This window comes from Streptomyces sp. NPDC026500, assembly GCF_055567635.1.
In genome coordinates this window covers 340,398-455,740 of record NZ_JBVHQB010000005.1, presented here as the reverse complement: position 1 = coordinate 455,740, position 115,343 = coordinate 340,398, and the positions used below count along the sequence as shown (strand labels likewise).

Below are 115,343 nucleotides of genomic sequence, written 5' to 3'. Positions count from 1 at the left end.
GTCGTCGTCTTGTCGTTGACGACGAGCGAGCCGCTGAAGGAGCCCTGGGCGTTCGCGGTCACGGTCGCCGTGTCGGCGGTCTGGGTGGCCCCGGACCGTCCGGCGAGGGTGACGGTGGCGCCCGGGGTGAAGTCGCTGCCGGTGACGGTCACGCTGTCACCGGGGTTCCCGGAGGCCGAACCGAGCTGGATGGCCCGTGTGTTGGTCTGTCCGCCGCCCGTCGCGGTGACCGTCTCCGACACCGGGGCGGGCGGGTTGGTGACCGTGCACGGGGTGTCCAGCTCCATGATGTAGCTGGTGTGGATGTTGTAGTCACCGGGCGACAGGGTGATCGCGCCGGGCGCGGTCACGGTGAACGTGCCGGTCATGCTGAACGACGGGAAGGCGCCCTTGCCGGGCACCGGGTCGTTCTTCTTGGGGCCGGCGACGGTGACGCTTCCGGTCTGCGCGCCGCCCAGCGCGACCTTCCCGGTGGGCGTCATGATGTCCGCCGGAAGCGCGATGTCGACGGGGTTGCTTGCGGCGGGCTTGACCACCGTGTAGGTCACGGTGACCGTGTCGCCGACCTTGGGACTCGCGTTGTCCACCGCGATCTTCGCGGTGGTGGTGCCGTCGATCGGCGGGATGCCCGCGATCGCCGGCGGGATGCAGTGCGTGGCGAAGTCCACGTTCGTGGACGCGGCTCCGGCCGGGGCGGCCAGCGCACCTCCCGCGGTGAGCGCGAGTACGGTCGCCCCGAGCAGTGCCGCGAGGCGGCGTCTTCGGGTTGTCGGACCCGTGGTTGACATGGTTGTTGCCCCCTCCTGAGGGATGCGGGCGCAGCGGCTCGTCTGCGCCGACAGGGGGCCATTGATGTGCGGGTTGTGTGAGAAGTCAATGGAGTCCCGGCGCAGCGACTGATGGGCCATCAGTTTCTGTCATGGTCATCAACCGTCGCCAAACCGCTCTGTTCGCAAGGGAGTTGGGGGAGTTGTGGAGAGCCGGTGCCGCTGCGCGCGGGCGGCACCGGCCCTCGTCACGTCAGGGCGCGGCGGGTCAGTCGAAGACGAACGGGCCCGGGGACTGCGGCGCGTCCGCCGTGCAGGTGATGGTGATGCCGAAGACCACCATCGTCAGGGAGCCACCATAGGTCTCCAGGCTGTCGCCGGAGGCGACGGTGCCGTCCAGGGGGCCCACCGAGACTCCGCCGCCCGCGGCGATCGCGGGGTTCTTCGTGCCGCTGAAGGCGGTGGTCCCGCCGTTCGCGTTCACCAGGGTCAGGGTGGAGGCGACCGAGTTCTCGGCGATGGGGAGCGGGGACGTGATGGCGGTGGAGCTGAGGGTGATGGTCGCGGCCGTGCCGTCCTGCGTGGCCGTGAGGGTGGCCGCACCGCCGCCACCGAGGGTGCAGGTCGCGTTGATGGTGGCCGTCTGGGGAGTGACGGCCGCGGCGGTCGGCGCGAAGGCCAGACCGGTCGCGGCGAGGGTGCCGGCGGCTAACGCCGCGGCGGTACAGAGTCGCTTGCCTCTCATCGGATTCCCTTCCCTTGTGGGGGAATTGCCATGTGGGGATGGTCGGGACGGGGCCGTCCGCCCTGGTCCGGGCACACGGGCTCCTCACCTCCGTGCTCGGTGAGGGTGCGGGGAGACGTGTACGCGGACCGTCCGCGCGTGGGGTGCGGGACGCCGTGCGGAGGCGTATCTGACGGTCCGTCGGAATGTGCGGTTCCATTGAGGCGCGGGTGCCTCACGATTGCAAGGGAAGCGGACCCTTTCCTTCAACGGTTGTGGAAAGTGGCCGAAGTTGGACCAGGGTCCGGGAGATCACCGCTGTCCGGGCCATGGGAACGGTGCAGGAACCGCTTCGTTGCGGCGTGCCGCACCGCGACCTCGTGGGACTTCCAGAGTGTGCAAACTCCTCGCTCTTGAAGCGGAGTTCGGCCATCAGGGCGGCGGTGGAACGGCCCGCCCCGCCCGGCCGGCTCAGTCCACCCCCTTGATCCGCCCGACCAGCACCGCCCCCGCGAGCCCGATCACCGCCGCGACCAGGTAGAGCACCCGGTAGCCGCCCAGGTACGTCACGATCGGGGCCGCCAGCACGGGGGCCGCGACCTGGGGGAGGGCGTTGGCGATGTTGATGACGCCGAGGTCCTTGCCGCGGTCGAGGGCCTTCGGCAGGACGTCGGTCATCAGGGCGAAGTCGACGGAGGTGAAGACGCCGAAGCCGATGCCGAGGACGGCCGCGGCGACGACCGCGCCGGGCCAGGTCTGCCAGCCGGCCAGCGCCGCCGTGGCCACCGCCATCAGGACGCCGGACCAGATCACGAACGGCTTGCGGCGGCCCAGCCGGTCCGACCACACCCCGCCCACCACGACCGTGGCGAGCAGCGTGACCCCGTTCACCGCCGTGAGGATCAGAACACCCTGCTCGGGGTCGCCGTAGTGCAGCCGGTCCCGCAGGTAATAGAGCAGGTACAGCAGAACGAGGGCGTTGCTGAGGTTGATCAGGAAGCGGGTCAGCCAGGCCCACGCCAGATCGGGGTGCTCTCGGGGGCTCAGCCGGAACGAGGCGACGAACGCGCGCCCGGACCAGGGCGGGCGGGCGGACACCGGCAGCCGCAGGTCCGGGTAACGCAGCACGTAGGGCAGGACGCCCACCAGCGTGAACACCGCGCACGCCGCGTACCCGCCGCCGGTGCCCCCGGCCACCGTCGCGAGTCCCGTGCCGCCGACCACGCCGAGGATCTGCGCGGCGCCCAGCCAGCCGCCCACGGAACCGCGCTGGAGCCGCGGCACCCGGTCGGGGACGGCCGCGGTGACCGCGGCGAACGCGGCGTTCAGGGTCAGCTGGACCAGACACCAGCCCGCCGCCATCGTCCACACGCCGCCCGCTCCCGCGAGGAGCAGCAGGGACAGCGCTCCGCCGGCCGCCCCGGCCACGATCCATGGCGTACGGCGGCCCCGGCGCGCGGTCGTACGGTCGGACAGCGCGCCGAAGAGGGGGTTGGCGATCAGTGAGACGACCGCGCCCGCACCCGTCACCCAGGCCAGCATCGCCTCCTTGGACATGCCGGTGCCGGGCGCGAAGTCCTCCGCCTGGGAGGCGAGAAGGATCTGCAGCGGGCCGTACCAGCCCACCCAGATCGCCCCGTTGGCGAGCGACAGCGCCGAGGTCCAGCCCCGGCCCACCCGCAGGGCGGGCTCGGCGAGGGCGGCCACGGGTATGACCGGCTGGTCGGCCGCGGTCATCTCTGCGCCCGCAGGGCGTCCCGCAGCCAGGTGTACGAGGCTTTCGGGGTCCGCTCAAGGGTGTCGTAGTCGACGTGCACGAGGCCGAAGCGGCGCTCGTACCCCTCCGCCCACTCGAAGTTGTCCATCAGCGACCAGACGAAGTAGCCGCGTACGTCGACGCCCTGCTCCAACGCCCGGTGCAGCGCCCGGACATGACCGTCCAGGAAGGCGATCCGCTCCTGGTCGTCGATGCCGTCGTACGAGCAGCCGTTCTCGGTGATGACGACGGGCGGGAGCCGGTCGCCGTAGCGCTCGTGGAAGCCGACCAGCAGCTCGGTGAGGGCCTCGGGCACCACCGGCCAGCCGAAGTCGGTGACCGGGTAGCCCTCCAGTTCCTTGACGGTGAAGGGCAGTTCGGCGGGCAGCGTGAGTCCGCTGAACTCGATCTCCGCACCCTCGGGAGCGCCCACCTTGGTCGGCTGGTAGTAGTTGATCCCGTACCAGTCGACCGGCTCGCCGATGATCTTCAGGTCCGCCTCGACGTCGCCGGGCATCAACTCGCCGATGCCTTCGGGGTACTGGCCGAGCAGGACGGGATCGGCGAAGAGGCGGTTGAGCAGGAGGTCGTAGAAGTCGGCCGCCTCCACGTCCTCGGTACGGTCCGAGGCCGCCCACGTCGGCCCGTGCGAGTTGGCGATCCCGATGTCGCCGGCGCCGGCCGCGCGCAGGGCCCGTACGGCGAGCCCGTGGGCGAGGAGCTGGTGGTGGGCCACCGGCAGCGCGTCGAACAGGAGCTGCTTGCCGGGGGCGTGCGCGCCGAGCGCGTGGCCCAACAGGGTGTGTTCGGCGGGCTCGTTGAGAGTGATCCACTTCTTGACACGGTCGCCGAGGCGTTCGGCGACGACCGAGGTGTACTCGGCGAACCGCTCGGCGGTGTCCCTGTTCAGCCAGTCGAGCTCCGCCGGCAGGTCCCAGTGGAAGAGGGTCGGCACGGGCCGTATGCCCGCCGCGCACAGGGCGTCGACCAGGCGGTCGTAGAAGTCGAGGCCGCCCGGGGAGTTCACCCGGGGCCAGGAGACCGAGAAGCGGTACGCGTCCACGCCGAGGCCGGCGAGGAGGGCCACGTCCTGCGGGTAGCGGTGGAAGTGGTCGCAGGCCACCGCCGCAGTGGAGCCGTCCTTGATGTGTCCGGGCCCGGCGCTGAACGCGTCCCACACCGAGGGTGCGCGTTCGTCCACGGCCCCCTCGATCTGGTGGGCCGAGGTGGACACGCCCCAGAGGAAGCCGGACGGGAACTGCGGGAGCGGGTTCGTCGCCATGCGCGCGATCATCTGTACCGGCGGTAACGGAAGTCAACGGGTCGGCGCGAACTCGCGGGCTTCCCGTGATTGTCGTTCCCTGTGCCGGCGTTCTCGGGCGCCCTCTCCCGGCGCCCGTCAGGCATCTTGCGTCGGACCGTGAGGTGTCCTCCGTCAGGCGCCCTCCTTCAGTACCCGTGAGATCAGCTCGCGCTGCTCCTCCGTCAGTGCGGGGTCGGCGGCGTAGACCGTCTTCCCGTCCACCGTGATCCGATAGCTGAAGCCGTCGGGGACGCCGACCGGGGGCGTGCCCCGGCCAGCGTCGAGTGCCCGCTCGGCCAGGGCCTGCCACTCGGGGGCGTCGGGCCGTCCCGAGGTGTCCACCTCGGCACGGCGCTCGATGCCCGCGAATCCGCCCGTGCGCCGCACTTCAATACGCATGGGTCCTGTCTAGTACGAGTCGGGCGCCCGGAGCCATGCCTTCGGGTGACGCGTCCGGATCGATGCCTCCTGGGCACGGGTCCGGGCCGCCGGGGCCACGGGCCAGGGACCCCAGGTCCGGGGCTACGCGGACGGGACTCCGACCTGCTCCCAGGCCTTCGTCACGGCCAGCAGTTCCTCCCCGTCGTTGTAACGGGTCCGCGCCGCGGCGAGCGTGAGCCGCGCGAAGTCCGAGAAGAGGGCCTGCTGGGGCAGCTCCCCGCCGGTGAGGACGTCGTACCAGATCTGTCCGGCCCGATCCCACGCGTGGCCGCCGAGTGCCTGGGCGACGAGGTAGAAGGCGTGGTTGGGGATGCCGGAGTTGATGTGGACGCCGCCGTTGTCGCGGCCGGTGTTGACGTAGCCGTCCATCGTCCCGGGCTGCGGGTCCTTGCCGAGGACGTGGTCGTCGTACGCGGTGCCCGGCTCCTTCATGGAGCGCAGGGCCGTGCCGGTGATCCGCGGGGCGAGGAGACCGGCGCCGATCAGCCAGTCGGCCTCGGCGGCGGTCTGGCCGAGCGTGTACTGCTTGATCAGCGAGCCGAAGACGTCCGACATGGACTCGTTCAGGGCGCCCGGCTGGCCGAAGTAGGTGAGGTTCGCCGTGTACTGGGTGACGCCGTGGGTCAGTTCGTGGCCGATGACGTCGACCGGGATGGTGAAGTCGAGGAAGATCTCGCCGTCGCCGTCGCCGAACACCATCTGCTCGCCGTTCCAGAAGGCGTTGTTGTAGTCCGTGTCGAAGTGCACGGTGGCGTCGAGCGGCAGGCCCTCGCCGTTGATCGAGGTGCGCTGGTAGGCGTTCAGGTAGAGCTCGAAGGTCGCGCCGAGGCCGGCGTACGCGCGGTTGACCGTGGCGTCCTTGCCGGGCTTGTCGCCCTCGCCGCGGACCTTCTTGCCGGGGAGGTCCTGGCGATGGCGGGCGTCGTAGATCGTGCGGTGCGGTGTGTGCTCGTCGGGCCCCGCGGGCGCGGGCACGGCCGGCGCGCCGAGGACGGTCGTCAGCCGCCGGTGGGTGCGCTCGTAGGCGTCGCGCTCCAGGGTCTGGCGCGCGGGACCGGAGAGCGCCGGGTCCTCGTGCTGGGCGAGCTTGTCGAGGACGTGGGGCGGCACGATGGTGCAGTGGACGGGCTCGAAGCCCCCGTTGGTCGTCATGCCCGGCACCCTTGCACTGGGTGACCTCTATGTCACTACGTGCAACCATGATTGGTGAAATGCGGCGATAAGGAGCCTGGGATTCCGCCTGGAAGTGGTATAGCGCACTTTTTGTCCCTTTTGGGGGGTGCGATCCCGCATACTGATACAGCCCTCCGTACGGAGCGCCGGCTCCGCTAGGCTGCGGAGCATCATGCGTTTCGGGCTGCTTCTCCTTAGCTGCCGCGGCGAGGGCCTGTAGTCGAGGCCGACCCCCTCCCCGCGGAGTCTGGCGTTGCGCCGTCGGCCGTCCTTTCGGACATCCTGAGGAGCCTACGCATCATGGCGAACAGCCAGAGCAGCCAGCACACCCGCACGAACCGTCAGCGTCCCACGTCGATGCCGGTCCACAAGTACGGGCAGTACGAGCAGGTCGACATCGCCGACCGCGACTGGCCGAACAACCGGATCACCGTCGCCCCCCGCTGGCTCTCCACGGATCTGCGCGACGGCAACCAGGCCCTGATCGACCCCATGTCGCCCGCGCGCAAGCGCGAGATGTTCGACCTGCTGGTGAAGATGGGCTACAAGGAGATCGAGGTCGGCTTCCCGGCGTCGGGCCAGACGGACTTCGACTTCGTCCGCTCGATCGTCGAGGACGAGACCGCGATCCCGGACGACGTCACGATCTCCGTACTGACCCAGGCCCGTGAGGACCTGATCGAGCGGACCGTCGAGTCGCTGAAGGGCGCCAAGCGCGCCAACGTGCACCTGTACAACGCCACCGCGCCGGTCTTCCGCCGTGTCGTCTTCCGCGGCTCCAAGGACGACATCAAGCAGATCGCCGTCGACGGCACGCGCCTGGTCGTCGAGTACGCGGAGAAACTGCTGGGCCCCGAGACCGAGTTCGGGTACCAGTACAGCCCCGAGATCTTCACCGACACCGAGCTGGACTTCGCGCTGGAGGTCTGCGAGGCGGTCATGGACGTCTGGCAGCCCGGTCCGGGCCGCGAGATCATCCTCAACCTGCCCGCCACGGTGGAGCGTTCGACCCCCTCCACGCACGCGGACCGCTTCGAGTGGATGGGCCGTCACCTGTCCCGCCGCGAGTACGTCTGTCTGTCGATCCACCCCCACAACGACCGCGGTACGGCCGTCGCCGCCGCCGAGCTGGCGCTGATGGCCGGCGCCGACCGCGTCGAGGGCTGCCTGTTCGGCCAGGGTGAGCGCACCGGCAACGTCGACCTGGTCACCCTGGGTATGAACCTGTTCTCGCAGGGCGTCGACCCGCAGATCGACTTCTCCGACATCGACGAGATCCGTCGTACGTGGGAGTACTGCAACCAGATGGAGGTCCACGCGCGCCACCCGTACGTGGGCGACCTGGTCTACACGTCCTTCTCCGGCTCCCACCAGGACGCCATCAAGAAGGGCTTCGACGCGATGGAGGCCGACGCGGCCGCCAGGGGCGTCACCGTCGACGACATCGAGTGGGCCGTCCCGTACCTGCCCATCGACCCGAAGGACGTCGGCCGCTCCTACGAGGCCGTCATCCGCGTCAACTCGCAGTCGGGCAAGGGCGGTATCGCGTACGTCCTGAAGAACGACCACAAGCTGGACCTGCCGCGCCGGATGCAGATCGAGTTCTCGAAGATCATCCAGGCGAAGACGGACGCCGAGGGCGGCGAGGTCACGCCGAAGGACATCTGGGCGACCTTCCAGGACGAGTACCTGCCCAACCCCGGGAACCCGTGGGGCCGTATCCAGGTCAGGACCGGCCAGTCCACCACGGACAAGGACGGCGTGGACGCGCTGACCGTCGAAGCCACGGTCGACGGCGTCGACACCGTCCTGAGCGGCACCGGCAACGGTCCGATCTCCGCCTTCTTCGACGCCCTGCAGTCCATCGGCGTCGACGTGCGCCTGCTGGACTACCAGGAGCACACGATGAGCGAGGGCGCCTCCGCGCAGGCCGCGTCGTACATCGAGTGCGCGATCGGCGACAAGGTCCTGTGGGGAATCGGCATCGACGCGAATACGACACGTGCCTCGCTGAAGGCCGTCGTCTCCGCCGTCAACCGAGCGGCCCGCTGACCTCGTCCACCTGGTTCTTTCCGGCCCCGTCCGCCTTTCGAGGCGGGCGGGGCCGGGTCGTATCCCGGCCAATCCATGTGCAGGTCACGAGCAGGTCTCGTCCTAGGTACTGACTACACCTCGACAATGTGGCTAACATCACGCCAGCACGGCGATGTTGCCGTGGGGGTACCTCCCACGCCTTTAAGGCTGTGGGGGAGTTACGGAGGTGTGCGACGTGCTGCCAGGATGGGGACGAAACGGTCGTGCAGTTCAGGTTCCCCGCATCCTGGGCACCCGTACCGCGTGGAGCACCGTGGGCGACGGGGAGTTCTTCTGCCCCGGCTGCGGTGGCGACCGCAACTACCAGCGGCTCGCCGGCCGACGGCGCTTCACTCTTCTGGGTGTTCCGGTTCTCCCGCGCGGCGAGACGGGGCCCGTCGTCGAATGCGCCGCCTGCCGGCACCACTACGGCGCCGACGTCCTCGACCACCCCACCACCACCCGCTTCTCCGCGATGCTCCGCGACGCCGTACACACCGTCGCCCTCGCGGTCCTCGCGGCGGGCGGCGGCTGCGCCCGTTCGTCCCTGGAGACCGCCGCCACGGCCGTCCGCTCGGCCGGCTTCGACGACTGCACGGAGGACCAGCTCAGCGCCCTCGTCGAGGCCCTCGCCGCCGACACGGGCCGCTTCTTCGGCGAGCCCTGCGGAGCGAGCCTGGCCATAGAACTCCACGAGGCCCTGGACCCGCTGGCCCCGCACCTCGCCCCGACGGGCCGCGAGGCGATCCTTCTCCAGGGCGCCCGCATCGCTCTCGCCGACGGGCCGTACACCCCCGCCGAACGGGACGTCCTCGCCACCGTGGGCGCGGCCCTGACGATCTGCTCGGACGACGTGACCCGCCTCCTGGCGACGGCACGGACGCCGTCGTAGTCCCGCCCCGCCTCCTGGCGACGGCACGGACGCCGTCGTAGTCCCGCCCCGCCCCGCCGTTACTCCCCAGGGAGTAGTCCGGCCCCCGCGTCACCCCTCGCAGTACCCCCGAACTCGCCCTTCCGCGCGACGTATCGCGTCCGCCGCGCCGGGAGTCTGGAGCTTGTCCAGACATTCCGCGAGAAGGGGAGGACCCCGCCATGGGGCCCGAGAAGGCCGGAAAGACGAGCACAGGCCCACGGCGGCGGGCTGCCGTGCCCTGGCTGCTGCTCGGGCTGTGGGTGGCCGTGCTGGCCGCCGTCGGGCCGTTCGCGGCGAAGCTCTCGGACGTGCAGCACGACCGTGCCGTCGACTATCTGCCGTCGAGCGCGGACTCCACGCAGGTCGCGAAGATCGAGGACCGGCTGCCCGGCGGGGAGGCCACCGAGCTCGTGCTCGTCTACCACCGCGACGGGGGCCTCCGCTCCGCCGACCGGGACACGGCGGCCCGTCAGGTCGCCGCGATCACCCGGGCGAACCCGCTCACCGGCACCCCCGAGGCGGTGCCGTCCCCCGACGGCAGCACGCTGATGTACGCGGTCGCCAGTACCGCGCCCGGCACCGACGAGAAGAAGCGCGACGCGTTCGTGAACGACGTACGCGATGTCGCCCGGGGAACGGACGGGATGAGCGTCGACGTCGGCGGGCCCGGCGCACTGGCCACCGACGCCGCGGAGGTCTACAACTCGCTCGGCGGACCGCTGCTCTACACCACCGTCGCCGTCGTGGCCATCCTGCTGATCCTCATCTACCGCAGCCCGCTGCTGTGGCTCGTGCCGCTCGCCGTCGCGGGCGTCGCCGACTACCTGTCCATGGGCGTCGCCTACGGACTCCACCAGGCGTTCGGCACGAGCGTCTCCGGCCAGAGCTCGGGCGTGATGACGATCCTCGTCTTCGGCGCCGGCACCGACTACGCCCTGCTGATCATCTCCCGCTACCGGGAGGAACTGCGGCGCGTGGAACGGCCCTACGACGCCATGAGGGAGGCCCTGCGCGGCTGCGGGCCCGCCGTGCTCGCCTCCTCCGGCACCGTCGCCGCCGGACTGCTGTGCCTGCTCGCCGCCGACCTCAACAGCAGCCGGGGCATGGGCCCGACGGGCACCGTAGGCGTGCTCTGCGCCCTCGTCGCCATGCTGACCCTGCTGCCCGCCGTACTCGTCCTTCTCGGGCGGCGGGTGTTCTGGCCGCTCGTCCCCGCCTTCGGCACCGAGCCCAAGCAGCGGCGGAGCCTGTTCTCCGCGATGGGGTCCTCCGCAGGCCGCCGGCCGCTCGTCGTGCTCGCCGGTGGAGCCGTCCTGCTCGGGGCGCTCGCCCTCGGCACGCTGAACCTGCCCGGCCCGCTGAAGCAGCAGGACGCCTTCGCCCACCGGCCCGACTCGGTCGCCGCGATGGAGACCCTCGCCGGCGCCTACCCGGGGCGGGGCACCCAGCCGATCACCGTGATCACCCCAACCGGGCGGGCGGACACGACGCTGGCCTCGGTGCGCGGCCACGCCGGTGTCGCGAGCGCCGAGCGCGGACGCAGCGGCGGCGGCTGGACGGAGATCTCCGTCATCGCGCGCGGCGCTCCCCAGTCGGCGGCCGAGACCGCCACGATCAAGGCCCTGCGGGCGGACCTCGGCGGATCGTACGTCGGTGGCCCGAGCGCCCAGCAGATCGACCTCCAGGACACCAATGCCCGCGACCGGCTCGTCGTCGTACCGATCGTCCTCGTCTCGGTGCTGCTGATCCTGGTCCTGCTGCTGCGGTCGCTCGTCGCCCCGCTGCTGCTCGTCGCCGCCGTCATCGCGGTGTGGGGAGCGGCGCTCGGTATCGGCGGCCTCGTCTTCGGCCCGCTGCTCGGGTTCGAGGGGACCGATCCCGGTCTCGGCCTGCTGTCCTTCGTGTTCCTGGTCGCTCTCGGCGTCGACTACGGGATCTTCCTCATGCACCGGATGCGGGAGGAATCCCTCTCCGGTGCCGAGCCGGCCGCCGCCGCGCTCACCGCGCTGCGCACCACGGGAGGCGTGATCGCCTCGGCAGGCCTCGTCCTCGCGGCCACCTTCGCGGTGCTCACGAACATGGGGCTCCTCCAGCTCGTCGAGCTCGGCTTCGTGATCTCGGTCGGTGTGCTGCTCGACACCTTCCTCGTCCGTACGTACCTGGTGACCAGCGCGAGCGTGGCGCTGGGACGCATGGTGTGGTGGCCGGGCGGCCTCTCGCGCAAGCCGGACACCGAGGCGGCGGGGAAGCAGGAGCCCGTCGCCGTAGGCTGAGCGGCCCGGCAGCTCCCTGCGCACACAACGGACATCGGGCGCCCCTCTCTCCCCGAGGGGCGCCCCCTCACGGAGGATGAAGCGGTGGACGTCAAACGCATGCTGCACCGCACCGGCTTCGGACGCCGGGGGAACGCCGGCCCGGCGCGGATCCTGCGCCAGGACGCGCTGCTCGCCGGCGTGCTGCTGATTCTCGACATCACCGTGGCCTTCACCGTGCAGGCCGACGGCCGGCGCCTGGACGCGCTCGGCTGGACCCTGCTGATCGCCGCGCACATCCCGGTGATCTGGCGGCGACGCGCCCCGCTCGCCGCGTTCCTCGCGCTCGTCGCCTGTGTCGGCCCGTACCACGCACTCGACTTCAACCACAACGCGCCGCTGCTCGTCTCGATGACCGCGCTGTTCACGGTCGCCGCCACCGGGCGCCCGCTGCGCTCCCTGGTGATCGGCAGCGGGGTCATCGGGATCATGCTCGCGGTCAAGTTCGGTCAGGGCTCCGCCGAGGGCACCCAGGCGCTGCGCGTCACCGGCTGGATCGTCGCGTTCATCGTTCTCGGCGTGTGCGCCCGGGTGCACGGGCAGTACTTCGCCTCGGTGGTCGATCGCGCCGAGCGCGCCGAACGCACCCGTGAGGAGGAGGCCCGCCGCCGGGTCGCCGAGGAACGTCTGCGCATCGCCCGTGACCTGCACGATCTGCTCGCCCACAGCATCACCCTGATCGGCGTGCAGACCTCCGTCGCCGCGCACGTGCTGGCCGCCGACCCCGACCGCCTCGACCGTACGGCCGTCGCCAAGGCCCTCGACGACATCTCCGAGACCTGCCGGAGCGCGCGCGGCGAACTGCGGTCCACGCTGGAGGTGCTGCGCGACTCCGAGCACGGCGGCAGCGACGGACGGGGGCCGCTGCCCGGCCTCGACGGGGTACCCGATCTGGTGGCGGCGGCCCGTTCGGCGGGCGCGCGGGTGGATATGCCGGCCGCGGTCCGGGCCGACGGTGTTCCCTCCGCCGTGGGCGCCGCCGCCTACCGCATCGTCCAGGAGGCGCTGACCAACGCGGTACGGCACGCGGGCCCCGGGGTGAGTGTCCGCGTCGACCTGAGCATGGACGGCTGGGCCCTGCGCGTGACGGTCACGGACGACGGCATCGGTGACGCGGGCGGCTCGCCCGGCTTCGGCCTGGTGGGGATGCGGGAGCGGGCTCGTAGTGTGGGCGGCACGGTGGAGACCGGGACGCGGGAAGGGGGCGGATTCGCGGTGGTGGCGGTACTGCCCCTGCGCGCGACGCTGCCGGAGCAGTGGACGGCGGCGGACTGCGCGGACCGTCCCGGAGCGCCGGGCGCCTCCGATGACGTACGGAACGCCGATGACGTAGGCGCGCCCGGGGCGCCGGGTGGTCCCGAGGCCGTACGCGATCCCCTGGCCGTACGTGATTCCGGGGCCGTACGCGATCCCGGGCTCGACTCCGTGGCCGTGTCCGAGCCCGGGAGGGGCGAGCTCCGATGACCATCCGTGTGGTCCTCGCCGATGACCAGAACCTCGTGCGGGCCGCGTTCGCCATGCTCGTGGAGTCGGCGCGGGACATGGAGGTCGTCGGACAGGCGGCCACCGGGCGGGAGGCCGTCGAGCTGGCCCGCACCGAGCGGGCCGACCTGATCGTCATGGACATCCGCATGCCCGACCTGGACGGCATCGAGGCGACCCGGCTCATCGCGGCCGACGAGAGCCTGACCGGGGTCAGGGTGCTCGTGCTCACCACGTACGACACCGACGAGCACATCGTTGAGGCGCTGCGCGCGGGCGCCTCCGGCTTCCTGGTGAAGGACACCCGGCCCGCCGAACTCCTCGACGCGATCCGCACGGTGGCCGCCGGGGACGCGCTGCTCTCACCGGGCCCCACCGCCCGCCTGGTCGCCCGCTTCCTGCGCACGCCATCGGTTCCCGCGCTCACGGTGGGCGGCCCCGAAGGGCTCTCCGAGCGCGAACGCGAGGTGCTCACCCTGGTCGCGCGCGGCCTCAACAACACCGAGATCGCGGCGGCGTTGGGGCTCAGCCCGCTCACCGCGAAGACCCATGTCAGCCGCATCATCGGCAAGCTGGGCGCCCGCGACCGGACCCAGCTGGTCATCGTGGCGTACGAGTCGGGCCTGGTGACTCCGGGAGAGGCGGGGCAGGCCTGACCGGCCCGGCGCCGGTCCGGCGAGACGCCGGCGTCAACTGACGTCTCGTCAACACGCCGTGAAAGCACGGGTATTGCTGTGGCACCCGGGGAACATTAGGTTCACGAGGACGTCCCACGTCCCACGTTCCATGTCCGATGCAGTCGACGTACTCCAGGGAGTGCCATGACCAGCATGAGCCGCATGGTCGCGTTCGCAGCCGCCGCCGGACTCCTCACCACCCTCTCCGCCACGGGCGGCACCGCCTCGGCCGCGCCGCTGACCGGCGGGGGCTGCACATCCTCCGTCCCGTACACAGCGGGCCAGGAGGGCTATGACACCTACCGCATCCCCGCGACCGTCATGACCCGGGCCGGCACGCTGCTCGCCTTCGCCGAGGGGCGGCACAGCGGCGCCGGTGACACCGGGAACATCGATGTCGTCCTCAGACGGTCGTCCGACGGCGGCTGCACCTGGAGCCCGCTCCGCGTCGTCGCGTCCGGCGGCGGCGACACCCGCGGCAACCCGGCGCCGGTGGTGGACCCACGGACCGGCCGGATCGTCCTGCTCACGTCCTACAACAGCGGCGCGGTGACCGAGGCGCAGATCATGCGGGGCGAGGTCACGGCGGAGCAGAGCCGGCGCGTCTTCGTCCAGACCAGCCGTGACGACGGGCGGCACTTCTCCGCCCCGCGGGACATCACGGCCCAGGCGAAACTGCCGGGCTGGCGCTGGTACGCCACCGGCCCCGGCCACGCGATCGCGCTGCGCCACGGACCGCACGCCGGGCGCCTGGTCGTGCCCGCCAACCACTCCGCCGCCCCGCCCACCGGGTCCGCCGACACCGGTCAGGAGCCGAAGTACTACGGAGCGCACGCGCTCTACAGCGACGACGGAGGGATCACCTGGCGGCTCGGCTTCGTCGACGACTCGTACGACGGGGTCGACAACGCCAATGAGAGCTCCGTGGCCGAACTCCCCGACGGACGGCTCTACTTCACCTCGCGCGACCAGAACGGCACCAGCCTTGGCAACCGCCTCGACTCCTACTCCAGCGACGGCGCCGAGACCCTGGACCGGCCCTTCGCCGTCCAGCCCACCCTGAACGACGTCCCCGTCGTCCAGGGCAGCGTCCTCCAGCTGACCGGCCGCTTCGCCCCTCTCCTCTTCTCCGGGCCGTCCGTCCCCACCGTCCGCCAGTCCATGGCCGTCTGGCGCAGCACCACCGCCGGCGCGACCTTCGTGAAGGCGAGCACCCTGTCCACCCAGCGAGCCGCCTACTCGGACCTCGTCCAGCTCGGCACCTCCCGGGTCGGCATCCTCTACGAGACCGGTGTCACGGGACCGTACGAGAGCGTCGAGTTCAGGCGGCTGCCGTCGTTGAGCGGACTGCTGGGGTAGCGGTGTCCGGCCCCGGCCGGAGCGACGCGGTGTCCGGCCCTAGAGCAGTCCCGCCGAGGCCAGGTACTTCCCGACCCGCTCGACCTCGCCCTGCGACAGCGGTACCTGGGGTTCCGCCGTCGCGGGGCAGTCGATGACGCCCCGCAGGAACAGCGCGGCCTTGAAGGCGCCGAGGGCCGAGGAGCTGCCGCCCATCCGGGCCGGGTCGCCGACGCTCACCAGGCCGAACAGCTCGCACAGCCGCTCCTGCTCCGCCCGGGCCCGCTCCCAGTCGCCCGCCGCGCACAGCTCGTACAGCCGTACGTAGCCCGCCGGATCCACATTGGCCAGGCCGGGGACCGCGCCGTCCGCGCCGAGGGCCAGGGCCGAGTCGACGACCACCTCGGAGCCGGTGAGCGCGGTGAAGCCGGTGACGCGGGGGTGGGTACGAACACCGGTGACGACCGTGCGGAAGGCGCCGAGGTCGCCGCTGGAGTCCTTGAGACCGGCCAGCACACCGTCGGCGGCGAGTTCGAGGACCAGTCCGGGGCTCAGCTTGGTGTGGACGGAGGCCGGCAGGTCGTACGCGAACACGGGGAGCGACGCGCGGGCGGCGACGACACGGAAGTGGCGGGCGATCTCCGCGGGATGGGTGCGGGTGTAGAAGGGGGCCGTGACCACGATCGCGTCCGCTCCCGCGGCGCGGGCGGTGTGCGCGTGGTCCAGGACGCGGGGCGTCGTCATGTCGATCGCACCGGCCAGGACGGGGAGTTGACCGGCGACATGCCCCGCCGCCGTCTCCACCACCAGTTTGCGCTGCGCGTCCGTCAGATAGGCCACCTCGGACGTCGAGCCGAGGACGAACAGGCCGTGCACCCCGCCGTCCACCAGATGGTCGATCAGTCTGGTGAGCGACGGGACGTCCACCTCGCGGTCCGGTGTCAGGGGCGTGCAGACGGGCGGTACGACACCGGTCAGCGGGGCGGGGAAGGTCATGAAGGCTCCCGGATGTGCTGCTGGAACGGAACGTCGGCCATGGCGGCGGACTCGGCCTGGGCGACCAGGGTGCGCGTCGACCGGCCCTCCTCGACAGGATGGTGACACCGGAAGCGGTGACCCGGGCTCGACGCGGCCGTGAACTCCGGCATCCGGGTCGCGCACTCCTCGTCCGCCTTCCAGCACCGGGTGCGGAAGGGGCAGCCGCTCGGCGGGCGCGTCGCCGAAGGGACGGGCCCGGTCAGCGGAATCGGCTCGATCGGATCCAGCAGGCCCGGGGTCGCCGAGAACAGCGCCCGGGTGTACGGGTGGCGGGAGCCGTCGGTGACCTCGTCGGCCGGGGACTCCTCCACGATCCGGCCCAGGTACATCGTGATCACCCGGTCGCTCATCCGGCGCACCGTCTGGATGTCGTGGGACACGAACACCAGGGCCAGGCCCAGGCGTTCCTTCAGATCGAGGAGCAGGTTGAGGATCTGCGCGCGGACCGACACGTCCAGCGCGCTCGTCGGCTCGTCGGCCACCACCAGCTCGGGATCCAGGGCCAGGGCGCGGGCGATCGCCACCCGCTGGCGCTGACCGCCGGAGAGCTGGCCGGGCAGCGCGTCCGCGAGGGCCCGGGGCAGGCCGACCAGGGACATCAACTCCTTCACCCGGTCGGCCCGTTCGGCCGAGGTGCCGCGTCGGTGCACATCCAGCGGGTCGCGCAGGATGCGGCGCACGGGCAGCCGGCGGTTCAGAGCCGTCGACGGGTCCTGGAAGATCATGCCCGTGCTGCCGCCGACGGCCGTGCGCCGCTCGTCCGGTTTCAGGGACCACAGGTCGCGGCCGCGGAAGGTCACGGTCCCGGAGGTCGGCCGCTGCACCCCCACGAGCACCTTCGCGAGCGTCGATTTGCCGCAGCCCGACTCGCCGACGACGCCGATCGTCTCGCCGGGCACGATGGTGAGATCGGCGCCGGTCAGGGCGTACACCCGGTCCCTGGTGAACACACCGCCGCTGCGCGCCTTGTGGACGACATGCACGTCGGTGAGCCGGACGAGCGCGTCCGTCCGGCGGGCCTCGGCCTCCCGCACCGGCGCGGTCATGTGACGGCCCCCGGCGCCGTCGGATCGGTCCTCACTTCACGGCCTCGCTCTCCGTGGTCACCAGGTCGACGGCCGGGTGGTGGCAGGCCGCCGTGTGCGTGTGCGGGCCGACCAGGTCCGGCGCCGTCGTCCGGCACACCTCGCTCGCCATCGGACACCGGTCGGCGAACCGGCAGCCGGCCGGGAAGTCGGCGGGGGAGGGGACGACCCCCCTGATCTGCGTCATGCGCTCCGCGGCCGACTCCAGGGACAGCACGCTGCCCAGCAGCCCGCGCGTGTAGTGGTGTGCCGGGGACTCCACCAGGTCCGCCGTCACCCCCGTCTCCACGATCTGGCCGCCGTACATCACGACCACCCGGTCGGTGACCGCCGAGATCAGCGCCAGGTCGTGCGAGACGAGGATCAGCGCGAAGTCCAATTCCGCCCGCAGCCGCAGCAGCAGCTCTATGACCTGCGCCTGGACCGTCACGTCCAGGGCCGTCGTCGGTTCGTCCGCGACGATCAGCTTGGGCTCGCGGGACAGGGCCATCGCGATCAGGACGCGCTGGCGCTGGCCGCCGGAGAGCTCGTGGGGGTAACTGTGCAGGGTGCGCTCGGGATCGAGGCCGACCAGAGAGAGGAGTTCGGCCGCCGTGCGCTTGCCGCCCCGCCGTATCACCTGCTTCAGCTGTGCCCTGATCGTCATCGCCGGGTTCAGGGAAGACAGCGCGTCCTGGTAGACCATCGCCATCTCGTGGCCCAGCAGTCGGCGCCGTACCCGCATCGGCTCGCCCACCAACTGCCGCTGGTCGAAACGGACATGGCCGCGCACCCGGGCGCCCTTCGGCTCCAGGCCCATCACGGTCAGGGCCGTCAGCGACTTCCCGCAGCCCGACTCGCCCACCAGGCCCAGGACTTCGCCGGGATACACCTCGAAGCTGATGCCGTCGACGATGTCCACACCGCGGTGCCGGTCGTCGAAGCCGATGGCCAGATGCTCGACGGCGAGGACGGGCTGCCGGCCCGACGGGAGCGGGCGGGCCCGTGAGCGCAGCCGGGCGGCGGCCTCCGCCAGACCCGGCAGTTCGAGGACCGTGCCGCTGCCCGGCTCGGGGGCTTCGAGGCGGTCCTCGGCGGGGGGCACGGACACCTCCCGGGCCGCGGGCGCGGCCCACGCGTCGGAGACACCCTCGGACAGGATGTTCAGGCACAGCACGGTGACCAGCATCAGCAGGCCCGGGAAGACGGTGGCCCACCAGCCGCCGGTCAGCACCATGTTCTTGCCGTCGGCGATGACGCTGCCCCAGGACGGGGCCGGGGGCCGTACGCCCGCGCCGATGAAGGACAGCGAGGCCTCGAACACGATCGCCTCGGCGACCTGCACGGTGCAGAACACCAGGATGGGGGCCGCGCAGTTGACGGCCACGTGCCGCAGGACGATGTGCGGGGTGCGGGCGCCGATCACCTGCTCTGCCGTGACGTAGTCCTCCCCGTACTGGTCGAGGACGTTCGCCCGCACGACCCGGGCGACGGGCGGGGTGAACAGGAACGCGATCGCGCAGATCAGTACGGTGATGCCGCCGCCGAACACGGCGACGAGCACGGCGGCGAGCGCGATGCCGGGGAACGCCATCACGACGTCCAGGCAGCGCATCAGCGTCTCGTCGACCGCCTTGCGCGAGGTCGCGGCGACCGCGCCGAGCAGTGCTCCCACGACCAGGGCGAGCGCGGTGGCGCCGAGACCGATCGCCAGGGACCAGCGCGCCCCGTACATCAGCCGGCTGAGGATGTCCCGGCCGAGACTGTCCTGCCCCATCCAGTGACCGGCCGACGGATGCCCGGTGCCGTCCGCCTGCGGCCGCTGGTCGAGCGGGTCGTGCGGCGCGAGCAGGGGGGCGAACAGCGCCACCACGAGGACCACGGCCAGGAAGCAGACCGCGATCCTCGACAGCGGCGGCAGCCTGCGCCAGCCGCGCAGCCGGATTCCGGGCCGGGCGAGGGCCCCCGCCAGATCCTTCCGCGTGAACATCAGGTCGCTTCCCTCAGTCGTGGGTTGACCAGCAGATACAGGATGTCGATGACGAGGTTCACGACCACGAAGCCGATGGCCGTGGTCAGGACGACGCCCTGCACGACCGCCGGGTCACCGTTCTGCACGGCGTCGATCATCAGCTTGCCCATGCCGGGCAGCGAGAAGATCGTCTCGATGACGACCGCGCCGCCCAGCAGATAGCCCACGCGCAGGCCCAGCACGGTGAGCGGGTTCATGAGGGCGTTGCGCAGGACGTTGCGGCCGACGACCACCCGGGGCGGCAGCCCGCTGCCGATCGCGGTGCGCACGTAGTCCTTGTCGAGCTCCTCGACCACGGACGTCCGGACGATCCGGGTGAGCTGGGCCGCGACCGGCAGCGAGAGCGCGAGCGCGGGCAGCGCCATGGTCTTCAGCCAGCCCGAGAGCGAGTCGGCCGGGTTGATGTAGCCGCCGGTCGGGAACCAGCCCTGGTCGACGGCGAGGTACTGGATCATGAGCAGCGCCAGCCAGAAGCCCGGTGCGGCGACCCCGGTCAGGGACACCACCCGGATGATCTGGTCGGGCAGCCGGTCGCGGTAGATCGCGGCCGTGACCCCGCCGAACAGCGCCAGCACCACCGCGATGCCGAGCCCCAGGAAGGTGAGCTGGAGCGTGAGCGGCAGCGCGGTGGTGACCTGTTCGACGACCGGCGCCCGGGTCAGCGCGCTGGTGCCCATGTCGCCGTGCACCAGGTCCGCCACGAAGTGGAAGTAGCGCACGGGCAGCGGATCGAGCAGTCCGTTCTGCTCCCGGAAGTCGTGCAGCTGCTGCGGGGTCGGGTTGGCGCCCTGGAAGAACGCGGACGCCGGATCGACGTCCGAGAACCGCATCACCAGGAACACGAACAGGACGATCCCGAGCATCAGCGGCACGAGCAGCGCGACGCGGCGCAGCAGGATCCTGACGATGGCGACCACGTACGAACTCCCTCGTCGCCTAGACCCACTTGGCTTGCAGCAGGTTGATGCCCGGGTAGGGCTGGGGCCTTATCCCCGCGAGCCGGCGCGGATTCCACGCCGTCATCAGCTCGTTGTGCACGACCGGGTAGAGCACGGCCTGCTCGGCGACGACGTCGATGTAGCCCTGGATCATCGTCTTCTTCTTGTCGGCGTCCGGTTCCTGCGTCGCCCGGTCCATGTCCTTGAAAAGCTGCTTGGCGACCGGGTCGCCGGCCCAACGGGCGTAGCCCATCCACAGGTTCTGGGGGCCGTAGTTGTAGTGCATGATCAGGTCGGCGTCGAGGCCGAACTGGTTGGGGTTCGAGGCAGCGGCCACCACCTGGTAGTCCTGCTTCTGGTCCATCTTGGTGAACACGGCCGTGGTCTCCTGCGGGGACAGCGTCGTCTGTACGCCGATCGCGTCCCAGGACGCCTTGATGGTCGGCAGGCAGTCGACGATCCAGCTGACGTTCACCGACAGGATCTCGATCTTCAGTCCCTTGACCCCGGCCGCCTTCAGGAGCTTCTTCGCCTTCTCCGGGTCGTAGGAGTAGACGGTCTTCGCGGGCCGGTAGGAGGGGTTGGCCTCGTTGAGGAAGGAACTCGACGGCTTTCCGTGCCCCCTGAGGGCGACCTCGACCATCTTGCCGGTGTCGATGGCGTAGCGCAGCGCCTGGCGGACGCGTACGTCGTCGAACGGCTTGTGCTGGGTGTTGAACATCAGGAACAGGTTGTTCATGCCCGCGCCGCCCTGGACGGTCATGCCGCCCTTGCGGAGCTGTTCGATGTTGGCGTACGGGATGTTGTCGGCGATCTGGGCAGCGGCGCTCGCCCCGGAGATCTTCGCGACGCGGGGCGCGGCGTCCACTATGGTCAGCCAGTTCATCTTCTTGAAGGCGGGCTTGCGCGGCCCGTTGTAGGCGGCGAACGCCTCGAACGTCGTGTTGGACTTCGGGTGGTGCGCGGTCTGCCGGTACGGGCCCGAGCCGATCGCCTTGCCCTTGATCGCGTCGTCCCAGGCACCCGGCTGGGAGAAGACGTGCTTGGGCATGATCTTCGCCAGGGTGAGCCGGGAGATCCCTTCGGGGAACGGGAACTTGAGGACCAGCTCGACGTTCTGCGCGTCGATCTTGCGGACTTCCTTCAGCCAACTGGCGAAGAAGCCCTTGGCGAGGGTCTGGGTCTTCGGATCGAGTATCCGGTCGAAGACGAAGACCACGTCGTCGGCGGTGACCGGCTTCCCGTCGTGGAACGTGGCACCCGCCCGCAGCGTGAACTTCCACGACGTGCCGGTGAGGTCGGCGGGCACCTGGGTGGCGAGCGCGGCGTAGGGCTCGCGGGAGATCGGGTCGGTGTCGAGCAGGCCCTCGTAGATGTGGTTGTTGGCGGCCATGCAGAAGGCGGACGCGGTCTGCGTCGGATCCCAGCTGCCGTCGTTCCCGTAGCCGATCACGGCCGTCAGTGTGGCGTTCCTGCCGCTGCCCGAACCGCCGGTGTCGTTCGTCGACTCCGGCCCGGATGTGCAGGCGGCAAGGGTCGAGGAGAGGGCGGCGGCCGCGCCCAGGGCCCCGGTGTACTTCAGGAACGACCGGCGGTGCAGCGCCGGAGTGCGGTTCACGTCGCGCACGGTTCCTCCAGCAAGGAGTGGTCCAGTTGAGCGGTCCGGTGAGGCGGTGGAGCGGTCGGTGCGATGGCCCGGGAGCAGGAGATACGACGTCCTACGTCATAGGGGGCAGCGCGACCATAAGAGGGGGCGCTCGGAGGGTCAAGGGATCGCACACGAATGGCGTATCTTCCACAGGTGCGACCAATGGCGGTATGAATCAGGGCAGTTGGCCGAACTTGGCGTTTAATCAGCCCGGAGGTGGGACGTCCGATGTCCAGCGAGCGTACGATGCGGCGCATGCCTGAGGAGACCGGGAACCGGCGTCGGCCCGAGCGCCGGGTGAGCAGTCAGATTCAGCGCGAGGTCATGCAACTGATCCTCGACCAGGGGCTTCCGGCCGGTGCGCCGCTGCCCACCGAGACCGAGCTGATGACCGATCTCGGCGTGAGCCGCAACTCGGTCCGTGAGGCACTCAAGGCCCTCCAGGCACTCGACATAGTCGAGATCCGGCACGGCTACGGCACCTATGTGGGCGAGGCGTCCATGACGCCGTTCGTCGACGGACTGACCTTCCGCACGCTCGCCCGTCCGGACGATCCGACCGGGGCGCTGGCCGAGATCCTCCAGGTCCGCGAGGTGCTGGAGGAGGGACTGATAAGCCGGGTCGCCCAGGTGCTGACCGAGGAGGAGCTGGACCGGCTCGAAGCCGTCGTCACGGAAATGGAGACGGCGGGCGACGACGGACGTTCCTTCCCCGAACTCGACAGCGAGTTCCACGAGTTGCTGTACGCCTCGCTCGGCAACCCGCTCGTGCCCCAGCTGCTCGGCGCGTTCTGGACCGTCTTCCGCCGGGTCGCCGCGGTGCGCGGCTGGACCGACGACATCACCCCGGAGGTGACGGCCCGCCGTCACCGCGACATCCTCACCGCTCTGCGGGTACGGGACGTCGAGGGCGCCCAGCGCGCGATGGCCGACCACTTCCGAGGAATCGAGACACGGGCGGCCCAGGGCTCCCGCGGCGTGAGCTGAACGGGCCGTGGCCGAAACCGACCCCGACTCGCAGCCCGGCGGGCGACCCGGCGCCGAAGCCGAGAGCAGCACTTGGGACCCGGGCGGCGCGGGTGTGCTGTCGTTGCCCTCCGGCCGGCTGATCCGGGGCCGGGCCCTGCGCCGGCCGCTTCCGGCCGACGGCGGCCCCCTGCCCACGTACGCCGTCCACCTGCTCGGCGGACAGCCGCCCCCGGTCCCCTGGGAAGCCCGCTGGCTGCGCTGGCCGGACTTCCGGCTGCCCGCCGACCGCGCCGAGGCCCGCGCGGTCCTCACCGAGGCCTGGCGGCGGGCGGCCGACGAACGCGTGGAGATCGCCTGCGGCGGCGGCCGTGGCCGCACCGGCACGGCCCTGGCCTGCGTCGCCGTCCTCGACGGCGTACCGCCCGAGGACGCGGTGGCGTACGTACGCCGGCACTACGACCGGCACGCGGTGGAGACACCCTGGCAGCGCGCGTACGTACGCCGCTTCGGCGCCCAGAGGTGATCCGGACGGCCCCCTGCGTCGCCCCGCGATGGAGGGGGCAACCGTGCGGGTGCATCCACGGACGCGTCCGGGCCGTACGCCTCACACATCCCGGCGGTCCACCGTCACGATCGCGACGACGGCCGACACCGCGGCCCAGGCGGCGAAGGTGATCCAGGCGCCCGTGACCGTCGCCTGGTGGCGGGGGACCAGGGTGAAGGGGGCGTGGGCGTAGGTGATGTCCGCCAGGCGGTTCCAGGCTTTGACGGGCTGGGCGTGTTTCACCGCGGCCGTCCAGACATAGCGGTCGGTGATGAAGCTGGGGATCAGCAGGAGCACGGCGGTGGCGGCGACCATCGTGGTGGCGCTGTGCCGGATGAGGGACCCGAGCGCCATACCGGCGAGCGCGCAGACCGGGGCGAGGAGCGCCGAGGCGCAGACGACGCGCAGCGCGCCGGGGTGGGTCAGGGAGACGCCCGCGGCACGGGTCGAGAGGATCGCCTGCGTGGAGGCGAACGAAGCGCCCGCGACGAAAGCGCCGTAGACCGTCATCACCGTGGTCACCAGGACCACCTTCGCCGCCATCAGCGCACGCCGGTCGGGAACGGCCGCGAAGGTCGTCCGCACCAGGCCGGTCGCGTACTCGCCCACGATCGTGATCGCGCCGATGCTCGCCACCGCCAGGACCAGGATCATCGCGGAGCCGTCGGTGAAGGCGTCCCGCAGGGCCAACCGGGCCATCTGCGACCGCATTTGAGCGTCGAAGCGCGGATAGTCGGCCGCGTCCACCCGCGCCGCGTTCGCGTTGAACGCGATCACCGCCAGGGCGCCCGCGCCGAGCGCCCAGTACGTCGAGCGCAGCGAGCAGAGCTTGATCCACTCGGCGCCGAGGAGATCCCGGAAACGGGGAGCGGGAGCAGGAGGGAAAGGGGGAGCGGGCGTGGAGGCGGGCGTGGCGGTGGTTGTCATCGGGAGTCTCCGGCGAGGAATTCGGCGCTGTCGGCGGTCAGTTCCATGAACGCCGCTTCCAGGGAGGCGGCCTGCGGGGTCAGCTCTTCGAGCAGGATCCGGTGCTGGAAAGCGAGTTCGCCGATACGCGCCGCGCTCAGCGCCGACACCTTCAGCGTCCGCGCGTCGTACGGAGCCACCGCCGCACCCTCGGCGGACAGCACCGCCGTCAGCCGTTCGACGTCCGGCGTGCGGACCGTCACGGCATGCCCGGTGCCGCGCGCCGCGAACCGTGCCGCGCTCTCCGCGGCGATCAGCTCACCCCGTCCGATGACGATCAACTCGTCGGCGGTGTGCTCCATCTCCGACATGAGGTGACTGGAGACGAAGACCGTGCGGCCCTCGCCCGCGAGCCTGCGGAACAGGCCGCGCACCCACAAGACACCTTCCGGGTCCAGGCCGTTGAGCGGCTCGTCGAAAAGGAGCACCGGCGGATCGCCGAGCAACGCGCTCGCGATCCCCAGGCGTTGCTTCATGCCCAGCGAGTAGCCGTCGACGCGGCGGCGGGCCGCGGAGCCCGAAAGTCCCACCTCGCGCAGCACCTCGTCGACCCGGCCCGCCGGGATCCGGTTGCTGCGCGCGAGAGCCGACAGATGGGCCCGCGCACTGCGCCCGCCGTGCACATCGCCCGCGTCCAGGAGTGCGCCGACATGCCGCAGTCCGCGCGGCCGGTCCCGGAACGGGCGCCCGTCGACGGTGGCCGTCCCGGTGGTCGGCGCGATCAGACCGAGCAGCATGCGCAGGGTCGTCGTCTTTCCCGCTCCGTTCGGGCCGAGGAACCCGGTGACGTGCCCCGGCCGCACCTGGAACGTCAGTCGCCGTACGGCCGTCGTGTCGCCGTATCTCTTCGTCAGTTCGTCGACTTCGATCACGCCGACACGGTCCCGCCGACCACCGGCCGGGCACATCGGCCCGGCGCGGACACTCTCCGGCGGGGCGTGTCGACCCCGGGTGTACGTCCACGGGCCGATGCCCGCGCCCCACCGCCTGCCTACGATCGGCGCATGCATGTCACGCCGCCGCTTCCCCCGCTCAAGCGTGTGCCGCCCGGCGCCTGGGTGGCCCTGGCCTGGTGCGCCAGCACCCTGTTCACGTTCCTCGCGCGCATCCGACTGCCCGGCGAAGAGACGGCCAATGAGGTGGCCGCCGTCCAGTTCTACCGCTGGGACGGCCTGCTGTTCCTCACCGTGGCGTGCGCCGTCGCCCTGGCCGGCAGCCTGCGCCTCGGGCACCGGCCCCTCAACGCCTTCACCCTGCTGCTCGCGGCGGCCGGCGTGCTCACCATCAACCTCGCCGCCGGCGGCATCCAGCTCGCCCAGTACCTGGCCGTCGACATCGCCCTCTACTTCATCGCGGCCGCCCGCCCCCGCCGTACCGGACTCACCGCGCTCGCCATGGCGCTCGCCCTCCTGGTCGCCTGGTTCTCGGTACGACTACTGAGGGGATGGGGCGTCGGCACACTCGTCGAACTGACCGTGGCCCTGACCGTCGTCGTCTCCTGGCTCCTCGGCGACGCCGCCCACCGCACCCGCGTCCACGCCGAGCAGCTGCGTGCGAGGGCGGCCGGTCAGGCCGTCACCGACGAACGCCTGCGCATCGCACGCGAGATGCACGACATGGTCGCCCACAGCATCGGCATCATCGCCCTCCAGGCAGGCGCGGCGGCCCGCGTCGTGCACACCCAGCCGGACGCCGCCCGCGAGGCGATGACAGCGGTCGAGACGGCCGGCCGCGAGACCCTCGCCGGGCTGCGCCGCATGCTCGTCGCGCTCCGCCAGGCCGACCACGCGGACCAGACGCACCCGAGGGACCAGGCGGAACTGACGCCGACGGACCGGGCGGCCCCGGCGGGCCAGGACGGTCCGTCCCACCCGTCCGGAACCCCGGGCTGTGGCACCGCGCACACGCCGGGCGGCCCTCGCGGACACGACGGCCCCGACGCGCCGGGCCGTCCCCCGGCGCCCGGCGAGAACCGGTCGTCCCGCACGGCGCAGGCCGTCCCGCCGCACCCCGCCGAGGGGCTCGCCGACCTCGACCGGCTGGCCGCCGCGACGACGGCGGCCGGGGTCCGCGTGGACGTCCACTGGAGCGGCGAGCGGCGTCAACTCCCGCCGGACATAGACCTGTCCGCGTTCCGGATCGTCCAGGAGTCGATCACCAACGTCGTACGGCACGCGGCGACGACCGCCTGCCGGGTGACGGTCGACCACCGTGAGACGGAGGTCGCCGTCGAGATCACCGACGACGGCCGGGGACGGGGCAGCACCACGGACACGGGGTTCGGTCTCATCGGCATGCGCGAGCGAGCCGCCCTGCTGCACGGCGAGTTCACCGCGGGCCCGCGCCCCGAGGGCGGTTTCCGCGTGAGCGCCCGCCTCCCGCTCCCGGCCACGAGCCAGGCTGGTGCCCGATGACGGTCCGCGTGGTCCTCGCCGACGACCAACAACTGATCCGTACGGCCCTGCGCATGGTCATCGCCGACATCGAGGACATCGAGGTGGTGGGCGAGGCGGAGAACGGCGAGGAAGCGGTGGCACTGGCCGGGAGACTCAGCCCCGATGTCGTCGTCATGGACATCCGGATGCCCGGCATGGACGGCATCGAGGCGACCCGCCGGATCACCGCGGACACCACGGGGCCGAGCAGTGAATCGAGGATCGTCATCCTCACCACGTTCGACGACGACGATTACGTGTACGGGGCGCTGCGCGCGGGCGCGTCGGGGTTCCTGGTGAAGGACATGGGCCTGGACGACATCATCGGGGCGGTCCGCGTGGTGGCGGCCGGGGACGCCCTCATCGCCCCCGCCGTCACCCGCCGGCTCATCCAGGACTTCACCGCCGCCCGCCCCGAACTTGCTCGTGCACAGCGTGAGTTGAAGGGCATCACCGAGCGCGAGCGCGAGGTGCTGACGCTGGTCGGCAGCGGGCTGTCCAACACGGAGATAGCCGAGCGGCTCTTCATCAGCGTGGCGACGGCGAAGACGTATCTCACCCGCCTGCTCTCCAAGCTGGACGCGCGGGACCGCGTCCAGCTCGTGATCATCGCGTACGAGGCGGGGCTGGTGTCGGTGAACCGGTGAACCGGTGAGCGCGGACCGGTCGGCTTTCTCAGGCGGTCAGGTCCGTCCGGGCCGGTGAGGGGAGGCCGGTGGCATGGAAGCGGACTCGTGGCGGATGAACCATTCCGTGGCCAGCAGCCTCTCGCGGCCGGCCCGGGGGAGGGCGGCGATCCGCCCCGGCAGCGCTCCCCGTTCCACTTCGGAGCGGTGGGCGAGCACGGCCTCGATCTTCCGGTCCAGCCAGGGACGTACATCGACCGTCACGCCGACCCATTCGTCCGGGACGCTGAACATCGGCCTGCCCTCCCGGACCAGCAGCGCGCCCAGGTTCCGGGCGGCGGAGTCCGGGTGTGTGGCCAGGTAGAGCGAGCGCGGCCGCCACGCGGCCCCGGCGTCGGGGTAGAGCCGGTCCAGTCCGGCGGCCTGGACCGCGAGCACGGTCACCCGGTGGGTGTGGACATGGTCCGGGTGGCCGGTCAGCCCGCCGTAGGCGTCATGGGTGATCACGATGTCCGGGCGGATCTCCCGGATGTGCGCGACCAGTCGTCGTACGGCGTCGTCGAGCGGCGCGTCGCAGAACCGGACGGCTCCCGGTGCCGACTGCGGCATCCGCGCGTCGGCGTAGCCGAGCATCCGCGGTGCGCCCGCGCCGAGGACGCGCAGTGCGTCGGCCAATTCCGCGGCACGGTGGGTGTCTTCCGCCCAGGTCGCCGTGACGACCGCGGTCCGGGCTCCCGAAGCCGCGTGCCGGGCGAGTACGCCGCCCGCGGACAGGGACTCGTCGTCGGGGTGCGCGAACACCGCGAGAAGGCTCGGAAAGGTCATCGCCGGGGTCGTACCCGCTCAGTCCTCGACGCCGGCGACGAACGCGGCCCAGGCGTCCGCGCCGATCAGCAGCACGGGCCCGGCGGCCACCTTGCTGTCCCGTACGGGGACGACACCGGGGACCTGGTCGGCGACCTCGACGCAGTTGCCGCCCTCCCCGTTGCTGTGACTGCTCTTGCGCCAGCGGGCGTTGCTCAGGTCGTAGGCGCGCATCGTCTGAACTCCTCCGCCGCCGCCTCGATCAGGGCAAGGGACGCCTCCGGCGACAGCGCGACGGCCCTGAGCAGATCGTATGCGTGCTGTGCACGCTTCACCATGGCCGGATCGTCGACGAGGGTTCCCGAAAAGGACGTCTCCGTGTAGGCCGTTGGCGGGGCGTCCTCGAAGTCCATGAGCCTGAGGTCCCCGGTCATGAGCGCGTGCGCTCCCGCCGCGTACGAGATCACCTGTACGGCAGCCCTGCGCTCCCGCACCGCACCCACGATGTGGTCGAGTTGCCCGGCCATCGTCACCGCCCCGCCCACAGGAATGCGCAGCACGCTCTCGTGCAGCACCACCCAATACATGGGCCTTGTAGCGTCACCGAGAACGTGGGCCCGCTCCAGCCGGGCGGACACTTTCTCCTCCACGTACTCGTCCGTCGCGAACGGATTGGCGGCCAGCGTCACAGCCCGCGCATAACCCGCCTTCTGCAACAGACCCGGCACCAGCGCGGGCGCGAACTCCGCGATCTTTGTCGCCGTCCGCTCCAGTTCGACGACCGCCGCGAAATACCCCGCGTACCGTTTGTCGTCGATCAGTTTGTGCCACATTCGCTCGAAGAAGCCGTCGCTCCGCAGGAGCGTGTCGATCCGCCGGGCCACGTCCAACTGTGGTTTACGGATGGCCTGTTCGAACTGGCCGATATAGCCCCCGGAGACAAAAACTCGCGCACCCAACTCCACCTGGGTGAAACCCGCGTCCTCCCTGCGTCGTTTCAGTTCTGAACCGAAAAACTCCCAGGCAGCCTGCCGAGAACCATTGGCCACGGCCAACCCCCTTACGCTGCGCCGCATTTGTAGCGAACCGAATCCTGTCGATTCTAGATGCGGAGCGTCACCATGAAGATGCGAAGCGTGAAACGCAAAGGGACAGGTGAGCAGAGTGGAAGAAGAACCGTCACCGGCACATGAAGTCGCCGCCCGGCTCCCGGCGGCCCGGCGATGAAGCCGCCGGAGTCGCCGGAGCCTCCGATCGGTTCCTACGCCGTCGACACGTACACGGGGAAGGTGGGCACGGTCATGGGGAGCGAGGGGCCCTACGTGCAGCTGAGACCGCTCGGCGGGGGCCGGGAGTGGGACTGCGCGCCGGAGGCCGTCCGGCAGGCCACCGCGGCGGAACGGCTCAGCGCGGGGACCGCGTACGCCAACGCGCGCAGCCGCGGCGAGGTGCCTTGAAGACGGCCTCCGGACGCAAAGCGACCCATCGGGGCCGGGGCGCGGGCGCCGTAGGCGAGAATGGGCCGTATGAGTCTGTTCCGCGACGACGGCATCGTGCTGCGCACCCAGAAGCTGGGTGAGGCGGACCGGATCATCACGCTGCTCACGCGCGGTCACGGCCGCGTACGGGCGGTGGCGCGTGGCGTCCGGCGGACCAAGTCCAAGTTCGGGGCGCGCCTCGAACCCTTCTCCCATGTGGATGTCCAGTTCTTCGCGCGGGGCAGCGAGCTGATCGGCCGCGGTCTGCCCCTGTGCACACAGAGCGAGACGATCGCTCCGTACGGTGGCGGAATCGTCACCGACTACCCGCGCTACACCGCGGGCACCGCGATGCTGGAGACCGCCGAGCGGTTCACCGACCACGAGGGGGAGCCCGCGGTGCAGCAGTATCTGCTGCTGGTCGGCGGGCTCCGCACCCTCGCCCGGGGCGAGCACGAGCCGCACCTCGTCCTCGACGCCTTCCTGCTGCGCTCCCTCGCGGTCAACGGCTACGCGCCCAGTTTCAGCGCCTGTGCCAAATGCGGCATGCCGGGTCCGAACCGGTTCTTCTCGGTCGCCGCGGGAGGTTCCGTCTGCGTCGACTGCCGGGTGCCCGGCAGCGTCGTACCCTCGCCTCAGGCCCTCGAACTTCTCGGCGCGCTGCTCACGGGAGACTGGGAGACCGCGGACGCGTGCGAGCCGCGGCACGTCCGGGAGGGCAGTGGGCTGGTGTCGGCCTATCTCCACTGGCATCTGGAGCGCGGACTGCGTTCCCTGCGGTACGTGGAGAAGTAGGCGCCGTCCGGCAGGCCGGGGCGGCGTCATCGCACAAGCGCGGCACGAGCGCGCGAGAACACACAGAACAGCAAGCAGAGCGAGACGAGCGCCCGGCGCACGCGAGCAAGCAAGAGGGAGACGAGAAGCACATGGTCGTACGCGGGTTCCTGGGCCGCCAGCGCCGCGAGTACAAGACGCCGGAACCGCACCCCTCCGGTGCCCGCGCGCCCAAACTCCCCGGTGAGCTCGTCCCGAACCATGTCGCGATCGTCATGGACGGGAACGGCCGCTGGGCCAAGGACCGCGGGCTGCCCCGCACCGAGGGCCACAAGGTCGGTGCCGAGCGCGTCCTCGACGTCCTCCAGGGCTCGATCGAGGTCGGCGTCGGGAGCATCTCCCTGTACGCCTTCTCCACCGAGAACTGGAAGCGCTCGCCCGACGAGGTGCGCTTCCTGATGAACTTCAACCGCGACTTCATCCGCAAGACCCGTGACCAGCTCGACGAGCTCGGTATCCGGGTGCGCTGGGTGGGCCGCATGCCCAAGCTGTGGAAGTCGGTCGCCAAGGAGCTCCAGGTCGCCCAGGAGCAGACCAAGGACAACGACCGGCTCACCCTGTACTTCTGCATGAACTACGGCGGCCGTGCCGAGATCGCCGACGCGGCGCAGGCGCTGGCCGAGGACGTGAAGGCCGGCCGCCTCGACCCGTCCAAGGTCAACGAGAAGACCCTCCAGAAGTACCTGTACTACCCGGACATGCCGGACGTGGACCTGTTCCTGCGCCCGAGCGGCGAGCAGCGCACCTCCAACTACCTGCTCTGGCAGAGCGCCTACGCCGAGATGGTCTTCCAGGACGTGCTGTGGCCCGACTTCGACCGGCGTGACCTGTGGCGGGCCTGCGTCGAGTACGCGCAGCGCGACCGCCGTTTCGGCGGAGCCGTCCCCAACGAGCAACTGCTCGCGATGGAGAAGGACATGAGGGGCGACGGGTCGTAGCACCAGCCGCCTGCAGCGCTGTTCGAATCCGGCGTTACGATCACGGCTCATCACCACCGAACTGGGGAGGGGCCGTGGTCGAGGACCAGGGTGCTGCGCAGCCACAGGAGTTGCCGCAGCAGGAGTTGCAGGGGCAGGGGCACGGGGCGGATGCCGTCGAGCTGGAGTACCGGCCGACCGTCGCGGACCTCGTGTCGGCGCTGAAGGCGCGCAGAGGTGTCAGCAAGGCGGGCAGAAGAACGTACTGGGTGCTGGGCTGCATGGCCTTCGTGGCCGTGCTGGAGGGTGAGCAGGCGTTGACCGGACACGGAGGGTCCCTGTTCCTGACCATCTGGCTGGCCGTCTGCGTGCCCCTCGTCCTGCTGTCGCCCCGGCTCACGGCCCGCCAGTTCCAGCGGCTCGCCGAGCGCCAGGGCACGTTCCGTGTGACCGTCACGGACGCCGGGCTGACGGTGACCACGGACAACTCCACCACGGCGCTCAACTGGGTCGCCCAGCCCCGCTACCGGGAGACGAAGGACGTCTTCGTCATGGTCAGCCCCGACAAGAACGCGGTCGGTTTCACCGTGCTGCCCAAGCGCGCCGTGCGCGCCCCCGAGGACGTGGACCGGCTGCGAGCGATCCTCGACCGCAACCTGACCCGCGTTTGAGCCCACCGGGGCTCTGCCGCGAGTCTGCCTCCGGGTGGGGGCTCAGCCCTTCGCCGCCGCGCACTCCGCGCACGTACCGAAGATCTCCACCGTGTGCGCCACGTTCACATAGCCGTGCTCCGCGGCGATGGACTCCGCCCACTTCTCGACGGCCGGCCCCTCCACCTCCACAGCCTTGCCGCAGACGCGGCACACGAGGTGGTGGTGGTGCTCGCCGGTGGAGCAGCGCCGGTAGACGGACTCGCCCTCCGACGTGCGCAGGACGTCGACCTCGCCGGCGTCGGCAAGGGACTGGAGCGTGCGGTAGACCGTGGTGAGCCCGACCGAGTCGCCCTTGTGCTTGAGCATGTCGTGGAGCTCCTGCGCGCTGCGGAACTCGGCCACCTCGTCGAGCGCGGCCGCCACGGCGGCACGCTGCCGGGTGGAACGGCCCCGGACGGGCGATCCAGCGGTTGTCACCGTTGCCTCCTCACGTCTGCCCTTGCCCGGCCATTGTGCCAGTCCGGGCTGTGCCCGGTCAGACGCCGACCGTGCTCTCCGGGCCACGCGTGGCGGGAATCGCGCACTCCGCGGGGTCCCCGGCCGTCTGCGCCGCGGCCACCGCACGGGCCCGGCGCCGGGCCAGTGGTGTCGCCAGCGCCGTCAGCGCGATGAACGCGCCGATCGTCAGGAGCACGATCGTCGAGCCGGGCGGCACATCCTGGTAGAACGACGTCACAGTGCCGCCGATCGTCACGCTCACACCGATCGCCACCGCGACGGCGAAGGTCGCCGCGAAGCTCCGGGTGAGCTGCTGGGCCGCCGCCACCGGCACGACCATGAGCGCGCTGACCAGCAGCAGGCCGACCACCCGCATCGCGACGGTCACCGTGATCGCCGCCGTGACCGCCGTCAGCAGGTTCAGGGCCCGCACCGGCAGACCGGTCACCCGCGCGAACTCCTCGTCCTGGCTGACCGCGAACAACTGGCGTCGCAGCCCCAGCGTGACGAGCAGGACGAAGGCGCCCAGCACACAGATCGCCGTCACGTCGGACACGCTCACCGTCGACAGCGAGCCGAAGAGGTACGAGGTCAGGTTGGCGTTCGAGCCGCCCGGCGCGAGGTTGATGAACATCACGCCGCCCGCCATGCCCCCGTAGAAGAGCATGGCCAGCGCGATGTCCCCGCGCGTCTTGCCGTACCAGCGGATCAGCTCCATGAGCACGGCGCCCAGCACGGACACGGCCGTCGCCATCCACACCGGTGACGTGTTCAGCAGGAAGCCGAGGCCGACGCCCGTCATCGCCACATGGCCGATCCCGTCGCCCATCAGGGCCTGACGGCGCTGGACCAGGTAGATGCCGACGGCGGGCGCGATGACGCCCACCAGGACGGCGGCGAGCAGTGCCCGCTGCATGAAGGCGTAGTCGAGGATGTCCATCAGCTCAGCAGTCCCGTCCGGATGGGTTCGGCGTCATGAGCCGCGTGCGGGTGTACATGGTCGTGGCCGGGCAGCGCGTGCTGGCCGACCGCGCGCGGCGGCGGGCCGTCGTGCAGCACACAGCCGTCCCGCAGGACGACCGCGCGGTCGATGAGCGGCTCCAGGGGGCCCAGCTCGTGCAGGACGAGCAGCACGGACGTGCCCTGGGCGACCTGGTCGCGCAGGGTCGCGGCCAGCACCTCCTGGCTGGCGAGGTCCACGCCGGCCATCGGCTCGTCCATGATCAGCAGTTCGGGCTCGCAGGCCAGGGCGCGGGCGATGAGGACACGCTGGTGCTGTCCGCCCGACAGGGCGTTCACGGAGTCCTTGGCGCGGTCCGCCATCCCGACGAGCTCCAGGGCCCGCCGGACGGCCGCGTGATCGGCCTTGCGCAGCATGCCGAAGCGGGCCCGGGACAGCCGGCCCGAGGCGACGATCTCGGTCACCGTCGCCGGCACACCGCCCGCCGCCGTGGTCCGCTGCGGGACGTACCCCACCCGGTGCCAGTCGCGGAAACGGTGGCGCGGAACGCCGAAGATCTCGATCTCGCCGCCGCTGACGGCGACCTGGCCGATGATGCTGCGCACGGCGGTCGACTTGCCGGAGCCGTTGGCGCCGAGCAGCGCGACGACCTCCCCACGGCTCACCGTGAGATCGATGCCGCGCAGGACCGGGCGCGAACCCAGCTCCGCCCGGACACCCCTCAGGGACACGACGGACTCGCTCACGACGTCCTCCACAGTTTTCACTTGGCGCCCAGCGCCGTCTGCAGTGCCTTCAGGTTCGACTCCATGACCTGCATGTAGTCGCTGCCCCTGGACTTGTCGGTGATGCCTTCGAGGGGGTCGAGGACATCCGTCCGGAGCCCCACGTCCCGGGCGATCGTGCCGGCCGTCCTGTCACTGACGAGCGTCTCGTAGAACACCGTCGTGACGCCGTCGGCCTTCGCCAGGTTCTCCAGGCCCTTCACCCGGTTCGCGCTGGGCTCCGACTCCGGGTCCAGGCCGTTGACGGCCTCCTCGGTGAGCCCGTAGCGCTCGGCCAGGTAGCCGAACGCGGCGTGGGTGGTGATGAAGGTCTTGGTCTTCGTGTCCGCGAGACCGTTACGGAAGTCGGTGTCCAGCGCGGTGAACTTCTTCCGCAGCTCCGCCATGTTCTTCTCGTAGTCCGCGGCGTGCTTCGGGTCGGCCTTCTTCAGCGCGGCCGAGACACCCTCGGCGACCTGGCCGAACCGCACCGGGTCGAGCCAGACGTGCGGGTCGGAGGCGCCGGTCTCCTCGCCCTCGCTGTGGTCGTGCGCGGCGGCGTGCCCGCCGACCTCGTTGCCGTGCTTCTCCAGCGTCGTCAGCGAGGCGGCGTCGATCTTCGTCTTGACCCCGGACTGGGCCACCGCGTCGTCGACGGCCGGCTGGAGATTCTTGAGGTAGAGGACGGCGTCCGCGTCCTGGAGCCGCGCGGTCTCGCGGGCGCTGATCTCCAGGTCGTGCGGTTCCTGGCCCGGCCGGGTCAGGTTCGTGACGTTCACATGCGTCCCGCCGATCTGCTCGGCGAGGTACTGAAGCGGGTAGAACGACGCGACCACATCGAGTTTTCCGTTGCTTTCGGCGTCGGCCGAGGCGGAACCCGAGCAGGCCGTGAGAGCGCCGAGGCCGAGGGCTGTGGCCGCCACGACCGAGGTCCCCGATATGAGGCGTCGTCGTACGTTCATGACACTCATTTTCAACAAATGTGGAAACGATTGTCAACAAGCCCTCGTCCGGACGCCCTCACACCCCCCGACAACACGCATCAAGCGGATCTAAGCGGCAGTAACCGGCCCACTCCGCGAACCGATTTGATACAGGGGTGGGCGACGCCGGTAACCTGAAGCATTCGCTGCCGTCCGTTCGTAATGAAGAGAGCACCGTGGCCGCCGACAAGATCGAGACCATCGTCAGCCTGAGCAAGCGCCGTGGCTTCGTTTTCCCCAGTAGTGAGATCTACGGTGGACAGCGTGCCGCCTGGGACTACGGCCCGCTCGGCGTCGAACTCAAGGAGAACATCAAGCGCCAGTGGTGGCGTTACATGGTCACCTCCCGCGAGGACGTCGTCGGTATCGACTCGTCGGTGATCCTGGCCACCGAGACCTGGGTCGCCTCCGGCCACGTCGCCACCTTCTCCGACCCGCTCACCGAGTGCACCTCCTGTCACAAGCGCTACCGCGCCGACCACCTGGAGGAGGCCTACGAGGCGAAGCACCACCGCCTCCCCGAGAACGGCCTCGCGGACATCAACTGCCCCAACTGCGGCAACAAGGGCATGTTCACCGAGCCCAAGCAGTTCTCCGGCCTGCTCAGCACCCACCTCGGCCCCACCCAGGACACCGGCTCCGTCGCCTACCTGCGCCCCGAGACCGCCCAGGGCATCTTCACCAACTTCGCCCAGGTGCAGACGACCTCGCGCCGTAAGCCGCCCTTCGGCATCGCGCAGATGGGCAAGTCCTTCCGCAACGAGATCACGCCCGGCAACTTCATCTTCCGCACCCGCGAGTTCGAGCAGATGGAGATGGAGTTCTTCGTCAAGCCGGGCGAGGACGAGAAGTGGCAGGAGTACTGGATGGAGCAGCGCTGGAACTGGTACACCGGTCTCGGCCTGCGCGCGGAGAACATGCGGTGGTTCGAGCACCCGCAGGAGAAGCTCTCCCACTACTCCAAGCGCACCGCCGACATCGAGTACCGCTTCCAGTTCGGCGGCAACGAGTGGGGTGAGCTGGAGGGCGTGGCCAACCGCACCGACTACGACCTCGGCGCGCACTCCAAGGCCTCCGGCCAGGACCTCTCCTACTTCGACCAGGAAGCCGGAGAGCGCTGGACCCCGTACGTCATCGAGCCCGCCGCCGGTGTCGGCCGCGCCATGCTCGCCTTCCTGCTCGACGCCTACGTCGAGGACGAGGCGCCGAACGCCAAGGGCAAGATGGAGAAGCGCACCGTGCTGCGCCTCGACCCGCGCCTCGCGCCCGTCAAGGTCGCCGTGCTGCCCCTGTCGCGCAACCCGGAGCTCTCGCCCAAGGCGAAGGGTCTGGCCACCGCGCTGCGCCAGAACTGGAACATCGACTTCGACGACGCCGGCGCCATCGGCCGCCGCTACCGTCGCCAGGACGAGATCGGCACCCCGTTCTGCGTCACCGTCGACTTCGACACCCTCGACGACAACGCCGTCACGGTGCGCGAGCGCGACTCCATGAAGCAGGAGCGTGTCTCGCTCGACCAGATCGAGGGCTACCTGGCCGGCCGCCTCATCGGCTGCTGACCCACGCGCTCACGAAGCCCCCGGTTCCCGAGCAGGGAACCGGGGGCTTCGCGTTGTCCCGGACCATGGGGTGTCCGGGCGTCGGTCGGACCGGCGGCATCGGCGCGCCGCCGGTCAGCCCTGTCGGCCTCAACGGCCCTGCAGTGCCTTCACGTTGTCGCCGAAGGTCCAGTTCTTCGAACCGTCCCAGTTGATCGACCAGGTCATCAGACCCTTGAGGCCGGTGCCGTAGTGGCGCCAGGCCTGGGAGACCAGACTCGGCGACATGTAGCCGCCACCGGCGCCGGACTGCGCCGGAAGTCCCGGCACCTGCTTGTCGTAGGGGACCTTGATGGTGGTTCCCTGCACTACAAGCCCCTTGTTGAGACAGTCGGTCTGGGCGGTGAAACCCTGGACCGTGCCCGCGGAGTACGCGTCACCCGAGCAGCCGTACATGCTCCCGTTGTAGTACTGCATGTTCAGCCACCACAGACGCCCGTTGTCCGCGTACTTCTTGACGATCGGCAGATACGCGCCCCAGATCGAGCCGTACGCGACGCTGCCACCGGTGACGTAGGCCGTCTCCGGCGCCATCGTCAGCCCGAAGCCGGCCGGCATCTGCGCCAGCACTCCGTCGATGATCCGGGTCAGGTTGGCCTGCGAGGCGGAGAGCCGGCCGATGGTCCCGCTGCCGACGAGCCCGGTCTCGATGTCGATGTCGATCCCGTCGAAGTTGTACTTCTTCAGGATGGGCACGATCGTCGCGACGAAACGGTCGGCGACCGCGGACGAGCTCAGGTCGATGCCGGCGGCCGCTCCGCCGATGGACAGCAGGATCGTCTGCCCCGACGCCTTGGCCGCGCACATCTCGGCGGGCGTCGCGACCTTCACGCCCGTGTCCATCCCGTCCTCCCACAGCGCGGTGCCGTCCGAGCGGATGACGGGGAAGGCCGCGTTGATCACGTTGTACCCGTGCGCGGCGATGCGGGAGTCGGTGATCGGCGTCCACCCGAAGGGCGGGTGCACACCGTTGGACGAGCCGTCCCAGTTCTCCCAGTACCCCTGGAGAACCTTTCCGGCGGGGCGGGACTTCACAGCGCAGGTGTCCGCGGCCGAGGCGCTGGGCGCGCCCGCGATCGACAGGGGGGTGAGAACGGCCGCGGCCAGCGCGACGGCGAGCAGACGCAGTGTCCGGCGAATCGGCTTCCGGCGAGTCATGCGAGGCCTCCCGGTGGGGGTGCGGTGAGGTGTCGTAGGCATGACAGTCGCGCGGTCCAGACCTTTCGTCAATAGGTCTGGACCAAAGTGGGCCGTGACGGCTCCGGGAGGGCTGGGCGACCTGGGGCGGCCCTCCGGAGGCGCATGTCCCCGAGCCCCGTCGGCGAGGGCCCCTCAGGCCTCTTTGGGGTCGACCGTCGCCTGGTGCTCCTCCGCCAGGTGTTCCTCCGCCTTCAACCACGGGAGGAATTGGGCGTTTTTGCGCCAGCCGCACGTGTCGCATTTGATCGTGCGCTGTACGCCCGCCCGTTGTACGCGGACGGTGTGTTCGCGGCCGTGCTGGTCCCAGCGGCTTACTTTGCTCGTGTTGATCTGAAGCATGACACCTCCTGGTTTTACCGCTTCGTCTGCGCAGCAAGGAGTGTGCAGCATGGTGAAGATCAACGGGGGTTCTTCGGCTGCGAGTTCGGTGAGGGCAAGATCACGCTCAGGAGGGTGCCAGGTGTCCTTCGGCGGCCTCGACGGCGGCGGTGGTGACGTTGACCTGGTGTTCTATCTGCCGGTCCACGGGAACCCAGGTCGCCGTGAAACTCGCCGAGTAGGCGGCGCACCAGCGCGCGACGAGGGCTTCCAGTTCGGCGCGTTGAGGCGCGGTCCCCGGGGTGGGCGCGTACTCCTCCAGGAGGCGCAGCAGCATGGCGGCGGCTCGCAGCGGCGTTCGCCGGGCGAAGCCCTCGATGCTGGCCGTGCGGGCGCGGGTGAGGCCGGGGAGCGGGGTGAACGACGGGTGCGCGGGGTCCCAGCTGTCGGCCAACGGGCCGCAGACGCGCAGTGTTTCGGCCACGGCTCTGTGCATGCTGAAGCCGGGGTCCGGGCCGGGTGCCGGGAGGTGGGGGCGGGCCCGTTCGTAGTGGCCGCGGACGGTGTGGGCATAGGCCCGCAGGCGTTCCGCCCAGTGCTGCAGACGTTGTTCCGGAGCGGGGTGGGGGGCCAGGTCGGCGAACCCGGTGGCGGCCCAGACCGGTACCTCCACCACCGCGGTGACGCCGCCGTAGGCATGCGGGGCGAGCCAGGTGGAGTGGTGGGCGTTCTCCGGGAAGGCGGTGGGGCGTTCGGGTGCTCCGGGTGGCGGCAGGACGAACACGCCGGGGGCGCTCGTGGGCCAGTGCAGGGCGTCCAGCGGGGCTCTCTCGACCGGGATGCCGAGCCGTTCGGCGGAGGCGGCGAGGGTCCGGTCGAGGCCGGGGACGTCCCGGGTGAGCTGGGCGAAGGTGCCGCCGATGTCCGTACCGTGCAGGGAGATCTGGATGTAGGGCCGCAGCCGGCGGATGACGTCGAGCAGGGCGCGGCTCTCCGGCAGGAACCGTGGCCGGGGGAGGGCGGGTGCCCATTCGGGCTGCTCGTCGGCGGTGGGACGGAAGAACGCCCGGTAGTGGCCGAAGAGGGTGTCGGCGCGGTGTCCGCCCTCGTTGAGGCGGGCTCCGTCCGGGTCGAGGCACAGCACCAGATGCCATACGGTGCCGGGTCGTTCGCCGCCCAGTGCCCGGTGGGCCAGCGCCAGAAGGGTGCCCCCGCCGACGTATTCGTTGGGGTGTGCGCCCGCGACCACGAGGGCGTGCCGTGGCCCTTTCCCGACGCTCAGCATCCGCAGCGGGACGCCGTGTCGGGAGTGGCCGATCGTACTCAGCCGGCACAGGCCGGGATGCCGGGCGGCCAGGGCTTCGGCGGTGCGGGTGACGTCGGCGGGTGTGGGATAGCTCAGTGTCCGGAACCGCTGTCGTCCCTGGTCTCTCTCCGGTCCAGTGCGCGGATCTTGATCTCGGCCACGGAGTCTCCTCGGATCGCGGATCGCGGGTCGGCCGAACGGAACGCACCGGGCCATCGCCGGTGCGTTCCGTTCGACTTCAGTACGACTCAGTACGACATGGCGCATCACCGGTGTCAACAGCCCCTGAAGAAAGGCGAGTTGGGCTCATGGCCAGTGCATATGCCGGTGGCCGCACGGGAGTTGTGCGCCCGTCGGGCCGGTCGGACGGGTTGGACGAGTTGGATCGGTCGGCCCGGTCGGCCCGGTTCGGCTCGTTCGGTGTGGTTGGCGAAGGCCGGCGCGGTCGACTGCTCGGCCGCGGGCCGGATCCTCAGCTGATCGTGCGCGGCAGCCGCAGGCTCAGTGCGGTGGTCAGGGCCACGCCCGCCAGTTGGACCAGGAGGGTCGCGACCAGGGCCTCCCGCATGCCGTGGGCCGGGACGAGGGACAGGAACAGGGTGCCGAGGGTGGCCACCCCGACGGCGAGCGCCGCCTGCTGGGTGGTGGCCATCACGCCGCTGCCGACGCCGGCCCGCACGGCCGGCACCTCGGAGAGGACGATCCGGATGAGGACGGGGAGCTGGAGCGCCTGGCCCGCGCCGGCGACGGCGGCGCCGGGCAGCAGTTCCACCACCCCGAGGTCCGGCCAGGAACGCCAGGCGGCCAGCGCGATGAGGGCCACGCCCACCGCCTGGATCAGTCCGCCCGCCGTGACGACCCGGGTGCCGTAGCGCGCGATCAGCCGGGGTCCGCACAGGGACGTGATGAAGAAGACGACCGCCATGGGAGCGAGGGCCAGCCCCGCGGGGACGGGACCGAGGCCCGCGCCGCGTTGCAGAGCCACCGCGATCACGAACATGAAGCCGCTGAATCCGATGGAGAACGGCACGATCATGATCAGGCCCCGGCGCAGCGAGGTCAGCTGGAACAGGCTCGGTGGGACCAGCGGGGTGCGGCCGCGGCGGTCCGCACGGCGTTCGACGAGGTAGAAGGCGGCGGCCGCGAGCGGGAACAGGGCGAGGGACACCCAGGTCCACAGCGGCCAGCCCGCCGCCCGGCCCTCGGTCAGCGGGGCGAGCAGGGCCAGCAGGGCTACCGCGAGCAGTACGGTGCCGGGGGCGTCGATCGGCTCCGGGCGCTGCGAGCGGGTCTCGGGGACGGCGCGGGCGGCCAGGACGAGGCCGAGCACGACGACGGGCACGTTCACGAGGAACACCGAGCGCCAGCCGGTGCCCGCGATGTCGGCCGCGACCAGGATGCCGCCGAGGATCTGCCCGGCCACCATGGACAGGCCGGCCGTGGCGCCGTACAGGCTCATCGCCCTGGCGCGGCGGGGCCCGGAGGTCGCCGACTGGATGGTGGCGAGGACCTGCGGCAGCATCGCCGCGGAGGCCGCGCCCTGGGCGACGCGCGCCGCCACCAGGGCCCACGCCGTGGGCGCCAGGCCGCAGGCGAGCGAGGTCAGGCCGAAGGCCGCCATGCCGCCGAGGAAGAACTGACGCCGCCCGAACAGGTCGCCGAGGCGTCCGCCGAGGACGAGCAGAACGGCGTACGCGACCCCGTAGCCGGCGACGACGAGTTCGAGGACGGCCTCACTCGCGTTCAGGTCATGCCCGATGGTCGGAAGGGCTACGTTGACGATGAAGAAGTCGATCAGGGGCAGTGCCGCGCCCAGCAGCACCGTGAAGAGTCCGAGGCCGCCGAGCGCGGGTGGCGCGGTGGGGGCGCGGACGGTAGTCGTGAGAGTTCCGGTTTCGGTCACGTCCTCCAGACTTCTCCCGGGCTCAGACGGGTACCAGAGTCTCCTTATCCTGGTACAAGCACTACCTGGCAACAGGCTGCGGTGCGCGGCACGCTGGAGGCATGACGACCATGGCGCGGGAAACGACCACTGGCCAGGACCGGGCGCGACCGACCACCGTCCACGACTCGGTGCGCCCGGCCGCCGACCCGGACCCGCGTCCGACCACGGGCCGGGACCTGGCGCGACCGGCCGCCGCCCCGGACCCCCGTCCGCGCACCGGCCGGGACTTGGTGCGACCGGCCGCCGGCTCGGACCCCCGTCCGCCCACCGGCCCGGACCCCGTGCGACCGGCCCCGGACGGGACACGGCCGACCGACGCCGTGGCGTCCCGCGGCAGCGAGATCCGGCGGCACGAGCTGGCCACCTTCCTGCGCAGCCGTCGCGAACGCATCACGCCCGAGCAGGTCCAGCTGCCCCGTGGCCGCCGCCGGCGCACGCCGGGCCTGCGCCGCGAGGAGGTCGCCCAACTCTCCGCCGTGGGGGTCACCTGGTACACCTGGTTGGAACAGGCACGCGACATCCAGGTCTCCGAACAGGTCCTCGACGCCCTGGCCCGCGCCCTGCTGCTGGACACCAGCGAGCGGGCCCACCTCTTCCAGCTGGCCGGAGCCGTCGACCCCTCGCCCGCCGCCCGGTGCGCGGTCATCACCCCGGAGCTGCGCCTGATGCTGACGCAGCTGGAGCCGGTTCCGGCCTGCATCCAGAACAGCCGGTACGACATCCTGGCGTACAACCGCACCTACGCGCGTCTGATGATGAGGGACCTCGACACGATCCCGCCCGCCGACCGCAACTGCATGATCCTCGCCTACACCAACGCGGAGTGGCGCGAGTCGATCGTCTTCCTCGACGAGGCCATGCGTCTGATGGCCGCGAGGCTGCGCGTCTCGATGGCCGGGCACCTCGGGGAACCCGCCTGGAAGATGCTGCTGAAGCGGCTGCGGACCGAGTCGGCCGAATTCCGTGAGATCTGGGACCGGTACGAGGTGGTCGGCACCCGCGGCAAGACCAAGCAGTTCGTGAACCCGTACGTCGGTCTGGTCACCGTCGGTCACACCGACCTGTGGCTCGCACCGGACCTGGGTGCCCGCATGGTGACGTACGCGCCCTCCGACGAGGAGAGCCGCGCACGGCTGGAGAGACTGCACGCGATCGCGCTGGAGGCCGAGGCGGAAGCGGAGGCCGAAACGGCGTCCCGGGCGGAGGCGGAGGCGGCGGGGGCGGCCTGACCCGGGGCACCGGCGCGGTCGGGATGGTCACGTGCGAGCGGACGGCCCGGCGCAGCACCTGGGTCATCCGGGCGTCGCCCTTGAGCACGGCCGTGGCCGAGTCGGCACTGCCGGCGGGACCGGCACGGCCGAGTCCGCGCTGCCGGCGGGACCGGCTCGGCCCGGGTCAGGCCCGGACGCCCGCCGCCTCCCGGATCTCCGGGGACTCCAGCAGACGGGCCGTGTGTTCGGCCGACGCGCGGGCCCGGCGTCCGCTGGTGAGCGCGCCGAGGACGAGGACGGCGACACCGCAGGCGGTGATGATCCACCAGCCGGGGCGCGACGCCGGGACGAACGTGTCCCGGTAGGCGGAGGCGCTGATGCCGGAGGCGAGAGCCGCGCCGATGACGGCGACACCGAGGGTGCCGCCGATCTGCCGGCTGGTCGAGGCGACGGCGGCGGCGACGCCCGCCTGGGCACGGGGCATCCCGGAGACGGCGGTGTTGGTGATGGGGGCGTTCACGAAGCCGAAGCCGATGCCGAAGAAGACGTAGCCGATGACGAGCGTGACGTTCGACGTCTCCGCCTCGAACGCGGCGAACAGCACACCGCTCACGGTCATCGCGACACCGGCGATCAGCAGCGACGGGCGGGGGCCGCGGCTGCCGACCAGGCGTCCGGATATGGGCGCGCAGACGAAGCACAGGGCCGCCATGGGCAGCATCCACAGCCCTGCGTGCAGGGCGTTCAGGCCGCGCACGTTCTGCAGGTACAGCGTCGACAGGAACAGGAAGCCGCTCAGCGCGGCGAACGCGCTCACCGCGATGACGGTGGCCCCGCTGAACGGCACCGAGCGGAAGAAGCGCAGGTCGATGAGGGGTTCGTCGCGCCGGGGCTCGTACCGGAGGAGGCCGAGGAGCGCGGCGAGGGCGATCGCGGAGAAGGCGAGGGTGTGGACGAGGCCGGAGGAGGGGGCCTCGATGATCGCGTACGTCAGGGAGCCGAGCAGCGCGATGACGAGGAGCTGGCCGACCGGGTCGGGGCGACGGGCCCTCGGGGCACGGGACTCCGGGACGAAGCGCAGGGTCAGCAGGAGCGCGGCGAGACCGACGGGGAGGTTGATCCAGAAGATCGACCGCCAGCCCACCGTGTCGACGAGCAGTCCGCCCACCAGCGGTCCGGCAGCCATGGAGATACCGACCACGGCGCCCCAGACGCCGATCGCGCGGGCCCGTTCGCGCGGGTCCGTGAAGGTGTTGGTGATGATCGACATCGCCACCGGGTTCAGCATCGAGCCGCCGACGGCCTGGACCATCCGGAACACGACGAGTGTGTCGAGGTTCGGGGCGAGGGAGCAGAGCACCGAGCCGATCGTGAACAGGACCAGGCCCGCCGTGAAGACCTTGCGCCGGCCGATGCGGTCGGCGGTGGAGCCCGCGAGCATCAGCAGAGAGGCCAGGACCAGGGTGTACGCGTCGAGGGTCCACTGCATGCCCGCGACGCTCGCGTGCAGTTCCTGCTGCATCGACGGCAGGGCGACGTTCAGAACCGTGACGTCGAGGCTCACGATCAGCAGACTCATGCAGCAGATCGCGAGCACCAGCATCCGGTGACGATGGCTGAGCTCAGGCATTACATCAGGGTACGTCGCTCTCGATAGTGTGTCTAACTAATGACCACTACACGATCTTCCGTGCGAGCACCCGGCGCCGTACGCCACAATGGGGGAATGCCCACGCCCCCCTCCACCGTGAACTCGACGCTGTCGATCGGTCCCCACCAGGTGCAGCCGCCCGTCGTCCTGGCCCCCATGGCCGGGATCACGAATGCGCCGTTCCGCACGCTGTGCCGAGAGTTCAGTGGCGGCAAGGGTCTGTTCGTCAGCGAGATGATCACCACGCGGGCGCTGGTCGAGCGCAACGAGAAGACCATGCAGCTGGTCCATTTCGACGCGACCGAGAAGCCGCGCTCGATCCAGCTGTACGGCGTCGACCCCGCCACCGTCGGCAAGGCCGTCCGCATGATCGCGGAAGAGGACCTCGCCGACCACATCGACCTCAACTTCGGCTGCCCGGTCCCCAAGGTCACCCGCAAGGGCGGCGGCTCCGCCCTCCCGTACAAGCGGCACCTGCTGCGCGCGATCCTGCGCGAGGCGGTCAGCGGCGCCGGGGACCTGCCCGTCACCATGAAGATGCGCAAGGGCATCGACGACGACCACATCACCTTCCTCGACGCCGGACGGATCGCGGTCGAGGAGGGCGTGACGGCCATCGCGCTGCACGGCCGCACCGCGGCCCAGCACTACGGCGGCACCGCCGACTGGGACGCCATCGCCCGGCTGAAGGAGCACGTGCCGGAGATCCCCGTCCTCGGCAACGGCGACATCTGGTCGGCGGACGACGCGCTGCGGATGGTGCGCGAGACCGGGTGCGACGGGGTCGTCGTCGGGCGCGGCTGCCTCGGCCGGCCGTGGCTGTTCGGCGACCTGGTGGCCGCCTTCGAGGGCCGTCAGGAGTACGCCCGCCCGACGCTCCGCGAGGTCGCGGCCGTCATGGTCCGCCACGCCACGCTCCTCGGCGAGTGGATCGGCGACGAGGCGCGGGGTGTCATCGACTTCCGCAAGCACGTCGCCTGGTATCTCAAGGGCTTCGCGGTCGGCTCGGAGATGCGGGGGCGTCTCGCCGTCACCTCGTCGCTCGCCGAACTCTCCGACGGGCTGGCCGAGTTGGACCTCGATCAGTCGTGGCCGACGGGCGCCGACGGACCCCGCGGGCGTACCTCGGGCAACAACAGGGTCGTCCTGCCGGACGGCTGGCTGAAGGACCCCTACGACTGCGCGGGCGTGTCCGAGGACGCCGAGCTGGACACCTCGGGCGGCTGATCCCGCCGGACGTCCGGTGCGCGCGCCGCCCGCGCGCGCACCGAACCTTCCCGGCGCCACCCGAACTCTTCAGGCGCCGCCCACCGCCGTGAGCAGGGCCAGCGGCGCCGCGGCCGAACGGGACTCCCGCACGCAGGCGTGCGGGTAGGGCACCGGCTCGGCATGCGTGTCGCGGCCGTAGCCCGCGAGGACCTCGGGGAGGCGGTGGCCGGCGGCCGTGGCGGCGTCCACGAGCCCGTGGGCCACCGTACGGGCCTCGTCGTGCAGGCCGTACCGCGCCAGCCCCAAGGTGATCAGGGCGTTGTCGTGGGGCCAGACGGAACCCCGGTGATACGACAGCGGGTGGTACGCCGACTGGCCGGAGGCGAGCGTGCGCACACCCCAGCCGGAGAAGAAGTCCGGTTCGAGGAGCCGGCGGCCGACCAGCTCGCCGTACTCCTTGTCCAGCAGGCCGGACCACAGCAGATGACCCGCGTCCGAGGCGAGCGCGTCGACATGCCGGCCGTCGCCGTCCAACGCCAGTGCGGGGAAGGAGTGTTCGCTCATCCAGAAGTCCCGCTGGAAACGGTCGCGCAGGTCGGCGGCGGCCTGTTCGAGGAGCGCCGCGTAGACCTCGTCGTCCCAGACCGTGCGGGACAGGTGCGCGGTGCGGCGCAGCGCGTCGTACGCGTAACCCTGCGCGCCCGCCGCCATCACCGGGCCGGTGGGGCGGCTGCCGTCGGCCGAGCAGATGGCCCCCGGGGAGTCCTTCCAGTTCTGGTTGGCGAGACCGCCGCCGTCCGCGCGGTAGACGAGATAGCCGCGCGAGGTCAGCCCGCCGTGGTCCAGCATCCAGCCGATCGCCGCACGGGCGTTGGGCTCCAGACGGCGGGCCAGGGCCACGTCGCCGGTCTGTTCCGTATAGGCGCCGAGCAGCACCAGGAACAGCGGCGTCGCGTCCACCGAACCGTAGTAGCGCCCGTACGGCACCTGCCCGAAGTGCGCCAGTTCGCCGTGCCGCACCTCGTGCACGATCTTGCCGGGCTGGGCGACGGCGCCCAGCCCCACCTCGACCGCCTGGGTGGCGGCCAGCGCGGGCAGGGTGGCGGCGGCCAGCTGGGGCCGGTAGGGCAGCGCGAAGAGCGAGGTGAGCAGGGCGTCGCGGCCCAACAGGGTGAGGAACCAGGGGACTCCGGCCGCGGGCACCCGCAGCTCCTCGCCGTCCAGACCCGTGGCGGGTACCTGGAGGACGGCCAGATCGGACAGGCCCCGCGCGCAGGCCGCGGCCAGCTCGGGCCAGCCGGTGGGGAAGGGCACCCCCTGAGCGAACTCGCCCTCCAGGGCGAGCAGTCGCTCATTGGCCGCGGCGGGTGAGGCGGGCACGCGCGGCTCGTGCGCGGCGCCGTGCGGACGCGCCGCGACCCGCAGTGCCAGCTCCGCGGAGCCGTGCGGTTCGAGGTCGAGGGTCCATACGAGGCGACGCGCGCCCGTGCCTGTCTCCTCCACCCCGTCCGGCGCGGGCTCGGAGGTGACCGTCGTGCGGGACCGCCACTCGCCGCGCCGATAACTGAACTCCACCCCGTCGTCGAGGACTTGGCGCTGTCGTACGACGCCCGTCTTGGCGTACGTGCGGTAGTCGGAGCGCAGTTCGAACTGATCCGTGAAGTCGGCGTCCGCGGTGACCGCGATCCGGACCGTGGTGGCCGTCGGACGGTTGCTGGTGACGCGCAGCGCCTCCACGAACGAGCCCTCGGCGACGGCCTGTTCACGGAAGAGCGTGTACGCGGGCGGCTCGTTGCGGCCGCCCCGCGGCACCAGCACACAGCGCGCCGTGTCACCGTCCGCCACCGGCGTGAGTGCCTCGGGCACCGCGCCGTCCACCGTCAGCTGCCAGCGGCTGAGGTGCCGGGCGTCCCGTACGAATAATCCGTCCGGAGAGCTGCCGCCCCGCACTCCGCTGATGTCCCCGCCGTCGCCCACGGCGGCGAACGTTCCACCGTGCACGAGCAGATGATGCCGGTCCGTCATCCCCGGTCCCCTCCCTTGGCGCCCGTCTCGAACTCGAATACGCGCTGTCCCGCAGTGCTGTGCGCCGCGTCGATCAACGCGTCGCGCCCCTTCGGGGACACGATCGGTGCCGCCCCGGAGGGCTCGTGCAGCAGGTCGAGCGTCAGTGCCGCCGTCCAGCTGAAGCCGAGCGCTCCGCAGGCCTCGCCGGTGAACGGGTCCACGTACTCCGCGAACCCGGACTCCCCGGCGGTGTCCAGCAGGGCGGCCCGCAGCGCGTCCGCCCGTCCTTGCTCCCCGTGCAGCCGCAGCCCGCGCTCCAGCAGCCAGTTGGTGTTGAACCAGGCCGGCCCCCGCCAGTACCGGTGCGGATCGAACGCCTCGCCGGTCAGGTCGTAGCTGGGAGCCAGCCGCGTCACCCCGCCCAGCCCGAAATGCGGCCCGCCCGCGGTCCGTACGAGCGTGGCGGCGATGTCACGCGGCAGCGCGGGGAGGATGAGGGGGAGGAGTCCCGCGACACTGCGCTCAGGGATCAGCGCACCGCGCCCGCCCTTCCCGTCGCTCCGCTCGTCGCGGCAGAAGAACATGCCCTCCGCCGGATCCCACAGCCGCTCCACCAGTGCCGCCGTCAGCCGCTCGGCGCGCGCGTGGCGGGCGGTCCCGGTCGCGCCCAGTTCCCGCGCGATACGGGCCAGCGCGTGTTCCGAGGCGATCAGCAGGGCGTTGAACGCCGGGTCCTCGACGGCGAACTCGCCGCCGCCGTCGGCGTACCCCCGGTCCCGGTAGTCCGTGGCCAGCCGTACGTACCGCCCGTAGTCGAGATCCGTCGGCCGGTCCTCGGGGGCGCCGTGGTCGAGGTCGGCGCGCCGGAAGGAACGGGCGGGCGCCGGGGTGACGCGGCTGAGCGGGGCGTCCCAGCAGGGGCTGTTGTCCATGCCCTGCTCCCAGGGGTGGACCACGCTGGCGAGGCCCCCGCCGCCCAGGTCCCGTCGGTGCAGGAGATAGCGGTGCCAGGCCGCCAGGCGGGGATACATCCGGGAGAGGAACGAGCGGGACCGGGACAGCCCCGGGTCCGCCCGGTGCACCAGCCACACCGCGAGCGCGTGCACCGGTGGCTGCACGATGCCCGACGTCTGTACGGTGCGCGGGGCGCCCGCCGCGCGTCCGGCGGTCGACGAGCGCCAGAAGTCGGGGCTCGGGAAGTACGCGTCGAGCGGGACGGAGGGGTTGAACACGATGTGCGGGACACGCCCGTCGGCCCACTGCGCGCCGAGCAGGGTCTCCAGCTCCGTCTGCGCCCGCAGCGGGGACAGATGGCGCAGGCCGATCGCGATGAACGCGGAGTCCCAGGACCACTGGTGCGGATACAGACCGCGCGAGGGCACCGTCGACGTTCCCGTCCAGTTGCCGTTCAGCACCCGGGACGCCCTGAGGTGCAGGGACCCCGACGGCCCCGCGGGATCGTATACGGGTGATCCGGTCCGGACGATCTCGTCCGGACCGGGCGGAGAGGGCGGGCCGGAGGCGTGCGCGGGAGTGCCGGAGGTACGCACGGGGGTGATGGGCCCCCTGCGCAGTGCGGTGAGCTGGGTTGTGCTGTCCACTCAGGTCTCCCCGAAGACGTCCGACCGACCAGTTCGGCAGTAGCTGCCGTAGGGTTACGTCTATTTAACACGCAAAACTCAATATGTAATGCAGAGTTGGGGAACGCAAGAGGGTGCGCATGACAGAAAGGCGGGGAGGGACCGTGAAGACCGGGAACCAGGCAAGCGCCGGAGAACTGCTCGAACTGGTGCGCAGTGGCCGGGCGACCACGCGCGGTGCGCTCCAGCGGGCCACCGGTCTGTCGCGGGCCACGGTCGGCCAGCGCCTGGACCGGCTGTTCCGCGCGGGCTGGCTCCGCGAGGGGGCGGGCGGGCCCGTCGACTCACCGCTCGGCGGCCGCCCCTCCATCACCCTGGAGTTCGACGACGAGCACGCCGTCGTCCTCGCCGCCGACCTCGACACCCGGCACGGCAGGGCCGCCCTCCTCACCCTGACCGGAGAGATCCTCGCGGAGCACGCGGGCGCCCTGGTGATCGACGACGGCCCCGAGGCGGTGCTCGGCGAGCTCGGACGCTGGTTCGCGGAGCTGCTGGAGAAGTCCGGGCAGCGAGCCGACGCCGTCTGCGGCATCGGGCTCGCGGTGCCGGGCCCGGTCGACAGCGACACCGGCCGCGTGGTGCAGCCGCCGATCATGCCGGGCTGGGACGGCTACGACATAAGGGGCCGGCTGGGCCGCGCCTTCGCCGAACACGCGGGCACCGGCGCCGGTGCCGTACCCGTGCTAGTCGACAACGACGCCAACCTCATGGCGTACGGGGAGCAGCGCGTCGGCTACCCGGACTGCTCGGCGTTCGCGCTGGTCAAGGTCTCCACCGGTATCGGCGCGGGCATGGTCGTCGGCGGCACCGTCTACCGGGGTATCGACGGCGGCGCCGGCGACATCGGGCACATCCGGGTGGGCGCCGACGCGCTGTGCCGGTGCGGCTCGTACGGCTGTCTGGCCGCCGTCGCCAGTGGCGGCGCGGTGGCGCGCCGGCTCGCGGAGTCCGGGGTCCCGGCCGCGTCCGGCTCGGATGTGCGGGACCTGCTGGCCGCCGGGCATCCCGAGGCGATGGCGCTCGCCCGGGAGGCGGGCCGGCAGGTCGGGGACGTGCTGGCCACCGTGGTGACGCTGCTCAACCCGGGCGTGCTGATGATCGCCGGGGATCTGGCCGGAACCCCCTTCCTCACGGGCGTCCGGGAGCTGCTGTACCAGCGGGCGCTGCCCCGCTCCACCGCTCATCTGGACGTCGTGACCTCCCGGCTCGGCGAGCGGGCCGGGCTCGTGGGCGCGGGGGCGATGGTCGTGGAGTACCTGTACGCACCGGAGCGGGCCGAGGAGCGGCTGGCGGCCCTCGGCGTGTGACAGCACGCCCGCCGTCCGGGGCCGTGCATCCCGGAGGCCGTCCTTTCCGGAGGCCAACTGTTCCGGCGCCCGCGGTCCGGGCCCCGCGCCGGGGAGCGGGGTCGTTCGTTTCGGTGCCGGGGTCGGCCGTTCCGGGGCCCGGGGCCGTGGTCATCCGTTCCGCACGGGGGCGGGGCCCTCCGTTCCGGGGCATTGGGGGTGGAGACCGTCGGATCCGGGATCACCGGCGGGGGCCGTCGGTTCCGGGGTCACCCGTGTGGGGTGTCGGTGGGTGACATCCGTGTGTCGTGTCCGGATCGTGGTCCGCATGATGAAATCTGACTTCTCCCGATGGCGTGATTCTCGCCACCCTTGATAGGGGTCACGCTCAGATGAGCGGATCTTGAGCGACTGCACTTCCCTAAGGGGTGGCACTCAGTGCCACCCTCTGATCGTTCATCGATTAAACTCAGACGTGTCGAAGCTCGCTCACCTGAGCGTGCAGAGCGATCTACGAGCGTTGATTCGTTCAAGAAGTGAAAACATCGCCGCCCGATGGCTTGCCAAGCCTTGACTTTTGATCTGGTGGCGGACGAGTGGTTACAGGCGCATGACGCGCAAGTGGACGTACCCAGACGTCTTCGATCTGGGTATGTTCCCCGTCGTCAGGGCAGCCACCGCGACGTCGAGGAGTCGAGACTCGTGTCGGAAAACAAAGATCCCCACGTAGCTGAAAGCGGCGTCGGCGGAGCGAAGTTCGTTTATGACTTCACCGAGGGCAACAGGGACCTGAAGGACCTCCTCGGGGGCAAGGGCGCCAACCTTGCCGAAATGACCAACCTGGGACTTCCCGTTCCGCCCGGCTTCACCATCACCACCGAGGCGTGCAAGACCTACCTCGACAGTGGCGAGGAGCCGGCGGCACTGCGTGACGAGGTGAGTGCGCACCTCGACGCCCTCGAGGCCAAGATGGGCAAGAAGCTCGGCCAGGCCGACGATCCTCTGCTCGTGTCCGTCCGTTCCGGGGCGAAGTTCTCCATGCCCGGCATGATGGACACCGTCCTGAACATCGGGCTCTCCGACAAGTCGGTCCTGGGCCTCTCCCGGCAGGCCGGCGACGACCGCTTCGCGTGGGACTCGTACCGCCGTCTCATCCAGATGTTCGGCAAGACGGTCCTCGGCGTGGACGGCGAGCTCTTCGAGGAGGCGCTGGAGGCGGCGAAGACCCTCAAGAAGGTCACCGTCGACACGGACCTCGAAGCGGCCGACCTGAAGAAGCTCGTCACCAAGTTCAAGAAGATCGTCAAGACCGAGGCCGGCCGGGACTTCCCGCAGGACCCGCGCGAGCAGATGGACCTCGCCATCCACGCGGTCTTCGACTCCTGGAACACCGACCGCGCCAAGCTCTACCGCCGCCAGGAGCGCATCCCGCACGACCTCGGCACGGCCGTCAACGTCTGCTCGATGGTCTTCGGCAACCTCGGCCCCGACTCCGGCACCGGCGTCGCCTTCACCCGCGACCCCGCCTCCGGCCACCAGGGCGTGTACGGCGACTACCTCCAGAACGCCCAGGGCGAGGACGTCGTCGCCGGTATCCGCAACACGGTCCCGCTCGCCGAGCTCGAGTCGATCGACAAGAAGTCGTACGACCAGCTCATGCAGATCATGGAGACCCTGGAGAACCACTACAAGGATCTCTGCGACATCGAGTTCACCATCGAGCGCGGCCAGCTGTGGATGCTCCAGACCCGCGTCGGCAAGCGCACGGCGGGCGCGGCCTTCCGTATCGCCACGCAGCTGGTGGACCAGGGCCTGATCGACGAGGCCGAGGCGCTCCAGCGGGTGACGGGCGCCCAGCTCGCACAGCTGATGTTCCCGCGCTTCGACGACGAGGCGAAGGTCGAGCAGGTCGGCCGGGGCATCGCGGCGTCGCCGGGCGCGGCCGTGGGCAAGGCGGTCTTCGACTCGTACACCGCCGTGAAGTGGTCGCGCTCCGGTGAGAAGGTCATCCTGGTCCGCCGCGAGACGAACCCCGACGACCTGGACGGCATGATCGCGGCGGAGGGCATCCTGACCTCGCGCGGCGGCAAGACCTCCCACGCGGCCGTCGTGGCGCGCGGCATGGGCAAGACCTGTGTCTGCGGCGCCGAGGAGCTGGAGGTCGACACCAAGCGGCGCCGGATGACCGTGCCCGGCGGGCACGTCGTCGAGGAGGGCGACGTGATCTCCATCGACGGCTCGACCGGCAAGGTCTACCTCGGTGAGGTCCCGGTGGTCCCCTCCCCGGTCGTCGAGTACTTCGAGGGCCGCATGCACGCGGGCGCCGACGACGCCGACGAGCTGGTCGCCGCGGTGCACCGGATCATGGCGTACGCGGACCGGGTCCGCCGGCTGCGGGTGCGCGCCAACGCCGACAACGCCGAGGACGCGCTGCGCGCCCGCCGCTTCGGAGCGCAGGGCATCGGCCTGTGCCGCACCGAGCACATGTTCCTCGGCGACCGCCGCGAGCTCGTCGAGCGGCTGATCCTCGCGGACACCGACGCGGAGCGCGAGGAGTCCCTGAAGGGGCTGCTGCCGCTGCAGAAGAAGGACTTCGTCGAGCTGTTCGAGGCGATGGACGGACTTCCGGTCACGGTCCGTCTCCTCGACCCGCCGCTGCACGAGTTCCTGCCGGACATCACCGAACTGTCGGTGCGCGTCGCGCTCGCCGAGTCCCGCAAGGACTCCAACGAGAACGACCTGCGTCTCCTTCAGGCCGTGCACCGGCTGCACGAGCAGAACCCGATGCTGGGCCTGCGCGGTGTGCGCCTCGGTCTGGTCATCCCCGGCCTGTTCACCATGCAGGTACGGGCCATCGCGGAGGCGGCCGCCGAGCGCAAGAACGCCAAGGGCGACCCGCGCGCGGAGATCATGATCCCGCTCGTCGGCACCGTCCAGGAGCTGGAGATCGTCCGCGAGGAGGCCGACCAGGTCATCGCCGAGGTCGAGGCGGCCACCGGTGTGCACCTGAAGCTGGCCATCGGCACGATGATCGAGCTGCCGCGGGCCGCGCTGACGGCCGGCCAGATCGCCGAGGCGGCGGAGTTCTTCTCCTTCGGCACCAACGACCTCACCCAGACGGTGTGGGGCTTCAGCCGCGACGACGTGGAGGCCTCCTTCTTCACGGCGTACCTGGAGAAGGGCATCTTCGGCGTCAGCCCGTTCGAGACGATCGACAAGGACGGCGTCGGCTCCCTGGTGAAGTCCGCGGTGCAGGCAGGCCGCGCGACGCGCCCCGACCTGAAGCTCGGCGTCTGCGGCGAGCACGGCGGCGACCCCGAGTCGGTCCACTTCTTCCACGAGGTGGGACTCGACTACGTCTCCTGCTCCCCCTTCCGGATCCCCGTCGCCCGCCTGGAAGCGGGCCGCGCGGCCTCCAGCTCGAAGGGCAGCGACCACCGGTAGAGACCCCGGAGCCACGCCGGTCACCCCACCCTCACCGACCGGCCTCGGCCCCGGCATCCAGAACGAAGGGGCGGCACCCTGTGCGGGGGTGCCGCCCCTTCGGGTCGGGCGTGGCGTCCGGCGTGGAGGGCCCGCCTAGGCTGGGTGCCCGTAGTCATCTGGAAGGAATCGCCATGTCCGGCTGGAACGCGCAGGACGTCCCCGATCAGAGCGGGCGCACCGCTGTCGTCACGGGGGCCAACAGCGGGCTCGGGTACGTGAGCGCGCGTGAGCTGGCACGCAAGGGGGCCAAGGTCGTGCTCGCCTGCCGCAGCGAGGCGCGGGGCGCCGAGGCCGTGGAGCGGCTCGTGGCCGAAGTGCCCGGCGCGGACGTCGAGTTCATACGACTGGACCTGGGCGAACTGGACTCCGTAAGAGAGTTCGCGAGCGTCTTCGAGCGGGCGTACGACCGGCTCGATCTCCTCCTCAACAACGCCGGGGTCATGGCGCTGCCCCTCGGCCGTACCGCCGACGGCTTCGAGACCCAGTTCGGCGTCAACCACCTCGGGCACTTCGCGCTCACCGGGCTGTTGTTCCCGGTGATCGCCGAGACCCCCGGCGCGCGGATCGTCACCGTGTCGAGCATGGTCCACGCGCTCTCCGACATCGACCTCGACGACCTCAACAGCGAGAAGGGGTCTTATCGGAAGTGGATCGCCTACGGCCGGTCCAAGACCGCCAACCTTCTCTTCACGCACGAGCTCGCGCGACGGCTGTCCGTCGCCGGGTCCGATGCCGTCGCCGCCGCCGCGCACCCCGGGTACGCCTCCACCAACCTGCAGACCGCCGGGCCCCGGCTGGAGGGGCGCAGGGGGGCCGTGCGGCTGATGGAGATCGGCAACCGCGTCTTCGCGCAGAGCGCCGAGGCCGGGGCCCTGCCGACGCTGTACGCGGCCACCGCGCCCGGCGTGCGGCCCGACACCTTCGTCGGCCCGTCCTTCGCGATGTGGCGCGGCTCGCCCGCGACGTCCTGGCGGGCCCGCTGGACCCGCGACGACACCAAGGCGGAACGGCTCTGGGCCGCCTCGGAGCGGCTGACGGGCGTCACCTTCGAGGGGCTCAAGGGCTGACCGGCAGGGTCCGGTCCGGCGGTCCGGGCCGGATCAGGCGGCCCGGACCTCGTACGTCGCCACCCTTGTGTCCTCGTCGTCCAGGCATCGCCCCGACTCCAGGTCGAAGCGCTGCTTGAGCAGGGGGGAGGCCACGAACGGGCGGCCCCGGTGGGTGCCGGTCAGTCCGCGGGAGAGCACCGCCGCCCCGCTGAACGGGTCACGGTTGTCGATGGCGTACGTCCGTCCCGCGCGGTCGGTGAACAGGGCGACCTGGCGGCCGTCCGGGAGGAGGGCGGCGACACCCCGTCCCGGGGTCAGCAGGGACAGCTCGCACACCGTGAACCAGTCTTCCTCCAGCAGGAGTTGGAGTGTGAGGGCCGTTGTCGTCCGGGTCGTCTCGGGTGCCAGGTTCATCGCTGGGCACTTCCTTCCAGGGGGCGGTGTCCGATGGTCAGCAGCGGCAGGTCGGGCTTGATCTGGTCGCGCTCGGGAACGAAGCCGACGACCGGGTCCGGGGTGTCCGGGGCGTTCACGAACGACACGAACCGGCCCAGCTTCTCCGGGTCGTTGATGGTCTCGGCCCACTCGTCCCGGTAGTTCGCGACGTGCGCGGTCATCAGCGACTCCAGCTCCTCGCAGATGCCGAGGGAGTCCTCCACCACCACCTCCCGGACGTGGTCCAGGCCGCCCGGAATCCGCTCCAGCCAGGTCGAGGTGCGCTCCAGGCGGTCCGCGGTGCGGATGTAGAACATCACGAAGCGGTCGATGAGCCGGACCAGTTCGGCGTCGCTCAGATCCTGGGCCAGCAGATCCGCGTGCCGCGGGGTCGCGCCGCCGTTGCCGCCGACGTACAGGTTCCAGCCGTTCGACGTGGCGATCACGCCGAAGTCCTTGGACTGGGCCTCGGCGCACTCGCGGGCGCACCCGGAGACCGCCGACTTCAGCTTGTGCGGGGAGCGCAGACCCCGGTAGCGCAGCTCCAGGTCGATCGCCATCCGGACCGAGTCCTGCACGCCGTAGCGGCACCAGGTCTGCCCGACGCAGGACTTCACCGTCCGCAGCGACTTGCCGTACGCGTGCCCGGACTCGAAGCCGGCGTCCACCAGCCGTGCCCAGATCAGCGGGAGTTGCTCCACCCGCGCACCGAACAGGTCGATGCGCTGACCGCCCGTGATCTTCGTGTAGAGCCCGAAGTCCCGCGCCACCTCGCCGATCACGATGAGTTTCTCGGGAGTGATCTCGCCGCCGGGGATGCGCGGCACGATCGAGTACGAACCGTTCTTCTGGAGGTTGGCGAGGAAGTGGTCGTTGGTGTCCTGGAGCGCGGCCTGTTCGCCCGCCAGGACGTAGTCGTCGGCGCCGATCGTCGGGGCGAGGGAGGCGATGATCGAGCCGACGGCGGGCTTGCAGACCTCGCAGCCGTCACCGCCCCGGGCGTCCTCGCGGCCGTAGCGGTCGAGCAGCGTCCGGTACGAGGTGATCCTGAGGGCGAGGACGATCTCGTACAGCTCCTCGCGGGTCTGCCCGAAGCAGCCGCACAGACCGTGGTCGACCTCGACACCGTTCGCGGCCAGTTCCTCGTTGACGAGCTGACCGAGGACCTTCACGCAACTCCCGCAGCCCGTACCGGCCTTGGTGCACTTCTTGACCTCGGGGACGTTCGTGCAGGAGTGCTCGGTGACCGCGCCGCGGATCGTGCCCTTGGTGACGTTGTGGCAGGAGCAGATGACCGCGGAGTCGGGCAGAGCGGAGGGGCCGAGGGCCACCGGGGCGCCCGCGCCCGCCGGCAGCACCAGCTGCTCCGGGGCGATCGGCGGCACCGAGCCGGTGAAGGCGCGCAGGGTGCCGTAGGCGTCCGCGTCGCCGACCAGGATGCCGCCGAGGAGCTGCCCGTCGCGGCCGATGACCAGCTTCTTGTAGATACCTGAGCGCGCGTCCGCGTAGACGACGTCGAGGCAGTCGGCGGTGGCACCGTGCGCGTCGCCGAACGAGGCCACGTCGACGCCGAGGAGCTTCAGCTTGGTCGACAGGTCGGCGCCGGTGAAGCTCGCCTCGTCGGCGGCGATCGTGGCGGCGGCGGTCGCGGCCATCTCGTAGCCGGGCGCGACGAGTCCGTAGACCCGGCCGTCCGCGGCGAGGGCGCACTCGCCGATCGCGAAGACGACCGGGTCGGAGGTGCGGCACTGCTCGTCGACGGTGATGCCGCCGCGCTCGCCCACCGTGAGCCCCATGGCGCGGGCCAGCTGGTCGCGTGGACGCACTCCCGCCGAGAACACCACGAGATCCGTGGGGAGTTCGGACCCGTCGGACAGCTTCATGCCGGTCACGGCGCCGTCGTCGCCGGTCACGATCTCCTGGGTGCCCGTGCCGGTGTGCACGCTCAGACCCATGTCCTCGATGGTGCGCAGCAGCGCGGCGCCGCCGCCGTCGTCCACCTGCACCGGCATCAGACGCGGCGCGAACTCCACGATGTGCGTGGCCAGTCCGAGTCCCTTGAGCGCGCCGGCCGCCTCAAGTCCGAGCAGACCGCCGCCGACCACGGCTCCGGTCGTCGCCCGTGCCCTCGCGTACTCCTCGATGGCGAGCAGGTCCTCGATGGTGCGGTAGACGAAACAGCCCTCGGCGTCCTTGCCGGGGACCGGCGGGACGAAGGGGTAGGAGCCGGTGGCGAGCACGAGGGTGTCGTAGCCGACCGTCAGACCGGACCTGGCCGTCACGGTGCGCGCGCCCCGGTCGACGGACTCGGCCGGGTCGCCGAGGTGCAGCTCGATACCGTGTTCCTTGATGAACTCCGCGTCCGTGAGCGAGAGTTCGTCGGGGGTGCGGCCCGAGAAATACGAGGTGAGCCGGACCCGGTCGTAGGCCGGGCGGGGCTCCTCGCAGAACACGACCACGCGGTGGGTGGCGGTCAGTCCGCGTTCGGCGAGCGACTCCAGGAAGCGCTGGCCGACCATGCCGTGGCCGACGAGCACGATCGTGTGCGCGTTCCCGGCCGAGGCGTTCGGGGCCGTCGCCGTCCCTGTCGTCGCAGTCGTCGCCGCCGTCATCGTCGTATGCGAGGTCATGACCACACCGTGCGGTGCCGGTGTTACCCGGTGGCATCACGCCTGTTTCCCGGGAGGAACGCTGCCCTCAGCGGGGACCGGGCCGCGGTGTGAGGGCTCCGGGGAGCGGGGGAGGGGGTGGGGGTGGGGCCAGCCGTACCCCCGGTTCACGTGCGGGCACGATCGATCGGGGAGTCCTCGGGCGGAATCCTTTGAAGGGCCGGACCTCGCCCGTGAAGGGCCGGACCTCTTCAACGAAGGGCCGAACCCCACCCGCCCACGACCAGTCAGGGGACCCACCATGACCACCACCCGCACACACGGGCCGACCCCTGCCCCTGACGTCCGGCACCGGCCGACCCCCGCCCGGGACGAAGCCTCCATACGCGTCTGGCGGTTCGTCAGGGAGCCGTTCCGGGCGGACACCTGGCGGCGGGTCGCGTACGCCCTGGCGGCCCTGCCGGTGGGGGTGGCCTGCGTCCCGTTGTCCCTGCTGGGAGCTCCGACCGGACGGTGGCAGCGGGCCCTCGCCCACCGCTTCCTCGGCCTTCCCGGGAGCGCCGGGTCGCCGGGGCCCATGAAGGGGCTCGCCCACGCGCTCCTCGCGGCGCCCCTCAACCTCCTCGTCCTTGCCGTCACCGGCTACGGCTGGTCCATCGTGCCGATGAACCTCGGCTGGCCCCTGCGCGCGGGCTCCGACTACGCGGACTCCTGGGGCGGGCCCACCTTCGCCGGCGCCCGGGCCTTCCACGCTCTCGTCGGGGGCGTCGGCTTCCTGCTGATCATGCCGTGGCTCGGCCGGGCCATGGCCGCCGTCCAACTCCGCCTCGCGGCGGCACTCCTCTCCTAGGTTGGGGACCATGAACCGCCTCCGCGCCACGCTGGGCTTCCCCTTCGGGCGGCGGGCCCTCGCGGCCCTCCTCTACGCGCTGATCGCCTTCCCGCTCGCCCTGGTCGGGTTCGTCCTCACGCTCGTGGGTCTGCTGGTCGGCGGCGCGCTGTCCGTGACCACCCTCGGGCTGTGGCTGATCGCCGTCACCGTACGCGGGGCACTCGCCCTCGGCAGACTCCAACGTGCCCTGGCACGCGGTCTGTTGGGGATGAACATCGAGGAACCGGAGCGCCGCCCGGGTGCCGGGCCGCTGGGCTGGCGGCGGGCGCTGCTCGCCGACCGCGGCGGCTGGCGCGCCGTCGCCTGCGCGCTGGCGGCACCCTTCACCGCCGTATTCGGGTACGTCGCCGTCGTCATCGGCTACGTCTGGGGCGTCCTGCTCACCCTCCACCCCGTCCTCGAACACTGGAACTACGACACCCGGCGGGCCAGTGACGGCACGGAGCACCGGGTGTCGCTGGAGTTCTTCGGATTCCAGGTCGACTCCTGGCCGCGCTGGCTGATCCCGGTGGCCCTCGGACTGCTGCTCCTCGCGACCGCCGCCTGGCTGCTGCGTCAGGCGCTCGCCCCGCACCGGTCCTGGATCGCCACGCTGCTCGGCCCGGACCCCGCCGACCGCCGTATCCGCACCCTGGAGGAGACCCGCGCCCAGGCCGTGGACGACGCGGCGGCGACCCTGCGCCGCATCGAACGCGATCTGCACGACGGCACCCAGGCCCGGCTCGTCGGCCTCGCGATGCATCTCACGATGATCAGGGAGCTGATCGGTGCCGGAGCCCCCGCGGACCGGCTCCTCACCGTCGTCGACACCGCGCAGGCCAATGCCCGGCAGGCCATCGCCGAGCTGCGCCATCTCGTCAAGGGCATCCATCCGCCCGTACTGGACCAGGGCCTGGACACGGCGCTGGCCACCCTCGCCGCCGACAGCGCGCTGTCGGTCGAGGTGAGCGCCGACATCGAGGAGCGGCCGATCCCGGCGGTCGAGTCGATCGCCTACTTCTGCGCCGCCGAACTCCTCGCCAACGCCACCAAGCACAGCGGGGCCACGCGAGCCGCCGTCACGGTGACCGCCCGGGACGGCCTGCTGCGGCTGAGCGTCCGTGACGACGGGCGCGGGGGAGCGGTGATCGGCGCGGGCTCGGGCCTGACCGGACTGCTGGCCCGCGCGCGGACCGTCGACGGCACGCTGGCCTGCGACAGCCCGCCCGGAGGGCCTACCGTGGTCACCGTCGAACTGCCCTGCTGACCCTGGTGAACGGGAGCCCCATGCGCGTCGTCATCGCCGAGGACTCGGCCCTGCTGCGTGACGGGCTGGCCCAGCTGCTCCAACTGCGCGGGGTGGAGGTGGTCGCGGCCGTGGGCGACGCGGACGCCCTGCTGGCCGGTGTCGCCGAGCACCGGCCGGACGTCGCCGTCGTCGACATCCGGCTGCCGCCGACCCAGACCGACGAGGGCATCCGGGCGGCCGTGCGGCTGCGCGAGGACCACCCCGGCACCGGGGTGCTGGTCTTCTCGCAGTACGTGGAGACGAAGTACGCCACCCAACTGCTCGGCAATCCGGCGGGGTTCGGCTATCTCCTCAAGGAACGCGTCGTCGACATCGGCGAGTTCGTGGACGCGATGGAGCGGGTCGCCTCGGGCGGCACGGCCCTCGACCCCGAGGTCGTCTCCCAGTTGTTCGGCGCGAGCCGCCGGGTCCGCGCCCTCGACGCCCTCACCCCCCGCGAGCGCGAGGTCCTCGCCCTGATGGCCGAGGGCCGTACCAACCATGCGATCGCCGCCGCCCTCACCGTCTCCGAACGCGCCGTCGAGAAGCACATCGCCAACATCTTCCTCAAGCTCGACCTGCCCCCGTCGGACACCGGCCACCGGCGCGTGCTCGCGGTCCTGCGCTACCTGGACGCGGTGAACTGAGCCGCAGGGGACCGGGCCGTCCCCTGGGTCCCGTCGAGGCGAACCTCGGGAGTCGCTGAAGCTTCCCGGGGCCCGTGCACGGCACACCTATCCCGTCGCTTAGGGTCGCGATCATGCCTGACATATCGCTGACCATGATCCTTGTGCTGTGCGCCGCCGCCCTGGCGGCCGGCTGGATCGACGCCGTGGTCGGCGGGGGAGGGCTGCTTCTGCTGCCCGCCATGCTGCTCGGGCTGCCCGCCGGCACCTCGGCGGCGTACGCGCTCGGCACGAACAAGGCGGTCGCGATCGTCGGCACGACGGGGGCCGCGGTGACGTACGCGCGCAAGACACCCGTCGACGTGCGCCTCGCCGTACGGATCGGACTCGCGGCCCTCGCCGGTTCGACGGCGGGCGCGTTCGTCGCGGCCGGGCTGAGCACCGAGGTGCTCAAGCCGGTCGTCATGGTCGTCCTGCTCGGCGTCGGCACCTTCGTGATCCTGCGGCCGGCCTTCGGTACGGCGCCGCCGACCACCCCGGTCTCCCCGCGCCGCGTCCTCGCCGCGATCGGGCTGGCGGGGCTCGGCATCGGTTTCTACGACGGGCTCATCGGCCCGGGCACGGGCACGTTCCTCGTGCTCGCCCTCACCGCGCTGCTCCACCTCGACCTGGTGACCGCCTCCGCCACCGCCAAGATCGTCAACTGCTGCACCAACGCGGGCGCCCTCGCGACCTTCGCCTGGAAGGGCACGGTGTTCTGGGAGCTCGCCGCCCTGATGGCCGTGTTCAATCTGGCGGGCGGCATGGTGGGCGCGCGGACCGCGCTCAAGCAGGGCAGCGGGTTCGTCCGGGCGGTGCTGCTGACGGTGGTGTTCGCGCTGGTGGCGAACCTGGCGTACCAGCAGTGGCTGGCCTGAACCGTCGGCGGGCGCCCGTGGCGCGTCCGAACCGTCAGCGGCTGCCCATGGCTCGTCCGAACCCGCAGCGGCTGCCTGAACTCATGTGAACTCTCAGCGGCTGCCTGAGACTCGTGTGAACTCTCAGCGGCTGCCCGTCAGATGGGCGAAGACGACCACGTTTCCCTGGTAGCCGGTCGTCTCCGAGTAGCCGCCGCCGCAGGTGATCACGCGCAGCTCGGGCCGGTGCGCGGCGCCGTACACCTTCGCGTCGGGGAAGGCGCGGGAGTCGTACACCTCGACCGCGTCGACGGTGAAGACGGCCGTTCTGCCGTCGAGCCGGTCCACCTCGACCGTGCTGCCCTTGCGGAGGGAGCCGAGGTCGTAGAAGACGGCGGGACCCTCCGCGTTGTCGACGTGCCCGGCCACGATGGCCGTACCGCGCTCACCGGGGCTGGTCCCGGCCTCGTACCAGCCGGCCAGGTTCTTCTTCTCGGCGGGCGGCACGTTCAGGCTGCCCTGCGGGGTGAGGCCGAGGCCCATCAGAGGGGCGTTCACGCCGATCGCGGGGATGCGGATGCGGCTCGGCGGGGAGTGCGGCATCGCGGGGGCGACGGATCGCGCCCGGTCCCCGGCGGTGGCCGCCTGTGCCGCGGACGGCTGGGGAGGCGGGTGCGCCTCGGCGCCGCTGCGTAGCAGCCAGGCACCGGAGCAGAGGGCGACGAGGGTGACCGACGCTATGGCGACATTGCTGACCCGGCGCACGCGCGCCTCCTCACGGGTTCCTTTCCGGGGGCGGGACCGGCCGGCGCCCGACGGCTGGGGTGTGCTGACGGGGGTGTGCTGATGGGGCCGGTCCCTTCCCCCTCCGGGCCGCGAGGGGCGTCGGGCCACGGAGGGGGAGGGACGGCGGTACCGGCGGACGGACAGCGGAGGGTGTCCGTCAGATCCCGTCGCCTCTCGCCCGGCGATGCAGGAGCCAGGTACCGCCCGCGGCGGCGACGGCCAGCGCCGCCACTCCCGCCGCGGTCTGTACGGGGTCGGGGCCCAGCGCGCCGCCGACACCCGTGTTCACATGCCCGCGCGGCTGGATCTGGTCGCGCGTGGAGGCCAGGGTCACCAGCAGGTCGCCGGTGACCCGCCGGCCGTGGGAGCACGTCGCGACGATCTCGTACGTTCCCGGCTGCGCGCTCGGCGGCACCCGGAACTGACCGATCGCGTCCTGCTCGTGGGCGCTGGCGGCGAGCGTGAAGGTGCCGCCGCCCACCGCGTCGGCGTCCCCGTTCGCGGTGCCGTCCGAGCCGCACGCGGCCGTGTTGACGGTGACGTCGGCGCCCGGGACGACGGTGGAGGGGAACACCTCCAGACTTCCGGTGTCTCCGCCGTACACGGGCGCGGCACCCAGACCCGCGGCGGCGACGGCGAGCGCGGTACCGGTCAGCAGACGTGCGGTACGTCGCATCGTGCTAGCTCCTCCGAGGGGGTGCGGCCCGCGACACCCCCAAGTGCCGCAGCGTCGGTCGTACCCCTGCCCTTCCGAGGTAAGTGGCACATGACCGCCCCCGCTCTCTGATGGAGCGTCAGAAATGATGTGAACGGGTGTCAGGAAGGACGCCGGAGGAGGCGGAACTCTCGGTATTTCGGCAGGTCACCGGTGTGCACCCGGTGTACCGCACAAGAGAACCCGAAGGGGGCGGGGTGGAGGGTGTGAATGGGTGACCCGCCGTTCGGGGGCGGGCGAGCGGCGCGACCCAATCGCTGGACGGAAGACGCGCCAGGATGTGTGCCGCGTCACACCCTGGCGTCGCGCAGGCGCGATGATTTCGGAGTGGTGCGCCGGTCTTCACCGACGTAACCCGAACGCGTCGTAATCCGAAGGCGTGATGTGGCCGAGACAGCGACGAGGAGCGAGTCCGGTGCGCATCGTGATCAGTGAGTTCATCAGCGTCGCAGATGAGCTTAGGTTTTCCTGGGCGGGGCTGGGTTTTCGGCCCGGCTCCGGTCCTGGGAAGAGGATCTCGGCTGCCCGGATGTCCGTCCCGACGGTGGGGTGGGGGTGGCGTGGGCGTGCAGGTGGAAGCCTGCGCCGAGTCTGGCCCCGCGCGGCTGGTGCCGGGTAGGGGTGCTCATCGTGTGCGGTGCCTGCCGCCGTCCGCGCCACTGGGGGTGACGCCTTGGCGACTGGGGCATTCGCCCCGCCGGACGCTTTCCACCCGAACCCGCATCGGTAGATGCTGCGGAATTTCCGGGTGGGGCGGGGACCCTGCGTCGCTGCCTGGGCGCAGGGCGGTTTCTCGTCGGCCCCGGCTTCGTCCGGTCCGTCGCAGCGCGAGGCTGCGGGGGCCCGGAGGAGGAGACGGCGCCGGGGTGAAGGGGGTGCTGGACCGGCTGGTCCAGCACCTTGACCATGCGGCGGATCACATACGCGCCGCTGCTCCGGTCCAGGACAGTCGTGTGCTGGTGGGTCAGTCCTCGCGCACCGATCCGCTGCCATGCGGCCACGTCGCGGTCCGCGCTGTAGCCGCAGGCGGTGTTGGGGCAGGTGGCCCATCTCCAGCCGCGCTTCGGATTGTCGGGGGCGGTGTGGTGGCGGAAGGCGCTCAGACATTTGGGGCAGTACTTCGAGGTGCCCCGGGCCGGGACGATGACGACCGCGATTCCGTACGCAGCCGCTTGGTGGCGGGTGTGGGCCACGATCTGGCCGCGGACCGAGGAGGACAGGCGGGTGTTGAGGGTGCGGCCCTTACCGCGCGCCTCCATGTCCCGCAGATCCTCCAGGTAGATCACCGTCGCTCGGGCCGCGCGGGCGTGGTCGACCATGAAGCGGGCGGCGGCCTTGGCCAGCTGCTCGTTCAGCCGGGAGCGTCGCCTGCTGACCGCCGCGTGCTCGGCCTTGAGGACCGCCAGCTTCGCTGTGGTGGACGGCTCGGGCCACTGCCCGGCTGCGGCCCGTCCGTTGAGGAGGGCTTGGAGGCGGGCTGTCTTGGCCCACAGCTGCTCGCCGAGGATGCGCAGCCGGTCGGCCTTGGCCAGCGCCCCGTCCGGGCGGAAGAACACGGGGCGTCCGTCGGTGATGACGGTCGGCTGCTGGCCGCCGGACAGGGTCAGGGTGCCGCCGGTGAGCAGGGTGTTGAGTCCGTAGTCGAAGGCCATCGCGCGGGTGTGCCCGTCCGGTCGGGTCGTGGGGGCGGCGGTAGTGAACGCGACGTCCAACCGCAGCCGACCATTGCGCAGGCGCAGCGTGGGCGCGTGCAGAGCAGCGCCCAGAGGAACGGCCGGCGGGAGCCGGAAGCGGATCACGGTCGGGTGCCAGTCCGCGCGGGTGCGCCGATCGGGGCGCACCGGCAGCCGCACGGTCAGCACCGCGTAGTGGCCGGGATCGTCTTCGCAGCGGGTCAGGGTGCACAACTGCTTGTCGGCGGCGGCCAGCACCACCTGCCGCCCACCGCCCGGCGCCCCCTCCAGGGCACACACATCCACCGGCGGACAGCCGTCCTGTGCCGCCTGGAAAGCGGCAATCTGACGGGTGCGGGCGCGCAGCACCGAGGCCGCCACCGCATTCCCGTCCGGGCAGGCCGCCCGCAGAGCTGCCCACTCGCCCTCAGTACGCCGTAGGGGATCGGTGTCCGGCCCCGTGGGCCAGGTGGCCAGGATCGCGTCGGTGATCTCGCTGCGCCACCAGCCGACCGGAGCGCCCGCCCGGCCTGCTCTTCGGCCACCCTGCGCACCCGGTCCGGCAGATACAGCCCGTCCGGCACCACCGCACCCCATCCCAGGGTGCGCACGGCCATCCATGCGTTCGACGGCAGCCGGGCACCGCGGAAGTCGGTCCCGGAGGCGAGTTGCGCAAGGTCGGGCCGGTTCCAGTGCGCCGAGGTGACCTCGGTGCACAACGTCTCGACCAGGGACGTCAGCCAGCCCACCCGTCCCGCCAGCACCTCCGCGCCCAGCACCTCGCCGGTGACCGTGTCCAGGCCCCGGAACGCGGACGCCGAGGCACACGCGATGCGCTCCGTCTCCCCCTCACCCAACTGGATCTTCCGCCGCACCGTCCACCTCCCCACCCTGGTGTCCCACACTCCGATGCCCGGCCGGTAGCGTGGCGGCCGCCTCCAGCAGGCGCTGACGGGCCTGCCGTGAGCGAATCCCGTACATCCGGCCGGAGAACGAGGCGACCAGCATCATGAAGTCGGCCACCAGCTCCTCACTCCCGCCCGGTGTTCCGCGGCGGGAATGCAGGACCTCCAAGAGTTCCGTGCCCAGGAGGCTAGAGGGGCCCAACGCGAGCTATCCGCAGGTCAGTTCACCCGTCGCTCAATTACGTGAAAGCAGCGTGTACCAGCCCGGCCGTCGACAGATCGTGATACACAGCCAAACCCAGGAAACACGGGCAAAACCAACGACTGCAATCAACCCTGGACGGTGTCGTGCAGGCGCCCGGCGGTCCCGAGGAGGACACCGACGGCGGGTTCGCGCACGGCGGCTGGTCCCACCCGTACTTCGACCCGGAGGTCGTGGGCGGGGCGTTCGCGGCGGGACTCTCCCGCGCCGAGGCGCTGCTGTTCGGGCGCCGCACCTGGCAGACGATGGCCGGGGCGTGGCCCGAGCGAGCGGGCGACCCCTTCGCCGACCGGATGAACTCCCTGCCCAAGTACGTGGTCTCCGGCACCCTCGGCGAGGCCGAGCTGGCGGCCTGGGACAACACCACGCTCATCCCGGGCGGCGAGGCCGTCTCCCGTATCCGCGAACTCCGCGCGACCGACGGCGGCGACCTCGCGATGATGGGCAGCCCCACCCTCGTCCGCACCCTGCTGGCCGAGGGTCTGGTCGACGAGCTCCAGCTGATCCGTATGCCGGTGATCCTCGGCGGCGGCAAGACGATCTTCCCCGAGGACGGGACGAAGCGCCCGCTCGAACACGTTTCCACCACTACCGCGAAGACGGGCGTGGACGTGAGCGTGTACCGGCCGGTGAGGGAGGACTAGGACCCGCCCGGGGCGGACATGCTCCGGACAAGCCGTGGGCAGGCGAACCTGACGGCGCCTGCCCACGGCGACCGGAGAGCATTCGGTCCCGGAGAGCACCCGAGTCCGGAGAGCACCCGAGTCCGGAGAGCACCCGAGTCCGGAGAGCGTCCGAGCCCGGACAGCATCCGACCGCGCGGCCTCCTGGACCGGAGAGTATCCGAGACCCGAGGGCGTCTGGGACTGCCGAGCCTTTGGGCCGGGCGGCGCTCAGCGACCGCCCGCGGGCCGGAAGGCGTCCGGTGCCCGTCAGCCCACGGAGACCGCCGACCAGGCCGCCGCCACGGCGTTGTACTCGGTACTGCCCGCTCCGTACAGATCCTTGGCCGCGTTCAGCGTGGCGGTGCGCGCGCCCGCGTAGTTCGTCGACGAGGTCATGTAGACCGTCAGCGCGCGGTACCAGATCTTTCCGACCTTGTCGTGGCCGATGCCGGTGACCGAGGCGCCGTTGCAGGTCGGGGAGTCGTAGGCGACGCCGTTCACGGTCTTCGCCCCGCTGCCCTCCGAGAGCAGGTAGGCGAAGTGGTTGGCGACGCCGGAGGAGTAGTGGACGTCGAGGTTGCCGACCGAACTGCTCCAGCAGTCGGCCGAGTTGCCGTCCTTGGAGGGCTTGTCCATGAAGCGGAGGGCGGGCTTTCCGAACCCGGGGCGGACGATCTTCTCGCCGATCAGGTAGTCACCGGGGTCCGAGGCGTTGTTCGCGTACCACTCCACCATGGTGCCGAAGATGTCGGACGTGGCCTCGTTCAGGCCGCCGGACTCGCCCGAGTACGTCAGCGCGGCCGTCTTGGAGGTCACGCCGTGCGACATCTCGTGCCCGGCGACGTCCAGCGCGACCAGCGGCCCGAACGTCGAGCCGTCACCGTCCCCGTACGTCATGCAGAAGCAACTGTCGTCCCAGAAGGCGTTGTTGTAGTTGTTGCCGTAGTGCACGCGGTTGTACGACCCCTTGCCGTCGCCCGCGATGCCGTTCCTGCCGTGGACGTTCTTGTAGTAGTCCCAGGTCTCGTTGGTGCCGTACTGCGCGTCCACCGCTGCGGACGAGCGGTCCGAAGTCGCGCCCGTGCCCCAGTGGTTGTCCGCGTCGGTGAAGAGTGTCGCGGGCGCCCGGCTGATGCAGATCCCGAAGATGCACAGGTCCGTCTTGTTCGCCGCGTCGCCCGTGTACGTGTTCCCGCGTGTCGGGTCCTTCAGCTGGTACGTCGATCCGGCCGGCGTCGTCTCCAGCGGAACCGTGCCGCTGTAGAGCGCGTTGCCGTCGCCCGTCGCCGTCTCGACGCTGTCCCACGCGTCGATCCGCGCGCCGGTGCGGGCGTCGGTCAGGACCGTGCGGGCGACCGGGTTGCCGAGCGTGTCCTGGGCCACCGCGTCGGTGCGCCAGGCGAGCCTCGGAGCCCCGTGCAGGGCGTCGACGATCAGCCGCGGCTTCGCCGTCACGTTCCTCAGCGACGTGCCCGGGTTGGCGGCGCGCAGCGCGTTCACCGCCAGACCGGCCGCCTTCGCGCCGGACAGCTCGGGGGTGACATCGGCCAGCGAAATGGCCTTCTTCGTCGCGCGGTCGGCGCCGCGGTACGCACCGTCCGGGGCCAGGTGGACGACGAAGTCGCCGCCCAGTACGGGGAGTTCACGGTACGTCCGGTCGTAGCGCACGTGCTGGGTGCCGTCCTTGTCGACGACGACATCCCGGACGGAGGCGTGCTGCGCGGAAGTGAGGCCCAGATGCGTGGCGTGGGCCGCCAGCGCCGAGACCGCGTTCTCGATCGCGGTGGCCCGGGTCGGCCGGCTGTCGGCGTTCGCGCTGGGGGCGAGCGCGGCGGCCAGCAGGGTGGCCGCGGTCACGGCCGCGCCGGCGGTGGCGAGAGAGGAACCTCGGATGTGCCGTATTCGACTCATCGGTCTCCTTGGAAAGGTGCCTTGGGGAGGGCGCGTGGGGGGAGGGGTGCGTGAGGGAGGTGAGCGTGGGGGAGGCGCCGAAAGCTGACTCAGATTTAAAGGTGCATGACATGTCATGTCCATAGGGCCTGCCGGGTGCGTGCGGGATGCGGCGAGAATCGTTTCCGTACCCTCACGAATGGAGGCGCTCATGGAATCGCCCGCCTGTCTGGCCGTCCTGACCACGACGGATGCGGCGGAGAAGGCCGCGGCGCTGGCCCGTGGCGCGGTGACGGCGCGCGTCGCGGCCTGTGCGCAGATCTCGGGGCCGGTCACCTCCGTCTACCGCTGGGAGGGCGCCGTGGAGACCGCCTCCGAGTGGCAGATCCAGTTCAAGACGACCGCGGCGCGCTACCCGGCGCTGGAGGCGTATCTCCTGGACGCCCACGACTACGACACCCCCGAGATCATCGCGACCCCGGTCGTCGCGGGAAGCCCGGACTACCTGCGCTGGCTGGAGGAGGAAACGGCCCCTTGAGTCCTCTGGACCTCCTCGGCGAAGCGGAGCTGCCCTTCTTCGTGTACGGCACCCTGCGTCCCGGCGAGCACAATCACGACCTGTTCCTGCGCGGCCGGACCCGGTCCGAGGAGCCGGGGCGGATGCGCGGGCTCGCGCTGTACGCGGGGCCCGGATACCCGTACGCCGTGGAAGAACCCGGTGGCGTGGTGAGCGGTGAACTCGTGACCGCGCGACCCGAGGCGTACGAGCGACTCCTCGCGGCGCTCGACGAGTTGGAGGAGTACACGCCGGGCGATCCGCGCAACCTCTACGAGCGGGTCGCGCGTGACGCCGTGCGAGCGGACGGCACCACGGTCGTACGGGCCTGGGTGTACGTCGCCGCACCCGCGGTGGCGGCCCGCCTGCGGGCCGACGGCAAGCTGATCGAGAACGGGGACTGGCACGGCCACGGGGGAGACGCTCCGGCGCCCCGGCCCGGCTGAGGCGTGCCCGGGAGAGCGTGCCCGCGCGTGCCCGGCGCGGCGCGCGAGGCCGCTCCGGCGGGCCGGGGACGGGCCGGCCGAGCGGGCCGGGGTGCGGGCGGTGGGCGGTCGCGCTCGATCGCCGTGGCGCGCGCGGGTGTTCCGGTGGGCCGGGCGTGCCCGACGTGTCCGGGTGCATCCGTGCGGGTGGCCGTCCCGTGCGCCCCCGGTGCCGTGGGCGTCCCCGCCCCTAGGGTCCGGCCATGACCGACCGCGACTTGACCAGACGACGTGTCCTCGCGCTCAGCGGGGCGGCCGTCGGCGCCGCCCTGGGCATCGGGCTCAGCTCCTGTGCCGCCGACCCCGAGCCGGGCAGGCAGTCCGGCCCCGGCTCCGGCTCGACCCGGGCCCCCAGGTCCGTTGAGCAGCCCGGGCCGGAGGACCCGAGCGGGCACTGACCGGCACCGCGTCCGGCACGCCGCTCGGTACGGAGCCGCTAGGGCCTGTCCGACCATTCCCGCCGGGCCCGCGACGCCTGGCACCGCACTCCCCCAAGCTCTTCGAGCAGGGGGGACCCCCACGCCGCGTTGTCGGGCACGCCCAAGTACGCCCAGTACGAGGGCGACCCTCCGCCTTGCGATGCACGGCACCAGACGCCGCGGCCTGATCCGACGCGAATGGTCAGACAGGCCCTAGTGGGCCGCCGCCAGTGCCCGGGTCACCCCGTGCTCCTTCGGGCCCAGGAAATGCGGATCCGGCTCGAACACCACGTCCAGCGCGGCCTTGCCGGCCGCGAAGATCTCACGGGTGCCGCCGTAGTACCAGGTGGCGTCGTGCCTGGCGTCGACGCCGATGCCGTACGAGCGGACGCCCGCCGCCCGGCACAGGGCGAGAGCACGGCGGATGTGGAAGCCCTGACTGATCAGGACGGCCTCGTGGACACCGAAGATCTTGCGGGCGCGGACGCAGGAGTCCCAGGTGTCGAAGCCGGCGTAGTCGCTGACGATCCGCCGGTCGGGAACCCCGTGCGCGGTGAGGTACGAACGCATCGCGTCGGGCTCGTCGTAGTCCTTGCGGCTGTTGTCGCCGGTGACGAGGACGACCTCGATCCGGCCGGCCCGGTACAGCCTCGCGGCGGCGTCCAGGCGGTGGGCGAGATACGGGGACGGCTCGCCGTCCCACAGACCCGCGCCGAAGACGATCGCGACCTCGGTGCGCGGGGCGTCCGCCGTCGTCCGCAGCCGGTCGCCCGTCGACACGTACAGCCAGGTCACCGGGAGCAGCGCCAGCACGCACAGGACCATCAGCGCCTGCACGGCCCGCCGTTGCCCCCTGCGCGTACGCGGCAGCGGTGGCAGGCGGAGCAGACGTGGTCTGCGGAAGCTCGGGCGCTTCGGGCGCGGCAGGCGCGGCATGATCGATGTCCCCCAGGTGTCGTCACGCGCGGCGGCGCGCGGGCCGGCGGTCACGTGCGGCGGTGCTCGCGTCGGCCGTGTTCGGCCTCCGCGGCCGAATCCGCTTCGGTTCTCGGCTCGGTTCTCGTTCGGTTTCCGGTGCGGTCGTCGGTGCGGCTCCCACGCCGGATTCCGCGTTCCCGTTCGTCATATGAGGACGCATCGTAAGGCCGTTCGGTTCGCCCGGATGCGCCGACTCCGGTCACCCGGAAGGAGAGAGCCGCAGGTGGAAACCCCTCACACCGTGCCGCCGCCGCTCGGTGAACCACTGGAAAACACCCGACATACCCACGCAACGGCCCGGCAACCTCCTACCGCCAGGATCGACCCATGACGGCCTCGAACCCCGCTCGCGACGCGTCCTCCCACCGCCTCGGCGGCCCGCCGCCCCGCGGCGCCCACCTCGAAGGCCCCCTCGACAGTACGGCGCAACTCATGAACCGGATCACCAGCCAGCTCGGCAGCCAGCTCAGTCTCGTCTCGCTCGACGGCACCCGCCGGCCGGCACCGCCCGCGCTGGTCCTGGCCGCCCACGGCAGCCGTGACCCGCGCGCGCTCGCCACCGTACGGACCCTGATCGAACGCGTCCGCGAGCTGCGCCCGCACCTGTCCGTGCGCCTCGGCCACATCGAGCTGAACGAGCCCCTGCTCCGCGACACACTCGCCTCCCTGGCCGGCAAGGAGGACGCCGTCCTCGTACCGCTGCTGCTCGGCCGCGGCTACCACGTCCGGCGCGACATCCCCGAAACCGCCGCGGCGGTCCCCGGTCTGCACGCCCGTGTCGCCGCCCCGCTCGGCCCGCACCCGCTGCTCGTGGAAACCCTCTACGCCCGCCTCGTCGAGGCCGGATGGCGTACCAGGATGAGCGACCCGGCCCGTCGCGCGAGCGCCGTCGTCCTCGCGTCCGCCGGGTCCCGTGCCCCGGACTCGGCCGCCGACACCCGCCGCACCGCCCAGCTGCTCGCCGAACGCCTCGGCGTCCCGGTCGTCCCGGCGTACGCCTCCGCGGCCGCGCCCACCGTCCCCGCCGCCGTGCGCTCCCTCGCCGCCCGGGGCCGCCACCGGGTCGCCATCGCCTCGTACTTCACCGCTCCCGGCCGCTTCGCCACACAGAGCGCCGAGGCCGCCCCCTGGATCTGCGCCGAACCGCTCGGCGACCACCCGGCGATGGCCCGCCTGGTCCTGCACCGCTACGACCAGGCCGTGGCGGCCCCGGAGTCCGCCCCGGAGCGCACCCTGGTCCCGGCCTGAACCCGACGCTTCTCCCACGCCTGACACCGCGCGGTCGGCGACCGCGTCCCGATTGTCACCGCCTGCGTCTACTGTCGGTGCATGGAAGGCATGGCACCGAAGACCGCAGACACCGCACCGCAGACATCACAGACACCGCAGACGTACGAGAACGACACGGCTCCCCACGAGTACGACGTGTCGGCCGTCGAGCGCTGGGCCGTCGAGCCCGACAAACGCCCCGGCCGCACCGCCTTCCAGCGCGACCGCGCGCGCGTGCTGCACTCCGCGGCCCTGCGCCGCCTCGCGGGCAAGACCCAGGTCGTCACCCCCGGCACCCTTCCCCAGGTGCTCGGTCCCGCCGGATCGGGCGGCGCGCCCATCCAGGTGTGGGACGCCAGTCCGCGGACGCGGCTGACCCACTCCCTGGAGTGCGCCCAGGTGGGCCGCGAGCTGGGTGCCGCCCTCGGCTGCGACCCGGACCTGGTCGAGGCGGCCTGCCTCTCGCACGACCTGGGCCACCCGCCCTTCGGACACAACGGCGAACAGGCGCTCAACGAATTCGCGGAGGACTGCGGCGGATTCGAGGGCAACGCCCAGTCGCTGCGCCTGCTCACCCGGATCGAGCCCAAGCGCTTCGTGCGCAGCGACATTGTGACCTCGGCCTCCGCCGCGTCGGACGACGACCTCGTCAGCGTCGGCCTCAACCTCACCCGCGCCGCCCTCGACGCCGCCACCAAGTACCCCTGGCCGAGAGGCGCGCGTCCCACCGACCCGAAGTCGCCGAAATTCGGGGTCTACGAGGACGACCGGCCGGTCTTCGACTGGATCCGCAAGGGCGCCCCCGGTTCGCGGACGTGCTTCGAGGCCCAGGTGATGGACTGGTCCGACGACGTGGCCTACTCGGTGCACGACGTCGAGGACGGCCTGCACGCCGGCCACATCGACACCGCCAGCCTGCACTCCGGCCCGGAACGCCAGGAGATCTTCGCCGTCGCCATCGGGCGGTACGTGCCCGACGACACCGATCCGGCCGAGCTGTCCGAGGCCCTCGACCGGCTCCTCGGCCAGGAGTGGTGGCCGCACGGGTACGACGGATCGGCCGTCGCGCAGGCCCGGCTGAAGGACGCCACCAGCCAGCTCATCGGCCGTTTCTGCCTGGCCGCGGAGGGCGCCACCCGCGCCCGGTACGGCAGTGGACGTCTCACCCGGTACGCGGCGGAACTGGTCGTCCCGCGAGCCGCCCGGCTCGAGTGCGCCGTCCTCAAGGCGGTCGCCGACCGCTACGTGATGCAGCGCGCCGAACAGGAGCGGCTCCGCGCCGACCAGCGGATCGTCGTCGCCGAACTCGCCGAGGCGCTCACCGCCCGCGCGCCCGGGATACTGGATCCGCAGTTCCGGGCACTGTTCGACCACGCGGCCGACGACCGCGCCCGCAAGCGCGTGATCGTCGACCAGATCGCATCCCTCACGGATGCCTCGGCGCGTTCCCTGCACCTCAGGCTCACCACGCGTTCCCATGGGAGCGGACAAGTGTGACCCTGCGTGGCCTGATCGGGCCACTCCCCCTTCCCGCATCACGCTCCGTGCGGGACGCTCGCATATGGCGACATCCTTACGAGGAGGCATCAAGTGGTCGACGCGGATCAGACATTCGTCATCGTCGGAGGAGGCCTGGCAGGCGCCAAGGCGGCCGAGACGCTCCGAGCGGAGGGCTTCACCGGCCGCGTGATACTGATCTGCGACGAGCGCGACCACCCCTACGAACGCCCCCCGCTGTCCAAGGGCTACCTCCTCGGCAAGGAAGAGCGCGACAGCGTCTTCGTGCACGAACCCGCCTGGTACGCGCAGAACGACATCGAGCTGCACCTCGGCCAGACCGTCGACGCGATCGACCGCACGGCCAAGACCGTCCGCTTCGGCGACGACGGCACCCTCGTCCACTACGACAAGCTGCTCATCGTGACCGGTGCCGAGCCGCGCCGTCTCGACATCCCGGGCACCGATCTCGCCGGCGTCCACCACCTGCGCCGCCTCGCCCACGCCGAGCGTCTCAAGGGCGTCCTCGCCGCGCTGGGCCGGGACAACGGACACCTCGTCATCGCCGGCGCCGGCTGGATCGGCCTGGAGGTCGCCGCCGCGGCCCGCGAGTACGGCGCCGAGGTCACCGTCGTCGAACCCGCGGCGACCCCCCTGCACAACGTGCTGGGCCCCGAGCTCGGCCAGCTCTTCGCCGAACTGCACCGCGAGCACGGCGTCCGCTTCCACTTCGGGGCCCAGCTCACCGAGATCGTCGGCCAGGACGGCATGGTGCTGGCCGCCCGCACCGACGACGGCGAGGAGCACCCCGCGCACGACGTCCTCGCGGCCATCGGCGCCGCCCCGCGCACCGGTCTCGCCGAGGCCGCCGGCCTGACGATGGCCGAGCGCGCGCACGGTGGCGGCATCGCGGTCGACGACCAGCTGCGCACCTCCGACCCCGATGTGTACGCCGCCGGTGACGTCGCCTCCTTCCACCACAGCCTCTTCGACACCCGGCTGCGCGTCGAGCACTGGGCCAACGCCCTCAACGGCGGACCGGCCGCCGCCCGCTCGATGCTGGGCCGCGGGACGGCGTACGACCGCGTGCCCTACTTCTTCTCCGACCAGTACGACGTGGGTCTTGAGTACTCGGGCTGGGCGCCCCCGGGGACGTACGACCAGGTGGTGATCCGCGGTGACGCGGGCAAGCGGGAGTTCATCGCCTTCTGGGTGAAGGAGGGGAGACTGCTGGCCGGGATGAACGTGAACGTGTGGGACGTCACGGAGCCGATCCAGCAGCTCATCCGCTCCCGGGCCCGGGTTGACACCGACGCGCTCGCCGACCCGCACGTTCCGCTGGAGAGCCTGGTCCCGTGACCGACGCGTCGCCCGGCTCGCGCACCGGCCCCGTGCCGGGGATTTCCGGGGCGCGCCCCCGGACCCCGGCCGGTGGTCGATCACCTGCCCCGGGAGTGTCGGTGCGGCCCCGTAGAATCACCACGTGGCAGGCAGGATCAATGACGAGGACGTGAAGGCTGTTCGGGACGCGGTCCCGATCGACGCCGTGGTGTCCGAGTACCTCCAGCTGCGCAACGCGGGCGGCGGAAACCTCAAGGGTCTCTGCCCCTTCCACGACGAGAAGTCACCGTCCTTCCAGGTCAGCCCCAGCAAGGGACTCTTCCACTGCTTCGGCTGCCAGGAAGGCGGCGACACCATCACGTTCGTGATGAAGGTCGACCACCTCACCTTCTCCGAGTCGGTCGAGCGCCTCGCCGCCCAGGCCGGTATCACGCTGCGCTACGAGGAGGGCGGGTACAACCCCGCCCACCAGCGCGGCGAGCGCATCCGTCTGGTCGAGGCGCACAACGCGGCCGCCAAGTTCTACATCGACCAGCTCGACACCAGCCCCGAGGCCGACACGGGCCGCACGTTCCTCGCCGAGCGGGGCTTCGACCAGGCCGCCGCCGCCCACTTCGGTGTCGGCTACAGCCCTCAGGGCTGGGACCACCTCACCCGCCATCTGCGTGGCAAGGGCTTCACCGACAAGGAGCTGGTCCTCTCCGGCCTCTCCCAGGAGGGCCGCCGCGGCCCCATCGACCGCTTCCGCGGCCGCCTCATGTGGCCGATCCGCGACATCGGCGGCGAGGTCGTCGGCTTCGGCGCCCGCAAGCTGTACGAGTCCGACAACGGACCGAAGTACCTGAACACGCCCGACACCGCGATCTACCGGAAGTCCCAGGTCCTGTACGGCATCGACCTCGCCAAGAAGGACATCGCCAAGAGCAGCCGGGCGGTCGTCGTGGAGGGCTACACCGACGTCATGGCCTGCCACCTGGCCGGCATCACCACGGCCATCGCGACCTGCGGCACGGCGTTCGGCGGCGACCACATCAAGATCCTCCGCCGGCTGCTGATGGACAACGGCTCGGCCCGGGTGATCTTCACCTTCGACGGCGACGCGGCCGGCCAGAAGGCAGCCCTGCGCGCCTTCGAGGACGACCAGAAGTTCGCCGCCGAGACCTACATCGCCATCGCGCCCGACGGCATGGACCCCTGTGAGCTGCGGCTCGCCAAGGGCGACGCGGCCGTCGCCGACCTGGTCGAACCCCGCACGCCGCTCTTCGAGTTCGCGCTGCGCCAGATCGTCCTGCGCTACGACCTGGAGACCCCGGCGGGGCGCGCGGCCGCCCTCGACGAGGCCGCCCCGATCGTCGCCCGCATCAAGAACAGCGGCGCACAGCACGAGGTCGCCGTGCAGCTGGCCGGCATGCTCGGCATCCTCGACACCCAGTTCGTCGTCAAGAGGGTGTCCCAGCTGGCCCGTTGGGCCCGCGACCGCGGTGGCATGGGACCCGCGCCGGCCGGCGGCCGCCCCCAGCAGACCTACGCCGTCACCCAGGCACCCACCGGCGGCGGCCCGGCCCTGACCTTGCGCAACCCCGTCTTCGCCACCGAGCGCGAACTGCTCAAACTCGCCCTCCAGCGACCGGAGTTGGTCGCCCCGGCGTTCGACGCGTACGGCCTGGACGAGTTCACCGCCCCGCCCTACGCGGCGGTGCGGCAGGCGGTCATGGACGCGGGCGGCGCCGAGTACGGCATCCAGGACCCGCAGGAGTATCTGATCCGGGTCCGCGACGCCGCCCCGGACGACGTGGTGCGCGCGATGGTCACCGAGCTGGCCGTCGAGGCGATCATGCGCAAGACCGTCGACGAGACCTACGCGGGCGATCAGCTCGTCATGGTCCGCCGCCGCGCCGTCGACCGCCGCATCCGGGACGTCCAGGGCTCCCTGTCCCGCATCAGCGCGGGCGGCGACCCGGCCCAGCTGGCCGCCGTACAGAACGAGTTGTGGGTGCTCCAGCAGTACGGGCAGGCGCTCCGCGAGCGGGGCGCCGAAGCCCTCTGAGGCCGGACGGCGGCGTTCCGGGGATGTTCCGCGGGCGAACCGGCGGGACCGCTGGGGCAGGGCGGGCGCTCGGAGTGCTCGGCGCACATGCCAATCCCGTACGCGCTTCTTCAGGTTTCGTCTTCGCTGAGCTGCGCACTCGTGCAGGACAGTAACCAGGCGGTCACGGACCGGACGCAAAAAGTCACCGCACGCCCCTCGTGGCAGCGATGTGTCGTACTCCACACTGGGTTCCGGTGCCTGAGTCCTCGGAGCGCGGCCGACCCGCACGCGACGGGTTCGCGATCCCCGCGGTTCCGCCAAACGACTACGGGATGGACAGCGGCGAGGCCGTCGACCCCATCCCCGACGTACCGCTGCCGCACGCCTCAGCAGCGACATTCCTGGAGGTCGCCCCCGTGCAGACCCAGACCCTCGCCCAGACCGACAACACCATCGACACGGACGCGGATGCCGACGTCGTCGCGGCGGTCCCCCCGCAGCGCCGTGCCGCGCACCACCCCGAGGCCGAGCCGGAGAGCCCCGAGGCTCCCGGAGAGGCTCCCGGGGCGGAGGTGGAGGTGGAGACCGAGGCCGAGGCTCCCGAACCCGTGGAGCCGGCCCGAGCCCGAGCCGCCGACACCGGTGGACCCTCGTCCGACCTGTTCCGCCAGTACCTGCGGGAGATCGGCCGGATTCCGCTGCTCACGGCGGCCGAGGAGGTCGACCTCGCCCGCCGCGTCGAGGCCGGACTCTTCGCCGAGGAGAAGCTCCGGCTCGCCCCCGACCTGGACAGCCAGCTCGCCCTGGACCTGGACAAGATCGTCGTCATGGGCCGGATGGCCAAGCGCCGGCTCATCGAGGCGAACCTGCGGCTCGTCGTCTCCGTGGCCAAGCGGTACGTGGGCCGCGGCCTGACCATGCTCGACCTGGTCCAGGAGGGCAACCTCGGCCTGATCAGGGCCGTCGAGAAGTTCGACTACGCCCGCGGGTACAAGTTCTCCACGTACGCCACCTGGTGGATCCGGCAGGCCATGTCGCGCGCGCTCGCCGACCAGGCGCGCACCATTCGCGTCCCGGTGCACGTGGTCGAGCTGATCAACCGGGTGGTCCGCGTCCAGCGGCGGATGCTCCAGGAGCGCGGCTACGAGCCCAGTCCCGAAGAGGTCGCCGCCCATCTCGACCTGACCGGCGAGCGGGTGAGCGAAGTCCTGCGGCTGGCCCAGGAGCCGGTGTCCCTGCACGCCCCCGTGGGCGAGGAGGACGACGTGGCCCTCGGGGACCTCATCGAGGACGGCGACGCGACGTCTCCGGTGGAGTCCGCGGCGTTCCTGCTGCTCAGGCAGCATCTGGAGGCGGTGCTGTCCACGCTCGGCGAGCGGGAGCGCAAGGTCGTCCAGCTCCGGTACGGACTGGCGGACGGGCGTCCGCGCACCCTGGAGGAGATCGGCCGCATCTTCGGCGTCACGCGCGAGCGCATCCGCCAGATCGAGTCCAAGACCCTGAACAAGCTGAGGGACCACGCCTTCGCGGACCAGCTGCGGGGGTACTTGGACTGAGGCGCCCGCACGCCGGAGGGACCGTAGGTCTCAGCCCCTCCGGCGTTCGAGACGGTAACCGCTAGTCGACCTCGGCGACCGCCTGCGCGAACTGGGCCTGGTACAGGCGGGCGTAGGCCCCGCCGGACTCCAGCAGCTCCGCGTGGGCACCCTGTTCCACGATCGACCCGTCCTCCATCACGAGGATGGTGTCCGCGTCCCGGATCGTCGACAGACGGTGGGCGATCACGAAGGACGTCCGGCCGTGCGCCAGCTTGGCCATCGCCTTCTGGATCAGCACCTCGGTCCGGGTGTCGACGGAGCTGGTCGCCTCGTCGAGCACCAGGATCACCGGATCCGAAAGGAACGCACGCGCGATCGTGATCAGCTGCTTCTCGCCCGCGCTGACCCCCGATCCCTCGTCGTCGATCACCGTGTCGTAGCCCTCGGGCAGCGTGCGGATGAACCGGTCGGCGTGCGCCGCGCGCGCCGCCTCCTCGATCTCCCCGCGGGTGACGTCCCGCGAGGCCCCGTACGCGATGTTGTCGGCGATCGTGCCCCCGAACAGCCAGGTGTCCTGGAGCACCATCCCTATCCCGGACCTCAGCTCGTCCCGCGACATGGAGGCCACGTCGACCCCGTCGAGGGTGATCCGGCCGCCCGTGACGTCGTAGAACCGCATGAGCAGGTTCACCAGCGTCGTCTTGCCGGCGCCGGTCGGGCCGACGATGGCCACCGTCTGGCCCGGCTCCACCTTCAGCGAGAGGTCCTCGATGAGCGGCTTCTCGGGGTCGTAGCGGAAGGAGACGTTCTCCAGCGCCACGCGGCCGCGCAGCTCCTCGGGACGGGCCGACACCTTCGGGTCCGCGTCCTGCTCGTCCGCGTCGAGGACCTCGAAGACCCGCTCCGCCGACGCGACACCCGACTGCACCAGGTTCGCCATCGACGCGACCTGCGTCAGCGGCATCGAGAACTGGCGGGAGTACTGGATGAAGGCCTGCACGTCACCGATCGACAGCGAGCCCGAGGCCACCCGCAGACCGCCGACCACCGCCACCAGCACGTAGTTCAGGTTCGACACGAACATCATCAGCGGCTGCATGACACCGCTGTTGAACTGCGCCTTGAACCCGGCCTCGTACAGCTTGTCGTTCTGCTCGGCGAACAGCGCCGCCGACTCGTCCGCCCGCCCGAACACCTTCACCAGATTGTGGCCGGTGTACATCTCCTCGATGTGGGCGTTGAGCTTGCCGGTGGTGCGCCACTGCTGCACGAAGTGCGGCTGCGAGCGCTTGCCCACCCGGGTGGCCACGACGAACGACAGCGGCACCGTGACCAGCGCGACGACCGCGAGCAGCGGCGACACCCAGAACATCATCGCGAGCACACCCACGATGGTCAGCAGCGAGTTGACGAGCTGGCCCATCGACTGCTGGAGGGTCTGCTGGATGTTGTCCATGTCGTTCGTCGCGCGGCTGAGGACCTCACCGCGCTGGCGCTTGTCGAAGTACGACAGCGGCAGCCGCGACAGCTTCGCCTGCAGGTCCTCGCGCATGCGGTAGACGGTCCTGTTGACGGACCGGTTCACCAGCCGCGTCGCCACCGCCATCAGCAGGCCGGCCAGCAGGAACGTGCAGAGCGCGAGCAGCAGGACGTTCCCGACGGCGTTGAAGTCGATGCCCTTGCCGGGGGTGAAGTCGGTCCCCGAGAGCATGTCGGCGACGCCGCCCTTGCCGTGCGCGCGCAGCGAGTCGAGGGCCTGGGCCTTGGTGGCCCCGGCCGGCATCTGGCGCCCGACGATCCCCGCGAAGACCAGGTCGGTGGCCCTGCCGAGGATCTTCGGGCCGACCACCGAGAGCCCCACGCTCAGTACGACGGTGACCAGCATCACGTACAGCGTGGCGCGCTCGGGCTTGAAATGGGTGAGGAGCCGTCTGCCCGACACCTTGAAATCCATCGAGCGCTGGTCAGGGCCGGTCCCGGCCATCATGCGCCCCATAGGCCCGGCCATCAGGCGGCCTCCGCTTCCGTCAGCTGGGAGAGCACGATCTCCCGATAGGTCTCGTTGTCCGCCATCAGTTCGTGATGCCGTCCGCTGCCGACGACCCGGCCCTCGTCGAGGACCACGATCCGGTCGGCCTCCCTGATGGTCGACACCCGCTGGGCGACGATCACCACGGTCGCCTCCGCGGTCTCCGCGGTGAGGGCCGCGCGCAGCGCCGCGTCGGTCGCGTAGTCGAGGGCCGAGAAGGAGTCGTCGAAGAGGTAGATCTCGGGGCGCTGCACGAGGGTGCGCGCGATGGCCAGGCGCTGACGCTGACCGCCGGACACGTTCGTCCCGCCCTGCGCGATCGGCGAGTCGAGACCGTTCTCCAGCTGTTCGACGAAGCCCTTGGCCTGCGCCACCTCCAGCGCGTGCCACAGCTCCTCGTCGGTCGCGTCCGGGTTGCCGTACCGCAGGTTCGTGGCGACGGTCCCCGCGAACAGGTACGGCTTCTGCGGAACCAGTCCGACCGTCCTGGCCAGCAGCTTCGGCTCGATGGTCGCCACGTCCACGCCGTCGACGAGCACCTGGCCGTCGGTGGCGTCGAACAGGCGGGGGATCATGCCGAGCAGTGTCGACTTCCCGCTGCCGGTCGACCCGATGACCGCGGTCACCTCACCGGGGCGCGCGACCAGGTCGACGGACTTCAGGACCGGCTCCTCGGCGCCCGGGTAGCGGAACCCGGCCTCGCGGATCTCCAGGTGGCCGTGCCGGCGCAGCTCCAGGACGGGCGCGAGGGGCGGGACCACGCTGCTCTCGGTGGACAGGACCTCCTGGATGCGCTCGGCACAGACCTCCGCGCGCGGCACCATCATGAACATGAAGGTCGCCATCATCACGGACATCACGATCTGCATCAGGTAGGCCAGGAACGCGGTCAGATCGCCGATCTGCATGCCGCCGCTGGCGATGCGGTGGGCGCCGAACCAGACGACCGCGATGGACGACAGGTTCACCACCGTCATGACGATCGGGAACATCAGGGCCAGCATCCGGCCGGTGGCCAGCGACGTCTCGGTGAGGTCGGTGTTGGCGCCCTTGAAGCGCTCCTTCTCGTAGCCGTCGCGCACGAACGCGCGGATCACGCGGTTGCCGGTGATCTGCTCGCGCAGCACCCGGTTCACGGTGTCCAGGCGCACCTGCATGGTGCGGAACAGCGGGCGCAGCCGGCGCACGATGAGCGTCACGCAGATGCCGAGGGTCGGCACCACGGCGACGAGCACCGCGGACAGCGGCACGTCCAGGCCGAGGGCCAGGATGATGCCGCCCACACACATGATCGGTGCCGACACCAGCAGGGTGAACGTCATCAGGGCGAGCATCTGCACCTGCTGGACGTCATTGGTGGTGCGGGTGATCAGCGACGGCGCGCCGAAGTGGCCCATCTCACGTGCCGAGAAGGACTGGACGCGGTCGAAGACGGCGCCCCGGATGTCCCGGCCGACCGCGGACGCCGTACGGGCGCCGTAGTAGACGGCCCCGATGTTGCAGACGACCTGGGTCAGCGAGATGCCGATCATCAGGGCACCGAAGGACAGGATGTAACCCGTGTCACCCTTCACGACACCGTTGTCGATGATGTGCGCGTTGAGGGTGGGCAGGTACAGCGTGGCGCAGGTCTGCAGGAACTGCAGCAGCACCAGCAGGGCGATGGGTTTCTTGTACGGACTGAGGTGGGTCCGCAGGAGTCGTATGAGCACGCGGGGTCTCTCGGAATCGTCGATGGCGGGGTGACCGGCAGGCGGTGGATGGTGCACCACCCCCTATCGTCTGACACTCCACCTGCGTTACCTCAACCGATTAACCCAAGTGCGGTCCAAAAAAGGAGCCCGCCTCCGCCTTTGGACGTACGCCCGCGGAGGGGTTACGACCGGAACGCCCCCGGATGCGTCTGTTCGCGTACGGAGACGTACTGCTGTCGTACGGCCTGCCCCACGGCGAGTTCGTCACCCGGCTCCAGCACCTGGGCGACCGGACCCTGCCAGGCGGGCGGGGTCCGCGGGTCGAGGGTGCCCTGCGAGGCACCGAGGGCCCAGGCCGCCTGCCGGGCCGCGCCGAGCGCCGCGTAGTCCGCGGGCTGCGGCACGACGACCTGGGCGCCGAACAGCGCGGGTGCCACGGCCTGGACGGCGGGCAGCTCGGCGGCCTGGCCGAGCAGGAATATCCGGCGTACGTCGACACCCCGGCCGCGCAGCACGTCGAGCGCGTCCGCGAGCCCGCACAGCATGCCCTCGAAGGCCGCCCGCGCCATGTGCTCGGGCCGCATCGACTCCCGCCGCAGACCGGCCAGCGTCCCCGCCGTGTGCGGCAGGTTCGGGGTGCGTTCGCCCTCCAGGTACGGCAGCAGGACGAGTCCGTGGGAGCCCGGCGTCGACTTCATCGCCAGGTCGGACAGTCCCTCAAGGTCGGACACGCCGAGGAGCTCGGCGGCCCCGCGCAGGGCCCGTACGGCGTTGAGCGTGGTGACGACCGGAAGATGCATGCCGGTCGCGTCCGCCAGGGAGGTGATCATGCCGGTGGAGTCCACCAGCGCCTCGGTGTGGACGGCCATCACGGAGCCGGAGGCGCCCAGCGACACCACCGCGTCACCGAGCCCGATGCCGAGCCCGAACGCCGCCGCCATGGTCTCGCCGGTCCCGGCGGAGATCAGCAGCCCCTCGGGCGTGGTTCCCGCGGCCTCGGAGGGGCCGAGGACGTCCGGCAGCCCGGCCTGGTGGCCGAGCGCCAGTTCGACGAGGTCGGGCCGGTACGCCCCGGTCGCCGCCGACCAGTACCCGGTCCCCGAGGCACCGCCCCGGTCCGTGGTCCTGCGCACGGGGCGTCCGAGGAGCTGCCACACGAGCCAGTCGTGGGCCTGCAGCAGCATGCTGGTGCGTCTCGCGGCCTCGGGCTCGGTCTTGTTCAGCCAGCGCAGCTTGGTCACCGGCTGCGCGGCCTGCGGGACGCTGCCCACCGCCTGCGCCCATGCCTCGCGCCCGCCGAGCGCGTCGATCAGATCGGCCGCCGCGACCTGCGCCCGCTTGTCACCGCCGACCATCGCGGGGCGCACGGTGTTGCCCTGGGCGTCCAGCGGGACGAGCCCGTTCTGCTGGGCGGACACACCGATGGCCTGAACGCCTTCGAGCAGTCCGCCTCCCGCGGCCTCGCCCAGGGACAGCAGCCAGGCCTGCGGATCCACGTCGGAAGGACGGCCGCCACCCTCGCCGCTGTCGACCGGATGTGGCGCATAACCCTGCCTCAGCACGGCACCCGTGTCCGTGTCGCAGACGACGATACGAGTGAAATCGGGCGCACTGTCCAGCCCGGCGACTATCCCCATGGCGGAAATTCTGCCGTACGACGGGGGCCGGCGGCGCCGGGCCGGCACACAGGACCCGGCGCGACCAACGATCCCTAGGTATTACTGGTGCCCCGGTCGTCTCGATCGCTAGGTATTGCTGGTGCCCCAGTCGTCCTCGCCGGTGCCGCCCGCGTTCCGCTCCCGCAGGGAGCGCACCCGGTCCGTGACCGAGTCGGGGACACGGTCGCCCACCTTCTCGCTCACGGTGTGCAGCGCCTTGCCCGCGATCTCGCGGCCCTGGTGGGCGGCGGTCTCCGCGGTGTTGCGCACGGCGGGGTTCTGCGCGACCTGGCGCATGGACTTCTTCAGCTGTTCGTAGCGCTCGCGCCCGGCCCGCGTGCCGAGCACGTAACCCAGGGCCAGTCCGGCGACGAACGTGAGCCGGTAGCGCATGACGGCCACCCTTCCCTTGCGTCGGCATCGGTGCGGAGGGAACCGATTGGCGGAGCACCCCCCTGCTTGCGCTAATGTATGTGTCGCAGCGGGCGCACGCTTCCTGGCGAATACCCAGGTAGGTACGTTCGATGCAAAGATCAATCCTCCGTAGCTCAATTGGCAGAGCAGCCGGCTGTTAACCGGCAGGTTACTGGTTCGAGTCCAGTCGGGGGAGCTCGATCTCCTGTAGCTCAATTGGCAGAGCAGCCGGCTGTTAACCGGCAGGTTACTGGTTCGAGTCCAGTCGGGAGAGCAACGAAAGAGGGCCCCTCGGGGTCCTTTTTCATGTCCGCAGGAAGCGCCCAGGGCACGCCGAAGTCCTCATGGTCGCGCGAAGCCGACCATCCGAAGCAGGAGATCGTATGAGCGGCTATGCTGCGGCAGACGGCGCGCACAAATGTGCGCGGCGCGCCGTAACGGGGCGGTAGCTCAGCCGGTTAGAGCAGCGGACTCATAATCCGTCGGCCGTGGGTTCGAGTCCCACCCGCCCCACTACGCGCTACGCGTGCAGAATCGATGTGACCAGTAACTTCCCAGACTGGTCAGGCGAGTTGGGGCCCCGTGGGCGCCCCGCCCGGTCGCGATCTCATGATCGTCAGGGCCCAAGCCTGAGGCCCTCGCCCCGGCCAATTCCGTTGTCACCCGGATGGCCTGACCGTCCCTCGGCCGGAGTACGTCGCCACTGGCCCACCCCCTCCCTGAAGCGGTTTCCGGCACGCGCAGAGGTCTGTCCCTGAGGCGGTTCGCTGCGCGCCGCCGACGCCGGACCCCGGCGCCGCCGGTCTCCGCGGCCGCTCATCGGCATTCCCGGCGTTCCGCACCACGACATCTCCCAGCCGGAGATCGCCCCCTGCACACCACTGGTCTCGCACGGGGCTACGACGTCCGGGGATCATCCAGGGTGACGTCCGCCTTCCAGCCACACTCTTGCCCGTTGCCCGGATCGCCGTCGACAAGGTCTGCTGCGAGCGGTCGTCCCTGAGTCTTCGGGACCTGCCCGTCCATCAGGTCGTCACAGCCGGCCGGGGCTCTCGTGCCCGGACCTGCGGCGGCCGGGGTACCCGAACGCGAAGTCCGTCCGGACCGTCCGCGGAGTACGCTCGGTGTCACCGAGGGTATTTCGTGCACCGGCTTCCACGGCCGTGTCATTTTCGGCGATTTGATCACATCGGGCCGGTACTGGTCGGCCCGAGCCGGGCGCGTGTCATGAGTAGGACCGTTTTCCTCACGTCCATCCCCGAAAGCCCGCCCTCCTCTCTGCCTCGCCCGATACCTTCCGCTTCCCTTGGTTCCTCTGGCTCATCGCCGGCAGACGTGTTCGATCCGCCGGCGAGCCGGATCACCGGGAACTTGGCGAACCACCCGTACCGGCGGCCGGCTGTCCAGGTCGCGGTGCGCGTTGGCGGGCATCTTCAGCCGACTCCGACTCCGACTCCGACTCCGATTCCGACCTCGGCTCTCTGGCTGATGGCCGCCGGGGCAGGCTGCCTGCGCACCTCGCACGCGGGTCGGCTGATGGTGGAGGCGGCGAGCCTGCGCATGGTGTCGGAGACCGACCGGGCCGTTCAGGCGGCCTGGGACTCCGAAGAGGACCACGAAGTCCCAGAGCCGGCGGCCCGCCCGCACATCCCGGCCGTTCCGGCTCCGCCGACGGCGACGTGAGGGCCGCGGACACGCGGTCTCAAGAGCCGGGTGAGCCTCGGCGGCAGACCGGGACCCCGGCCGCATCGCGGACGGCGGGCCGGGGATCCTCCCGTGCCGTGCGCTTTCCGGACCGCTCAGGTCCGGGGCCGTCATCGACGTAAGGAATGTGAGAACCATGGGTGTTCTGATCACCGTGCTGGCGGTGTTCGCCGTGGCCGGGCTCGTCCTGCTCGCCCTCAGCGTGCGCAACGTCCAGCAGTACGAGAAGGGCGTGGTGTTCCGCTTCGGGCGGCTGCTGCCGGACATCCGTGGGCCCGGCCTGCGCATCATCAGGCCGATCGGTGACCGGATGCGGAAGGTGTCCGTACAGACCGAGGTCCTTGGTATCCCGCCGCAGGGGTCCATCACCGCCGACAACGTGACACTCACCGTCGACGCGGTCGTCTACTTCAAGGTCATCGACCCCGTCAAAGCCCTGGTGAACGTGCGCGACTACCCCGCCGCCGTCTCCCAGATCGCCCAGACATCGCTCCGCTCCGTCATCGGCAGGGCCGACCTGGACACGCTGCTCTCCGACCGCGACCACATCAACGCGGAACTCAAGAAGGTGATGGACGCCCCCACCGAGGAGCCCTGGGGGCTGCGCATCGAACGCGTGGAGATCAAGGACATCGCCCTTCCGGAGTCGATGATGCGCTCGATGTCCAAGCAGGCCGAGGCCGAGCGGGAACGCCGGGCCCGGGTCATCGCCGCCGACGGGGAGTTCCAGGCGTCCCAGCGGCTGAGCGACGCCGCCGCGACCATGGCCGACACCCCCGGAGCGCTCCAACTGCGTCTGCTGCAGACCGTGGTGGACGTCTCCGCCGAGAAGAACAGCACCCTCGTGATGCCGTTCCCCGTGGAGATGCTCCGCTTCTTCGAGCGCCAGGGCAGGGAATCCGACGGCGAGTCGGACGGACAGGTCGCGCACCGGAGCACCATGCGCCCCACGGCGCCCGCGGACGTGGTGATCCCCGAACCTGTCACCCCGGCACCTGTCATCCCGGCACCGGCGACCCCGGCACCGGCCACCGCGGCACCTGCCGTCCCGGCACCGGCCGTCCCAGCACCTGCCGTCGCGCCCACCTTCTCGCTGAGCGGGGAACGGGTCGGCTCCGGCGGCAAGCGGATCGGCAGTCGTGCGGAGGTGGCCGAGGATCGACGGGACAACTGGCCTACGCGGAGGGACGCGGAGGAATCACTGAACGGCTGACCGCTCCGCCGCACGGGTGACGCCGATCGGCCGGCTGATGCTGCGCGGCGCCTCTGATGACCCCGGTGACAGTACGTCACCGGGGTCGCAGCGGTCCGGGTGCCGAAGCGGTCGGCCCGGCGCTGGATGCGGTGTCGGCGCGAGGACACGGGTCGGCTCATGGGGTGTCGGGTCGGGCCTGTCGACCGGGACGGTGAACTCCTCCAGAGGCGGCAGGGGCAGGTCGTGCGGCAACAGGCCGCCGTTGGTCTGGGGTTGGCGCCCAGGCGGTGCGCGCGACGGACGCGTGATCCGCAGCGACCTGGCCCTGCGCGGTGCCGTCGGTCAACGTCGGGCGACCTGCCTTGTCAACGCGGTGTCGACATGGGGGAGTTCCGGGAGTTCGGGACGGGCCGCCGGGGCAGCCGCAGCCTCGGCGGGAGCGCTCACCGGTTCGGCCGGTGGCCCCGGCAGGATGCGGTCCTCCCACCAGGACAGGCCCATCACCGCGGCGAGCAGGACGAAGGGGGTCGAAGCCGGAACGATCAGCGCGTACATGTGTACCGCCTGTCGTGAAACACGTGCGACGCGGCGGGCGGCGGAAGGGCGCCCGCACGGAACGCATCGATGCCGCGCCGGGAGCGTGTGGCGACGGCGCGTGCGGGAGCGGCCCGTTGGTGACGGGGCGGGTTCCCTCACTGACGCGCGAGGTGCGCCCTCGAAGGAGCGCGAGCGGTGATCGACGCTGCCGGGGGCCTGGGCCGTACCGTGCACGCTAGCCCTCGCCGCACTCCCCGGACAGATGCCAAGTGGCCATCCGGCTGCGACCGATTCGGCTGGAAGCCGCGGACATGGGTCGCTGTCCGCGACCGCCGGCCAAGAGTAGGCTTTTCGAACAGGCCCTGGCCCCCGGCCGTGATGCGTTGATCCGCTCCGGGAGGTGCGGTTGGCCTGTGCGCCGGCAGATCGTGCGGCGATCGACCAGGCGCACGGCACGTTCGACAGCGGGCCGCTCGGGAAGCCGTCCGGCGCGCTTCGGCCCGGAGGCATACCCGCAGGACCGGTTCTCGCTGCTCCACTGTGTGCCGCGGTCCGCGCCGCGGTGAGTCACGCCACCGATCAGGGAGACACGTGCCCATGCCGGCCGAACGCGTACAGAGCCCACGAAGCGCACGCCGCTACGACGACGCGCCGGACACCGACGCGGCGTTCCGTCGTATCGCCGCACTGCCGGACGGACCGGAGAGGTCCGCGCTGCGCCAGGAGGTGGTGTGCGCATGGATGCCGATGGCCGTCAGGCTGGCCCGGCGCTTCCGCCATCGAGGCGAGACCTTCGAAGACCTGGAGCAGGTCGCCCAACTGGGCCTGGTCAAGGCGGTGTCCCGCTTCGACCCGGATCTCGGCACCGCCTTCCCGGGCTTTGCCATACCGACGATCCTCGGCGAGGTGAAGCGGCACTTCCGTGACGAACTCTGGGTCGTGCATGTGCCGCGGCGCGTCAAGGAGTTGCGTGGCCAGGTCCGCTCCGCCGGACGTGAGCTGAGTTCCTCACCGGGCGGAGCGGCACCCGCGGTCCACGAGATCGCCGCACACACCGGGCTGACCGAGGCCGAGGTGCGGCTCGGCCAAGGGGCCCTGGAGACCTTCACCGCCTGGCCGTTGGACGCCGCGCCCGGCAGGTCCCCGGACAGCCACCCGCTGACCGACGCCCTCGGCGACACGGAGCCCGGCTACGACCGGATCGTCGACCGTGAGGCACTGCGACCTCTGCTGCGGGCACTGCCCGAACGCGAACGGCAGATCCTGTACATGAGGTTCTTCTGCGAGATGACGCAAGCCCGGATCGGTCTGCAACTGGGTGTCTCCCAGATGTACGTCTCCCGGCTGATCACCCGCACCTGTGCCGACCTGCACGACCAGGTGATGGCCGACCCCGCGTTCTGAGGAGGGCGCCGTGACGACGTCCCGAGCACGGACCGCGTCCGCGGTTCGGGACGTCGTGGCGCGGCCTCAGCCCGCCGCGAGCAGATCCGCGGCCCGTTCCCCGATGACGACTGACGGGGCGTTGGTGTGCCCCCGGATGATCGTCGGCATGATCGAGGCGTCCGCCACCCGCAGCCCCTGCACCCCTCGTACCCGCAGCTGCGGGTCCACGACGGAGGCGTCGTCGCGGCCCATCCTGGCCGTCCCCACAGGGTGGTAGAGCGTGTGGGAGTGATCGGCCAGGGCGAGCGCGTGGCGCCGGTCCCGTGGCAGGTCCTCGGCCCCGGGAGGCATGAGGAAACGGCCCGAGGACAGCCCGCGGCCGGTGAGCCGGCCGATGATCTCCTCGCAGACGTCGAGCCCGGCCAGCAGGGCCGCGCGGTCGGCGCCGCCCGGGTCCGTCAGATAGCGCGGGTCGATGACCGGCTTGGCCGACGGGTCCGCGGAGGCCAGGGTGACCGAACCGGTGCTTCGGGGCCGCAGCAGGATCGCGCCCACGGTCAGACCGTGTTCCGGCGCCTTGACGAGACCCTCGCCGAGGAACGGCACCGGCGCGAAGATGATCTCGATGTCGGGGAGTTCGAGGTCGGGTCGGCTGCGGACGAATCCGTACGCCTCGCCGATGTTCGACGTGAGCATGCCCCGGCGCCGGGTGAGGTACTTCAGCAGCTCCGAAGGCCGCTCGGCGGCGAACAGGGTCCCGTCGGCGGCGTCGACGGCGAGGCCGCTGATGAGGTGGTCGGTGAGGTTCGCGCCGACCTCCGGGGCGTCCACGAGCACCTCGATGCCCCGCTCGCGCAGGTGGCCGGCGTCACCGATGCCGGACAGCATGAGCAGCTGGGGCGTGTTGACCGCGCCCGCGCTCAGGACGACCTCGCGGCGCGCCAGCACCGTGCGCGTGACACCCCCGCTGACGTACTCGACGCCGATCGCGCGGCGGCCCTCGAAGAGCACACGGGTGGCCTGCGCGTCCGTGAGGACCCGCAGGTTCGAGCGGCGGCGGGCCGGCTTGAGATAGCCGTCGGCGGTGCTGCACCGGGCGCCGCGCCGCTGGCTCACCATGGTCTGCGAGAACCCGTCGGGCGTCGCGGTGTTGGCGGGTTCCACGGTCCGGCCGAGTTCCCTGACGGCGTCGAGGAAGGCGGCCGTGTGCGGGTTCGGGTCGCGCTGCGGTTCGACGCTCATGGGGCCGGCGCGGCCGTGGTCCGGGTCGGTGGCCCCGAGGACCCGCTCCGTGCGGCGGAAGTACGGCAGCAGGCCCTTCCACGACCAGTCGGCGCCGCAGAGGTCGCCCCACTCGTCGTAGTCGGCCGCGAACCCGCGCACCCACATCATGGCGTTCATCGAGGAGGAGCCGCCCAGCATCCGGCCCCGGGGCCAGTAGACGGAGCGCCCGGAGAGTTCGGGCTGCGGGGCGGTCGAGTAGTCCCAGTCGAGCTCGGTCCTGAACAACTGGGAGAAGGCGGCGGGAATGTGCACGGCCGCCTTCCGGTCCCGGCCGCCCGCTTCCAGGAGGACGACCGAGGCCGTGCCGCTCCCGGTCAGCCGCCCGGCGAGCGCCGCCCCGGCCGAGCCCGCTCCGACGACGACGTAGTCGGCGCTCAGCGGTGCCGCGCTCATCGGGACACCCCCGTCGCGCGCGGGTCCGAACGGTCGGGCCGGCCCGCCGTCGGCAGGAGCGTGCCCGCCATGGGCAGGGGCGTGCCGCCGGGGGCGGCGACCTGCCTCGCCCTCCGGTGCGGCGCGAACGGTGGAACGACATGTGGTGCGGCGTACGGCATGACTGCCTCCTCGTCGAGGTCCGTTCCAGAGCTTCCGGCCGGGCGGGCGCCGCGCGGTAGTCCCTGGAGGTGATGAGTTCGCGGAATCGGCCGGCGGGCGGGCCGACGGGATACCGGGAGCCGGGGTGTGGCGGGCCGATGTCAGGGGGTCGCGGGTACGTCCCGCAGTTCACGCTTGAGGATCTTGCCCGTGGCGTTGGTGGGCAGCTGGTCGCGGAACTCCACCAGGCGCGGGTACTTGTAACCTGCCATCCGCTCCTTGCACCACGCGATCAGCTCCTGTTCGGCGAGTTCGGCGCCCGGGACGAGGACCACGCAGGCCTTGACCTCCTCGCCGTGGGTGGCGTGCGGTACGCCGAGGACGGCCGCCGTGCTCACGGCGGGGTGCGTGAGCAGGACCTCCTCGATCTCGCGCGGGTAGACGTTGAAGCCGCCGCGGATGATCAGGTCCTTGGTGCGGTCGACGACGTAGAGCCATCCGTCGGCGTCCCGGCGGGCCAGGTCGCCGGTGCGGAACCAGCCGTCCCGCAGCACCTCGGAGGTCGCCTCGGGCCGGTTGTAGTAGCCCTTCATGATGTTGTGCCCGCGCACGACGATCTCGCCGATGGCGTCCGGACCCTTGACCGGCGTCCCGTCCTCGGCGATCAGATCCACCTCCACGCCCCAGACCGGGCGCCCGACGGAGCCCGCGCGCGCCGGCTCGCCGCGCGGTGTGAACGTCACCGCGGGGCTGGTCTCCGACAGGCCGTACCCCTCCAGGACGGTGACCCCGAAGCGCTCCTCGAACCTGCGGTGGATCTCGACCGGCAGCGCCGAACCCCCGGAGCCGGCGATCCGCAGATTCCCGGCGATCTCCGCCCGGTCCGTCTCGGGCACGTCCTCGGCGAGCAGCGCCCCGTACATGGTGGGGACGCCCGCGAAGAAGGTGACGCCATGACGCCGCATCAGGGCGAGGGCCGAACCCGCGTCGAAGCGCGGCATCAGCACCAGCGTCGCGCGGGCGGCGAGCCCTGCGTTCATCTGCACGGTCTGGCCGAAGGAGTGGAACAGCGGCAGGGCGATCAGATGGACGTCGTGCTCGACCTCCCCGAACATCTTGTGGCAGGTCAGCGCGTTCAACGCCACGTTGGCGTGGGTGAGTTCGGCACCCTTGGGCCGGCCGGTGGTGCCGGAGGTGTAGAGGATGACCGCGGTGTCGTCCGCCTCGGTGGCGACCGTCTCGAAGTCGGCGCTGCGGCCGGCCAGCGCCGAAGTCAGCGTCCGCGTACCCGGGATCGGGGAGGTCTCGGTGGGAGCCGCGGTCATCAGGAAGAAGTGGTCGCAGCTCTCGGTCTCGTTGAACCCGTTCCATCCCTCCTGGCCCATCGGGAGCTCGGCGGTGCCCTCGAAGCAGAGGTACGCCTTGGCCTCCGAGTCGGCCAGGTGGTAGGCGATCTCACGGCCCTTCAGGAGCACGTTGAGCGGGACGACCACCGCACCGGCCTTCAGGATGCCGTAGTAGACGACCGGGAACCACGGAAGGTTCGGGCAGGACAGCGCCACCTTGTCGCCGGGCTCGATGCCGCGTGAGCGCAGCAGTCCGGCCACCTGGCGGGCGGCGGTGTCCAGCTCCGCGTACGTCATCCGCAGGTCGCCCACGACGACCGCCGTACGGTCGGGCACGGCGCGGGCACTGTTCTCCAGCATGACGGCGAGGTTGAGCATGAGGTGGGCTCCGTAAGGGTGTTGACGCGGGTTCGGGACCGGCCGACGGAGGTCAGCCGCGCAGCGCGGAGGCGAAGAGGGCGGGCAGGCGCAGTGGACCGGGCGCGGCGGTGAACCGGGTGAGGCGCTCCACGGTGGTCAGTGCCGTGCGGTTGGTGACGAAGTACGGGGGGCGCGGGGACAGCGACGGGTCGCCGGTGACCAGTCCACGCGGCGCGGGCGTGAACGGGGCGCGCAGCACGGTCTTCTCGATGTCCTCGTCCCGGAGCATGAACGCGTTGTGCACGAAGCCGATACCGCTGCCGATGTCCTGCCGGGTGTGGCCCGGGAAGGCACCCCAGGGGGTGAAGCCGAGCAGAAAGCCCACCGCGGACCAGCAGTTGACGCCCAGGGTGCCGTAGCGCAGGTCGGCGACGGCGGTCTCCACCGCCGCACGGTCCGACCGCTCGGTCCTCGGGTGCACGATGAGGGTGGCGCCGAGGGTGCCGGGGAGCCTGTCGTTGGCGAAGTCGACGGCGTGGCGGAGGAACGCGGCCGTGGTCGCGCCGGGCAGCCGTACGACGCCCAGCGCGCTGGCGAAGACCTCGTCGGTGACCAGGACGTCGTCGGAGCCGGTGACGTCGGGGACGAGGAGGCGGCAGCCGTCGCCGTACCGCTCCGCCCGCGGGTGGGCGGCGAGAACGGCGTCGAGGCGTTCGCGCGCCCCCGGGTAGTAGTCGGCGCGGGACGGCAACGCGCGCAGCACCCGGCGGATCTCATTCAGCAGCCTCTCGGTGCCGTCCCATTCACGCGGTACGACGAGAACCTGGCCGGCGATGCAGTTGTGCCCGGAGTTGTTCATCTTGCTGGTGACGATGTGTTCGGCCTGGAAGCGGAAGTCGGCGTCGCTCCACGGGCCGGGAGCGACGAAGCACGGGCTGACGCCGCCGAGTTCGCTGCTGAAGGGCTTGGAGACCAGGGGCCGGTCGTCGTGCCGGCGCCGTCCGGCGTTCTCGTCCGTCCCCCAGACGATGGCGTCGTGCGTACGGTCGCTGCCGGTGACGTGGATCGCGTCGACGCCCTCGTGGTGGGCGAGGTAGCCGCCCTCGGCCGCGCCGCCGTCGACGAAGCGGACCCAGCCGCGGGTGACGAACTCCGCGAAGACGTGCTCGAAGTGGGGTCGCAGATAGGCGTTGACGGGGTTCATCTTGGCGACGACGACCTGGCCCTCGACGTAGAGCTTGTGCAGGATGTCGAGCGCGGTGATGGCGGCGACGTTGCCGGCGCCGAGCACCAGGGCCACGGCCGAGGGCTCCGGCCGGCCCCGGTACCCGTCCGCCGCGCGGTCGCGCGTCTCGTCGGCGGTGACGCCCGGACGCATCCACACCTGGGCGGTGAAGCGGTTGAGCAGCAGCCGGTCCCAGCCGGTCGCGGGAAACACGTCGACGCGGGTGCGGCCGGCTGTCTCCCGCACGGACTTCGCCGCGAGAGGTTCGCGGCCCGAGGCGAGGCGCCGCAGTACACGCAGATACGCCGCGGCGTTCTGCGCGAGCGCCCAGGGACCGCCGATCCAGTCCTCGGCGGCCCACGGGGAGTCGGGAGCGTAGCCCTTGGCGCGGGCGCCCGCCTCGGCCAACTCGGCCGCTCCGGAGGCCACCCGCTGCAGCAGCCGTTCGAGCAGCGCGATGCGTTCGCTGAGCGGGGCGGCCGACCAGGACGCGGCACCGCCGCGCAACTCGGCGACGGCCCGGTCCAGGCAGGAGGTATCGAGGGCGCTGGGGTTCACGTCGTTCCTCGCGATAGGGGAGGGAGGAGAGAGGGGAGCTGATGGCAGGCGATGGGGAAGGTGTCGCGTCGTCGGGCGGGCGGTAGGGCCGGAGGACGGGACGGGGTCTGCGGGTACGGCGCGGTCCCGTGGTTCCGCGCCGTACCCGACGCCGACGTACCCAGGTGCGGGTCAGACGGCTTGCAGCGGGGTGTCGTGGTCCGGGGCGATGGGGTCGGCGCGGCGCGCGGACAGCAGGCGGGCGTCGCGGGCCGGGTCGATCAGCGTGACGGCGGCCGTTCCGCCCAGCACGAGCAGTACTCCGGTGATCAGGAGAGCCTGCCGGTAGCCCGCGGTCCCTTGGGTGTCCACGAGGTGCCCGATCAGGGTCGGGGCGATCAGACCGGCGGTGGTCACCACGGCGTTCATGATGCCCAGCGCGCCGCCGCGGCGGTCGGCCGGAGCCAGTTCGGCGACGGTGGTGGCGGCGACGCTGCCCATCGCCCCGGCGCAGCCGAATCCGGCGACCAGGAGGGCGACGGTCGCGGCGCCTGCCGGTGCCACCGGCAGGGCGAGGCACCCCGCGGCGGCGACGAGCATCAGGACGCCGCCGACCCCGCCGCGCGCCCGTCGGCTCGTGGTCCCGCGGCGCAGCAGCCATCCGGTCAGGCCGGCCTGCCCGAGCACCAGGACGCCGCTCAGCCCCCAGACCAGCATGAGCAGCCGGGCGGACGCGGCCGATGAGTACCCCAGACCGTCGTGGAGGAAGGACGGGAGCCACACCAGGCAGAAGGCGATCACCCAGTAGGTGCCGAAGTACGCGGCCGTGGCACCGATCCAGGTACGGGTCGCGATGATCCGGCGGTACGGAGTTCCGCGCGGGGCGCCACCCGTCCCGGCTGCGGGCTCCGCCGCCGCGGCTCCCTCGGCCGTATCTTCGGCGTCGGGGCCCGCACCGGTGCCGCCCTCGGCCGGGGCCCGCGCGGGGGTCCCGCTGTCGGGCGCCGCCGCGTAGGCCCCCTCTCCGCCGAAGGGGATCCACAGCAGCGCCCACACCGCGCCCGCGATCGCGACCACCGCGACCGCGGTGCGCCAGCCATGCTGGTGGATGACCCAGGTCAGCACGGGGGCGGCGACCAGGACGCCCAGGGTGATGCCCAGCACGATCAGCGCCCCGGGCAGGTTGCGCCGGCGGTCGGGGAACCAGGAGAGGGTGGTCTGCTGGGCCACGGGGAACGCCGGCCCTTCCGCGGCGCCCAGGAGAACGCGTGACGTGATGAGCACGGCGAGCCCTCCGCCCAGGACCAGCGGAATCTGGGACAGGGACCACAGGACGGCCATCGTGAGCAGCAGCCACTTGGGCCGTACGCGGTCGGCGAGCAGCCCCACCGCGGCACCGCAGACCGAGAACAGCAGGAAGAACGCGCTGTTGGCGAGTCCGAAGGCGGACGCAGACAGGCCGAGGTCCTTGCGGACGGGGTCGGCCGCCAGGCCGAGTACGGACTTGTCGGCGAAGTTGACCATCATGAAGACGACGAGCAGCGCGGTGACGGTCCACGCACGGCGGCGTTGGTCGGGCGGCGTCTTCACAGGGCAGGCGGGCACAGCGGGTACGACATCGGTGTCGGTCACAGGGGCTCCGCGGGGGACAGGTGGGGAAGAAAGGGGAGAAGAGGGGACGGAGAGAGGAGCCCGCGCGGCCGAGCGCACGCCCGCCCCGCGAGGGGATGCGGACGGGCGGGGAGACGTCCCTCGGCCGGGCCGGCGGGTTTCTGGCTGACGGGTCTCAGGACAGGGGCTCGCCGGCGATCGCGATGCGCTCCATGACGCGGCGCTGCGGGTAGTAGTCGTTGATCGCGTAGTGCTGCGTGGCGATGTTGTCCCAGATCGCGACGGAACCGGGCTGCCAGCGGAAGCGGACCTGGTACTCGGGGATACGGGCCTGGAGGACCAGTTCGCCGAGCAGTTCACGGCTCTCGGTCTCCGACAGACCGGTGATCCGGGTCGTGAAGGGCTCGTTGACGTAGAGCAGCTTGCGGCCGGTGCGCGGGTGCCGCACGACCACGGGGTGCTCGACGGGCGGCAGGGACTTCCGGTGCGCCGCGATCTGGCTCTCCGTCATCATCAGGCCCCAGCTGGGCACCCAGTCGTGCACCGCGGTGAGCCCCTCGATACGGGCCTTCATCCGCTCGGAGAGGTTGTCGTACGCGGCGCCCATGTCCGCCCAGAGGGTGTCGCCTCCCGCCGGGGGGACCTCGACGGCCCGCAGGACCGAGCCGAGGGCCGGTGCTGCCATGAAGGAGTGGTCGCTGTGCCAGATGTTCTCGGTGCCGATGGCCATGGCGTCCTTGGCCAGGCGCGAGACACCGGCGGTGTCGCCGGCGGGGAAGAACGGGTTGGCCTCCGGCACGCCCCACAGGGCGGAGAGCGCGAGCTGGGAGTCCGGGTCGAAGGCGTGCTGGTCACGGAAGAAGATCACCTTCCACTCCAGCAGGGCCTGCTTCAGCTCCGCGGCGAGGTTCTCGCCGATCGGGAGCGAGAGGTCGACGCCGGCGATCTCCGCGCCGATGTGCGGGGTGAGCGGACGGATGTCCAGCAGGCGGTACTCGGCCGGGGCGGCACCGGGCGCGGTGCGCTCCAGCACTCGCTTCCCGTAGTGCATCAGCGGCTTGTCGAGGGCGGGTGCGGGAGGGGTGACGACGCTGTCCATGGGCTCTCCAGAACGACAACCGGGATTTCGTTACTGGAAGTATCGTTATTGAGGTGCGAGGTGACAAGGGTCTGGTGCGATCGTTGTGAACGGGGCGGCCCGCCGGGGTTGTGGCCGGCTCGGACGGAGCGGTCCGGCGGGGCCGCGGCGGTCAGGAAGCGGAGCCGACCGCGCGGGACACGAGTTCCACCAGGTTCTCCACGAGCCGGGTGTCGGGCAGTTCCTGCTCGCCGATCAGCCGGAAGAGCAGCGGCGCGGCGACCAGGGTGGCCGCGGCCCGGACATCGGTGTCGGGGCGTACGTCGCCCCGCTCGATGCCGCGTTCGAGGATGCGCCGGGTCTCGCCGGTGATCCGCTCGGTGTACTGCGCGTACTGCGCCCTGCCCGCGCCCGCCTCGGCCGCCGCTCCGATCAGCCCCGCGATCAGCCGGTCCGAGCCCGGCAGCCGGTACGCCTCCAGTCGGGCCGTGAGGACGACGCGCAGCTCCGCGCGGAAGTCGCCCAGGTCGGGCACGGAGAGCTCGCCGATGCGGCTCTCGGCGGCGGCGATGACCAGGTCCTGCTTGGTGGGCCAGCGCCGGTAGATGGCGGGCTTGCTCACTTCGGCCCGTGCGGCGACGGCGTCCATCGTGAGGGCCCCCGCGCCTTGTTCGACGACCAGGTCGACGACAGCGTTCAGGACCGCTCCGGTGACCCGCTCCTCGCGCGGCCGCCCCGGTCCCCGTTCCGTCCCCCGCGTCCGTGTACCCGTCATGCCCCTGAGCCTACGGGGGCCGGCCTCCTGCCCGGGGAGGAGGGCTCGCGCCGGAACATCCTGCTCGGAGGGTAGGAGGGGTGCCTCCGTGGGCACGATGCGTCTATGCGCGTCGACGAGGACGCTGGTCTCATCAGTCATGAGGAGGGGTCATGAACCGTCAGATCCGGATTCGCGTCAACCGTCGGCCCGCCGCTCCGCGCGAGATGCCGATCGACCGCAGGACGCCGTCGGGCCGTCTGCTGCCGTACTGACCCACTCGTACCGCGTCACTCCCGCGGGGCCCCGGCCGTCGGCGCCGGGCCGCGCGCCCGCGGGCCCGCGGGACCGACCCGGCCGCGTGGCCGTGCGGGGCTAACGCCCCAGTGCCGCACCGCCGTTGATGTGCAGGAGCTGGCCCGTCACGTATGCCGCCTCCGGTGAAGCGACGTACCGGATGGCGGCCGCGATCTGCGCGGGGTGGCCGGGCTGTCCGGTGAGGGACTGGGCCACGCGGGCGGCGACGAATTCCGGGGTGGCGCGGTCCCCGAAGAACTCGGTGTCGCCGACGAAACCGGGAGCGACCGCGTTCACGGTGATGCCTTCGGAGCCGACGCGCCGGGCGAGATCGTAGGTGTAGGTGTTGATCCAGCCCTTGGAGCCGCCGTAGGAGCCGGGTCCGCGCAGCGAGGCGATCGAGGAGAGCTGCACGATACGGCCCCCGGGGCGGCGCAGGTGGGGGAGCAGCGCCTCGGTGAGCAGCACGGCGGTCAGGACGTTGGCGTCGAAGTTGCGCCGGTAGCTGTCGGCGACGGAGGCCAGGCTGCCGTCGTGCGACACGGCGGCGTTACCGCCCGCGTTGGCGACCAGGACGTCCACCGGGGTGTCGTCCGCGACGATGAGATCCCGTGCCGCGCCGACCTGTTCGGGGTCGGCCAGATCAACCGCGTGCCAGGACGCGGTCGCCTGCCCGTATCGCTCGTTCAGTCCGTCGGCGGCCTTGCGCAGGACGTCCTCGCGGCGGCCGAGGAGCACCACCCGGTCCCCGTCCGCGGCGAACACCTCCGCAGTCGCCAGGCCGATCCCCGTACCGCCGCCGGACACCACCACACGCCGTCCGCCCATGTCCGCCCCACCCGATCTCGATATTCCTGGATATGAATCTCGGTCATGTACAGATACGGATGAGGAGGCTACGGAGGGGCCTGAGGCAGCGTCAAGGGTGTTGCTGGTTGACCGGGTTGACCGCCAGGACGCTACAGCGGTGACTGCCAGGTGACGCTCGTACCGGCGCCGCCCGAGTCGTCGTCGCCCTCGCCGGGGCGTCCGGCGTCCGCGTCCCCGGAGGTACCGTCCGGGTCACCGTCGTCGTGGACGGTCAGCCGGACGCCGGGGCGGCCGTCCGGCAGCGTCACCGTCACATCGACGGCGACCTCGATCCGCGACACCCCGGAGCGTCGCGAGGCGGCGGCCAGCGCGCGCCGCAGCACGGCGAGAAGCTGACCGGCCACCGGATCCGTGAGCCTGTTCTCCACCGGACCCGCGAACCGGGTCGACGGCTGGATGCCGAGGACCGCCGCCGCACCGGCCGTCTCGCGCAGCACCTTGCCGCGGAACGTGGTGGGGGCGTCGGCGGGCGGCTGTTGCAGTGCGAAGATCGCGGTGCGCACCTCCTGGACCGTGGCCTCCAGTTCGTCGATCGCCGCCCCGAGGGCCGCGGACACCTCTTCGGCCCCGCTGTCTCCGGCCCCACCGTCACCGGCGCCGCGCCCGGCGTTCCTGCGCTGTGTGGACTCCAGCATCATGCCGGTCGCGAACAGGCGCTGTACGACGAGATCGTGCAGGTCCCGGGCGATGCGGTCCCGGTCCTCGTACACCGCGAGGAGTTCACGGCTGTGCCGGGCGTCGGCGAGGACCAGGGCGAGAGCGGCCTGCGAGGCGAACTGGGTGGCCAGCAGGCGTTCGACCTCCGTGTACGGGCGGTCGCCCCGTCCGCGCGGCAGGGCCAGCGTGCCGATGAGGCGGCCCTCGGTCTGCAGGGGCAGCATCATGCTCGGTCCGAACCGGGACCGTACAGGGGTCGTCATCCGCGGGTCGGTCGCCGAGTCGTCGATGAACACCGGCTCCCCGCCGAGGAGTTGTTCGAGAACCGGGCTACCGGGCGCGATGGTGGTGCCCACGATGCCGGCGGGGTCCTCGTGGGTGGAGGCGACCACGATCTCCATGCCGCCCTCGTCCGTGGGCTTGAGGATGATGCCCGCCGAGGCGCCCGCGAGAATCCGGGCTCGTTCGGCGACCGTCAGCAGCGCGTCGGCGTCGGTCCCACCGCTGAGCAGGGCGGTGGTGACGGCCGCGGCGCCCTCGATCCAGCGCTCCCGCTGCCGGGCCGTCTCGTACAGCCGGGCGTTGGCGATCGCGATGCCGGCCTGCGTGGCGAGCAGGCGCACCAGCTGTTCGTCCTCACGGGTGACGGGCCCGGAGGACTTGTCGGCGAGGTAGAGGTTGCCGAACACCTCGTCGTCGACCCGGATGGGGACGTCCAGGCAGATGTCGTCCTCAGGGGAGTCGAGGGACTCAGGAAACTCAAGGGGACCGAGGGATCTGCGGGATTCGGGGGGCTCGGGCGGCTCGCGCGAGTCGGAGGAACCGGAGGAACCGGAGGAGTGAGGGCCGGTCTCCGTCCTGTGCGGTTCCGTCGTGCGGATGTGTACCAGCCCGTCCCGTCCCGGGTCCCTCATCCCCAGCGCCGCGTACCGGGCCCCCGTCAGTTCGGCCGCGGCGTCCACGATCCGCTGGAGGGTGGCGCGCAGTTCGAGCTCGGTGCCGACGCTGAGGACCGCTTCGAGCAGGGGCGGGAGTCCGGGCACGGGATCGGTCATGCGAGGCCCTCGGACGCCGGGGCGTCAGTTCGCCAGCGGGTCCAGGATCATCGGCTCGATCTTGCCCTCCAGCATGTAGCCGAGGCCCTGGACGGCACAGACGTCGGGCCGCTCGGCGATGTGGACGGGCATACCGGTCGCCTGCCGCAGCATCTGGTCGAGCCCGGGGAGCAGCGCGCTGCCGCCGACCATCATGATCCCGCGGTCGGCGAGGTCGGCCACCAGATCGGGCGGGCAGGTCCGCAGCACCTTGCCGATGCCGTCCAGTACGGCGGTCAGCGGCGTCTCGATCGCCATGCGTACGGCGGCGGTGTCGACCTGCACGGTACGGGCCAGGCCGGTCGCCACGTCCCGCCCGTGGATCTCGGTCAGAGCGGGTCCGTGCAGGGTGAGCCCGTTTCCGGAGAGCGCGAGCTGCAGGGGCCGTACGGCCTGACTCGGCAGCATCAGCTCGTGCTGGTGGCGCAGGTGCTGCACGATCGCGTGGTCGACGGCCTCGCCGCCGACCGGGATGCGCTCGGCGGTGACGATCGAGCCCAGCGACAGCACGGCGAGCTGGGTCGCGGCGGCCCCGCAGACCATGACCATGGTGGCCTCTGGACGTTCTACGGGCAGTCCGCAGCCGACCGCCGCCGCGATGAGTGTGTCGACGAGCTCGACCCGCCGCGCCCCGAGCCCGACCAGCGTCTCGATCGTGGCGCGCTGGGCCAGCGGGCCCGCGTCGTGCGGTGTGCAGGCCGCGGCCCGCAGCCGGGGCTTGCGGCGCAGGGTGCGCCGGACCTTGTCGCCCAGGAGCTGGCGCAGCATCCGCTGGGCCATGTCGATGTCGACGACGGTGCCGCCGGACACCGGGCGCACCACCCGGATGTACTCGGGGGTGCGGCCCGTCATCCGCTCCGCGAACTCCCCTACCGCGATCAACGCGCCCGTCTTCGTGTTGATCGCCGCGACGCTCGGCTGGTCGACGACCAGGCCCGCGCCCCGCACCCATACACGGGTCCGGGCCGCGCCCATGTCGACGGCGAAGTGACAGCGGCGCAGCTGCTCCAGACTGGCGGTCATGGCAGGTCCTCCCGAGAGCGCAGACCGTGGGGCTCCGCCGGGCGGCGGTCCTCTCTCGCATCCTGCGCGCGCGGGGCGCCCGGCGCGTCTTTTGGAGGGCCGGGCGGGGTGCCGCCGGCCGGGTGGTCGGGCGCCCGTGGATGTCACCGGTCACCCGGCCGGGCGTGCGGTTCCTTTCCGGGGATGGCTGAGCCGGGGCTTTGCCGATCCGGGTGGCCGAGATCGCCGACGACCGGGCGCTCGCCGCCCGCCTGGCCGGGCAGCGGCCGTACTGCCTACCCGGGCGGCTCCGCCCCGGAGAGCACCCGCTTCCTCGCCGCCACGGCCCGCGCGGTCACCGCACGCCGCTGAAGCGGGAGGGAGGGGTGGGGCCCTGGAGAGGGTCCCGCCCCCGGCCGGCCGGTCCGCGTGCCTTCAGGCAGGACAGGGCGCCCAGTTCATGGGCCACCCCGCTCCACGGAATCCCCGTCTGTATCTGTGGAATCCCCCTCTGCGGACCCCTCTGCGAGCCTTTCTGTGGAATCCCCGTCCACGGAATCCCGTCCCACGGATTCTCGTTGTACGGAGGTGTCCACCGAGGTCGGTGGCCGCGTCCCGGAATGCGGTGCTCCCTCGCGGAGCCGTACCGAGCAGGCCACCGACAGTCCCGGCACCGGCCAGCGGCGCAGCCCCTCGTGCACCGCGCGCTGGGCCGCGCCCGCGCGGCGCAGCGGGTGACGGCGGGTGATGCGCCCCGCCTCCTTGAGGAGGTGGTCGAGGAGCAGCCGCGACACGTCGTGGGTCTCGCCGCGTACGAAGGCCACCGGGTCGTCCACGTGCCAGGACAGCTCCACCGAGGCGGCGAACGCACTGCCCCCGGAGCTCGGCAGGTGCAGTTCGTGCGCGGCGCCATGGGTGGTGAGGTCGACCTCGTAGTACGTGATGAGGGAGCGCGGCGGCCGCTTGCCCCGCGGCCGGTCGAGGTCGAGCAGGGTCAGCGAGTTGTCGGGGTCCGTGTGCACCACGGCCGTGCGGCCCTGCTCCGCGCCCCGGAGCCGGGTGAGGTCGCGGGTGGTGAACGGGCCCCGGACCAGGTCGCGTCGGACCGGTTCGAGTTCCGGGATGCGCTCGGGGAGGTCCAGGGTGCAGTACCAGGCGACGGCCGGGCCGTCCGCCGGCGGCTGCCGGTGCAGCGGGCGGAAGCGGTCGGGCGCCGACAGGGTGCCGCCGCTGTTCAGCAGCTCCGCGTGCAGAACGGGGGAGAGCACGACCATGATGTCCGCCTCGGGACGGTCCAGGTCGGGGCGCAGATCCGGCGGCACGGTCGGGCTGCCCGCGCGGGCGAACAGCGCGGTGTGCCAGAACGTCACCCGGATCTTCGGTGGCTCATCCAACTCCAGTAGTGCTCCCGGCAGTTCACGCAGGATGGCGTTGAGCGCGGTCAGTACGGAGGTCGTGGGTTCGGTGATCACGACATAGCCGTTGTCGCGGCCGAGGAGTTCGTACTCGTTCGGCGCCATGTCGCTGAGGGAGAGCAGCCAGGCCAGCGTCCGGCCGAGCACGCTGTGGGTGTGCGGATCCTCGACGGAGTCCGCGGTGTACTCGACCGCGATGATGGGGCTGCCGTGTTCCGGCGTTGACCGCAGCTCGTGGTAGAGCCCCAGCAGGGTGGGGTTCGGCTCGCCGGGCGAACAGAGGCCCTCGTACGCCCGGTACGACTCGATCGCCTCGGCGACCCGGCCCTGGCCCTTGAGCGCGAGGATGTGCAGCCGCCGGAAGTCCTCGCGCTGGGGGTGGGACCGCAGGAGTTCGCCGAGGTCGCTCGCCGCGCGCCTGAAGTCGCCCATCTCCAGGTCGAGTTCGGCGCGGGTCGCGCAGAGGGTGAGGCGCAGGGCGCGGAGCCGGCCGCGGGCCGCCTCGGCGGCGGGGCCGGGGACGCCGTCGACCGGGTCGCCGGCCCACAGGTCGAGAGCCTGCCGGACGCATGCGCCGGCAGCCTGCGGGGCGTCCTCGTCCCGGTGGGTCTTCGAGCGGGCGACGAGAGCCTCGCACACGGCGAGGTCGACGCAGTCGGGGTCGGCGTACAGGGCGTAGCCGTCCGCGGTGGTCGCCAGGACGCCGGGTCCGAGGGCCTCGCGGACCGCCGCCGCGTGCGTGGCCAGCAGGCGCTCCGCTCGCTGCGGGGGCCGCCCGTCCCACAGTCCCTCGGCCAGGTCGGAGTGCGTCACGGGCCGGCCGCGGCGCAGGAGCAGCATGCACAGCAGGGCCTGCTGCCGGGGCGAGAGGGTGCGGACGGTGCGGTTGCCCCGGGTGATCCGTACCGGTCCCAGGATCCGGTACCGGTGGCGTGCGGTCTTGGCGGCTTCCAGGGCCTGGGTGAAGGACGGCGTGAAGAAGAGATCCATGCCGCGCTGCTGGGCCTGCGGGTCCGAGGAGGTCAGCGGATTGAGGACGTCGGACACAAGGGTCCTGAACTCTCCCGGTACCGCGTTGAGTTCACCGCCCCCGGTGCCGTTGGTCAGTTCCCGCAACAGATGGCCGAAGTCGTGCAGATCCCTCGACGGGTCGCGGTCCCGGCCGGTCCCCAGTGCGAAGTGGGTGATCTTCAAGCTGCCGTCCGGCCGGACGATCAGGCCGTTCGGTGTGAGCCTGCCGTGTGCGACGCCCCGCTCGTGCGCGGCCCTCAGACCGCGTGCGAGCTGCTGGGCCAGGGGGGCGAGCAGGGAGAAGGGCAGGGCGAAGCCGCCCTCCGCGGTGAGTTCCGCCACCGTGAGGCCCTCGGTGAACTCCGTGACGAGGTAAGGGACGTTCCCCTCGATACCGAAGTCGTGCACGGCGATAACGTTGGGATGTTCGACACCGGCGAGGGCGCCGGCGTCCTCCAGGAACTGCTCGTGCCCGGTCGGCGGGTAGGCGTGCACCACCACGGTCCGGCCGCTCCGCGTGTCCTCGGCCCGCATCGACTGCCCGCCCCGGCCCAGCCGTCGCACCAGCCGGTATCTGCCGAGCACCAGCCCCCCGGTTCGGGGTGGCGACCCGCCTCCCATGCGCCGGACGCTCTCCTCGCGCACCGAGGCGAACGCCTCGCCGTCGGCCGTCGCGTCTCCGGGTCCGGGGGCGACCACGGGGAACTCCCCGGCCGCCACCCCGGCCCGTGTGTCGATCAACGCGCCGACCCGGCCCAGAAGTTCACTGGTGCGGCTGTGCGCCGAGCGCGGCAGCGTGTGCAGCAGGAGTTCGCGCACGCCGGGCCGGAAGGTGTACGAGCCGGGCGGGCCCGACCGGCCGGCGCTGAGCAGACCGCTGAGGATCACCTCGGCGAGGTGCTGCGGCCGAGGACTCTGCTCGATCGCGGCGTGCACCAGCCGCATCACGGGCAACTCAGGCCGTCCCACGGCGAGATGACCGGCGAGCCGGAACGCCTCGGGGGAGGCGATGGAGCGGAACCGCAGGACGAGCTCCTCCGCGGAGAGCTGCTCGACGTCGCCGCGGCCGTGCTCGTCGAGCGGGACGGGCGCCGGGGCCGTGTCCAGCATCGCCACCGAGCCCGGGAGCCGGCCGCCGCCGGCCACCAGCGACGACCAGTTCGCCAGCCAGCGGGCGGCCGGCTCCAGGACGGGCAGCGCGAGCACGGGACCGGGGCCGGGCAGGTCGTCCGAGACGTAGGAGTCCACGGTGTAGGCGGAGTTGGGGGCGGCGGGCCAGGGAGCGGTGAGGCGCGCGGTCGTCGCGGGCAGGGCCGTGGTGCGCCACAGCCGCTCGGGCAGCGGCTGGAGCACGGCGACGGGCATCCGGGCCGCCCAGCGGCGCAGCGTGCGGTACCAGCGGACGCCCGCCGGGCCGCCCCGCCACTGCGCGCCCATGCAGTCGCTGACCAGCAGGGTGACCGTACGGCCGTCCGCGTACGACTCCTGCGAGCCGGGCCGTCGTACGGTTCCCCCGGCGGTCAGTTGGTGCAGTTCCACCGTGCGGAAGACGCCCGACTGGGCGAGCGCGGTGTGCAGTTCGCGGACGAGCGGGCGCCAGACGGGCATGGTGGGCCCGGTGTCGTGCACGAGGTGCAGGGTCAGCCAGCGCTCGGTGGCCGGGCGCAGCACCGGCAGCCACCACCGGGGTGCCGCGTCGAGCCGCGCGATCCGGTGGGCGGTGGCCTCCTCGTCCAGGGTGTGGCCGACGGGCGCGGGCACCCGGCGCTTGAGCGGACGCAGGGTCCGCTGGAGCGCGAGCGGGTGGGGCAGCATCGGGGGAGCGGGCGCGAGGAGCGTGGTGTGCGGGGTGCCCGCCGGGCCGTCGTCCGCCGTGTCCTGGCCGGCGCCGCCCGCGTCCCGGCCGGGGGAGCCCGCGTCGGAGCCGGGCAGGCGCAGCGGGACGCGGCCGTCGCCCGGACGGTCCGGACCGGCGGGCGGGTCCCCGAGGGGCGGGTCCGGCGGCACGTCCGTCCGCGCGGGTGCCGCCGGGGGCGTACGCGGGGAGGCGGGGCTCGCGCCGGACCGGGAGGGGTCCGGCGCCACGACGGCCGGTCCCTCGATGTGCCCCGCGAGCCACAGCAGCTCTGCCAGCTCCACGGAGGTCGGCGTCTCCCCGCCGACGACCCGCCCCAGCAACTCGGCGAGCAGGGCGGGCCCCGGGTCCTCAGAACTCATCGTCGTCGCGGGTGCTGCTGAGATAGGGCATCAGCTGCTCCGCGAGATCGTCGCGCGACGTCGCGTCGATGCCCGCCGCGCCCGTCAGGTAGATGGCGTTCAGGAGCTGGTCCGTGGCGAGCTCGCCGCCGGTGCCGCGGGAGAGGAAGCGGGCGATCAGCTCATGGGCGTAGGCGTCGGGTTCGCCGAGATGGGCGCGGACGATGCTTTCGAGGTGGGCGTCGCGCGGCTGGTGGAGTTCGAGCCGGACGCACCGGCGCAGGAAGGCGGGCGGGAACTCGCGCTCGCCGTTGCTGGTCAGGACGACGAAGGGGAAGGCGCGGCAGCGCACCCGGCCGCCGGAGACGGTGATCCGCTCGTCCGTGCCGGCCACCATCACCTCGGCGGCCGGGGTGTGGCGGGCCGCCCGGACCAGCTCCGGAATCTCGTACTCGCCCTCCTCCAGGATGTTCAGCAGGTCGTTCGGCAGGTCGAGGTCGCTCTTGTCGATCTCGTCGATGAGCAGGGCGCGCGGGCGTCGGTAGGGGAGCAGGGAGGTGCCGAGCGGGCCGAGCCGCAGATGGTCCTGGAGCTCGCTGCCCGCGGGGATCTCGTGGGCGGCGGCGCGGCCCGCGGCGTACAGCCGGGAGAGCGGGTCGTACTGGTAGAGGCCGTCGTGCAGCGTGGTGCGGCTGGTGATGTTCCAGCGCAGTACCGGCCCGAGCCGCAACTCCCTTGCCACCGCGTACGCGAGGGAGGACTTGCCGCTTCCGGGCGGGCCCGTCACCAGCAGGGGGCGGCGCAGGTACAGCGCCGCGTTCACGAGCTGGACGGCCCGGTCGGTCGCCCGGTAGGTGCGGGCGCGGTGCCTGCGGTCCGGGGAGGCGGTCGAGCTGTCGCCGTCCTCGGCGGGAGTGTCCAGCTCGGGACCGCCGTCGAAGTCGCGCCACGGCGGCGGCGCGGGCAGCTTCGCGATGCCGTCGTGGGGCTCGCTCCCACCCGTGTACACGGGCCACAGGGACATGCGCTCTCCTACTCGTTGCTTGCTTGCTCGCTTGCCTGTCTCTGCGCGGTCCCCGGGCGCTCAGCCGACCGGAGAGTGCAGATAGCCGACCGGGTCGGGCAGACATCTGGGGTCCTCCCAGAGCAACGCCAGATCGTTCGCCCAGTGCGGTTCGGGACCGTCGTCCGCGTACGCCGTCTCGCGCAACTCATGTATGTGCGAAGGGAGTTCCGAGGGCGGGAGATCCGCGAGATGCGCGGCGAGACGGTCCAGGAACGCCGCCCCCGTGCAGTCCTCGTGCGCCCCGCCCCGGTGTTCGCCGCGGCAGCCGCTGCGCGGCCAGAGCATCACCGGGACCGCCGCGTTCAGGCTCGCCCGGAACAGCCGGCGGGCGCCCTCGGCGCGCGGCGGAGAGGTGAAGCCCACCATGTCGGCGCCGCGCCGCAGCCCGATGGTCAGCCGCACCGGATCCTGCCCGAGCGCCCCGCAGTCGATGCGGTGCAGCCGCGCCGCCGACTGCCCGTCGAGCCGCTGCCACTTCTGCAGCAGCTTGTGCTGGAGGCCGCCGCTGCGCCGCCGCTCCAGGTCCATCACCACGAGCGGTGCGAAGGAGCCGAGCGGGCTGTCGTCGTCGGCGCTGCGCTGCCAGTGCGCCACATCGGTGTTGAGCCAGCGGCGCGGCAGCACGAAGGCGATCAACTCACGAGCCCCCGGCTCCAGTTCGTGATACGCCTCGTCGATGCGCTCCAGCGCGTAGCCGCGCACCCGGTCGGCGGGCAGGGCGCGCGAGCCGACGACGCGACGGTGCCGGCCGTTGTACGCGCAGACCTCGACGAGGAACTGGTGGTCGCCCGCGCCGCTGGGCGCGATCTCCACGAGGATCGGCGACCAGGGCTGCGTCCCGGCGGCGGGCCGGCCCGGGGGATCGGGGCGTGGTCGGGGGTGCCGGTCGTACGCCCGGGACGGCCAGGCCCGCAGCGCGCCCCGCGTCGGCGCGTCCTCGGTGAAGTCGGCCAGCCGCGCGGCGAACCGGGCGACTGCGCCGGTGTCGGGCACCTCGGAGAGCAGATACCAGGCCGCGTCCCACAGCGACCGGAAGCGCCGGCCCGGCAGCGGCGGTCCGAACGGGCCCACGGCATCGCCGTACAGCCGCTCCGGGCTGCACTCCGGCCGCCCCTCGAACTCCGGACCCCGCGCCAGCATCAGCTCCCGCAGCCGCTCCTTCTCCACCCGCCCGTACTCCGGTGTCGGTATCAGCTCGCCGAGCCGTGGCCAGTAGCGGGCCATGACGTGCGCGGGCAGCATCCGTCCGTTGCGGATCCCCGCGTCCCGCGCGGCGGCGGACACCATGCCCACCACCCGTCCGGTGTCCGCCAGGGTCACCGCGGCGCCGCTGAAACCGGGCGCGAGCGGTTGTCCGTGCGCCGCCCAGGCCTCCAGCTGGACCCACTCGCCGGCGATCAACTGGTCTGCGGTGGCCCGGTATTCGGCGAGGGTCCCCTCCTCGTAGCGCTTGGGGAAGCCGTACGCCACCAGTCTGCGCGGCGGATCGCCGTAGGCGTCCGACGGTGCCGCGAACTTCGCGGGCTCCAGCGGTACGGAACGGTCGAGTTCGAGGACGGCGACATCACCGGGGTCGGTGTCGTGCCCGTCCCAGCCGCCGTGCGCCACCACCTTCGCGGGCAGTGGTTCCTCCTCCCGGGCGAAGGAGACGCTCACCTGCGCGGTGCCGCTGCGCGCCACCACGTGCGCGCAGGTCAGCACGTGCCGCTCGGTGACGAGGAAGCCCGCGCCGGTCTCTCGTCCACAGGTGATCCTGGCCTGCCAGGAGGCGCTGTTCATGACCGTACGGCGGTCCCCGGCGCGACGGACGCCGACTCGGCCCCGGACTCCGTCCCGAGCGCGGGGCGCGTCCCGGTCCCGGACGTGCCCACGGCTCTTGGCGGGGCTCCCGTCCCGGGCGTGCCTCCGGCTCCGGGACCGGCTCCGAGACCGGGCCCGGGCCCGGTCTCGGAGCCGGTCCCGGGTGCAGGCTCGTTCCCGGGCGTGCCTCGCGTCCCGGGCGTGCCTCGCGTCCCGGGCGTGCCTCCCGTCTCGGGCGTGACCCCGGAGGCCGTGTCCGGGGTGGACCCGGACCCGGAGCCACGCCGCTCCGACTCTCCCGGCGCCCACGAGAGCTTGACCACCAGATGGCCCTCGACCGCGCTCTTCGCGATCAACGCGCCTGCCTCCGCGGTGAGTTTGACCCCGAACTCGATCTCGACGGAGTCGGGCCGCAGGCTCCCGTCGCGGAACACCCGCAGCGCCGACTGGGCGGCGGCCCGCACGCCCTCCAGGGCGCCCTCGAAGGTGCGCGTGGCCTGCACCGCACCGTCGTCGCGGGCCACGAGCCGGGAACCGGACCCGTCGTCCACCGCCTCCACGACGACCAGCGCCCCGTCATCCGTCTTGAACTCCACCAAACCGTCCATGGCGCACCCCCGTTGTCCGCGACGTCCGAGCACCGACATTGTCCCGGACGGCAGTTGGGACTGTCCCGGTTTCTGCGGCTCGTACCCGCATGTCCTGGCGGGAAGCCGCCAGGGCGCCTTCCCGCCAGGTTCCGTCAACGTCCCCGCAACACAAGCCCCCCGAGACTCTTCGCAAGCACCGGGCGCCACCCCTGCCCGGCGCGGGTCGGCCGATGAAGAGAGGGCACGAATGACCAGAGGACCACTGAGACGTCCGGCGGCGCTGCTGTCGGCCGGGCTCGTGCTCGCCCTGCTGCCCATGGGGCGGGCGGGCGCGCTCGCCACCACGGGCGACGCGGACACCGGAAACACCCGCACCCCGGCGTCGACGCGAGCCGCCGTTGCCGCCCACACCGTCACCCTCGTGACCGGCGACAAGGTGACCGTCACCGACGTCGGCGGCGGTAAGAAGACCGTCTCCGTCGTGCGCCCCCGCGGGGCCACCGGAGCCGTTCGCACCCAGGTCGCCGACGGTGCCGTCACCGTCGTACCCGACGAGGCGCTGCCGTATCTGAGGGCCGGCACCCTCGACCGGCGGCTGTTCGACGTGAGCGAGCTGATACGCCAGGGGCTCACCGACCAGCAGACGGGCGAGCTGCCGCTGATCGTGACGTACGACCCGAAGGCGCGCGCGACGACCCCGGGCGGGGCCGAGCGGACGCGCTCGCTGCCGAGCATCCGCGGCGCGGCCGTCGACGCGGACAAGGGCCGGACCTTCTGGAAGGCGATGACCCGTCAGGCGGGGATCGGCAAGGTCTGGCTCGACGGGCGCGTCAAGGCCGACATGGCCGAGAGCAACGCGCAGATCGGCACGCCGAAGGCATGGGAGGCCGGACTCACCGGCAAGGGCGTGACCGTCGCCGTCCTCGACACAGGCGTCGACACGAGCCACCCCGATCTGGCCGGCCGGGTGACACAGACCAAGAGCTTCATCGACGGGCAGGAGGTCGCCGACCGCAACGGGCACGGCACGCACGTCACCTCCACCGTGGGCGGCACCGGCGCCGCCTCCGACGGCAAGGAGAAGGGCGTCGCGCCCGAGGCCACGCTCGCCGTCGGCAAGGTGCTCAGTGACCAGGGTTCCGGCAGCGAGTCGCAGATCATCGCCGGCATGGAGTGGGCCGCGCGCGACGTGCACGCCAAAGTGATCTCGATGAGCCTCGGCTCGACCGAGCCCAGCGACGGCACCGACCCCATGGCCGCGGCCGTCGACACCCTCTCCAAGGAGACCGGCGCCCTCTTCGTCATCGCAGCAGGCAACACCGGCGTCCCCTCCTCCATCGGCTCGCCCGGCGCCGCCGACTCCGCCCTGACCATCGGCGCGGTGGATTCCGCCGACGAGGCCGCCTACTTCACCAGCGCCGGACCGCGCTACGGCGACAACGCGCTCAAGCCCGACCTCTCCGCGCCCGGCGTCGGTATCCTCGCCGCCCGCTCCCAGCTCGTGAGCGGCAGTGGCTACTACACCTCCATGAGCGGCACGTCGATGGCGACACCGCACGTCGCGGGCGTGGCCGCGCTGCTCGCCCAGGAGCACCCCGACTGGACCGGCGCCCAGCTAAAGGACGCGCTGATGTCGACGTCGAAGCAACTCGACGCCTCCGTCTACCAGTCGGGCTCCGGCCGGGTGAGCGTCCCGGACGCGATCGACGCGAAGATCACCGCCACGGGCAGCGCCGACCTCGGCTTCTACAGCTGGCCCTACGAGGACGACAACCCCGTCACCCGGACGCTCACCTACACCAACTCCTCCGACGCGGCGGTGGAGTTGACGCTCGCCGCGGAGGGGGCCGGCGAGGGTGTCGCCACCCTCGCCGACACCACGCTCACGGTGCCCGCGCACGGCACCGCGTCCACGACGGTCACCGGCGACGGCTCGAAGGCGCCGGTGGGCGACACCTCGGGCCAGATCGTGGCGTCGGTGGCCGGCACGCCCGTCGCGCACACCGCGTTCGGGCTGGTCAAGGAGGAGGAGCGGTACACGCTCACGGTCCACGTCAAGGACCGGGACGGCGCCCCGACCGCGGCCTACCTCGCGGTGCAGCAGCTGGCGCGGGACGTCGACGCGTACTCCGCCTCCGTCGGCGACTCCGGCACCCTCGCGCTGCGGCTCAAGCCCGGCACGTACAGCCTCACGTCGTTCCTCGACGTGCGCGGCAGCCACGGCGCCGACTCGCTCGGCATCGGCTTCCTCGCCGCACCCCAGATCACACTCGACCGGGACCGCGAAGTCACCCTGGACGGGCGGACGTTGCGGCAGATCAGCGCGAAGGTCGACCGGCGCACCGAGACCCGGCAGCTCGTCATGGAGTACGACCGCAACGGCGGCGGCTCCGACCTGTTCGGCGCGGTCCAGGTACCCGTCAAGTACGACAGCATCTTCGCCGCGCCGACCCCGAAGGTCACCGAGGGCACCTTCGACTACCGGACCGTGTGGCGGCTCGGGAAGCCGCTCCTCGACGTCGTGGGCGTCAAGCAGGCGCTCGCCCAGCCGGGCGGCACCCTGATCGAGGGCCGCAGCAGACTGCCGCTGGTCGACGTCGGGGACGGACCGTTCACCGGGGTGAGCGGCAAGGCCGTCCTCGCCCGGCTCACCGCCGGCGTCGAGCCGGCCGCGCTCGCCCAGGCGGCCCAGGACGCGGGCGCCAAGGCCCTGTTCGTCACCGACGACCAGCCGGGACGCCTCAACGCGTGGTTCGGCACGGACGACAACGAGGACCGGCCGCTGCAGATCGCCACCGTCGACGCGGCGGACGCGGCCCGGCTGCGCGCGATGCGAACCGTCGACATGACCGGCACGCGCAACACGCCCTATATGTACGACCTTTCGCACGGCTACAAGAACGCCGTACCGGACCGGAGTCTCACCTACGAGCCCGACCGCGGTGAACTGGCCGTGCTGGACGCCAAGTTCCACGCAGTGAGGCCCGTCTCGGGCAGCGAGTTCCGCTACTCGATCGCCGACCCCTTCCCCATCGGCCTCGGCTTCCAGGAGCGGATCGACTACCCCGCCGAGCGCACCGACTACGTCTCCACCGGCCCCGGACAGACCTGGATGGAGTCCTCGTACGTCGGGGACGGCGCGCTGGAGGAGCGCAGCGGCCTGGTCGCCTACCGGGGCGGTACCCACGAGACCCTGAACTGGTTCAAGCCCGTCTGGCACCCCTGGCTCGGCACCGGACTCGGTTGGGGCCAGCAGCGCGCGGGCAAACAGATCCAGTTCAACACGCCCGGCTGGGGCGACTCCGGGCCCGACCACACCGGCTTCGGCGACGTGTGGAGCGACGACACCGGGATGACGCAGTTCACTGCGGTCTACCAGGACGATGTCCTGGTAGACCGGCGGAAGAGTTCCGCCGGATACGTCTGGGACGCGCCCGCCGACGAGCACACCTACAAGGTCGTCACGGACACCACCCTCGACCCGGAGCGCTGGAAGCTCTCCACGAAGGGCCACACCGAGTGGACCGTCCGGTCGGCGGCCACCCCCGAGGACCACTTCACCTTCCTCCCGCTCATCAACCTCGGCTACGACGTCGACACCGACCTCGCGGGCGATGTGCGCGGCGGCCGGGTCCCGGTGAGCATCTACGCCGAGTACGTGAAGGGCGCGCCGGGCACAGGCACCATCGGCGGCGGAAAGCTGGAGGTGTCCTACGACGACGGGACGACCTGGAAGGCCGTCCCGCTCACCGGCGGCGGCAGGGCCCGCTGGCAGGGCACGCTGAATGTGCCGCGCGACGCCGAGTTCGTGTCGCTGCGGGCCTCTGCCCAGGACGACCAGGGCGGCACGGTCAGCCAGGAGACCATCCGGGCGGTGGGCGTCCGGTAACGGGCCGCCGGGCGGCGGGTTCCCCGGGGGGAGAGCCCGCCGCCCGGCACGGCACCGCGAACGGGGGCCGCCGCGCGGCACGCCCCCGACCAGGGCGGCCGTCGATCGGCCGGTTCCTTCGAGCGGGGCCCGCCGCGCAAGGTCTCGATCGGGGAGGCCGCAGCTCGGCACGGCACCGCGAACGGGGCCGCCGCGCGGCACGTCCCCGAGCTGGGAGGCCGCCGCGCGGTCCGTCCCCGCACCGGGCGGTCGCCGTGGTGGCGGCCCGTCGAGCAGACGGCCGTCGGTTCCTCTTGGGAAGGGGGAACCGACGGCCGTCGTCCGTTCATTCTCAGGGGCGGTGCCGTGTGATGCCCCGGATCACTCCCAGGTCCAGCAGGTCCTGCGGCCGGAGCCGGAGTTGGGCGGCGGTCGCCCGGACCTCGTCGGCGGGCCGCTTGAGGATCGCGGCCGCCGCCTCCGGCGCGATGACGGAGAAGTAACTGTCCGGCGTGGCCCAGGTGTTGCCGGGGGCGGCCAGCGCCAGGGCGCCGCCCGAGCCGCCCTCGCCGATCACCAGCGTGGTGAGGGGCGTACGGGCGGTGGCGACCGCCGCGAACAGGTCCGCGATCGCCGCACCGGCCCCCTGCCGCTCGGCGTCCGCGTCGTTCGCGGCGCCCGGGGTGTCCACCAGCGTCAGGACCGGGATGCCGAGCCGCCCGGCCAGCCGGACCAGCCGGGCGGCGGTGCGGTATCCGGCCGGACGGGTCGGGGTCCCGCGCTGGGCGGCGTACGCGATGGTCCGCCCGTCCCGCGCGCGGCCGAAGCCGCACAGCATGCCGACGTCGGAGCCTCCGCAGCGGTCGCCGTCGATCGCCGCTCGACGGGTGAAGTACGCGTCCAAGTAGGCTTCCGCGCGTGGCCGTTCGGGCGAACGGGCGCGCTGCACAGCGTCCCAGCCGGTCGCGGGCAGGTCGGTCGAGCCGCCCAGTGCGGGCGGGACGGGCGCGGCCCCGGCGGCGGGCCGGGTGAGCAGGTCCAGCCACAGGGCGAGCGTCTCCCGCAGCGCGTCCCGCGGGACGAGGGCGTCGACCGAGCCCGCCACCACCTGCGCCTCGGCCGTGTACGCGGCCGGGACCGCGTCGGGCGGGCGGACCCGGGAGCCCGCGAAGGCGACCTGGGCGCCGGGCAGCGCCAGGGTCACATCGGCGCCGGCTCCGAGCGTGGCCCAGCCGCCGCCCGTCGTCGGATCCCGCAGGACGGCGATCTGGGCGAGACCGGCCTCCCGGGTGAGGGCCGACTGCCGTGCCACCCGCTGGAGCTGGGTCAGCGCGAGCATGCCCTCCTGCATCCGGCTGCCGCCCGTGGCGACGAGTGAGAC

At 71.7% G+C, this 115,343-nt stretch carries 90 protein-coding genes, 3 tRNA genes and 1 pseudogene (2 of these 94 cut by a window edge); 41 read left to right on the top strand and 53 right to left on the bottom strand.

Annotation, left to right across the window (positions count from 1 at the left end; translation table 11 throughout):
- The 6 genes from ACZ4N5_RS12635 to ACZ4N5_RS12610 all read right to left on the bottom strand — a co-directional run.
- Window positions 1-788: the 5' portion of a beta-xylosidase gene (locus ACZ4N5_RS12635; protein ID WP_467757068.1), read on the bottom strand. The gene continues 541 nt to the left of window position 1, outside the view; the window shows 788 of its 1,329 coding nt (coding positions 1-788); the start codon lies at window positions 786-788; its stop codon lies beyond the left edge, outside the window.
- Between the two features lie 247 nt (window positions 789-1,035).
- Window positions 1,036-1,512, bottom strand: a complete 477-nt coding sequence (locus ACZ4N5_RS12630) for a hypothetical protein (protein WP_467757067.1) — start codon at window positions 1,510-1,512, stop codon at window positions 1,036-1,038.
- 450 nt (window positions 1,513-1,962) lie between these two features.
- The gene (locus ACZ4N5_RS12625) at window positions 1,963-3,228 is read right to left on the bottom strand and encodes an MFS transporter (RefSeq protein ID WP_467757066.1); all 1,266 of its coding nucleotides are present in this window, start codon (window positions 3,226-3,228) and stop codon (window positions 1,963-1,965) included.
- On the bottom strand, window positions 3,225-4,541 hold the full coding sequence (locus tag ACZ4N5_RS12620) for a GH1 family beta-glucosidase (RefSeq protein WP_467757065.1): 1,317 nt from the start codon (window positions 4,539-4,541) through the stop codon (window positions 3,225-3,227). Before ACZ4N5_RS12620 ends, ACZ4N5_RS12625 begins: the two co-directional genes overlap by 4 nt.
- 141 nt (window positions 4,542-4,682) lie before the next feature.
- Window positions 4,683-4,949, bottom strand: coding sequence for a protealysin inhibitor emfourin (locus ACZ4N5_RS12615; protein ID WP_467757064.1), 267 nt, complete (start codon window positions 4,947-4,949; stop codon window positions 4,683-4,685).
- Window positions 4,950-5,072: 123 nt separating this feature from the next.
- On the bottom strand, window positions 5,073-6,143 hold the full coding sequence (locus ACZ4N5_RS12610) for a M4 family metallopeptidase (RefSeq protein ID WP_467757063.1): 1,071 nt from the start codon (window positions 6,141-6,143) through the stop codon (window positions 5,073-5,075).
- 321 nt (window positions 6,144-6,464) lie between these two features.
- On the opposite strand from ACZ4N5_RS12610, the gene leuA reads away from it, so the two are divergent.
- The 6 genes from leuA to ACZ4N5_RS12580 all read left to right on the top strand — a co-directional run bounded on the left by leuA (window position 6,465) and on the right by ACZ4N5_RS12580 (window position 14,980).
- The gene (gene leuA, locus ACZ4N5_RS12605; protein ID WP_467757062.1) at window positions 6,465-8,216 is read left to right on the top strand and encodes a 2-isopropylmalate synthase; all 1,752 of its coding nucleotides are present in this window, start codon (window positions 6,465-6,467) and stop codon (window positions 8,214-8,216) included.
- 217 nt (window positions 8,217-8,433) lie between these two features.
- Entirely contained in the window at window positions 8,434-9,129 is a 696-nt protein-coding gene (locus ACZ4N5_RS12600) for a TerB family tellurite resistance protein (RefSeq protein ID WP_467757061.1), read from the top strand.
- Between the two features lie 200 nt (window positions 9,130-9,329).
- Window positions 9,330-11,423, top strand: coding sequence for an MMPL family transporter (locus tag ACZ4N5_RS12595; RefSeq protein ID WP_467757060.1), 2,094 nt, complete (start codon window positions 9,330-9,332; stop codon window positions 11,421-11,423).
- A 99-nt stretch (window positions 11,424-11,522) separates the two neighbouring features.
- Entirely contained in the window at window positions 11,523-12,926 is a 1,404-nt protein-coding gene (locus ACZ4N5_RS12590; protein WP_467757139.1) for a sensor histidine kinase, read from the top strand.
- Window positions 12,923-13,600 carry a response regulator gene (locus ACZ4N5_RS12585; RefSeq protein ID WP_467757059.1) on the top strand — a complete coding sequence of 226 codons (678 nt, stop codon included), beginning with the start codon at window positions 12,923-12,925 and terminating at the stop codon, window positions 13,598-13,600. Before ACZ4N5_RS12590 ends, ACZ4N5_RS12585 begins: the two co-directional genes overlap by 4 nt.
- A gap of 165 nt (window positions 13,601-13,765) precedes the next feature.
- Window positions 13,766-14,980 carry a sialidase family protein gene (locus ACZ4N5_RS12580; protein WP_467757058.1) on the top strand — a complete coding sequence of 405 codons (1,215 nt, stop codon included), beginning with the start codon at window positions 13,766-13,768 and terminating at the stop codon, window positions 14,978-14,980.
- A 39-nt stretch (window positions 14,981-15,019) separates the two neighbouring features.
- Here the strand turns inward: ACZ4N5_RS12580 and ACZ4N5_RS12575 are convergent, their stop codons facing one another.
- The 5 genes from ACZ4N5_RS12575 to ACZ4N5_RS12555 are packed head-to-tail and all read right to left on the bottom strand — an operon-like array spanning window position 15,020 to window position 21,658.
- A complete protein-coding gene (locus tag ACZ4N5_RS12575; protein WP_467757057.1) occupies window positions 15,020-15,955 on the bottom strand; it encodes a dihydrodipicolinate synthase family protein in 936 nt (311 codons plus the stop codon).
- Complete coding sequence (locus ACZ4N5_RS12570) at window positions 15,952-17,043, bottom strand: oligopeptide/dipeptide ABC transporter ATP-binding protein (protein WP_467757056.1); 1,092 nt, start codon at window positions 17,041-17,043, stop codon at window positions 15,952-15,954. The genes ACZ4N5_RS12575 and ACZ4N5_RS12570 overlap by 4 nt, the downstream gene beginning before the upstream one ends.
- Before the next feature lie 31 nt (window positions 17,044-17,074).
- Window positions 17,075-19,051, bottom strand: coding sequence for a dipeptide/oligopeptide/nickel ABC transporter permease/ATP-binding protein (locus ACZ4N5_RS12565; protein ID WP_467757055.1), 1,977 nt, complete (start codon window positions 19,049-19,051; stop codon window positions 17,075-17,077).
- Window positions 19,051-20,010: an ABC transporter permease gene (locus ACZ4N5_RS12560; RefSeq protein WP_467757054.1), complete on the bottom strand. Its 960-nt coding sequence runs from the start codon at window positions 20,008-20,010 to the stop codon at window positions 19,051-19,053. The genes ACZ4N5_RS12565 and ACZ4N5_RS12560 overlap by 1 nt, the downstream gene beginning before the upstream one ends.
- 19 nt (window positions 20,011-20,029) lie before the next feature.
- Window positions 20,030-21,658, bottom strand: a complete 1,629-nt coding sequence (locus tag ACZ4N5_RS12555) for an ABC transporter substrate-binding protein (protein ID WP_467757053.1) — start codon at window positions 21,656-21,658, stop codon at window positions 20,030-20,032.
- A 267-nt stretch (window positions 21,659-21,925) separates the two neighbouring features.
- Here ACZ4N5_RS12555 and ACZ4N5_RS12550 point away from each other — a divergent pair, with 267 nt between their 5' ends.
- Window positions 21,926-22,666, top strand: coding sequence for a FadR/GntR family transcriptional regulator (locus ACZ4N5_RS12550; protein WP_467757138.1), 741 nt, complete (start codon window positions 21,926-21,928; stop codon window positions 22,664-22,666).
- Window positions 22,667-22,760: 94 nt separating this feature from the next.
- A complete protein-coding gene (locus ACZ4N5_RS12545; RefSeq protein WP_467757137.1) occupies window positions 22,761-23,171 on the top strand; it encodes a protein-tyrosine phosphatase family protein in 411 nt (136 codons plus the stop codon).
- An 81-nt stretch (window positions 23,172-23,252) separates the two neighbouring features.
- Here ACZ4N5_RS12545 and ACZ4N5_RS12540 read toward each other — a convergent pair whose 3' ends face one another.
- On the bottom strand, window positions 23,253-24,119 hold the full coding sequence (locus tag ACZ4N5_RS12540; RefSeq protein ID WP_467757052.1) for an ABC transporter permease: 867 nt from the start codon (window positions 24,117-24,119) through the stop codon (window positions 23,253-23,255).
- The gene (locus tag ACZ4N5_RS12535) at window positions 24,116-25,030 is read right to left on the bottom strand and encodes an ATP-binding cassette domain-containing protein (RefSeq protein WP_467757051.1); all 915 of its coding nucleotides are present in this window, start codon (window positions 25,028-25,030) and stop codon (window positions 24,116-24,118) included. The genes ACZ4N5_RS12540 and ACZ4N5_RS12535 overlap by 4 nt, the downstream gene beginning before the upstream one ends.
- A 132-nt stretch (window positions 25,031-25,162) precedes the next feature.
- Between ACZ4N5_RS12535 and ACZ4N5_RS12530 the strand changes: the two genes are divergently transcribed.
- Together ACZ4N5_RS12530 and ACZ4N5_RS12525 are read left to right on the top strand one after the other, a co-directional pair.
- Window positions 25,163-26,572 (top strand): sensor histidine kinase, encoded by a 1,410-nt coding sequence (locus ACZ4N5_RS12530; protein WP_467757050.1) that lies wholly within the window; start codon window positions 25,163-25,165, stop codon window positions 26,570-26,572.
- On the top strand, window positions 26,569-27,240 hold the full coding sequence (locus ACZ4N5_RS12525) for a response regulator (RefSeq protein WP_467757049.1): 672 nt from the start codon (window positions 26,569-26,571) through the stop codon (window positions 27,238-27,240). Before ACZ4N5_RS12530 ends, ACZ4N5_RS12525 begins: the two co-directional genes overlap by 4 nt.
- 36 nt (window positions 27,241-27,276) lie before the next feature.
- On the opposite strand, the gene ACZ4N5_RS12520 is transcribed toward ACZ4N5_RS12525, so the two are convergent.
- From ACZ4N5_RS12520 to ACZ4N5_RS12510, 3 genes are read right to left on the bottom strand one after another with little or no spacing between them, the layout of a single operon-like run.
- Window positions 27,277-28,044, bottom strand: coding sequence for a PIG-L deacetylase family protein (locus tag ACZ4N5_RS12520; protein WP_467757048.1), 768 nt, complete (start codon window positions 28,042-28,044; stop codon window positions 27,277-27,279).
- Window positions 28,045-28,062: 18 nt separating this feature from the next.
- A complete protein-coding gene (locus ACZ4N5_RS12515) occupies window positions 28,063-28,257 on the bottom strand; it encodes a DUF397 domain-containing protein (RefSeq protein WP_467757047.1) in 195 nt (64 codons plus the stop codon).
- On the bottom strand, window positions 28,239-29,072 hold the full coding sequence (locus ACZ4N5_RS12510) for a helix-turn-helix domain-containing protein (protein ID WP_467757046.1): 834 nt from the start codon (window positions 29,070-29,072) through the stop codon (window positions 28,239-28,241). Before ACZ4N5_RS12510 ends, ACZ4N5_RS12515 begins: the two co-directional genes overlap by 19 nt.
- Window positions 29,073-29,246: 174 nt before the next feature.
- On the opposite strand from ACZ4N5_RS12510, the gene ACZ4N5_RS12505 reads away from it, so the two are divergent.
- From ACZ4N5_RS12505 to ACZ4N5_RS12490, 4 genes are all read left to right on the top strand, one after another.
- Window positions 29,247-29,480, top strand: coding sequence for a hypothetical protein (locus ACZ4N5_RS12505; RefSeq protein WP_467757045.1), 234 nt, complete (start codon window positions 29,247-29,249; stop codon window positions 29,478-29,480).
- Between the two features lie 69 nt (window positions 29,481-29,549).
- Complete coding sequence (recO, locus tag ACZ4N5_RS12500) at window positions 29,550-30,296, top strand: DNA repair protein RecO (protein WP_401326716.1); 747 nt, start codon at window positions 29,550-29,552, stop codon at window positions 30,294-30,296.
- 131 nt (window positions 30,297-30,427) lie between these two features.
- Entirely contained in the window at window positions 30,428-31,273 is an 846-nt protein-coding gene (locus tag ACZ4N5_RS12495) for an isoprenyl transferase (protein WP_467757044.1), read from the top strand.
- Between the two features lie 74 nt (window positions 31,274-31,347).
- Complete coding sequence (locus tag ACZ4N5_RS12490; RefSeq protein WP_467757043.1) at window positions 31,348-31,923, top strand: YcxB family protein; 576 nt, start codon at window positions 31,348-31,350, stop codon at window positions 31,921-31,923.
- A gap of 42 nt (window positions 31,924-31,965) precedes the next feature.
- On the opposite strand, the gene ACZ4N5_RS12485 is transcribed toward ACZ4N5_RS12490, so the two are convergent.
- From ACZ4N5_RS12485 to ACZ4N5_RS12470, 4 genes are read right to left on the bottom strand one after another with little or no spacing between them, the layout of a single operon-like run.
- Window positions 31,966-32,382, bottom strand: coding sequence for a Fur family transcriptional regulator (locus tag ACZ4N5_RS12485; RefSeq protein ID WP_355845555.1), 417 nt, complete (start codon window positions 32,380-32,382; stop codon window positions 31,966-31,968).
- A 58-nt stretch (window positions 32,383-32,440) separates the two neighbouring features.
- Complete coding sequence (locus ACZ4N5_RS12480) at window positions 32,441-33,343, bottom strand: metal ABC transporter permease (protein WP_467757042.1); 903 nt, start codon at window positions 33,341-33,343, stop codon at window positions 32,441-32,443.
- Window positions 33,343-34,110, bottom strand: coding sequence for a metal ABC transporter ATP-binding protein (locus ACZ4N5_RS12475; protein ID WP_467757041.1), 768 nt, complete (start codon window positions 34,108-34,110; stop codon window positions 33,343-33,345). The genes ACZ4N5_RS12480 and ACZ4N5_RS12475 overlap by 1 nt, the downstream gene beginning before the upstream one ends.
- Window positions 34,111-34,127: 17 nt before the next feature.
- A complete protein-coding gene (locus ACZ4N5_RS12470) occupies window positions 34,128-35,090 on the bottom strand; it encodes a metal ABC transporter substrate-binding protein (protein ID WP_467757040.1) in 963 nt (320 codons plus the stop codon).
- A gap of 197 nt (window positions 35,091-35,287) precedes the next feature.
- Between ACZ4N5_RS12470 and ACZ4N5_RS12465 the strand changes: the two genes are divergently transcribed.
- Entirely contained in the window at window positions 35,288-36,670 is a 1,383-nt protein-coding gene (locus ACZ4N5_RS12465; protein ID WP_356781260.1) for a glycine--tRNA ligase, read from the top strand.
- 129 nt (window positions 36,671-36,799) lie between these two features.
- On the opposite strand, the gene ACZ4N5_RS12460 is transcribed toward ACZ4N5_RS12465, so the two are convergent.
- The 4 genes from ACZ4N5_RS12460 to ACZ4N5_RS12445 form a co-directional block, all read right to left on the bottom strand.
- A complete protein-coding gene (locus ACZ4N5_RS12460) occupies window positions 36,800-37,867 on the bottom strand; it encodes a chitinase (protein WP_467757039.1) in 1,068 nt (355 codons plus the stop codon).
- Window positions 37,868-38,041: 174 nt separating this feature from the next.
- Window positions 38,042-38,248, bottom strand: coding sequence for a hypothetical protein (locus tag ACZ4N5_RS12455; protein WP_355845540.1), 207 nt, complete (start codon window positions 38,246-38,248; stop codon window positions 38,042-38,044).
- A 106-nt stretch (window positions 38,249-38,354) separates the two neighbouring features.
- Window positions 38,355-39,584: a M14 family zinc carboxypeptidase gene (locus ACZ4N5_RS12450; RefSeq protein WP_467757136.1), complete on the bottom strand. Its 1,230-nt coding sequence runs from the start codon at window positions 39,582-39,584 to the stop codon at window positions 38,355-38,357.
- Between the two features lie 421 nt (window positions 39,585-40,005).
- A complete protein-coding gene (locus ACZ4N5_RS12445) occupies window positions 40,006-41,436 on the bottom strand; it encodes an MFS transporter (protein ID WP_467757038.1) in 1,431 nt (476 codons plus the stop codon).
- A 323-nt stretch (window positions 41,437-41,759) separates the two neighbouring features.
- Here ACZ4N5_RS12445 and ACZ4N5_RS12440 point away from each other — a divergent pair, with 323 nt between their 5' ends.
- Window positions 41,760-42,707 (top strand): MmyB family transcriptional regulator, encoded by a 948-nt coding sequence (locus tag ACZ4N5_RS12440; RefSeq protein ID WP_467757135.1) that lies wholly within the window; start codon window positions 41,760-41,762, stop codon window positions 42,705-42,707.
- A gap of 166 nt (window positions 42,708-42,873) precedes the next feature.
- On the opposite strand, the gene ACZ4N5_RS12435 is transcribed toward ACZ4N5_RS12440, so the two are convergent.
- Complete coding sequence (locus ACZ4N5_RS12435; RefSeq protein WP_467757037.1) at window positions 42,874-44,319, bottom strand: MFS transporter; 1,446 nt, start codon at window positions 44,317-44,319, stop codon at window positions 42,874-42,876.
- Window positions 44,320-44,415: 96 nt separating this feature from the next.
- Here ACZ4N5_RS12435 and dusB point away from each other — a divergent pair, with 96 nt between their 5' ends.
- On the top strand, window positions 44,416-45,567 hold the full coding sequence (gene dusB, locus ACZ4N5_RS12430) for a tRNA dihydrouridine synthase DusB (protein ID WP_467757036.1): 1,152 nt from the start codon (window positions 44,416-44,418) through the stop codon (window positions 45,565-45,567).
- Window positions 45,568-45,636: 69 nt separating this feature from the next.
- Here the strand turns inward: dusB and ACZ4N5_RS12425 are convergent, their stop codons facing one another.
- Window positions 45,637-47,574, bottom strand: a complete 1,938-nt coding sequence (locus ACZ4N5_RS12425; RefSeq protein WP_467757035.1) for an amylo-alpha-1,6-glucosidase — start codon at window positions 47,572-47,574, stop codon at window positions 45,637-45,639.
- Complete coding sequence (locus ACZ4N5_RS12420; RefSeq protein WP_467757134.1) at window positions 47,571-49,043, bottom strand: MGH1-like glycoside hydrolase domain-containing protein; 1,473 nt, start codon at window positions 49,041-49,043, stop codon at window positions 47,571-47,573. The genes ACZ4N5_RS12425 and ACZ4N5_RS12420 overlap by 4 nt, the downstream gene beginning before the upstream one ends.
- Window positions 49,044-49,276: 233 nt before the next feature.
- Here ACZ4N5_RS12420 and ACZ4N5_RS12415 point away from each other — a divergent pair, with 233 nt between their 5' ends.
- The 3 genes from ACZ4N5_RS12415 to ACZ4N5_RS12405 all read left to right on the top strand — a co-directional run bounded on the left by ACZ4N5_RS12415 (window position 49,277) and on the right by ACZ4N5_RS12405 (window position 55,035).
- Complete coding sequence (locus ACZ4N5_RS12415; protein ID WP_467757034.1) at window positions 49,277-50,503, top strand: ROK family transcriptional regulator; 1,227 nt, start codon at window positions 49,277-49,279, stop codon at window positions 50,501-50,503.
- 681 nt (window positions 50,504-51,184) lie between these two features.
- Entirely contained in the window at window positions 51,185-53,926 is a 2,742-nt protein-coding gene (gene ppdK / locus ACZ4N5_RS12410; protein WP_467757033.1) for a pyruvate, phosphate dikinase, read from the top strand.
- A gap of 173 nt (window positions 53,927-54,099) precedes the next feature.
- Window positions 54,100-55,035 carry an oxidoreductase gene (locus ACZ4N5_RS12405; RefSeq protein ID WP_467757032.1) on the top strand — a complete coding sequence of 312 codons (936 nt, stop codon included), beginning with the start codon at window positions 54,100-54,102 and terminating at the stop codon, window positions 55,033-55,035.
- 33 nt (window positions 55,036-55,068) lie between these two features.
- On the opposite strand, the gene nirD is transcribed toward ACZ4N5_RS12405, so the two are convergent.
- Both nirD and nirB read right to left on the bottom strand, forming a co-directional pair.
- Window positions 55,069-55,431, bottom strand: a complete 363-nt coding sequence (gene nirD, locus ACZ4N5_RS12400; RefSeq protein WP_467757031.1) for a nitrite reductase small subunit NirD — start codon at window positions 55,429-55,431, stop codon at window positions 55,069-55,071.
- Window positions 55,428-57,971 (bottom strand): nitrite reductase large subunit NirB, encoded by a 2,544-nt coding sequence (gene nirB, locus ACZ4N5_RS12395; protein ID WP_467757133.1) that lies wholly within the window; start codon window positions 57,969-57,971, stop codon window positions 55,428-55,430. Before nirB ends, nirD begins: the two co-directional genes overlap by 4 nt.
- Window positions 57,972-58,362: 391 nt before the next feature.
- Here nirB and ACZ4N5_RS12390 point away from each other — a divergent pair, with 391 nt between their 5' ends.
- The 4 genes from ACZ4N5_RS12390 (at window position 58,363) to ACZ4N5_RS12375 (ending at window position 61,763) form a co-directional block, all read left to right on the top strand.
- A complete protein-coding gene (locus tag ACZ4N5_RS12390; protein ID WP_467757030.1) occupies window positions 58,363-58,911 on the top strand; it encodes a hypothetical protein in 549 nt (182 codons plus the stop codon).
- 10 nt (window positions 58,912-58,921) lie between these two features.
- Window positions 58,922-60,199 (top strand): sensor histidine kinase, encoded by a 1,278-nt coding sequence (locus ACZ4N5_RS12385; protein ID WP_467757029.1) that lies wholly within the window; start codon window positions 58,922-58,924, stop codon window positions 60,197-60,199.
- Between the two features lie 20 nt (window positions 60,200-60,219).
- The gene (locus tag ACZ4N5_RS12380; protein ID WP_467757028.1) at window positions 60,220-60,867 is read left to right on the top strand and encodes a response regulator transcription factor; all 648 of its coding nucleotides are present in this window, start codon (window positions 60,220-60,222) and stop codon (window positions 60,865-60,867) included.
- Between the two features lie 113 nt (window positions 60,868-60,980).
- On the top strand, window positions 60,981-61,763 hold the full coding sequence (locus tag ACZ4N5_RS12375) for a sulfite exporter TauE/SafE family protein (RefSeq protein WP_467757027.1): 783 nt from the start codon (window positions 60,981-60,983) through the stop codon (window positions 61,761-61,763).
- A gap of 123 nt (window positions 61,764-61,886) precedes the next feature.
- Here ACZ4N5_RS12375 and ACZ4N5_RS12370 read toward each other — a convergent pair whose 3' ends face one another.
- From ACZ4N5_RS12370 to ACZ4N5_RS12360, 3 genes are all read right to left on the bottom strand, one after another.
- Window positions 61,887-62,507, bottom strand: coding sequence for a class F sortase (locus ACZ4N5_RS12370; RefSeq protein WP_467757026.1), 621 nt, complete (start codon window positions 62,505-62,507; stop codon window positions 61,887-61,889).
- 178 nt (window positions 62,508-62,685) lie between these two features.
- Window positions 62,686-63,204, bottom strand: a complete 519-nt coding sequence (locus tag ACZ4N5_RS12365; protein ID WP_467757025.1) for a hypothetical protein — start codon at window positions 63,202-63,204, stop codon at window positions 62,686-62,688.
- A 497-nt stretch (window positions 63,205-63,701) separates the two neighbouring features.
- Window positions 63,702-65,297 (bottom strand): zinc ribbon domain-containing protein, encoded by a 1,596-nt coding sequence (locus ACZ4N5_RS12360; protein ID WP_467757024.1) that lies wholly within the window; start codon window positions 65,295-65,297, stop codon window positions 63,702-63,704.
- A 330-nt stretch (window positions 65,298-65,627) separates the two neighbouring features.
- Here ACZ4N5_RS12360 and ACZ4N5_RS12355 point away from each other — a divergent pair, with 330 nt between their 5' ends.
- Window positions 65,628-65,840: a hypothetical protein gene (locus tag ACZ4N5_RS12355; protein WP_467757023.1), complete on the top strand. Its 213-nt coding sequence runs from the start codon at window positions 65,628-65,630 to the stop codon at window positions 65,838-65,840.
- Window positions 65,841-66,145: 305 nt separating this feature from the next.
- Window positions 66,146-66,727 carry a dihydrofolate reductase family protein gene (locus ACZ4N5_RS12350; protein ID WP_467757132.1) on the top strand — a complete coding sequence of 194 codons (582 nt, stop codon included), beginning with the start codon at window positions 66,146-66,148 and terminating at the stop codon, window positions 66,725-66,727.
- Window positions 66,728-67,015: 288 nt separating this feature from the next.
- Here ACZ4N5_RS12350 and ACZ4N5_RS12345 read toward each other — a convergent pair whose 3' ends face one another.
- Entirely contained in the window at window positions 67,016-68,659 is a 1,644-nt protein-coding gene (locus tag ACZ4N5_RS12345) for a M4 family metallopeptidase (protein WP_467757022.1), read from the bottom strand.
- A gap of 190 nt (window positions 68,660-68,849) precedes the next feature.
- Here ACZ4N5_RS12345 and cutA point away from each other — a divergent pair, with 190 nt between their 5' ends.
- The 3 genes from cutA (at window position 68,850) to ACZ4N5_RS12330 (ending at window position 70,077) form a co-directional block, all read left to right on the top strand.
- A complete protein-coding gene (gene cutA, locus ACZ4N5_RS12340) occupies window positions 68,850-69,176 on the top strand; it encodes a divalent-cation tolerance protein CutA (protein ID WP_389078972.1) in 327 nt (108 codons plus the stop codon).
- Window positions 69,173-69,640: a gamma-glutamylcyclotransferase family protein gene (locus tag ACZ4N5_RS12335; RefSeq protein WP_467757021.1), complete on the top strand. Its 468-nt coding sequence runs from the start codon at window positions 69,173-69,175 to the stop codon at window positions 69,638-69,640. The genes cutA and ACZ4N5_RS12335 overlap by 4 nt, the downstream gene beginning before the upstream one ends.
- Window positions 69,641-69,882: 242 nt before the next feature.
- Window positions 69,883-70,077 (top strand): twin-arginine translocation signal domain-containing protein, encoded by a 195-nt coding sequence (locus ACZ4N5_RS12330; protein WP_467757020.1) that lies wholly within the window; start codon window positions 69,883-69,885, stop codon window positions 70,075-70,077.
- A gap of 234 nt (window positions 70,078-70,311) precedes the next feature.
- Here ACZ4N5_RS12330 and ACZ4N5_RS12325 read toward each other — a convergent pair whose 3' ends face one another.
- Window positions 70,312-71,034 carry a SanA/YdcF family protein gene (locus ACZ4N5_RS12325; protein ID WP_467757019.1) on the bottom strand — a complete coding sequence of 241 codons (723 nt, stop codon included), beginning with the start codon at window positions 71,032-71,034 and terminating at the stop codon, window positions 70,312-70,314.
- A gap of 369 nt (window positions 71,035-71,403) precedes the next feature.
- Between ACZ4N5_RS12325 and ACZ4N5_RS12320 the strand changes: the two genes are divergently transcribed.
- The 5 genes from ACZ4N5_RS12320 (at window position 71,404) to ACZ4N5_RS12300 (ending at window position 78,768) form a co-directional block, all read left to right on the top strand.
- Window positions 71,404-72,324, top strand: a complete 921-nt coding sequence (locus ACZ4N5_RS12320; protein WP_467757018.1) for a sirohydrochlorin chelatase — start codon at window positions 71,404-71,406, stop codon at window positions 72,322-72,324.
- Between the two features lie 81 nt (window positions 72,325-72,405).
- Window positions 72,406-73,842: a deoxyguanosinetriphosphate triphosphohydrolase gene (locus ACZ4N5_RS12315; protein WP_467757017.1), complete on the top strand. Its 1,437-nt coding sequence runs from the start codon at window positions 72,406-72,408 to the stop codon at window positions 73,840-73,842.
- A gap of 93 nt (window positions 73,843-73,935) precedes the next feature.
- On the top strand, window positions 73,936-75,201 hold the full coding sequence (locus ACZ4N5_RS12310) for an NAD(P)/FAD-dependent oxidoreductase (protein WP_467757016.1): 1,266 nt from the start codon (window positions 73,936-73,938) through the stop codon (window positions 75,199-75,201).
- A 124-nt stretch (window positions 75,202-75,325) separates the two neighbouring features.
- Entirely contained in the window at window positions 75,326-77,230 is a 1,905-nt protein-coding gene (dnaG, locus tag ACZ4N5_RS12305; protein WP_467757015.1) for a DNA primase, read from the top strand.
- A 236-nt stretch (window positions 77,231-77,466) separates the two neighbouring features.
- Window positions 77,467-78,768 carry an RNA polymerase sigma factor gene (locus ACZ4N5_RS12300; RefSeq protein ID WP_467757014.1) on the top strand — a complete coding sequence of 434 codons (1,302 nt, stop codon included), beginning with the start codon at window positions 77,467-77,469 and terminating at the stop codon, window positions 78,766-78,768.
- A 61-nt stretch (window positions 78,769-78,829) separates the two neighbouring features.
- On the opposite strand, the gene ACZ4N5_RS12295 is transcribed toward ACZ4N5_RS12300, so the two are convergent.
- The 4 genes from ACZ4N5_RS12295 to ACZ4N5_RS12280 form a co-directional block, all read right to left on the bottom strand.
- Entirely contained in the window at window positions 78,830-80,758 is a 1,929-nt protein-coding gene (locus ACZ4N5_RS12295) for an ABC transporter ATP-binding protein (protein ID WP_467757013.1), read from the bottom strand.
- The gene (locus ACZ4N5_RS12290) at window positions 80,758-82,491 is read right to left on the bottom strand and encodes an ABC transporter ATP-binding protein (RefSeq protein WP_467757012.1); all 1,734 of its coding nucleotides are present in this window, start codon (window positions 82,489-82,491) and stop codon (window positions 80,758-80,760) included. Before ACZ4N5_RS12290 ends, ACZ4N5_RS12295 begins: the two co-directional genes overlap by 1 nt.
- Before the next feature lie 164 nt (window positions 82,492-82,655).
- Complete coding sequence (locus ACZ4N5_RS12285) at window positions 82,656-84,110, bottom strand: FGGY family carbohydrate kinase (RefSeq protein ID WP_467757011.1); 1,455 nt, start codon at window positions 84,108-84,110, stop codon at window positions 82,656-82,658.
- A 108-nt stretch (window positions 84,111-84,218) separates the two neighbouring features.
- Complete coding sequence (locus ACZ4N5_RS12280; RefSeq protein WP_328555695.1) at window positions 84,219-84,524, bottom strand: YtxH domain-containing protein; 306 nt, start codon at window positions 84,522-84,524, stop codon at window positions 84,219-84,221.
- 144 nt (window positions 84,525-84,668) lie between these two features.
- On the opposite strand from ACZ4N5_RS12280, the gene ACZ4N5_RS12275 reads away from it, so the two are divergent.
- The 5 genes from ACZ4N5_RS12275 to ACZ4N5_RS12255 all read left to right on the top strand — a co-directional run bounded on the left by ACZ4N5_RS12275 (window position 84,669) and on the right by ACZ4N5_RS12255 (window position 87,462).
- Window positions 84,669-84,741, top strand: a tRNA-Asn gene (locus ACZ4N5_RS12275).
- A 5-nt stretch (window positions 84,742-84,746) separates the two neighbouring features.
- Window positions 84,747-84,819: transfer RNA gene (locus tag ACZ4N5_RS12270), tRNA-Asn, on the top strand.
- Window positions 84,820-84,984: 165 nt separating this feature from the next.
- Window positions 84,985-85,058, top strand: a tRNA-Ile gene (locus ACZ4N5_RS12265).
- A 975-nt stretch (window positions 85,059-86,033) separates the two neighbouring features.
- Window positions 86,034-86,228, top strand: coding sequence for a hypothetical protein (locus tag ACZ4N5_RS12260; protein WP_467757010.1), 195 nt, complete (start codon window positions 86,034-86,036; stop codon window positions 86,226-86,228).
- 157 nt (window positions 86,229-86,385) lie between these two features.
- A complete protein-coding gene (locus ACZ4N5_RS12255) occupies window positions 86,386-87,462 on the top strand; it encodes a slipin family protein (protein WP_467757009.1) in 1,077 nt (358 codons plus the stop codon).
- Window positions 87,463-87,786: 324 nt separating this feature from the next.
- On the opposite strand, the gene ACZ4N5_RS12250 is transcribed toward ACZ4N5_RS12255, so the two are convergent.
- Window positions 87,787-87,999, bottom strand: a complete 213-nt coding sequence (locus ACZ4N5_RS12250) for a hypothetical protein (RefSeq protein ID WP_467757008.1) — start codon at window positions 87,997-87,999, stop codon at window positions 87,787-87,789.
- A gap of 579 nt (window positions 88,000-88,578) precedes the next feature.
- On the opposite strand from ACZ4N5_RS12250, the gene ACZ4N5_RS12245 reads away from it, so the two are divergent.
- Window positions 88,579-89,385, top strand: a complete 807-nt coding sequence (locus ACZ4N5_RS12245) for a SigB/SigF/SigG family RNA polymerase sigma factor (RefSeq protein WP_467757007.1) — start codon at window positions 88,579-88,581, stop codon at window positions 89,383-89,385.
- A gap of 66 nt (window positions 89,386-89,451) precedes the next feature.
- Here ACZ4N5_RS12245 and ACZ4N5_RS12240 read toward each other — a convergent pair whose 3' ends face one another.
- The 13 genes and pseudogenes from ACZ4N5_RS12240 to ACZ4N5_RS12180 all read right to left on the bottom strand — a co-directional run.
- The gene (locus ACZ4N5_RS12240) at window positions 89,452-91,044 is read right to left on the bottom strand and encodes a GMC family oxidoreductase (protein WP_467757006.1); all 1,593 of its coding nucleotides are present in this window, start codon (window positions 91,042-91,044) and stop codon (window positions 89,452-89,454) included.
- A 302-nt stretch (window positions 91,045-91,346) separates the two neighbouring features.
- Complete coding sequence (locus tag ACZ4N5_RS12235) at window positions 91,347-92,909, bottom strand: long-chain-fatty-acid--CoA ligase (RefSeq protein ID WP_467757005.1); 1,563 nt, start codon at window positions 92,907-92,909, stop codon at window positions 91,347-91,349.
- A 52-nt stretch (window positions 92,910-92,961) separates the two neighbouring features.
- Entirely contained in the window at window positions 92,962-94,674 is a 1,713-nt protein-coding gene (locus ACZ4N5_RS12230) for an aldehyde dehydrogenase family protein (RefSeq protein WP_467757004.1), read from the bottom strand.
- A gap of 171 nt (window positions 94,675-94,845) precedes the next feature.
- Entirely contained in the window at window positions 94,846-96,285 is a 1,440-nt protein-coding gene (locus ACZ4N5_RS12225; RefSeq protein ID WP_467757003.1) for an MFS transporter, read from the bottom strand.
- Between the two features lie 154 nt (window positions 96,286-96,439).
- Complete coding sequence (locus tag ACZ4N5_RS12220; protein WP_467757002.1) at window positions 96,440-97,363, bottom strand: TauD/TfdA dioxygenase family protein; 924 nt, start codon at window positions 97,361-97,363, stop codon at window positions 96,440-96,442.
- A gap of 151 nt (window positions 97,364-97,514) precedes the next feature.
- Window positions 97,515-98,117 carry a TetR/AcrR family transcriptional regulator gene (locus ACZ4N5_RS12215; protein ID WP_467757001.1) on the bottom strand — a complete coding sequence of 201 codons (603 nt, stop codon included), beginning with the start codon at window positions 98,115-98,117 and terminating at the stop codon, window positions 97,515-97,517.
- Between the two features lie 354 nt (window positions 98,118-98,471).
- Window positions 98,472-99,221 (bottom strand): SDR family NAD(P)-dependent oxidoreductase, encoded by a 750-nt coding sequence (locus ACZ4N5_RS12210; protein WP_467757000.1) that lies wholly within the window; start codon window positions 99,219-99,221, stop codon window positions 98,472-98,474.
- A 131-nt stretch (window positions 99,222-99,352) separates the two neighbouring features.
- Window positions 99,353-100,975: a GAF domain-containing protein gene (locus tag ACZ4N5_RS12205; RefSeq protein ID WP_467756999.1), complete on the bottom strand. Its 1,623-nt coding sequence runs from the start codon at window positions 100,973-100,975 to the stop codon at window positions 99,353-99,355.
- Window positions 100,976-100,999: 24 nt separating this feature from the next.
- The gene (locus ACZ4N5_RS12200) at window positions 101,000-102,037 is read right to left on the bottom strand and encodes a rod shape-determining protein (protein WP_467756998.1); all 1,038 of its coding nucleotides are present in this window, start codon (window positions 102,035-102,037) and stop codon (window positions 101,000-101,002) included.
- A 437-nt stretch (window positions 102,038-102,474) separates the two neighbouring features.
- Window positions 102,475-106,659 carry an SAV_2336 N-terminal domain-related protein gene (locus ACZ4N5_RS12195; RefSeq protein ID WP_467756997.1) on the bottom strand — a complete coding sequence of 1,395 codons (4,185 nt, stop codon included), beginning with the start codon at window positions 106,657-106,659 and terminating at the stop codon, window positions 102,475-102,477.
- Window positions 106,649-107,662, bottom strand: coding sequence for an AAA family ATPase (locus ACZ4N5_RS12190; RefSeq protein ID WP_467756996.1), 1,014 nt, complete (start codon window positions 107,660-107,662; stop codon window positions 106,649-106,651). The genes ACZ4N5_RS12195 and ACZ4N5_RS12190 overlap by 11 nt, the downstream gene beginning before the upstream one ends.
- A 60-nt stretch (window positions 107,663-107,722) precedes the next feature.
- Entirely contained in the window at window positions 107,723-109,483 is a 1,761-nt protein-coding gene (locus tag ACZ4N5_RS12185; protein ID WP_467756995.1) for a VMAP-C domain-containing protein, read from the bottom strand.
- A 311-nt stretch (window positions 109,484-109,794) separates the two neighbouring features.
- Window positions 109,795-110,112, bottom strand: a pseudogene (locus ACZ4N5_RS12180) (CU044_2847 family protein); the annotation flags it as partial.
- Between the two features lie 229 nt (window positions 110,113-110,341).
- Here ACZ4N5_RS12180 and ACZ4N5_RS12175 point away from each other — a divergent pair.
- A complete protein-coding gene (locus ACZ4N5_RS12175; RefSeq protein ID WP_467756994.1) occupies window positions 110,342-113,983 on the top strand; it encodes a S8 family serine peptidase in 3,642 nt (1,213 codons plus the stop codon).
- Between the two features lie 331 nt (window positions 113,984-114,314).
- Here the strand turns inward: ACZ4N5_RS12175 and ACZ4N5_RS12170 are convergent, their stop codons facing one another.
- On the bottom strand, window positions 114,315-115,343 hold the 3' portion of the coding sequence (locus tag ACZ4N5_RS12170) for a carboxyl transferase domain-containing protein (RefSeq protein ID WP_467756993.1). It continues 357 nt past the right edge of the window; the window shows 1,029 of its 1,386 coding nt (coding positions 358-1,386); its start codon lies off the right edge, out of view; the stop codon is at window positions 114,315-114,317.

What these genes read in the sequence shown, in the direction of transcription:
- ACZ4N5_RS12530 (WP_467757050.1), top strand. Translation starts at nt 25,163, where the DNA reads ATGCATGTCACGCCGCCGCTTCCCCCGCTCAAGCGTGTGCCGCCCGGC.
- ACZ4N5_RS12495 (WP_467757044.1), top strand. Translation starts at nt 30,428, where the DNA reads ATGGTCGTACGCGGGTTCCTGGGCCGCCAGCGCCGCGAGTACAAGACG.
- ACZ4N5_RS12550 (WP_467757138.1), top strand. Translation starts at nt 21,926, where the DNA reads ATGCGGCGCATGCCTGAGGAGACCGGGAACCGGCGTCGGCCCGAGCGC.
- ACZ4N5_RS12255 (WP_467757009.1), top strand. Translation starts at nt 86,386, where the DNA reads ATGGGTGTTCTGATCACCGTGCTGGCGGTGTTCGCCGTGGCCGGGCTC.
- ACZ4N5_RS12260 (WP_467757010.1), top strand. Translation starts at nt 86,034, where the DNA reads ATGGCCGCCGGGGCAGGCTGCCTGCGCACCTCGCACGCGGGTCGGCTG.
- ACZ4N5_RS12625 (WP_467757066.1), bottom strand. Translation starts at nt 3,228, where the DNA reads ATGACCGCGGCCGACCAGCCGGTCATACCCGTGGCCGCCCTCGCCGAG.
- ACZ4N5_RS12220 (WP_467757002.1), bottom strand. Translation starts at nt 97,363, where the DNA reads ATGGACAGCGTCGTCACCCCTCCCGCACCCGCCCTCGACAAGCCGCTG.
- ACZ4N5_RS12205 (WP_467756999.1), bottom strand. Translation starts at nt 100,975, where the DNA reads ATGACCGATCCCGTGCCCGGACTCCCGCCCCTGCTCGAAGCGGTCCTC.
- ACZ4N5_RS12210 (WP_467757000.1), bottom strand. Translation starts at nt 99,221, where the DNA reads ATGGGCGGACGGCGTGTGGTGGTGTCCGGCGGCGGTACGGGGATCGGC.
- ACZ4N5_RS12235 (WP_467757005.1), bottom strand. Translation starts at nt 92,909, where the DNA reads ATGCTCAACCTCGCCGTCATGCTGGAGAACAGTGCCCGCGCCGTGCCC.
- ACZ4N5_RS12295 (WP_467757013.1), bottom strand. Translation starts at nt 80,758, where the DNA reads ATGGCCGGGCCTATGGGGCGCATGATGGCCGGGACCGGCCCTGACCAG.
- ACZ4N5_RS12620 (WP_467757065.1), bottom strand. Translation starts at nt 4,541, where the DNA reads ATGATCGCGCGCATGGCGACGAACCCGCTCCCGCAGTTCCCGTCCGGC.
- dusB (WP_467757036.1), top strand. Translation starts at nt 44,416, where the DNA reads ATGCCCACGCCCCCCTCCACCGTGAACTCGACGCTGTCGATCGGTCCC.
- ACZ4N5_RS12365 (WP_467757025.1), bottom strand. Translation starts at nt 63,204, where the DNA reads ATGCGACGTACCGCACGTCTGCTGACCGGTACCGCGCTCGCCGTCGCC.
- ACZ4N5_RS12525 (WP_467757049.1), top strand. Translation starts at nt 26,569, where the DNA reads ATGACGGTCCGCGTGGTCCTCGCCGACGACCAACAACTGATCCGTACG.
- ACZ4N5_RS12345 (WP_467757022.1), bottom strand. Translation starts at nt 68,659, where the DNA reads ATGAGTCGAATACGGCACATCCGAGGTTCCTCTCTCGCCACCGCCGGC.
- ACZ4N5_RS12575 (WP_467757057.1), bottom strand. Translation starts at nt 15,955, where the DNA reads ATGACCTTCCCCGCCCCGCTGACCGGTGTCGTACCGCCCGTCTGCACG.
- recO (WP_401326716.1), top strand. Translation starts at nt 29,550, where the DNA reads ATGAGTCTGTTCCGCGACGACGGCATCGTGCTGCGCACCCAGAAGCTG.
- ACZ4N5_RS12585 (WP_467757059.1), top strand. Translation starts at nt 12,923, where the DNA reads ATGACCATCCGTGTGGTCCTCGCCGATGACCAGAACCTCGTGCGGGCC.
- ACZ4N5_RS12325 (WP_467757019.1), bottom strand. Translation starts at nt 71,034, where the DNA reads ATGCCGCGCCTGCCGCGCCCGAAGCGCCCGAGCTTCCGCAGACCACGT.
- ACZ4N5_RS12520 (WP_467757048.1), bottom strand. Translation starts at nt 28,044, where the DNA reads ATGACCTTTCCGAGCCTTCTCGCGGTGTTCGCGCACCCCGACGACGAG.
- ACZ4N5_RS12390 (WP_467757030.1), top strand. Translation starts at nt 58,363, where the DNA reads ATGACCACCACCCGCACACACGGGCCGACCCCTGCCCCTGACGTCCGG.
- ACZ4N5_RS12240 (WP_467757006.1), bottom strand. Translation starts at nt 91,044, where the DNA reads ATGAGCGCGGCACCGCTGAGCGCCGACTACGTCGTCGTCGGAGCGGGC.
- ACZ4N5_RS12380 (WP_467757028.1), top strand. Translation starts at nt 60,220, where the DNA reads ATGCGCGTCGTCATCGCCGAGGACTCGGCCCTGCTGCGTGACGGGCTG.
- ACZ4N5_RS12245 (WP_467757007.1), top strand. Translation starts at nt 88,579, where the DNA reads ATGCCGGCCGAACGCGTACAGAGCCCACGAAGCGCACGCCGCTACGAC.
- ACZ4N5_RS12565 (WP_467757055.1), bottom strand. Translation starts at nt 19,051, where the DNA reads ATGTTCACGCGGAAGGATCTGGCGGGGGCCCTCGCCCGGCCCGGAATC.
- ACZ4N5_RS12405 (WP_467757032.1), top strand. Translation starts at nt 54,100, where the DNA reads ATGTCCGGCTGGAACGCGCAGGACGTCCCCGATCAGAGCGGGCGCACC.
- ACZ4N5_RS12280 (WP_328555695.1), bottom strand. Translation starts at nt 84,524, where the DNA reads ATGCGCTACCGGCTCACGTTCGTCGCCGGACTGGCCCTGGGTTACGTG.
- ACZ4N5_RS12580 (WP_467757058.1), top strand. Translation starts at nt 13,766, where the DNA reads ATGACCAGCATGAGCCGCATGGTCGCGTTCGCAGCCGCCGCCGGACTC.
- ACZ4N5_RS12320 (WP_467757018.1), top strand. Translation starts at nt 71,404, where the DNA reads ATGACGGCCTCGAACCCCGCTCGCGACGCGTCCTCCCACCGCCTCGGC.
- ACZ4N5_RS12470 (WP_467757040.1), bottom strand. Translation starts at nt 35,090, where the DNA reads ATGAACGTACGACGACGCCTCATATCGGGGACCTCGGTCGTGGCGGCC.
- ACZ4N5_RS12315 (WP_467757017.1), top strand. Translation starts at nt 72,406, where the DNA reads ATGGAAGGCATGGCACCGAAGACCGCAGACACCGCACCGCAGACATCA.
- ACZ4N5_RS12515 (WP_467757047.1), bottom strand. Translation starts at nt 28,257, where the DNA reads ATGCGCGCCTACGACCTGAGCAACGCCCGCTGGCGCAAGAGCAGTCAC.
- ACZ4N5_RS12175 (WP_467756994.1), top strand. Translation starts at nt 110,342, where the DNA reads ATGACCAGAGGACCACTGAGACGTCCGGCGGCGCTGCTGTCGGCCGGG.
- cutA (WP_389078972.1), top strand. Translation starts at nt 68,850, where the DNA reads ATGGAATCGCCCGCCTGTCTGGCCGTCCTGACCACGACGGATGCGGCG.
- ACZ4N5_RS12505 (WP_467757045.1), top strand. Translation starts at nt 29,247, where the DNA reads ATGAAGCCGCCGGAGTCGCCGGAGCCTCCGATCGGTTCCTACGCCGTC.
- ACZ4N5_RS12460 (WP_467757039.1), bottom strand. Translation starts at nt 37,867, where the DNA reads ATGACTCGCCGGAAGCCGATTCGCCGGACACTGCGTCTGCTCGCCGTC.
- ACZ4N5_RS12455 (WP_355845540.1), bottom strand. Translation starts at nt 38,248, where the DNA reads ATGCTTCAGATCAACACGAGCAAAGTAAGCCGCTGGGACCAGCACGGC.
- ACZ4N5_RS12595 (WP_467757060.1), top strand. Translation starts at nt 9,330, where the DNA reads ATGGGGCCCGAGAAGGCCGGAAAGACGAGCACAGGCCCACGGCGGCGG.
- nirD (WP_467757031.1), bottom strand. Translation starts at nt 55,431, where the DNA reads ATGAACCTGGCACCCGAGACGACCCGGACGACAACGGCCCTCACACTC.
- ACZ4N5_RS12425 (WP_467757035.1), bottom strand. Translation starts at nt 47,574, where the DNA reads ATGACGGACCGGCATCATCTGCTCGTGCACGGTGGAACGTTCGCCGCC.
- ACZ4N5_RS12250 (WP_467757008.1), bottom strand. Translation starts at nt 87,999, where the DNA reads ATGTACGCGCTGATCGTTCCGGCTTCGACCCCCTTCGTCCTGCTCGCC.
- ACZ4N5_RS12185 (WP_467756995.1), bottom strand. Translation starts at nt 109,483, where the DNA reads ATGAACAGCGCCTCCTGGCAGGCCAGGATCACCTGTGGACGAGAGACC.
- nirB (WP_467757133.1), bottom strand. Translation starts at nt 57,971, where the DNA reads ATGGTCGGCCAGCGCTTCCTGGAGTCGCTCGCCGAACGCGGACTGACC.
- ACZ4N5_RS12615 (WP_467757064.1), bottom strand. Translation starts at nt 4,949, where the DNA reads ATGCGTATTGAAGTGCGGCGCACGGGCGGATTCGCGGGCATCGAGCGC.
- ACZ4N5_RS12285 (WP_467757011.1), bottom strand. Translation starts at nt 84,110, where the DNA reads ATGGGGATAGTCGCCGGGCTGGACAGTGCGCCCGATTTCACTCGTATC.
- ACZ4N5_RS12570 (WP_467757056.1), bottom strand. Translation starts at nt 17,043, where the DNA reads ATGACCGCGCCGGTGCGGGAGGCCGAGGCCCGCCGGACGGACGCGCTC.
- ACZ4N5_RS12190 (WP_467756996.1), bottom strand. Translation starts at nt 107,662, where the DNA reads ATGTCCCTGTGGCCCGTGTACACGGGTGGGAGCGAGCCCCACGACGGC.
- ACZ4N5_RS12610 (WP_467757063.1), bottom strand. Translation starts at nt 6,143, where the DNA reads ATGACGACCAACGGGGGCTTCGAGCCCGTCCACTGCACCATCGTGCCG.
- ACZ4N5_RS12630 (WP_467757067.1), bottom strand. Translation starts at nt 1,512, where the DNA reads ATGAGAGGCAAGCGACTCTGTACCGCCGCGGCGTTAGCCGCCGGCACC.
- ACZ4N5_RS12385 (WP_467757029.1), top strand. Translation starts at nt 58,922, where the DNA reads ATGAACCGCCTCCGCGCCACGCTGGGCTTCCCCTTCGGGCGGCGGGCC.
- ACZ4N5_RS12435 (WP_467757037.1), bottom strand. Translation starts at nt 44,319, where the DNA reads ATGCCTGAGCTCAGCCATCGTCACCGGATGCTGGTGCTCGCGATCTGC.
- ACZ4N5_RS12540 (WP_467757052.1), bottom strand. Translation starts at nt 24,119, where the DNA reads ATGACAACCACCGCCACGCCCGCCTCCACGCCCGCTCCCCCTTTCCCT.
- ACZ4N5_RS12330 (WP_467757020.1), top strand. Translation starts at nt 69,883, where the DNA reads ATGACCGACCGCGACTTGACCAGACGACGTGTCCTCGCGCTCAGCGGG.
- ACZ4N5_RS12590 (WP_467757139.1), top strand. Translation starts at nt 11,523, where the DNA reads ATGCTGCACCGCACCGGCTTCGGACGCCGGGGGAACGCCGGCCCGGCG.
- leuA (WP_467757062.1), top strand. Translation starts at nt 6,465, where the DNA reads ATGGCGAACAGCCAGAGCAGCCAGCACACCCGCACGAACCGTCAGCGT.
- ACZ4N5_RS12215 (WP_467757001.1), bottom strand. Translation starts at nt 98,117, where the DNA reads ATGACGGGTACACGGACGCGGGGGACGGAACGGGGACCGGGGCGGCCG.
- ACZ4N5_RS12195 (WP_467756997.1), bottom strand. Translation starts at nt 106,659, where the DNA reads ATGAGTTCTGAGGACCCGGGGCCCGCCCTGCTCGCCGAGTTGCTGGGG.
- ACZ4N5_RS12200 (WP_467756998.1), bottom strand. Translation starts at nt 102,037, where the DNA reads ATGACCGCCAGTCTGGAGCAGCTGCGCCGCTGTCACTTCGCCGTCGAC.
- ACZ4N5_RS12415 (WP_467757034.1), top strand. Translation starts at nt 49,277, where the DNA reads ATGACAGAAAGGCGGGGAGGGACCGTGAAGACCGGGAACCAGGCAAGC.
- ACZ4N5_RS12375 (WP_467757027.1), top strand. Translation starts at nt 60,981, where the DNA reads ATGCCTGACATATCGCTGACCATGATCCTTGTGCTGTGCGCCGCCGCC.
- ACZ4N5_RS12480 (WP_467757042.1), bottom strand. Translation starts at nt 33,343, where the DNA reads ATGGACATCCTCGACTACGCCTTCATGCAGCGGGCACTGCTCGCCGCC.